This is a genomic window from Streptomyces sp. NPDC039736 (genome assembly GCF_055596485.1).
The window spans coordinates 1-109,807 of record NZ_JBVIUQ010000016.1; the positions used below are offsets into that span (position 1 = coordinate 1).

The window sequence follows — 109,807 nt, forward strand, 5'->3', positions numbered from 1 at the left end:
TCGCGGCCGGACTCCCAGCCGGACACCGTGGACGGGCTCACCCCGAGCGCCTTCGCGACCTGCGCCCGGGACAGGTGCGCGCGCTCGCGCAGCTCGCGGCGTACTCCCGGGCCGGGGAGGGCGGCCTGTTCGGTGACGGTGGACAGCAGCGAGTCGATCGCGTCGAAGCCGTGGCCGGTCATCGGCCGGCCCCCTTCCTCTGGGCGGTCGCCCGCAACCGGTCGGCGGGCAGCGCCTCGCACGCCTTCGTCGGCCCGTCGAGGAGATCGAGGGGGCGCACCCCGTAGTGGGCGGCGAGCGCGTCGACGTCGTCCAACTGCCATGCAGCGGCGCCGGACTGACGGCGCGAGACCTGCGTCTGGGTCAGACCCAGCACCTCAGCCACCATCCGCTGCGACTCCCCCGTCGCCTGCATCAACGCCGCGACCGTCAGCCGCAGCGATTCCTCCAAGCCCAGTGCCACGGGCCCATCGTACGAGTGATTCATGCGTGCAACGCATGAATCTTTGAACAGAGGGCCCTTTCCATGGTTCCTTTAACTCACTTCTGCTCCGCGCTTGCTCGGGTGCGGTTCGCGCACCGGACGAGGGCGGAGGTTTCCGTGCGGCGATGCCGCGCGTTGCCACCAGGAACGGTTGGTGCGGTACCAGTCGACGGTTTCGGCGAGGCCGGTCCGGAAGTCCTTCGTCGGGTGGTAGCCGAGTTCTTGGGTGATCTTTGTGCAGTCCACGGAGTAGCGGCGGTCGTGGCCCTTACGGTCGGTGACGTGGTGGACGTTGCTCCAGTCGGCCCGGCAGGCTTCCAGGATCAGGCCGGTCAGTTCCTTGTTGGTCAGTTCGGTGCCGCCGCCGATGTTGTAGATCTCGCCGGCGCGGCCGCCTTTGCGTACCAGTTCGATGCCGCGTACGTGGTCGTCGACGTGCAGCCAGTCGCGGATGTTGCCGCCGTCGCCGTAGAGCGGTACTGATCCGCCGTTCAGGAGCGTGGTGACGAACAGCGGGATGATTTTCTCGGGGAACTGGTGGAGGCCGTAGTTGTTGGAGCACCGGGTCACGCGCAGGTCGAGGCCGTGGGTGCGGTGGTAGGCGAGGGCTATGAGGTCGCTGGACGCCTTGGTGGCGGAGTAGGGGGAGTTGGGGCTGACGGGGGAGGTCTCCGGCCAGGAGCCGTGGTCGATGGAGCCGTAGACCTCGTCGGTGGAGACGTGGACGAAGGTGTCGATGCCGTGGTGGAGTGCGGCGTCGAGGAGTGTCTGGGTTCCGGAGACGTTCGTACGGATGAAGTCGGTGGCGCCGGTGATGGAGCGGTCGACGTGGGATTCGGCGGCGAAGTGCACGATCTGGTCGTGGTCGGCGACCAGTTGGTGGACCAGGGGGGCGTCGCAGATGTCTCCGTGGACGAAGGTGAAGCGTCTGTCGTCGGCCACGGCGGCGAGGTTGCTGAGGTGTCCGGCGTAGGTGAGCTTGTCGAGGACGGTGATGGTCACGTCGTCGGTGCTGTGGGGGCCGAGCAGGGTGCGGACGTAGTGCGAGCCGATGAATCCGGCGCCGCCGGTCACCAGGAGGGATGTGGCGCTCATGACGCGATCTGCACCTCGCTGTGGTCGCCGAGTACGAGTGTGTTGCCGGAGGGCATGCGGGGGGCCGAGGTGACGGATGCGCTGCGGCCGACGAGGGAGGCGCTGACCCGGCGGATGCCTGCGAGGCGGGCGTCGCGCAGCACGATGGAGAACTCGATTTCGGTGTCCTCGATTCGGCAGTCCTCGGAGATGGAGGTGTAGGGGCCGATGTAGGAGTCGCTGATCAGGGTTCCCGCTCCGATGACGGCGGGGCCCACGATGCGGGATCTACGGACCTGGGCGCCGGCTTCTATGCGGACGCGGCCGATCACTTCGCTGGCCGCGTCGACGTCTCCTTCGACGCGTTCCTCGATGCCCTCCAGGACGAGCCTGTTGACCTCCAGCATGTCGGTGACGTTGCCGGTGTCCTTCCAGTAGCCCTGGATGGTGGTGGAGCGGACGTCGTGCTGGTGGTCGATCAGCCATTGGATGGCGTGGGTGATCTCCAGTTCGCCGCGCCAGGAGGGTTCGATGGCCCGTACCGCTTCGTGTACGGCGGCGCTGAAGAGGTAGACGCCGACGAGGGCGAGGTCGCTCTTGGGTTGCCGGGGTTTCTCTTCGAGGCCCACCACACGGCCTTCGGCGTCGAGTTCGGCGACTCCGAAGGCGACGGGGTTGGGTACGCGGGTCAGGAGAATGCGGGCGTCGGGCCGCTCGGCGCGGAACTCCTCGACGAGTTCGGTGATGCCTCCGACGATGAAGTTGTCACCGAGGTACATCACGAAGTCGTCGTCGCCGAGGAATTCCCGGGCGATCAGCACGGCGTGCGCGAGGCCGAGCGGGAGTTGCTGGGGCAGATAGGTCACGCGCAGGCCGAATTTCGAGCCGTCGCCGACCGCGTCCTGGATCTCGTCGGCGGTCTCTCCCACCACGATCCCGACTTCGGTGAGGCCGGCGGCGGCGATGTCCTCCAGCACGTAGTAGAGGACCGGCTTGTTGGCCACCGGCACCAGTTGTTTGGGCGAGGTGTGGGTGATGGGGCGCAGACGGGTGCCTGACCCTCCGGAGAGGACGAGAGCCTTCATGCGTTTCACGTTAGGCGGGTCCGCTCAAGCCTTGCTGGGACGTGGGACGACCCTGCGCGGTGTCGTACAGGGCCCGGCCCGGAGGGGCTCACAGGGGCGGGTTGCCGTGTTTACGGGAGGGGGTGTCGGCGTGTTTGGTCCGTAGCATCGTGAGGGCGGCGATGATCGCGGAGCGGGTCTCGGCGGGGTCGATGACGTCGTCCACGAGGCCGCGTTCGGCCGCGTAGTAGGGGTGCATCAGCTCGGTCTTGTACTCCTTGATCTTCTGTGCGCGTTCGGTGTCCGGGTCCTCGGCTGCCGCGATCTCGCGGCGGAAGATGACGTTGGCGGCGCCTTCGGCTCCCATGACGGCGATTTCGTTGGTGGGCCAGGCGAGGGAGATGTCGGTGCCGATGGAGCGTGAGTCCATGACGATGTACGCGCCGCCGTATGCCTTGCGCAGGATCAGCTGGATGCGGGGGACGGTGGCGTTGCAGTAGGCGTACAGCAGTTTGGCTCCGTGCCGGATGATGCCGTGGTGTTCCTGGTCGACGCCGGGGAGGAAGCCGGGGACGTCGACGAGGGTGAGGATCGGGATGTTGAAGGCGTCGCAGAACTGGACGAAGCGGGCGGCTTTCTCGCTGGCGTGGATGTCGAGGACGCCGGCCGCCGAGACGGGCTGGTTGGCGACGATTCCGGTGACGTGGCCGTCGAAGCGGGTCAGTGCGCAGACCACGTTCTGTGCCCAGGCTCGCTGGACTTCGAAGTACTCGCCGTCGTCGGCGATCTCCTCGATGACGGTGCGGATGTCGTAGGCCTGGCCGGGGTGGGCCGGGACGAGGTGGAGGAGGTTGTCGGTGCGGCGGTCGGCGGGGTCGGCGGCCTCCTCGCGGGGGGCGGTCTCGCGGTTGTTGGAGGGCAGCAGCGACAGCAGGAAGCGTACGTCTTCCAGGCAGCTCTCCTCGTCGTCGTAGGCGAAGGCCGCCACGCCGGAGAGGGAGGTGTGGACGTCGGCGCCGCCGAGGCCGTTGTGGGTGATTTCCTCGCCGGTGACGGCTTTGACGACGTCCGGGCCGGTGATGAACATCTGTGAGATGTCGCGGACCATGAACACGAAGTCGGTGAGGGCGGGGCTATAGGCGGCGCCGCCGGCGCAGGGGCCGAGCATCACGGAGATCTGCGGGATCACTCCGGAGGCCCGGGTGTTGCGCCGGAAGATGCCGCCGTAGCCGGCGAGGGCGGTGACTCCCTCCTGGATGCGTGCGCCCGCGCCGTCGTTGAGGGAGACCAGCGGGGCGCCCGCGGCCAGCGCGAGGTCCATCACTTTGTGGATCTTCTGGGCGTGGGCCTCGCCGAGGGCGCCGCCGAAGATGCGGAAGTCGTGCGCGTAGACGAAGACGGTCCGGCCGTGGACGGTGCCCCAGCCGGTGACGACTCCGTCGGTGTGGGGCTTCTTGCCCTCCAGGCCGAATCCGGTGGCGCGGTGGCGGCGCAGTGCTTCGATCTCGTGGAACGAGCCCGCGTCGAGGAGTGTCTCGATGCGCTCGCGTGCCGTCAGTTTGCCCTTGGCGTGCTGCCGTTCGGTGGCCCCGGGGTCGGGTCCGGCGGCGGCGTGGGCCTTGATCTCGGCCAGTTCCGCGGTGCGGTCCTGGATGCGGACGGGGGAGACGTCGCTGATGGTCATGGGGTTCCTCCGGGACAGTGGGGAGGTGTGCCGAGTGCCGGTCCCGTGGGCCGGGGACCGCGGGTGGCGGGCCGCCGCACGGCTCCCTTCCGGTGGGGTGTGGTCAGGAGGCCCAGGAGCCCGGCGCGCGGTAGGCGGGCCGGGTGGGGCGGGGGAGTCTGAGGACCCGGGGGGTGGCGGTGGCCGGTCGGGTGTCGTGGAGTCTGCGCAGTCCTGCCATGAGGACGGCGGCCACGGCGGCCGTCTCCTCGGTGGTGGGGTTTCCGCGGGAGATGCGGAACGAGGCCATCGCCAGTGCTGTCGAGAGCGGTACGTCGTCGGTCGGGCGGGGTGCGTCGTCGGTGGCGGCCGGTCCGCGTTGCGGGGTGCTGCCAGTGGTGCTCATGCGGGGGACCCTTCCGGTCTTCCCGGTTCGGGTCCCGGTGGGGTTCCGGGGTGGACCGGGGGCGGGCGTACGGCTTGACTTGCCTGGTCTGCGGCGGACACCGGACTTGCGGCCCCGGAGGGGGCACGGGCCGGCGGGGACGGCGCCGGGGGCCTCTTCCGGGGGCGGCCGTGGGCCGCTTCGGGTCGCCCTCCTTGCCCGGGGGCCGGTCTTCCGGGATCAGAAGTTGCCGAGGCCGCCGCAGACGTTGAGGGCCTGTGCGGTGATGGAGGCGGCCGTGTCGGTGGTCAGGTAGCCGACGAGGCCGGCGACCTCCTCGGGGGTGGAGTAGCGGCCGAGGGGGATCTTGGCCGTGAACTTCTGCATGATCTGCTCTTCGGAGGTGTCGTAGGCCGCCGCGTAGCCGGAGCGCACGCGCTGGGCCATGGGGGTTTCGACGTATCCGGGGCAGACGGCGTTGACGGTGATGCCGGTGGGGGCGAGTTCGTTGCCCAGGGCCTTGGTGAAGCCGACGACGCCGTGCTTGGAGGCCGAGTACGGGGCGCCGAGCACGACGCCCTGCTTGCCCGCGGTGGAGGCGATGTTGATGATCCGGCCGCGGCCGGAGCCTTCCATTCCGCCGTTCTTGAGGACTTCGCGGGTGAGCCGGAACACGCTGGTGAGGTTGGTCGCGATGACGTCGTCCCACAGTTCGTCGGTGAGGCCGGAGGTGGGGCCGCCGCCGCTGCGCCCGGCGTTGTTGACGAGAATGCCGATCGGGCCGAACGCGGCGACGGCGGCGGCGACGAGCGCCTGGACGGAGGCGGGGTCGCGGACGTCGGCGGCGGTGCCGTCGACGTCGAGGCCCTCGGCGCGCAGGTCGGCCACCGTCTCCTTGACCTGCTGCTCGGTGCGTGCGCAGAGGAAGACCTGGTGGCCGCGGGCGGCGAGGTCGCGTGCCACGGCCAGTCCGATGCCGCTGGTGCCGCCGGTGACCAGGGCCGCCGTGGGGGTCTGTGTCGTCATGGGTCTACCTCCGTGAAGGGCATGGGTGGGCCCGACCCTTTCCCGGCGCGCTCGACGGCCGCCCGAGCGGCGCTGGAGGGAGCGGGTGCGCGCAGTCCCGCAAAAGTCTCGCTCGAATTCAGCTCAATTACCGGTGCATGCTGCGTCGAATTCCTTTCCCGGGATATTGCGGGTGGTTGTCCGCGCTGCTTCTTTCCGCGCAGGATGAGAAAAGACCGGAAGCCCAGCACATTTCCTGCGGAAGGAATGCGATGAGCAGTCAGACAGACGCCGTGCGCCGGATGATCCAGGCGTACAACACCGGAGAAACCGGTGACGTGGCGGAATACATCCACGCGGACTACCTGAATCCCGCTTCGATGGAGCACATGGACCTGCGGGGTCCCGATTCCTTCGCCATGGCGGTGAAGTGGCTGCGGATGACGTTCTCCGAGGAGGCCCGCCTCGAAGAGGTGCAGTTGGAGGAGCGCGGGGAGTGGGTTCGCGCCTCGCTGGTGCTGTACGGCCGTCATGTCGGCGAGCTCGTGGGGATGGCCGCGACCGGGCGGGTGTTCTCCGGGGAGCAGATCCACCTCATCCGTTTCGTCGACGGCAAGATCCGTGACCACCGGGACTGGCCGGACTACCAGGGCACGTACCGGCAGCTCGGCTCCCCGTGGCCGGAGCCGCAGGGCTGGCGGGCATGAGCGTGTTCCTGGTCACGGGCGCCACCGGCAAGGTCGGCAGGGAGGCGGTGGGCCAGCTTCTCGCGCGGGGCCTCCGGGTGCGGGCGCTGAGCCGGGCGCCCGAGGAGGCGGGGCTGCCCCCAGGGGTTGAGGTGGTGGCGGGCAGTCCTGCCGATCCCGCCTCGCTGCGGGCCGCCTTCGAGGGGGTGTCGGCGGCGCTGGTGGTGCTCTCCGGTGATGTGGGCGGTGAGGCCGCACACGTGGCGGATGCGGCTCGGGCGGCCGGGACGGAGCGGCTGGTGCTGCTGTCGTCGGGCGGTATCGAGCATCCGTTGCCGCACGGCATCGCCCACGAGCACCGGGCCGCCGAGACGGCGATCGAGGAGTCCGGGGTGCCGTGGACGTTCCTGCGGCCGGGGCCCTTCCACGCCAACACCTCCTGGTGGATCTCCACGGTCCGTGAGGCGGGTGCGGTGCGCTGCTGGATCGGCAACAACCCCGGTGCTCCGATCGACGAGTACGACATCGCGTCCGCCGCGGTGGTCGTCCTGACCGAGGACGGCCATCTGGGGAAGTCGTACCTGCTCACCGGTCCGCAGACGCTGACCTCGCAGGAGCAGGCCCGGATCCTGGGCGAAGTGCTGGGCCGGGACCTGGAGTTCTCGGTGGCGCCGCCCGAGGAGGTGGTGGAGGTGTTCACCGGGATCAGCGGGGACCGTGCGGCGGCGGAGTCCAATGTGGCGGCCCTGCACAGCCCCGAGGTGCCGTGGGCCGGGCCGACGCGTTGGGTGCGTGAGCTGACCGGGCGCGAGCCGCGCACCTATCGCCAGTGGGCCGTGGAGAACGCGGCCCTGTTCCGCTGAGCAGCAGCCGCACCGCAGCTGCGTATCCGAAGGAGTGGCAGATGAGCAGGATCCTGGTGACCGGCGCGACCGGTCTGCAGGGCGGGGCGGTGGCCCGTGAACTGGTCGGCCGGGGCCGGGCGGTGGCGGCGCTGGTCCGTGACCCGGACGCCGGGCGGGCGCGGGCGCTCGCGGAGCTGGGAGTGGAGCTGGTCCGCGGCGATCTGGACGACGAGTCGTCGCTGCGTGCGGCGCTGGAGGGGTTCCACGGTCTGTTCGCGGTGCAGAACTTCATGACCCCGGCCGGTCTGGGGGGTGAGGTCCGTCAGGGCCGGGCGCTCGCGCGGGCCGCGAAGGCGGCGGGGGTCGGCCATGTGGTGTACACGTCGGTGGGCGGTGCCGAACGGGAGAGCGGGGTGCCGCACTTCGACTCCAAGCGGGGCATCGAGCGGTATCTCGCGGGCACCGGGGTGCCGTTGACGGTGCTGCGTCCGACGTTCTTCATGGACAATTTCGCCGCTCATGGGCCGGAGCTGGTGGACGGCACGCTGGTGGTGCGGCTGGCGCTGAAGCCCGATACGCGGGTGCAGTTCATCGCGGTCCAGGACATCGGGTTCTTCGCGGCGGAGGCCTTCGAGAAGCCGCAGGCGTACGTGGGGCGGTCGGTGGAGATCGCCGGTGACGCCCTGACCGCGACGGAGATCGCGGAGGCGTTCGCGGCGCGTTCGGGTCTGCCGGCCCGGTTCGAGGAGCTGTCGCTGGACGCGGTGGCGCACAACCCGTACATCCCCAACGCCCCGGACATCGCCCTGATGTTCGAGTGGTTCCAGGAGCACGGGTACCGGGCCGACATCGCGGCGCTCCGCGCCGAGCACCCGGGGCTCCAGTCCTTCGCGACGTACCTCAAGGGAATCGAGGTGCCCGCGCCCTGACCGCCCTCCGCTCCCCCACCCCCCACCTGCACCACCGCCCGACACCCCCACACGAAAGCGAGGCCCCCTTTTGACCACCCTGATCCGGCAACCGTCCTCCTCGGCCCCCGACGTCCCGCGGGAGGTGTCGCGGGGCCAGGGTCCGCCGGACGCTCCCCCGGCGCGGGCGGAGCGCAAACCGTTCCGGCTCGGTGCCCGGGGGCGCAAGGTGACGCTCGCCGTGCACATCCTGTCGTCGGTCGGCTGGGTGGGCCTGTCCCTGTCGATGGCCACGCTCGCGCTCATCGGGTACCTGACCTCGGACCCCGGGGTCGCCGAGGGCGCGTACTACGCCATGTACGTCTTCGACGAGAGCACCGTCTCCCTGGTGAGCCTGGTCTGCGGGGCCAGCGGCGTGCTGCTGGGGTGGGGCACGCCGTGGGGCCTGATGCGGCACTGGTGGGTGCTGGTGAAGTGGGTGCTGTCCCTCGCCGTCGCTGCGTTCGCCTGGGTGTACACCCATCCGCTGGTGCTGACGGCCGCCGAGCAGGCCGGCGCGGCCGAGGGCGGCGTCTACCGGCCGGGCACGGAGGGCACGCTGCTCGCCTGGACCGTGCCGCCGGTGTTCACCGTGCTGGTCTTCACGGGTGTGCTCTCGGTGTACAAGCCGTGGGGGCGCACCCGTCGCGGTCGCCGGTACGCGCAGACCCGGGCGGCCGGGCCCGTGCAGGCCGCCGCTGCCGGTGCGGGCGGCGCCCGGAGCACGGACGTGGCGGTGCGGGTCGCGGCCGTGGAGAGGCCGGCCGAGGGCGTGGTGGCCCTGCGGCTGGTTCCCGAGTCGGGGGCGGCCACCGCGCCGTGGCGGCCAGGTGCGCACATCGACCTGGTCCTGCCGTCGGGGAAAGTGCGGCAGTACTCGCTGTACGGCGCTCCCGCGGACGGTTCGGCGTACCGGGTGGCGGTGCTGCGGGACGCGGCGGGCAGGGGCGGGTCGGCCGAGGTCCACGGCCTGTCGGTGGGTGACCGGCTCGCGGTGCGCGGTCCGCGCAACCACTTCCCGCTGGCCGACGCGCCCGCGTTCCTCTTCGTCGCGGGCGGCATCGGGATCGTCCCGTTCCTGCCGATGATCGAGGAGGCCGAACGCCGGGGCGCCGAATGGCGGTTGGTGTACGTGGGCCGCAGCCGGGCCTCCATGGCGTTCGTGGAGCAGGTGGAGCGGTACGGGGCCGAGCGCGTCCAAACGTACGCACGGGACGTGACGGGCCGCCCCGACCTGGCCGCGCACCTGTCGGCGGCCCCGGCGGGCACAGCGGTGTACTGCTGCGGTCCCGGTGGGCTGATGCGGGCCGTCGAGGAGCTGATGGAGAGCGCCTGCCCGGCGGGGAAGCTGCATCTGGAGCGGTTCGCGGCCGACGCGGAGGATGCCGGGGGCGAGAAGCTGCCCTTCGAGGTCGAACTCGCCGGCAGTGGCGCGGTGGTGCGGGTGGCGGCCGACCGGTCGGCGCTGGAAGCGCTGCGGGAGGAGGCGCCCGGTCTCGCGGCGTCCTGCGAGGACGGGCTGTGCGGGAGCTGTGAGCTGCGGGTGCTGCGCGGGACGCCCGAGCACCGCGATCATGTGCTGCCGCCGGACGAGCGGGGGCGTACGGACGTGATGTATCCGTGTGTCTCGCGGGCGCGCGGCGGGCGGCTCGTGGTGGATCTGTAGCGGGTGCGGCCCGGGACGGAATGCGCATCCGTCCCGGGCCGCTTCGCGTCCTGCGCGTGCGGGGCCTCCCACCCGTCCCGCGTACGGGGCTGCTCAGCCGTCGAGGAGGTCGGCGAGGGCGTCGGCCGGGTCCTCGTGCGGTGCGGCGGCCGGCCACCAGCGGCCGTCCTCCGTCTGCCGGTAGGGGTACCAGCGGCCGTCGCGCCCGTAGCGGAGCTGGAGTCCGCGGCCGGCCAGCGTCCAGTGGTTGTCGTGCACGTCGAGCTCGGGAAGCTCGTCCTGCTCCCAGCCCGCGGTCAGGGCGTGGCGGGCACGGGCGGTGTCCTGCCGGGACGGTGTCCAGGCCTCTTCCAGTACGTCGAGGCCGGCGCTGCCGCCCAGCCGCCATGCCTCGGCGGCCCGTTCGAGCTTCTGCGCGTTGCCGCCGGCCTCCCGCAGCCGGGCCAGGACCCGGGAGTCGGGGCGGGTGGCGGCGATCCGTACGCAGTCCCGCCACAGGTCGAGCGGCGCGGGCGGCTCGGGGATGAGTCCGTGCGTGTACGCGAGCAGTTCGCGGCCGCGCAGGGCGGCGCCGTCGATGAGCCGCTCCAGCGGGTCGGTGCCGATCTGCGCGGAGGACGCGCCGGCGACGACGGGGGGTGCGGGCAGTGGCGGCAGCGCGGGCAGTGCCGCGGGGGTGCGCCCGAAGAGGTCGGCGGCGGGGATGCCGTCGGGCAGCGGCACGGTGGCGGGCTGCGGCTCCGGTTGCGTACCGCCGCTGCCGAGGCCGCCCGCGATCGCGGCCATCAGTACGACGGACCGCAGTTCTTCCTGGGCCTCCTGCTCGCTGCGCCCGCGCAGCAGGAGCAGCAGGAACGGGTCCTCGTCCAGCAGCCAGGACGCCTGGTAGCTGAGTGCGGCCGCGTGCGTGCAGACATATTCGAAGGAGTCGCAGTCGCAGTCCGCCTCCAGGTCGCCGTAGCCGGGCAGCAGGCTGACCCGGGCGTCCTCGGCGGCCTCCATCAGGTCGGGCGGCAGTTCGCCGGCGAGCAGGCCGTCGGCGACCTCCGGCAGTGCGGCGGTCTTCTCCCAGAGCGACTCCCAGGCGGCGTCGTCGAGTTCGTGCAGGGTGAGCACCGTACGGAAGGGGCTGCCGTCCTCGTATCCGGTGGTGGACAGCTCTCCGGGGCTGACGGTGATCGGCCCGAGCTGGCCGGTGCGCGCGTAGGAGCGGCCCCGCTTGAGGGCGTCCTCGTCGAGGGAGGTGTCCTCCAGTGCGTCCGCCCAGGCCTTGCCCCACCAGGACTGGCCGCGTACCCGGCCGCCGCGGCGTGCGGCGAAGGCCGGAAAGCCCCGTGCTTGCCTGTCGTTGACGCTCATCCCTCGCTCCTCAGCTCGACCAGGTTGGCCAGCTCGTCGTTGGTCAGGTTCGACAGGGCCTGCTCACCGGAGCCGAGGACCGCGTCCGCGAGGCCCTTCTTGGCTTCGAGGAGGGCGGCGATGCGGTCCTCCACCGTGCCCTCGGCGATCAGCCGGTGGACCTGTACGGGCCGGGTCTGGCCGATGCGGTACGCGCGGTCGGTGGCCTGCGCCTCCACCGCCGGGTTCCACCAGCGGTCGTAGTGCACGACATGGTCGGCGCGGGTGAGGTTCAAACCGGTGCCCGCCGCCTTCAGCGACAGCAGGAAGACCGGCGCCTCCCCGTCCTGGAAGCGGCGCACCATCTCCTCGCGGCGCGGCACCGGGGTGCCGCCGTGCAGCAGCAGCGTGGGCACGCCGCGTGCGCTCAGGTGCGTCTCCAGGAGCCGCGCCATGGTGACGTACTGCGTGAACACCAGGGCGGAGCCGTCCTCGGCGGTGATGGTGTCGAGGAGTTCGTCGAGCAGCTCCAGCTTCCCGGAGCGGCCGGCCAGCGTGGGGTCCTCGGTCTCCTTGAGGAAGTGGGCGGGGTGGTTGCAGATCTGCTTGAGGCCGGTGAGCAGCTTGAGGACCAGGCCGCTGCGGGCGATGCCCTCGGTGGACTGGATCTGCGCCATGGTCTCGCGGACGTACTTCTCGTACAGGGTGCGCTGTTCGCCGCTGAGGGCGACCGGGCGGTCCGTCTCGGTCTTCGGCGGGAGTTCGGGGGCGATGCCCGGGTCGGACTTCTTGCGGCGCAGCAGGAAGGGCCGCACCAGTTCGGCGAGGCGCTGGGCGGTGGGGCCGTACTCTCCCTCCTCCCCCGGCGGCGGTCCGAATTCGGCACGTTCGGCGCGCTCGGCCTCGATGGCGGCCACCCAGCGGGTACGGAAGTGGCTGTGGCCGCCGAGGAGGCCGGGGGTGGTCCAGTCGAGGACGGCCCACAGCTCGGAGAGGTTGTTCTCGACGGGGGTGCCGGTGAGGGCGATCTTCGCGTCGGCGGGGATGAGCCGCAGGGCCTTGGCGGTGCTGGAGTGCGGGTTCTTGACGTGCTGGGCCTCGTCGGCGACGACCGCGCTCCAGCGGTGTGCGCCGAGCTGCTCGGCGTCCAGGCGCATGGTGCCGTACGTGGTCAGGACGAAGCCCGCGTCGGCGCCGTCCAGGGTGCGTCCGGGGCCGTGGTAGCGGCGGACGGGGGTGCCGGGGGCGAACTTGTGGACCTCGCGCTGCCAGTTGCCGAGGAGGGAGGCGGGGCACACCACGAGAGTGGGGCCGGCGCTGTCCGGGTGTTCCTGGCGCAGCAGGTGCAGGGAGATGAGCTGGACGGTCTTGCCGAGGCCCATGTCGTCGGCGAGGCAGCCGCCGAGGCCGAGCGAGGTCATCCGGTCCAGCCAGCGCAGGCCGCGCAACTGGTAGTCGCGCAGGGTCGCGTTCAGCGCGGCGGGCGGCTCGACGGGCTCGCCGCCGGAGTCGGGGTCGGCCAGGCGGTGGCGCAGGGCGAGCAGCCAGGGGCTGGGGGCGATGCGCACCGGGGTGCCGTTGATCTCGGTGTGTCCGGTGAGGGCGGCGGCGAGGGCCTCGATGGCGGTGAGCGGTTTGAGGTCGCGTTCGCGCAGCTTGCGGGCGGTGTCGGTGCCGATCAGGACCCAGTCGCCGCGCATCCGTACCAACGCCTGGTCGGTGTCGGCGAGTTCGGCGATCTCCTGCTCGGTCAAAGGCTGGCCGTCCAGGTCGAGCTGCCAGCGCAGCCCGACCGTGCCGTCGCCGCCGAAGAAGGAGCGCAGGTCGGTGGGCGGGGTGCGGTCGCCGCCGACGACGGCCCGGGGCACGAGGGAGCGGGTGGTGTCGGTGGGCCAGAGCACCTCGAAGTCCTGGGCGGCGAGCCGGTCGGCGACGGGGCCGAGCAGGTCGCGGACCTCGTGGTCGGCGAGGTCGAGGGCGGAGGGCACCGGTAGCAGGCGGGACAGCGGTGGCCAGATCTCGGCGGCCCTGCGGACGGCCGCGACGGTGTTGTCCTGGGCGCGCCGTCCGAATCCGGCGGCCTCGACCGAGGCGAACAGTTCGTCGGCGTCGGCGCTGCGGGTGGGGTCGTCGGGGCTGGAGATCTGCGGCACCAGGCGCAGTGCGGGCGGCTCGCCGTCGCCCGCGGGCACCAGGTCCACGCGCAGGGCGAGCCGGATGCCCGAGGCGAGGCCCTGGGAGATCTCCTCGGCCCAGGCGCGCAGTTGGGGCACGTACTGAGGTTCCACGGCGGCGAAGGCCGGCCGGCCCGCCGCTGCGGGGGCGGCGGCGGTGCGCGGCAGGGTGTCGGCGACCGCGTCGACGAAGGAGCGGATCAGGTCGGCGGTGTCCGGCAGCAGCAGGGGGCCGCCCTCGGGCACCGGCAGCGGGGTGGCGAGCGCCTCGGCCGGTGCGGCGGCGGCGAGTTCACGCAGGTGCTGGACGTCCTCGGCGGTGAGCGGGCCGGCCCGCCAGGTGTCGTGGTTGGTGGCGGAGACACCGGCGAGGAGACGGCCCCGGGCGGCGAGGTGCAGGCCTGCGGCGGCGACGGCGCCCCAGAAGGCGGCGGAGGGGGTGGGGGAGGCTGAGGGAGTGGTGGGGGCTGCGAGGCCGGCGGGACCGGCAGGATTCGCGGGGCCGGTGGGACCGGCAGGACCGGTGGGGCCAGCAGGTGCGTCCGCCGCCTGGGTGTGCAGTCGGCGGGCGAGGAGGAGGGCGGGCAGCGCCTCGGCCACGGTCAGCCGCAGCACCGGGAGCCGGCGCACGGTGAGGGTGCCGCCTTCGTCGACGACCAGGTCGGCCTCGCCGCGCTCGCCGAGGTCCGGCCCGGCGCCGGGGGCGGGCAGGCTGTCGTGGCCGGTGGCCCGCGAACCGCCGGTCCCGGTGCTGGACACACCGCCGGAACCAGTGCCGGACAGCCCGTCGGAACCCGTACCGGACGCATCGCCGGAACCCGTACCGGACAACCCTCCAGGACCCGTGCCCGACACACCGTAGGAACCCATTTCGGACAACCCCCCGGAACCCGTACCGGACACCTCCCCAGGAGCTGCCCCCGGCAGGCCTTTGGGGCTGTGGAAGGCCAGTCGGCCGGTGCGTGCGGGGTCGCCCGGCTCGTAGATCACCGTGCATTGCGCCAGCAGGACCGCCTGCTCACGCGACATCCACACCATCAGTTGCGCCTCCCGATCCGGCTTTCCGGTCAACTCCCGCCGTCAACGCGGCGCTTGGTCCAGTCCTGTGCGTAGGCGTACCACAGGGGGGCGGTGCGGTGCACATTCAGGCTGTGTCCGGTGGCCGGAACCGTGAGGGCCTCCAGCTTCGCCCGGGGCCCGTACAGCGGGGCGGCAGCGGCCTTGAGGGTGGCCGTGCTGGTGCAGTCGGCGCCCTGGCCGCCGCAGATGAGTTTGTCTTCCTGGCCGACGACGACGAGCACGGGAACCCGGATGTGGCGGTTGAGGGCGATGTCGCCGTAGGCCGGGTCGGCGGGGTAGACGCCGGGTTCGGTGGTGAGTTCGTCGTGGAGCATCACCCGGGGCTCGGTGGTGGCCCGGTGGTAGAACCAGTCGCTCTTGCCGCCGGTGCGCAGCGCCAGGTAGCCGTCGTCGAGGCGGCGTCCGGCCAGCAGCGGGTGCTGTCCGGCGGGCATGTACAGGCCGAACATCGCCTCGAAGGAGGCGAGGTTGGGCGGGGCGCCCTCGCCGGTGAGGATGAGGCCGTCGACGGCGTCGGGGTGTTTGGCGGCGACCATGCGGGCCACGGTCGCGCCGAAGGAGTGGCCGACCAGGACGACTTTGCGGTAGCCGCGGTCGCGCAGGGTGCGGATGAGCTGGAGGGTGACCAGTTCGTGGGTGGTGTCGGTGTAGCGGGAGCTGTGCGGGGCGGAACTGGTGCCGCTGCCCAGCCGGTCGAAGGCGAGCGCGGCGTGGCCGGCGGCGGCGGCCGCTTCCACGTAGGAGGGGCCGCCGGTCCGGCCGCGTACGGTCCAGTAGCCGCGGTCGTAGGTGCCGCCGTGGACCAGCAGTTGGACGGTGGTGGCCCGGTTGCCGCGCGGGGTGCAGAGCGTGCCGGAGATCCGCTGGTCGGCGCGGGCACCTTCGGTGACGGCCACCCGGGAGGTGAAGGGGGTGCAGGCCGCCTTGCCCGGCCTGTGGGCGGTCGCGGTGGTCGCGGGGCCGACGAGCAGGGGCAGCACGAGTGCCGCGGCGGCGGCCGCCGCCAGGGCTCGGGGGCGCAGGGCCATCGGGGTTCTCCTTGGGGTCGGTGCGGGTGTGCCGGGGTGGTCGTGCGCGGGGCGGCCGGTCCTTCGTACGGACGTCGGCGGCCGGGGGCCGGTTGCTCAGCGCGTGAGGTGGCGGTAGCGGTTCACGGCCAGGGGGAAGAAGACGGCGGTCAGCACGAGGGGCCAGAGCACGGCCATCGTCGTCGCGTGCTGCGCGATCCAGGAGTCGCCGCCCCAGCCGGGGTTCTGGAACAGTTCGCGGGTGGCGGCGACGGTGGAGGACAGCGGGTTCCACTCGGCGAGGGTGCCCAGCCAGCCCGGCATGGTGGCCGGTGCGACGAAGGCGCTGGTCAGGAAGCCGACCGGGAATTCGAGGGTCTGCACCATGGTGATGCCTTCGGGGCCCTTCATCAGGAGGCCGAGGTAGATGCCGACCCAGGTCAGGGCGAAGCGCAGCAGTAGGAGCAGGCCGACCGCGGACAGGGTCTCAGCGGTGGTGCCGTGCGCCTGCCAGCCCATCAGGAGGCCCACGCCGAACAGCACGGCGAGGCCGAGCACCGAGTGGAGCATGTCGGTGACGCAGCGGCCGACGAGGACGGCCGAGGGGGCCATCGGCATGGTGCGGAAACGGGAGGTGACGCCGCGGTTCTTGTCGGCGGCGACAGCGGCCACCGATTCGCCCATGCCGAAGACCATGGTCATCACGAACATGCCCGGGATGAGGAATTCGCGGTAGTCCCCTCCGCCGGGCACCTGCATGGCGCCGCCGAAGAAGTAGCCGAACATCAGGACCATCATGACCGGGAAGAGCAGTCCGCTGATGACCGTGCCGGGTTCGCGCCGCAGGTGCAGCAGGCCGCGCAGGGTGACGGTCCAGCCGTCGGCGAGCGCCCAGCGCAGCCGGGACAGGGGGCCGGCGGGCAGTTCGGGGAGGAGGAGGCTCATACGAGGGCGCCCTTCGGCTTCGTGGTCGGTCCGTCCTGCGGTGCGGTGGCCCGGTCGGTGCCGGTGAGGTGCAGGAACACCTCGTCGAGGGTGGGCCTGCGCAGGGAGATGTCCTCGGCGGTGACCTGGGCGAGGTCCAGGGCGCGTACGACGTCCGCGAGGGCGGTGGCGCGGTCGCGGACCTGGACGCCGACCTGCCGGGTGTCCTCGTCGACGACGGGCTCGCTTGCGCCGGTGCGGGCCACGGCGGCCGCGGCCCGCGCCAGTTCGCCGGCGTGCCGGACCACGATGTCGATACGGTCCCCGCCGATGCGGGACTTGAGCTGCTCGGGGGTGCCCTCGGCGACGACCTTGCCGGTGTCGATCACCGAGATGCTGTCGGCGAGCTGGTCGGCCTCCTCCAGGTACTGCGTGGTGAGCAGCACGGTGGTGCCGTCGTGGACCAGGTCGCGGACCGCCGCCCAGACCTCGTTGCGGCTGCGCGGGTCGAGGCCGGTGGTCGGCTCGTCCAGGAAGAGCACCGGCGGGGCCAGCACCATGCTGGCCGCCAGGTCCAGGCGGCGGCGCATGCCGCCGGAGTAGGTCTTGACCGGTTTGCCGCCGGTGTCGGCGAGGCGGAAGTGCTCCAGCAGTTCGTCGGCGCGGCGGCGGGCGGCGGCGGGCCGCAGGTGGTGCAGCCGCCCGAACATCACCAGGTTCTCGCGCCCGCTGAGGACTTCGTCGACGGCCGCGTACTGGCCGACGAGTCCGATGCGGTGGCGGACCTGGGCCGCCTGGCGGACGACGTCGTATCCGGCCACCTCGGCCCGACCCGTGTCCGGGGCCAGGAGGGTGGAGAGGATGCCGACGGTGGTGGTCTTGCCCGCGCCGTTGGGTCCCAGCAGCCCGCACACGGTGCCCTGCGGGACGACGAGGTCGAGCCCGTCGAGGACCTTGGCGGTGCCGTAGCTCTTGCGGAGCCCTTCGGCGACCACGGCCGACCTGCTCGATTCCACGTCTGGTGCCTTTCGCTCGGGTGGCTGGGTGCGGGGTGCGGGGGGCGGGGCGCGGATCAGTAGGGTCCGCTGAATCCGGCGTCGACCCCGGTGAGGACGGGGACGGTGGCCCCGCCGGAGCCGACCAGGTCGAGGCAGGCCTCGGCGATCTTCGCGGCGCTGGGGTGGAAGGCCTCCTCCAGCGGCCAGGACACCGGGGCGGGGCAGTCGGGGGGCGTGATCCGACGGACCGGGGCGCGCAGTTCGCCGGGGATGCGTTCGGCGATCACGGCGGCGACCTCGGCGGAGAAGCCGTAGCGCGCCCAGCTCGTGTCGGCGACGACGACGCGGCCGGTGCGGGCGACGGACTCGCAGATGAGGTCCTCGTCCAGCGGCCGGATGCTGCGGACGTCCACCACCTCGACGCTGACGCCCTGCCGGGCGAGGAGGTCGGCGGCGCGTTCGGCCTCGTGGACCATCAGGGAGGCGGCGACGACGGTCACGTCGGTGCCGTGGCGGGCGAGGCGGCCCACTCCGAAGGGCACCGGGGTGAGTTCCTCGGGCACCTCGCCCTCGATCGGGTAGAGCGAGCGGTTCTCCATCAGCACCACCGGGGTGTCCGACTGGAGGGCGGCGGCCAGCAGCCCCTTGGCGTCGGCCGGGGAGGCGGGCGCGGCGACGTACAGGCCGGGGAAGTGGCCGAATGTCGCGTGCAGGCTCTGGGAGTGGGTGGCGCCCTGCCCCCAGCCGCGGCCGACGACGCCGCGCATCACGACGGGCACTCCGCCCTTGTCGCCGTACATGTAGCGCCACTTGGACGCGAGGTTGATCAGCGCGTCCATGGCCAGGAACATGAAGTCCGCCCGGGTGTGCACCACGAGGGGGCGCAGGCCCTGGTCGGCGGCGCCGATGCAGATGCCCGCGACGGCGTTCTCGCTGTTGGGGGTGTCGATGACGCGCTGAGCGCCGAAGCGTTCGAACGCCGGGCGGGTGGTGCCGTAGGAGCCCTTGTGGTCGTCGACGTTCTGTCCGGCGATCAGGATGCTCGGGTCGGCCTCCATCGCCTGGACGGTGCCCTCGGCGATCGCCTGCCAGTAGGTGAGCGTGCGGCTCATGGTGCGGCTCCTGTCAGTTCGCGACGGCCGGGCGCCCGTAGGCCCCGTCGGTCAGTCGGTCCGCGGTGGGGTAGGGGGCGGCCTTGGCGGCGGCGACGGCGCGCCGGGCCTCGTCTCGGAACTGGGCGTCCCAGCGGGCGACGCGTTCCTCGGCGGTGGGTTCCTGGGCGTCGGGTGCCGACGCGTGCAGGGCTGCCGTGCCGCGGCGGACCGGGCAGCGCTCCAGCCACTGCTCGACCTCCGGTTCGGGGCGGTCGATGCCGGTGTCGTAGCCGGGGCCGACGTGCTCGCGCCAGCGGTAGGTGTCCAGTTCCAGGACGTACGGGCCGCGGCCCGCCCGGCAGTGGGCGGTGGCCCGCCGGGTGGCCTCGTGGACGAGGGCGACGTCGTTCCCGTCGAGGCGCTCGGCGGTGATCCCGTACGCGCGGGCCCGCTCGGTGATGCCGGTGCCCGCGGAGGTGGCCGGCTGGCGGGCCGAGAGCGGCGAGGAGATCGAGTACGCGTTGTTCTCGCAGACGTAGACGACCGGGACGCGGTGCACGGCGGCGAAGTTGAGGGACTCGTGGAAGACGCCTTCCTCGGAGGCGCCGTCGCCGAAGAAGGTGACGACGACCCGCGAGGAGCCCTGCTTGGCGAGCGCCCACGCGGCACCGGTGGCCACGGAGATCATCTCGCCGAGGATGGCGGCCGATCCGGCGAAGCCGACGGACCGGTCGGTGAGGTGCACCGACCCGCCGCGCCCGTTGGAGCAGCCCGTCTCCTTGCCGTACAGCTCGGCGACCATGCCGGTGAGGTCCCCGCCCTTGGCGAGGTACGCGGCGTGGCTGCGGTGCCCGGTGTAGACGAGGTCGTCCGTGCGCAGGGCGGCACAGACTCCGACGGCGGCGGCCTCCTGGCCGACGGAGAAGTGCACCGGGGTGCGCATCTCCTGCTCGTCGCGGTAGAAGTCGGCCAGTTCCTCCTCGACGCAGCGGATGCGCACCATCTCCCGCAGCAGCGCTGCCGGATGCGCCACCGGGTCCTCGGTTGTGTTGGGGATCGGCACGACCGACGCCACCTCCAGGTTCGACTCAACGACCGAGTGGTGATCGTCGCCGGGTGCGGTCGAGCACTTCTGGAGGCGGGGCGGAGCGGTCGGCGGCCGCCGCGCTCGACCGATACTCCGCCGGGGCCGCCTAGCCTGCGCCGTGCCCGCGGCGCGCTCGTGCCCGCGAGGGAACGCGAAGGTTCGCCAAGGAAAAGGGGAGCTCGACGATGGTCGTGGCGGAGAAGGAGCTGGGCCGCCGGCTCCAGCTCGTCCAGGGAATCCACTGGTTGCGCGGGGTGCAGGGCGACCGGTACGCCGCGCTGCTGCGCGGGTACGACGGTGCGGGGCCGCAGGAGCACTATGCCGCGCTCCGGGAGGCCGGGCCGCTGTGGCGCAGCAGCCTGGGGACCTGGGTGGGCGTCGGGTACGGCGTCGCCGCCGAACTGCTGGCCCTGCCGGCGGCGGGCGCCGCGCCGCCCGTGGTGGCCTGGGACGCGGAGCTGCCCGCGCGGGAGCCCGACGCGGACCGGGTGCCGGAGCCCGACGCGGACCGGGTGCGGGAGCTGGCCCGGCAGGTGTGCGCACGGCTGTGGGCGGGGCTGGGCGGGGAGACGGATCTCGTCGCCGGGGTCGCCGCGCGCGTTCCCGCCGAGGTGCTGGCGGACCTGCACGGGCTCACGGGCGGGGACCGGGAGCGGCTGGCCGGGGCGCTGTCGGCGGCCTCCGGTGCGCTCGACGCGGCGCTGGCTCCGCCCGCCTACCCGGAGGCCGTGCGGTTGTCGGCCGCCGTGGCCGAGCTGCGCGGGCTGCTGGGCGAGGGGGCCGTGCGGGAGGCGGTGGTGCGGGTGCGTGCCGCGCGGGAGTTGCTGGCCGGGGCGCTGGGTGCGCTGGTCGCCGCTCCGCGGGAGTGGGCGCTGCTCGTCGAGCAGGGCGGTGGGCGCGCGGCGCGGGTGGTGGCGGAGACGCTGCGGCACGACGCGCCGGTGAAGGTGCACGCGTTCACGGCGGCGGCCGGTGCCGAGGTGGCCGGGCAGCGGATCGCGGCCGGGGACGAGGTGGCGGTGGTCGTCGGCGCGGCCAACCGCGACCCGCGGGTGTTCGAGGACCCGGACATCTTCGCTGCGGACCGGGTCCTGCCGGACGGGGTGCGGGCGCTGGTCCCGTCCCCGTACGGAATCGCGCCGGAGCCGTTCGGGGCGGCCGTCGCCGAGACGGTGCTGGTGGCTCTCGCGGCGGCCCGCCCGGGGCTGCGGGCGGCGGGGCCTGCGGTGCGTTCTCGCCGTACCCCGGTGACGGGCGGGCTGCTGAGGCTTCCCGTACGGCTCTGAGGGTGGGCGCGTACGTGACACGAAGCCCGGCCGGGAGCTGCCCGGCCGGGCTTCGTGGGGTGCGGGTTCCGCGGCGGCGCTCAGGCGGTCCGCTCGTACAGGGGTACGTAGAGGTTCGGGTCGCTGGTGCTGAGCGCCCTCAGCGCGGCGCGGTGGGCGGTGAACTCGGGCCGGTCCAGGGCCGTACGGAAGGATTCCTCGTCCTGCCATTCGGCGACGTTGACGTATGCGGCGGGGTCCTGGGTGTGCCGCATCAGCCGGTGGCGTACGAAGCCGGGCTGGGCGGCGAAGAACGCGGACGTCTCGTCGAAGGCCTGCTCGAACTGGTCGGCCGGTCCGGTGACGGTGAATCGGTTGATGAAGGTGATCACGGCGGGGTCCTCGTCTCGGCTGCTCAGCGGGCGGTGGGCGTGGTCGCCGGCTCGGCCGGGGGCCGGGCCGCAGGGGTGTCGGTGGCGGGGGTGCGCTGCGGGAGCCGGGCGAGCACCACGCCGAGGGCGATGACGGCCATGCCGGCCACCTCGCGCCCGGAGAGCCGGTAGTTCTCCAGCACGACCATGCCCAGGGTGAGCACCACGGGTACGACGTACAGCACGCTGGAGGCCCTGGCGGCGCCCTCGTCGCGGATCAGCCAGGCGAAGCACATGTACACCAGGCCGGTGTTGAGGACGCCGAGCACCAGGAGCGCGCCGACGACGGCCAGGGAGAACTGCGGGGCGCGGTCGAAGCCGCCGCCCGGCATGTTGATCGCGGCCCAGCCCACTCCGATGACGGCCTGCGAGGTGGCCAGGACCAGGGGGTGCATGTCCTGGCCCGCCTCGGCGGCCGGCCTCATCAGCTTCTCCATCAGCAGCATGGACCAGCCGTAGGCCAGTGCGGCGACGGCGTTGACGGCCGCGGCGGCCGACAGCCACTGGGCGCCGGCGTTCCAGGGCGCGTACAGCACGAGGACTCCGGCGAAGCCGACGAGCAGGCCCGCCAGCAGGGTCACCGGGAGGTGCCCGGTGCGGCGGCGCACCAGGTACAGCACGACCACGCACAGCGGCACGCTCGCGTTGAACACCGAGACCATGCCCGCGTCGGCGCCCAGGGCGTCGTCGACGAGCTCGACCAGCAGTACGGGCAGCGCGTTGGCCAGGAAGGCGATCAGCACCAACTGGCCCCAGATCTTGGGGCGGCGCGGCAGCCGGGTGCCGCTGAACAGCAGCACGCCGAGCATGGCCACGGCGCCGACGAGTATCCGGAAGAAGCTGAACTGCGCCGAGTTCAGGCCCTGGAAAACGATTTTGATCCAGAAGTAGCTGATGCCCCACATCAGCCCGACGACGCTGAAACGCGCCAGGGAGCCAAACCGCACGACTGTTTCTCCTTCTCTGTCCTGAGTGGGCTGTCCGTTACGAGCGGGCGGCACCGGAGGGCCGGACGAACCAGGCGATGACGAACGCGGCCGCGGCGAAGGCGGCTCCGGCCAGGAAGCTGGCCGACATGCTGTGCACGAACACCTGGCCCATGGCCTCCTCGGGCGGGGTCCCGGCCGGGAGGGACTGCTGGGCGTCCTGTCCGGCCTGGGTGCCGACGGTCACCAGCAGGGCGAGGCCGAGCGAGGCGCCGAGGGTCTGGAGGGTGTTGTGCACGCTGGAGGCGGCGCCCGCCTCGTCCTCGTGGAGTCCGGAGGTGGCGAGGATGACGGAGGGGACGACGCACCACGCCATGCCGGTGCCGAACAGCAGCAGCGCCGGCAGGACCTCCGCGGCGTACCCGAAGTCGGGGGTCAGCCGGGACAGCCACACGTTGGAGGCGATCAGCAGCAGCGACCCGGCGAGCAGCAGGGTGCGCGCCCCGAGCCGCCGTTCCAGCCAGACGGCCGCCGCGGACATGCACATCATCGCGGCGGCGACCGGGGTCAGCGCCGCCGCCGACAGCAGCGGGCTGTAGCCGGCGAACTGCTGGAGGAACTGGACGAGGAAGAAGCCGGTGCCGATCAGGGAGCCCTGGACGGCGAAGGTGGCGGCGAACGCCCAGGTGCGGTTGCGGTCGGCGAACAGGCGCAGCACCACGATGGGCTGACGGGCCTTCTGTTCGATGCGCAGGAAGAGGAGCAGCAGGGCCGCTCCCGCGGCGAGCGGGCCGGCGACCGTGGGGTCCGTCCAGGGGTGTTCGGCGGCCCGGGTCAGCCCGAACACGAGAGCCACCGCGCCCAGGGTCGACACCAGGGCGCCCGCCAGGTCGAACCGGCCGCGGCTGGGTGCGGTCTCCTCGATCACCAGCGGTGCCAGCAGCAGAATCAGCAGGCCGAGGGGGACGTTCAGCAGCAGCACCCACTGCCAGGAGCCGAGCGAGGAGAAGGCGCCCGCGAGCAGCAGCCCGCCCGCGGTGCTGGCGGCCCCGACCGCCATGTAGAGGGCGATGGCGCGTTTGCGTGCGCCTTCGTCGCCGAACATGCTCAGTACGAGGGCCAGCGCGCTGGGGGCGGCGAGGGCGGAGCCGATGCCCTGCACTGCTCGTACGGCGATCAGGAACTCGCCCGTGGTGGCGGCGCCGCGCAGCGCCGCGGCCACGGTGAACAGGGCGACCCCGACGAGGAAGACCCTGCGGCGGCCCAGCAGGTCGCCCATGCGGCCGCCGAGCAGCAGCAGTCCGCCGAAGGTCAGCAGGTAGGCGTTGACGACCCAGCCGAGGCCGACGGGGGTCAGGCCCAGTCCCCGGCTCATGCCGGGCAGGGCGATCTGCACCATCGACTCGTCGAGCAGCACCATGGCGTTGCACCCGGCGAGCAGGGCGAGCGCGGTGCCCGCGCGCACCGCGCTGCGCCCGGGGGCCGCGAGCAGCGGCCCGGGTACCGGGACTTTCGAGGTGTGCACGGACATGCCTGGCCTCCTGGAGGGGTTCGACTGCGGACCGCCGGTGCGGCGGGGCGTGGACGGGGCGGGCGTCGGGGCTCGCGAGAGCCGGCCGCGCGAGGTGGAGGCACAGGCTCTGACGCCTTTCGGCCAGGACACCTTCGCAACGGGCGCTAGAGCGGCCTTCGAGTACGAGTGGCTAGCGTCCGTGGGCATGACACACATCACCGGCAGGGGTGCAATGCGGCGGACGGTCGTCGTCACCGGGGGCGGGACGGGCATCGGGCGGGCGACCGCGCGGGCCTTCGCCGCCGAGGGCGCGGAGGTGCTGGTCGTGGGGCGCACCGGGCGGAATCTGGCGGCGACGGCCGCCGGTCACCCCGGGGTGCGGACCCTGACGGCGGACCTCACGGAGCCGGGGGCCGCGGAGCGCGTCGCGGCCGCCGCCATGGAGTCGTGGGGGCGCATCGACGTACTGGTGCACAACGCGGCGGCGGTGCTGCCGGAGCCCGTCGGGTCGCTGACCCGCGACGCGGCCCGGCGGCAGGTGGAGACGAACCTGCTGGCTCCGCTGTTCCTGACCCGGGCGGCGCTGGGCGGGCTGGAGGCAGCGGGCGGCACGGTGGTGTGCGTGGGCACCGCGGCGACGCTGGGCCGGCGGGCGTTTCCCGGCATGTCGCTGTACGGGGCGACCAAGGTGGCGCTGGACTTCCTGGTGCGCACCTGGGCGGTGGAGCTGGCTCCGCGCGGCATCCGGGCGGTGGGGGTGGCGCCGGGCGAGACGGACACGGGGATCGGTGAACGCATGGGCTGGAGTGCCGAGGAGATCGCCCGTCATCAGGAGCAGGCGGCCGCCCGCACGCCCTCGGGCCGGGTGGGCAGGCCCGAGGACGTGGCGTGGTGGATCGTACGGTTGGCGCGGCCCGAGGCGGGTTACGCCAGCGGCACCGTGGTGGCGGTGGACGGCGCGGCCTCGGTGGTCTGAGGGGCTGGGGCAGGCGTCCGGCGGTGGGCGGCCGTCATCCGTTCCAGGACCGGGACGAGGTCGTTGGGTGTCGGCTCGGCGAGGATCTCGGAGCGCACCTTGGCGGCCGCCCCGGCGAACGAGGGCTCCTCCAGCAGCCGCAGGACCGCGGCGCGCAGGCCGTCCGCGGTCAGTTCGTGGGCGGGCAGGCACAGCCCGTACCCCAGTTCCTCGACCCGGCGGGCCTTGGCGACGGTGTCCCAGCCGTACGGGAGCAGGATCTGCGGCACGCCGTGGAGCTCGGCGGTGGAGCGGGTGCCGATGCCGCCGTGGTGGACGACGGCCGCGCAGGTGGGCAGCAGGTCGTTGAGCGGTACGAAGTCCACCAGGCGGACGTTGTCGGGGACCGCGCCCAGCTCGTCGCGGGACGCCCCGCCGAGGGTGGCGACGATTTCGGCGTCCACGTCGGCGAGCGCGGCGAGGGCCTCGCCGAAGGAGAACGCGGTGTCGAGTTCGCCGGAGACCCCCAGGGTCAGGCAGACCCGGCGTCTGCCGGCCGGGGCCCGCAGCCAGTCGGGCACCACGGAGGCGCCGTTGTGCGGGACGTAGCGCACACCGGCCGTGGGCAGGCCCAGGTCGTAGCGGGAGCTGGGCGGCGTGATGTCGACGGTCCACTGGCCGGTGACCATCTCCTCGGCGAAGCCGAGTCCGGGCGCGTACCGCTCCAGCACCCGGCCGAGCCACTCCGCGGTGGGGTCCTGGGCGGTGCCCGGCGGCAGTTCGGCGTTGAGCCGCAGGAACTCCTGCCGGGCCCGCACGGTGATGTCCATGCCGTGCAGCAGTCGGGCGTGCGCCGCTCCCACGGCGCGGGCGACGACCGATCCGGCGAAGGTGTGCTGCTCCCAGACGACCAGGTCGGGCCCCCAGTGCCGGGCGTACTCCACGAGGTCGTCGAGCATGGCGTCGTTGCTGACCGAGGCGTACAGGGCGGGCACCGCGAGGGATTCCAGGGCGAGCAGGGACTCGTGGGTCCACTGGGAACGGTCCTCGCCGGTGAAGTCGAAGCCCTGGACGAGCCCGGAACCCTCCTCCAGGAGCTGGCCGAACAGGTCGGGCGCCCAGGGGTCGTCCAGGTACCAGGGGCCGGTGCCCACGGGTACGGCGGTCAGGCCGGCCGCGGTGATCTGGTCGGTGACGTCGGGGTGGGTGGCCACCCGTACCTCGTGCCCGGCGGTCCGCAGGGCGGAGGCCAGCGGGACCATCGAGAAGTAGTGGGTGTGGTGCGGGAAGGAGACGAACAGGACCTTCATCGGACACGCTCCGGGGTGACGGCCAGCGCGTGGCGGAAGACGTTGCGGGGGTCCCAGGCGGCCTTGACGCGCTGGAGGCGCGGGTAGGCGTCCTTGTAGTAGAGGCGCTGCCAGGGCACCCCGGAGGTGTTCCACCGGGGGTCGGCGGCGTCGATGTCGGAGTAGTTGATGTAGCAGCCGTCGGTGTCGCGGCCGGGCACCGGGACGCCTCCGGTCGTGGCGAACACGTCGCGGTACAGCCGCCGCAGCCAGTCCACGGCGGCCTCGTCGGCGGCGGGGTCCTGCCAGGTGTTCATGTAGATCGCCTTGAGGACGGAGTCGCGGTGCGAGGAGGCGGTGGCGTCGCCGGGGACGGTGTTGATCCGGCCGCCGTAGGAGTGGAAGGTCACGTTGGACAGGTCGTGCCGGTTGCCGGTGCTGTTGAGGTACGTGTAGAGGACGTCGGCCTGGGCGTCGTTGTGGCCGCGGCGCAGGTACGCCGACTTCAGCTTGTGGCGGCCGATGTCGCTGTCCTGGGCCCCGGCGAGGTACTCGGCGGCGGCGATCCAGGTCTGACTGTTGATCGGGGAGAAGTACGGGGTTCCGCCGGCCCCTTCGGCGATGTCGCGCAGGTAGGCGCGCAGCAGTTGTTCGGCGTCCGGCCGGGTGCCGTCCATGTAGGTGTAGCAGTTGATCGCCGGGCCGGGGTCGCCGCTCTCGGGGCGGCCGTAGAGGACCAGTCCGCTGTAGAGCCCGGTGTACGGGGTGTCGGCGCCGCTGTTGCGTTCGTGCCAGCGGCCGTGGTTGCGGATCACCCGGCGGAAGGAGATGCGGTCCATGCCCTCGCGGGGGAAGCTGACCATGCCGCCCAGGATGGTGCGGGGCGGGCGGGGCAGCAGCCGGGTCGGGTCGGTGCAGTGGCGGGGGGCGTCGGGGGAACGGAACCAGTAGCGGGTGACGACGCCGAAGTTGCCGCCGCCTCCCCCGGTGTGCGCCCACCACAGCTCGCGGCGCGGGTCGGTGCGTTCGCGGGTGGCCACCACCGCGCGGGCGCGGCCCGCCGCGTCGACGACGACGACCTCGACGGCGTAGAGGTGGTCGGCGGCCAGGCCCAGGGAGCGGGAGAGCGCGCCGTAGCCGCCGCCGGCGATGTGGCCGCCGAGGGCGACGGTCGCGCTGGTGCCGCCGGGCAGGGTGACGCCCCAGCCCTCGTCGAGCTTCTTGTACACGTCCATCAGCTGGGCGCCGGCCTCGATCATGAAGGCGCGGCGGCGGGCGTCGTAGCGGACGGCGTCCATCGCGCCGAGGTCCAGGACCAGGCGTACGGCCGGGTCGCCCGCGACGTTCTCGTAGCAGTGGGCGCCGCTGCGGACCGCGATGCGCCGGCCGGTCCGCACGGCGTCGCCGACGGCCCGTACCGCTTCCTGCGTGGTGGTGATGAGGCGGAAGGCGTCGGGCTGTGCGGTGAACCGCTTGTTGCTGCCGCGCGTCGACAGGGCCGCGTACCGGGGGTCCCCGGGGGTGACGACCGTGCCCCCGCCCCCCGGCGTGGGGTGGGGGGCGGGGGTGCTCCGGGCGTGGGCGGGGGCGACGCCCGCGGCGGCGAGCCCCACGGCTGCGCCCGCCGTGAGAGTGCCGGCGACGAAGCTCCGGCGGCTGGGAACGGTCATCGTTCACCTTTCTCGGGTGGCTGTCGGTGGGGTGCGCCCCGCCCGCGTACTGCCGCCGATGGTCGGGGCAGCGGCCGCAGTACGGCTCGGGTGCCGCTGGAGCCGTCGGCGTCGACCGCGGCTCCAGCCGGGTGGCCCACGCTGGGGCGGTCCGCGGCGCCGCCGCCCGTCCTTGCCAGGAGGCCAGATGAAGACCGACGCGACCCACACGACGGACGTGACCCGCACGACCGACGCGACCCGCACGACGGACGTGCCCGGCTCCCGGGCCGCCGCTCCGATCACCGCGCGGGCGCTGGCGGTCGAGGGTGCCTTCGTGTTCACGCCCCAGGTGCACAGGGACGAGCGGGGGATCTTCACCTCCCCGCTCCAGGGCGAGGACTTCGCCCGGACGGTGGGCCATCCGCTGCCCGTCGTGCAGACGAACCACAACCGGTCGGCGCGCGGGGTGCTGCGCGGAATCCACTTCACGACCACGCCGCCCGGTCAGGCGAAGTACGTGCACTGCGCCGCGGGCCGGGCGCAGGACTTCGTGGTCGATCTGCGGTGGGGCTCCCCCACGTTCGGCGTGTGGGACACGGTGGCGATGGACACCGTGTCCTTCCGCTCGATCTACCTCCCGGTCGGGGTGGGGCACGCGTTCGTGGCGCTGGAGGACGACACGGTGATGTCCTATCTGGTGTCGTCCCCCTACCGTCCCGGCCTGGAGCAGTCCCTCGACCCGTTCGACGCGGAGCTCGCCCTGCCGTGGCCGAAGGGCTTCGCGCTGACGCTCTCCGAGCGGGACAGGCACGCGGTCTCGCTGGCCGAGGCCCGCGGGCGGGGCATGTTGCCGCGGTACGAGGACTGCCTGGAGGTGACGGCCGGTTACGCGTGAGCCGCCGCCCCGACGGGCTCGGCCGCCGAGGTGGCGGGCAGGAAGCCCAGCAGGGCCAGCAGGGTGCGCGCCTCCACGTTGAGGTGGCCGCCGTGCCGGACGAACCCGATGAGCTGACGTACCGTCATCCATGTGTAGGCGGGCGCCAGTTCGAGCGGGAAGTCGTCGTCCGTCTCGATGAGCGCGTAGCGGATGCGGGCGTGGTAGAAGCGCCCGCCCTCCTCGGACTGCACGGTGTCGAACCGGATCTGGTCGGGCCTGGCGGAGAGCACGGTGTCCAGGAACTCCAGCCGGGGCGCGGGCCCCCGGCCGTCCCGCGCGCCCGGCCCGTAGTCGGCCGGCTGGCACTGCACGGTGGGGGCGAGCTCGACGCGGGCCATCGCCGCCGTCTCGGTGCGGGCCTGCACCAGCAGGTGCAGTGCCCCGTTGATCCGCTTGGCCAGGAAGGCGGCCACGCCCCGGCTGTTGGGCATGAGCATGGGCTGGGACCAGCCGGGCACCTCCCGGTGGGAGGCCTCCACGCGGACGCCGAGGACGGTGAAGTGACGGCCCGTGTCGTGTGTGACGACCCCCTCGCGCATCGTCCACCGGGCGGTGTCCGCGAGGGGGACGAGCCGGCGGATGAGGGTGCAGCGCTCCTTGGCGCGGGCCAGGTGCCGCAGCAGTGCGGCGCTGCCGTGCAGCGGCCTTCCCTGCGGGTCCCAGGAGGCGGCCAGCGCGCCGTGGAAGGAGTCGGGGTCGGCCGCCGCGGCCCGGGTGGGCGGGCGCAGGCCGACGGCGCCCGACAGGACCGTACGGGTGTCCATGTTGATCAGGTCGTCGATCTGCAGCAGTTCGGCGATCTGGTCGAAGGTCAGCCAGCAGAACCCCTCCAGGAGGGGGACGTCCTCGGCGGTCCGCACGATCATGTTGCGGTTGCGTTTGGCGAAGAACCAGGCCGCCTGTTCGGACTGGAGCGCGTCGCTGAGGACCTGGCCGCGGCCGGGGTCCAGGAAGTGCCCGAGGTAGGGCACCGGCCGTCCGCCGTGCACTCCGGTGTAGTTGCTCCGGGTGGCCTGCACGGTCGGTGAGAGCTGTACGGGGACGGAGTTGCCGGGCTCCATCTTCGCCTGGAGCAGGCAGTGCGGGACGCCGTGGAACTCCTTGACCAGGATGCCGAGCATGCCCTGTTCCGGCTGGACGAGGATCGGCTGCTGCCAGGCGTCCACGTCCCGGCCCGCCCGTTGGACGTCGAGTCCCTGGACGGAGAAGAAGCGTCCGCTGCGGTGGACCAGATTGCCGGTCCCCTCCTGGAGGGACCAGCCCTCCAGCCGGTCCAGGGGGACCCTCGTCACCTGGTGCGCCTGCGCCGCGCAGGCCTGGGCGAACCACTGGTGGAATTCCGCCGTGCTGGAGAACATGCGGGCCCTCTCGTCGGGTCGGCCGCGACCGCCGCACGACCGCCCGTTCAGCGTCGGCGACGCCGCTCGCCCCCGTCTCGATCCGGGATCGAGACGGGATCGAGCGGCCTCGGCCACCGTGGAGGGCGCCGGGCCGGGCGCGTTGACGTGGCCCTGCGACCGACCGGGGCTCCGGGCCCGACCGAGGACGACGGGAGTTCACCGCCATGGCTGTTGCCTCCGAGGCCGCCGATGGGCCGCTGCGGCTGGGCGTGCTCGGCTGTTCCGGGTTCGCGCGCCGCCGCATGCTGCCCGCGATGGCCGCCCACCCCGGGGTACGCCTCCACGCCGTGGCCAGCCGGTCGGCCGAGCGGGCCGCGGCCACCGCGACGCCGTTCGGGGCCAGGCCCGTCGTCGGGTACGGAGAGCTGCTCGCCGACCCCGAACTGGACGCCGTGTATCTGCCGCTGCCGGCCGCGCTGCACGCCCCCTGGGTGGAGGCGGCCCTGTCCGCGGGCAAACACGTACTGGCCGAGAAGCCGCTGACCACGGACCCCGGGCAGACCCGCGCGCTGCTGGCGCGGGCCCGCTCGCTCGGCCTGGTGCTGCACGAGAACACCCTGTTCGTCCACCACGGCCAGCACGCGGTGGTGCGCCGGCTGCTGGCGGAGGGGGCGATCGGTGAACTGCGCGCCCTGCACGCTGCGTTCACGGTGCCCGCGCCCGCGCCGGGAGACATCCGGTACGACCCGGAACTGGGCGGCGGATGCCTGGCCGACATCGGCCTGTACCCGGTGCGGGCGGCCGTGCACCTGCTCGGCACCGGGCTCGACGTGGTCGGCGCGGTGCTGTCGTCGGCGCCGGGGCAGCGGGTGGAGACCTCCGGCGCGGCGCTACTGCGCCGGGCGGACGGGGTGACGGCGCAGCTGACCTTCGGGATGGAGCACGCCTACCGGTCGCGGTACGAACTGTGGGGCAGCGAGGGGCGGATCACGGTGGACCGGGCGTTCACCCCGGCCGCCGACCACCGCCCCGGGCTCCTGGTGGAGCGGGGGGACGGCACCCGGACGCTGACCCTGCCGGCCGAGGACCAGGCGGTGGCCGCCCTCACCGCCTTCGCCGACTCCGTGCACGAAGGCAAGGGCGGTGCGGACAACGAGGCGGACCTGCTCGCCCAGGCGGAGCTGCTCACCCGGATCCGGCGGGCGGCGGGCGGCTGAGGGGCTGCCGGGCGGGCCGCTTCAGGCGAGGCAGTGGGGCGGCCGTCCGTGGTACGCGATCATCTCGCCCAGCGCCTGCTCCATGACCGGCATCGGCAGTGCCTCGGCCGCCTCGGTGCCGGCCAGTTCCGCGTAGGCGCGGTGCAGGTTGGGCACCAGGCGCTCGGAGTCCAGCAGGTCCGCGTACGGGCCGAGATCGGCCTCCCGCGCGGTCTGCACCGGGGTGAGGCCCGCGGCCCGGCCCTGCGCGGCGAGTTCCGCCACCCGGCGCAGATAGCCCTCGACGGTGTCGAACACCTCGGGGCCGCAGACGGGGCCGTGGCCGGGCACGACGGTGGTCGCGCCGAACGCGCGCAGCCGCTCCAGGGCATCGAGGGAGCCCGCGAGCGAGCCCATCAGGAAGAACGGGGTCACCCCCTTCATCACCAGGTCCCCGGTGAACAGGACCTTCTGCTCGGGCAGCCACACCACGGAGTCGTTGGAGGTGTGGGCCCGCGGCCCCACGTGCACCACCTCCGCACGGACGGAGCCGATGTGCAGGGTCAGCGCGTCCCGGAAGGTGAGGGCGGGCGGCACCAGCGTGAGGGTGCCCCAGTCGACGTCGGGCCACAGCCCGGTCAGGTGCAGGCCCGAGGCGATCATCTCGGTGCGGGTGCGTTCGTGGCCGACGACCAGGGCCTCGGGGAAGAAGTGGTTGCCGAAGGCGTGGTCGCCGTGGAAATGGGTGTTGACGACGGCCTGCGGGGCGGCCGGGGCCAGCCGCAGCGCCGCCCGGCGCAGGGCGCGGGCCCGGGACTCCGTCGCGACGGTGTCGACGAGGGCGCTGCGCCCCTCGGAGACGATCACTCCGGCGTTGTTCAGGCACCATCCGCCGGGCGGCTGGACGAAGGCGTGGACGCCGTCGGCGACCTCGGTGGTGCGGTCGGTCACGGGGGCGGGGACGACGGCGGGGGCGGGGTGCGGCACGGCGGGACTCCTCACACGGGGCAACGGGCGCAGCGAGTCTGGCCCCGGCCGCTCGCAGCGCGGTCGAAGGGCCGCTGACCGGGGTCCGCGCCCGGCGCCTCAGAGGTGGTCGCCCCAACCGCCCTGGATCATGGTCTGGAAGACCCAGCGGCCGTCCTGCTTGATCAGTACGTCCGCGTAGCGCATCCGGTGCTCCTCGTCGTCCACGGTCGCGGTGCAGTCGGTGAAGACCACCACCGTCGCGGCGGAGAGGAAGACCGGGGTGCGGGTGGAGGCGAAGGACGCGCCCTCCCCCATGACGTGCCGCATGGTCTCGACGAACTGCTCGCGCTCCCACTGCGCCGACCGTCCGTCGCCCCGGGAGTCGTCGCTGACGAGGTTGAGCGGGAAGACGGCCATGTCGGCCATCTCCTCGACGCGGCAGGCCGAGCAGTGGTCGTCGTAGGCGGCGAACCAGGCGTCGAGCGCGGCGAGTTCCTCGGCGGTCGCCGCGTATCCGGTGTCGACGGGAAGAATCACGGGGGCATCTCCCTCACGCTGTTCAAGTTTGACTAGTACGGTGACCGATCATACACACTCAGCGATGAAAACGTAGTGGAGCATTCCGGCTGTCCGGCCGCCCCTCCCCCCTCCCCCCAAAAAAGCCGCTCAGGCGAGGCTCAGGCGTACCTCCACGGGACACCGCGAGGCTCGACCGGAAACGTAACGACTGCTACCCGATGGGGGTTTCGCGAGATGACGCAGACAACGGTCGGCCGACCGACGGTTTCACCTCTTCAGGAGGCTGTGCAGAAGGCGGCGGACCGCCTGGTCGAGGCGGGCGCGGGAGGCGTCCAGTTCCGCGTCGCGCGCGGCAGCGAGCAGTTCGTGGTGACCTCCGGCCGCGCCGAGCTGGGCACCGACCGGCCGGTGCCGGCCGACGGCCGCTTCCGGATCTCCTGCATCACCAAGCCGTTCGTGGCGGTCGTGGTGCTCCAGCTCGTCGCCGAGGGCAAGATCGTCCTCGACAACACGGTGGAGAGCTACCTGCCCGGCCTGCTGCCGTACGGCGAGAAGATCACCATTCGCAACCTGCTGCAGCACACCAGCGGCCTGTACAACTACGCGGACTCCTTCCAGAAGCCGGGCGACCGGTTCCTGCGCGACCGCTACAAGGACTACGACCCCGCCGACCTGATCGCCATCGCGGCGGCCAAGCCGCTGGAGTTCGAGCCGGGCACCAAGTTCGCGTACTGCAACACCAACTACTTCATCATCGGCCTGCTCATCGACAAGGTCACCGGCCGTTCCTACCGCACCGAGATCACCGAGCGGATCCTGGAGCCGCTGAAGCTGACCGAGACGGTGCTGCCGGGCCACGACCCGAACATCCCCGGCCCGCACGCGCGCGGCTACATGCAGATCGGCGGCGAGGCCGTCGACGTCACGCTGATGAACCCCTCCGAGGCCGGCTGCGCGGGCGAGATCATCTCCACCACCCGTGACCTGGACACCTTCTTCTCGGCCCTGTTTAGCGGAAAGCTGCTGAACGAGCCGGAGTTCAAGGAGATGACCACGCCGCTGCCCCCGGAGATGATCGAGAACCTCCCGATGGGCATCGGCTACGGCCTGGGCATCATGAAGCTGGCCAACGACAACGACCTCGACCTGTGGGGCCACGGCGCCGGCATCCCCGGCTACGCCACCCTCGCGGCCACCACCCAGGACCTGTCGGCGCGCTGCCAGCTGTCCTTCACCATCGGCGACAAGGACTTCGGCCCGGAGGCCGAGGAGGCCGTGATCCGCGGCGTCAACGTCGCCCTCTGCTCCTGAGGGGCCGGAAATGGCACCGGTGGCACAGAATGCCGCGCAGGACACGTCCCGGGCCGTCGTCGTCACCGGCGGCGGCACCGGGATCGGCGCGGCGAGCGCGCGGGCGTTCGCCGAGAACGGCGCCCGGGTGCTGGTCGTCGGCCGGACCGAGGCGCGGCTGAAGGAGACCGCCGCCGGCCACGAACGGATCAGCACGCTCGCCGTGGACCTCCACGACGAGGACGCGCCCCGTCGGGTCGTACTCCGGGCGCTGGAGGAGTTCGGCCGCCTCGACGTGCTGGTCAACAACGCGGCCGTCACCTCCTTCGCCGGGCTCCAGGACCTGGAGCCCGACACCGTCCGCGAGCAGATCGGCACCAATCTGCTGGGCCCCGTCTTCCTCACCCAGGCCGCCCTGGACGCCCTGGAGGAGACCAAGGGCGTGGTGGTCAACGTCAGTTCGGCCGGTTCGCTGGGCCGCCGGGCCTGGCCGGAGAACTCCGTCTACGGCATGGCCAAGGTCGCCCTCGACTTCCTCACCCGTACCTGGGCGGTGGAGCTGGCCCCGCGCGGCATCCGCTGCGTGGGCATCGCCCCCGGCGTCGTGGACACCGGCGTCGGAGTGCGGGCGGGCATGCCCGAGGACGCCTACCGGGGCTTCCTGGAGCAGATGGCCGCGCGCATCCCGGCCGGCCGGGTGGGCCGTCCCGAGGAGATCGCCTGGTGGATCGTGCAGTTGGCACGGGCCGAGGCGGCGTACGCCAACGGCACCGTGCTGGCGGTGGACGGGGCGCTCTCGGTGACCTGAAACAGGCTCTTGCGCAGGTGCGCCCGGCCGGGAAGTCCCGGCCGGGCGCACCTGCGTGCCGTGGCCCGTCAGCGGGCGACGGTGGCCGTCACATAGCGGACCGGGACGTCGATGCGGACGGGGCCGCCGTCCTCGCGCAGTGCTTCGAGGGCGTCGATCAGGCGCGTGCGCAGGGCGGCGGCCTCCGGCGCGGGCAGGTGCTGCCACAGCAGCCGCATGCCCTGCGTGTGCGACCAGTCCACCCATGCCTCGCCGGACACCGCCGTCATCGCCACGTTCTCGTCGGTGATCTCCACGTCGGTGAATCCCGCCTTGTCGAGGGCGGCCACCAGGTCCGCGGGGACCTCCAGCCAGGAGTGCAGCTGGCGGTGCAGCTGCTCGGGGTGCCAGGCCGCCGGCAGGTGCTCCAGCAGGGACATCGGGATCAGCTCGGTGAACATCGGGGGCAGGAAGGGGAAGGTGTCACGGGTGAAGACGGGGCTGGTGAAGGCGACCCGGCCGCCGTCCCGCAGCAGCGCGGCGTAGCGGGCGAGCGCCGCACGGGCGTCCGGCAGGAAGATCACGCTGTAGCTGCCGAGCACCAGGTCGAAGGAGCGGTCCGGGAGTTCGGGGTACTCGCCGTCCATCACCCGCACCTCGACGTTGCCCAGCCCCCGGCGCCCGGCCTGCCGGCCGGCCTCCTCGACCATGGCCGGTGCGATGTCGATGCCCAGCGCCGAGCCCTGCGGCCCGATCAGCGCGGCGGCGGGCAGCAGGGTGGCGCCGAGGCCGCAGCCGACGTCCAGCAGGTCCTGGCCCGGCCGCGGGCCGGCCAGCTCCACCAGCCTGCGGCCCATGGGCGTGAAGAACTCCACGCCCAGCCGGTCGTAGGTCGCCGCGGCCTCGTTGAAGGCGTCAGTGACTTTCGTCTTGTACAGGGCGCTGTCCACGGGCAACTCCGGAGGTCGAGGTGGGGTGTTGGGCTTCATCGTGCACAGCACGGCACAAGGCGCACTGGAGCGTCCGTGCAGGCCGGCTCGATGCCGTACGGGCTTCAGGGGTACGGGAGTTCAGGCGCGGGCCGCGTCCAGTTCCGCGCACCACCGGGTCAGACTGGGCGCGCCGAGGAGGCCGGTGCCGATGAGCAGGCCCGTGTACCCGGCGTCCAGCAGCCGGGCGGCGCGGCCGGGGTCGGTGATGCCGCCTGCGCTCACCGCGCAGCGGGTGCCGGTCGCCAGGACGGCGGGCAGCAGGTCCGTACTGCGTCCGAGGTCCCCGGGGAAGCGTTCCCGGGTGGTGATGTCCTTGTTGTTGACGGCGACCACGCAGTCGGGCCCGGGGGCCACCATGGCCGCCTCGGCCTCGTCGGCGATCTCCACGAAGGGGGTCAGCCCGAGCTCCAGGGCGTGGCCCGCCAGCCGGGCCAGAACGCCCGCGGGCAGCAGCTTGGCGGTCAGCAGCACCGCGGAGGCGCCGAGTTCACGGGTGCGCACGAGCTGACTGCGGCTGGTGATGAAGTCCTTGCGCAGCAGCGGCAGTTCGGTGAGGGCGACGACCTCGGCGAGCAGGTCCTCGGTGCCGCCGAACCAGTGTCCGGTGACCACCGAGATGCACGGGGCGCCCGCCCGTTCGTAGCGGGCGACGGTCTCGGCGACGGTCCGGCCGCCCAGCAGGTCGTTGCCGTCGGCGTCCTGGCGTTTGACCTCCATGATCACCGGGCGGTGTGCGGAGGTGAGCGCGTCGGCGAAGGTCGGGGTCACGGTGTCCTCCAGGCACGGACCAGGTCCGCGGTCCGGGCTGCGTCGAGCAGGCCTTCGTCGTCCCGGGCGGCGGAGTCCACGTCGATGCCGCACAGGCGCGGGTCGGCGAGGACGGCGTCGAACAGGTGCCGGTTGTCCGGGCGCAGGCCGCCCGCGAGCAGGAAGGGGCGGGTGGTGCGCCGGGCGAGGCCGGCCGCCGTACGGTCGTCCAGGGTGTGCGCGGTGCTGCCCACCCGTCCGTCGGCGGTGGCCGCGTCCAGCAGGAACAGGTCGGTGCCGGCGCGTTCGTAGGCCGGGATCAAGCTCGCCTCCGGGCAGGAGGTGCCGTGCACGTGCAGCACCTTGACCAGGCTCACCCGCGCCGGGAGCTGGGCGCGCAGGGCGCGGACCAGGGCGGGGCGCTGGTAGCCGTGCAGCTGGATCCAGTCGACGCCGCTGTCGACGGCGGCACGGGCCAGGGTGTGGGCCTGGGAGGCGAAGGTGACCAGGACCGACCGCAGCCGGCCGGTGGCGCGGGCCTCGGCGGCCAGCCGGGCCAGTCGCGGGGCGGACAGGTCCGCGCGGCCGCCGGGCACTCCGTGCCACAGGCCCACCAGGTCCGCGCCCGCCCCGGCGACGGCCCGCACCTCGCCCTCGGTTCTCGCGCCGCAGATCTTGACGAGCACTACGCCGTCGCCGCCGTGCCGCGGGCCTGCCGCCTCGTCGTTTCGTGGGCGTCGCGCACCAGGGAACCGCCGGCGAAGCGCGGGCTGTCGTCGGGGAAGAGTCCCGGGTGCCGGGCCCGCAGATCGGCGATGATCCAGTCGTAGGGCAGGTCGTCGTACTCCCCGTGGACGCGCAGGAACTCCATCTGCCGGCGGCCCTGTTCGTCGAAGGGGTGCAGGTGGCTGTCGGCCGTTCCGTCGAACTCCAGGGGGGCCATCCGGTAGAGCCGGCACAGGGTCCGGTTGAAGACCGGGGTGGCCTTCACCCAGCGGCCCTCCAGGTGGATCGAGGTCAGGGCGTGCTGGTGGAACACGTCGCCGCCGAGCAGTTGCTTGAGCCGGTCGGAGGCGAGGTGGTTGCGTACGTCGGTGAGCACCAGGCGGGCCGGGATGCCGAGGGAGCGCAGGCCCGCGGCGTACAGCACGGATTTGTGCATGCACATGCCGGAGCCGCCGGTCACCACCCGGCTGGCGCGCAGTCCCTCGCGGGACAGGTCGGCCCCGTACACCTCGTAGCGGATGCCGTCGCGCACCGCGTAGTACAGCGCCACCGCCTGCTCGGCGGGGGTGGCGGCCGCCGGGACCGCGTCGCGGACGAAGGCGCGGACCTCGGCGCTCTCGTGGTCGATGAACTCGGTCGCGGCCAGGGCCGGGGCCGCGGGGGCCACGGGTTCCGGTGGGGGATTCATGGGGGACGTCATCCGTTTCTGTCGGATCAGCGGTGCAGCCGTACGGGTGTCACAGGCCGAGCATCGAGGCGATGCGGTTGCGCTGGATCTCGGAGGTGCCGGAGTAGATGGTGGAGGCGACGGAGTTGCGCAGCTCCTTCTCGATGCCGTACTCGGCCATGTAGCCGTTGCCGCCGAAGATCTGTACGGCGCCGAGTGCGGAGGCGACGTTCGCCTCGCTGACGACGAGCTTGGCGATGGCCACCTCCTTGGCGGCGTTCTCGCCCGCGGCGAGCTTGCGCGCGGCGCTGAACAGCCAGTGGCGGGCGCTCTCCAGGCCGATCTCCATGTCGACGAGCCGGTGCGAGACGGCCTGGTGGGAGCCGATCGGCCGGCCGAACTGGGTACGGGTGCGGGCGTAGTCGAGGCAGCGCTCCAGCCGGTCGCGCATCTCCCCGGTGTTGACGGCGAAGGAGCACAGGATTTCCCAGCGCATCACATGGTCCAGGACCAGGAAGCCGCCCCCCGTCCGGCCGAGCACCCGCGAGGCGGGGACGCGGCAGTCGTCGAGGAACAGCTCGCCCAGCGGGGAGGTGCGCAGCCCCATCTTGGGGATCGGCCTGCCGAAGGACAGGCCCGGGGTGTCGCGGTCCAGCAGGAAGGCGGTGATGCTGAGCGGGCCCGGACGGTCGCTGGTCCGGGCGTAGACGGTGATCAGGTCGGCGACGGGCCCGTTGCTGACGAATGCCTTGCTGCCGTTCAGGACGAAAGAGTCCCCGTCGCGCACCGCTCTGGTGCGCATGGCCAGGGCGTCGGAGCCGCTGTCCGGCTCGGTGATGGCATGGGCGCCGATGAGTTCCCCGGTGCACAGCCGCGGCAGGTAGCGCTCCTTGAGTTCCTGCGAGCCGAAGCGCTGCAGGGGGACGCCGGTGCTGACCATGTGGCTGGTCACGGAGAAGTTGAGTCCGGCGTCGCGGCAGCCCTGGCCCAGCCCCTCCAGTACGTAGACGGTGGTGAGCAGGTCCTGGCCGAGTCCGCCGAGGCCCTCCTCGAAGGGCAGGCCGAGGATGCCGCTGGCGCGCAGCAGGTCCCACTGCTCCCGGGGGAAGTCCGCCCGGGAGTCGCGTTCGACGTGTCCGTCGCTGATCTTGCCCAGCAGCGGCTGGAGGCTCGCCCTCAGCCGCTGCTGGTCCTGGCTCCACGTCGTCATCAGTACTGGGAGAACTCGGGTGCGTCGAGGTTGTGGACTTCGTCGCCCCGCAGTGCCGGGGTGAACACGCAGACCAGGCGCAGGTCCTCGTGCGGGCTGGCGATCAGCCAGTGCGCGTCGTGCTTGTCGAGGGCGTAGAGGGTGCCCGGGGTGATGGGGTGCGAGTCGCCCGAGGTGTCGACGACCTCGCCGCTGCCGCCGATGCAGTAGCAGGCCTCCAGGTGACGGCGGTACTCCAGGCGGGACTTGGTGCCGGCCCGCACGACCGTGTCGGTGACGGTGTAGCCGAGACCGTCGGAGGCGGTGAGGAAACGGCGGCTGGTGCCGTTGCCCCAGTCGACACTGCGGACGTCGTCGTGCTTACGGATGATCATGACGGGCTTCCTTTCGCGGACGGGTCAGACGGACGGGCGGCGCAGGTCCCGTACGAAGGAGGCGAACTCCTCGACGGGGTCGCGCCCCTCATGGGTGGCTTGTTCGATCCGGGCGACGCCGGCGCTGCCGACGACCGCCGCGTCCGCGCCGGTGCGGCCGAGCGCGGCGATGTCCCCGGCGGTGCGCACGCCGAAGCCGACGGCGACCGGCAGGGCGGTCTGGGCGCGCAACGCGGCGAGGGCGGCGGCCAGTTGACCGGGCCCGGCCGTGGCGGGCGTACCGCTGCGGCCGTAGTGGGCGACCAGGTAGACGTACGCGGAGGCCTCGCGGGCGGCGGCGGACACGGTCTGCGGGCTGGAGACGGCGTAGCAGGTGGTGACGAGCGGCAGCCCCGCGTGGTGTGCGGACTCGACGTGGGCGGCGCGCAGCCGGGGCGGCAGTCCGTGCAGCAGCAGCGCGTCGCAGCCCGCGTCGGCCACGGCCCGGTGGAACTCCCCGAGGCCGCTGCCCTTGACGCTGTGGCTCCAGTCGGCGAGCAGCGCGATGCGCAGGCGGCGCAGGCCGGGCCGGACGGCGGCGACGGCGTCGAGCACGGCCGCGAGGGTGGCCCCGCCGGCCAGTGCCCGCTGTGCGGAGCGGCGGATCACCGGCCCGTCGGTGGGCGAGTGGGGGAAGGGGACGGCGAGTTCCAGGCAGTCGACGCCCTGTTCGTCGAGCATCGCGACGAGTTCGGGCAGCCGGGCCAGCGGGGGGTCGCCCGCGTTCGCGAACACGGCGAGTCCCGGCCGCTCCGGCCCGCGCCCGGCGAAGAATCCGGGCCGGGCGTGGGGGGCCGCGGTGTGCGGGGCGGTGCCCGGCCGGGCCGCGACCGGCAGGACGGGGGTCCCGGGGTTGTCAGGCATGTGCGGCCTCCAGGGACCGCAGGCGCTCCAGCCGGTCGAGGGCGGCGCCGCTCCGCAGGGCGTCGTCGGCGGCGGCCAGGGCCTGGTGCCAGTCGCCGGTCCGCCGGCCGGCCACGGCGAGCGCCGCGGCGTTGAGGCAGACCGTCCGGTGCGCGGTCGCGTTGCCCCGCCCGGCGAGCACCTCCAGGAAGAGGGCGGCGCTGCCCTCCACTCCGCCGTCGGGCACGGCGAGGTCGGCCGGGTCTCCGCCGCCCAGCCCGAGCGGCCGGGGGCTGAGCGTGAACTCCGTGTGCGCCCCGTCCTCGTAGGCGTGGACGGTGTTGGCGGTGAAGGCGAGCAGTTCGTCGGCACCGGCGTCGTTGACGGCCAGCCATACGGTCCGGCCGGCGCGCGAGGCGTACGCGGCGGCGTGCCCGAGCCCCTCCAGGTGCCGGGGCCGGGCGACACCGGTGACCTGTGCGCCCGTGGGGGTGCCCGCGAGGAAGGGCCCGAGGGTGTTGACGAAGGGACCGAGGGCGCGGAGGTCGAGCGGTGCCACGGCCCGTGCGAGCAGGGCGATCTCCGGCGGGTAGACGAACAGGCCCGCGAAGGCGATGCCGCAGTGCTCAAGGACCGCGTGGGTCTGCGCGTGGGAGGTCGTCGGTGTGATGCCGAGCCGGGTGAGCAGATCCAGGGAGCCGCAGCGGCTCGTGTACGCCCGGGAGCCGGTCTTGACGACGGGGACGCCCGTGGCGGCGGCGACGAGGGCCGCCGCCGTGGAGATGTTGAAGGTGGCAAGGCCGCCGCCGGTGCCGACGATGTTGACGGCTCCGGTGAAGTCGCCGGCGGGCGCCGGGGTCCGGCGCTCGTCCAGCGACGCCAGCAGCGCGTGCAGGGTCTCCCGGCCGGGCATCTCGGTGGACAGCGAGGCGAGGAGGGCCGCGGCCTCCCCGCGCAGCAGACCACCGCTGTGCAGCCGGCCCCAGAACGACCGCCACACCGGCAGTTCCACGGGGACGCGGCCGATGAGCGAGACGACGGCCTCGTGCATGGCTACACGGCCCCCGCGCTGCGGGGTGCGAACCGCTCGACGAACGCGGTGATCGCCGCGACGGTGGTGAAGGAGTCCGGGTCGAGGTCGACGGTGTCGGCGTCGATGCCGTAGCGGTCCTCCAGCCAGGCGATCACCTTGAGCAGTCCGAGGCTGTCGACGACTCCGTTCTCCAGGAGGTCGTAGTCGTCGGCCAGTTCGGCCGCGGGCACGTCGGGCAGGAACTCCTCGACGATGAACGCCTTCACTGCCTGGGCATGGGACATGGTCAGTTCTCCTTGGTGAGAGGGGCCCGGACGGCGAGAGCGCGGTCGACCTTGCCGGTCGAGGTCCTGGGCAGGGGGTCGTCGGTGATGCGCAGGGCCGTGGGAACGGCCGCGCGCGGCAGCCGACGGGCCAGGTGCCCGCGCAGCGTCAGGCTGTGGAGGCCGGAGCCGGCGGCGCGCCGCACGACGGCGTGCAGCAGGTGTCCGGCGCCGGCGTCCGGCACGGCCAGGACGGCCGCCTCGGTGACGTGGGGGTGGGCGAGCAGGACGCTCTCCACCTCCTGGGCGTTGACCCGGACTCCGCGCACCTTGACCTGGTGGTCGGTGCGCCCTTCGAGGGTGAGGGTGCCGTCCGGGTGCCGGCGCACCAGGTCGCCGGTGCGGAAGTACGGGTGTGCTCCCCTGCCGGGCGGGGGCGGGGCGAAGACCGGGGCGGCGGCGGCCGCCCCGAGGTAGCCGTCGGTCTGGAAGGGGGTGGAGACCAGGAGTTCGCCGGTGCCCGCTCCTTCGACCACGCTCCCCCGCTCGTCGGCGAGGAAGTGCTCCACGCCGGTCAGGGGGCGGCCGAGCGGGAGCGGGGCGCGGCTCTCGGCGCGGGCGTCGCGCACCTCGTACCAGAAGCTGTCGTTGGTCTCGGTGCACCCGTAGATGTTGTGGAGCCGGGCGCCTGGCATCAGGTCCGGCAGTGCGGCCAGCAGCGGGCCCGGCATGGTGTCGCCGGTGAAGATCGCGTGGCGTACGCCCGCCAGTGTCCGCCCGGTGTCCTGCGCGGCTTCGGTGAGCAGCCGGTAGAGCAGGGGGACGCCCTGGACGACCTGGGGCCGGTGGGTGGCGAGCAGCTCCAGCAGGCGGGGGCCGTTCAGGGCCTGTTCGGCGTCGACGAGGACGACGCGGCCGCCGTGGGCGAGGGTGGTCCAGACGTCGAGGAGGCACAGGTCGAAGTTGAGCGGGGCGTAGTTGAGGACGGTGGTGCCGGGCCCGATGCCGAAGGCGTCGGCGGCCCAGTGGACGAACGCGGCGATGCCCTCGGCGCGCAGCGGCACGATCTTGGGTGCTCCGGTGGAGCCCGAGGTGGTCAGCAGCAGGGCGGGCCGTCCGTCGGGCTGCGGTGCGCGGGCGGGCGCGGGGTGCTCGGACGGGGGTACGTCCGGGGCGGCGTCCAGGACCGCGCCCACCCCGGCTTCGGCGCACAGCCGCTCCAGGGCGTCGGCACCGAGGGTGGCCGAGGGCAGCAGGACGGTGCGGTGCTCCAGCAGGCAGGCCAGGACCAGTGCGACGGTGTCGGGCGACTTCACGGCCAGGACCGCGACCGGGGCGTCGCCGGGTGTCGCGCGCAGCCGGGCGCGCTGTTCGCGTACCCGGTGCAGCAGGGTGCCGTAGTCCGTCTCCTCGCCGCGCCAGACCAGGGCCGTGGCGTGCGGGGTGCGACGGGCGTGCGCGAGGAAGCCCTCGGCGGGCCCGGACTCGTGCCCTGCGGGTGCGACCCGGGTGTGCGCGGTCCGCGCCGTGTTCACACTGCTGCCCACAGCCCCTCCCCAGTCCTTGTCGGACGCGTCGTCTGCGTCGTTGGCGTCTTCTGCGCAGGTGTCTGCGTGGTCGTATGGGTTCGATGGTGGTGATCCGCTCTGGAGAGCGGATGGAGCCCCGCTGCATCCCGGCGCCCCGGCACGGGTGGGGCCCCGGGCCGGGGCCGGTGCGTCAGGCGGCGGCGCGCGCGGTCAGCGCCTGGTTGACGACCTCCAGGTACTGGCCCGGCGTGCGGGCCTCGGAGACGGCCTCCTCGTCCAGGACGACCTCCCACTGGCGCTCGATCAGGCCCGTGGTCTGGAGCAGGGCCAGCGAGTCGTAGCCGAGGTCGTCGAAGGGGACGTCGGTGATGTCGCCGTCCAGGTCCACGCCTTCGTCGGCGCCCGCGGACTCGCGCAGCAGGGCGGTCAGGTCGGTGAGTTCGAACCGGGTCATGGTGATGCCTCATTTCTGTGGGTGCGGGAATCCGTGCGGTGCACGACGGTGAGGGGAAGCTGTCTCAGGCGCGGACCACGGCCGCGGCGTTGAACCCGCCCCGGCCGCGCGCCAGCACCAGTGCCGTCCGCAGCCGGACCCCGGTGCGCGGGGCGCCGGTGACCAGGTCGAGGGGGCAGTCGTCGGCCGGGCGGTCGGTGCCGGTGGTGGGCGGGATCACCTGGTCGCGCAGCGAGAACAGGGCTGCCGCCAGGTCGAGGGAGGACCCTCCGGCGGAGAGCCGGCCGGTCATGGTCTTGGGGGCGGTGACGGGTACGCCCCGCTCGCCGAACAGCGCGCTGATCGCCTGCGCCTCGGCGCGGTCGGCGGCGCGCTCGCCCGCGGCGTCGGCGAAGACCACATCGACCTCCTCGGGCTCCAATCCGGCGTCGGCCAGGGCGAGTTCGGCCGCGGCGCCGAGCCTTGCGCCGCCTGTCTCCGGGGGCGGGTCGAAGGTGGCGGCGTACCCGGCGACCGACCCGTACACCCGGGCGCCCCGGTCGCGGGCGCTGCGGGCGTCCTCCAGCACCAGGAGGGCGCCGCCCTCGCCGGGTACGTAGCCGTCGGCGTCGGCGGAGAAGGGCAGGAAGGCACGGTCGGGGTCGTTGCTGGCGCTCATGCGGCCCTCGGCGACATGGGCGACCCAGCCCCAGGGGCACAGGGCGGAGTCGACGCCGCCGGTGACCACGAGCGAGGAGCCCTTGCGCAGTTGGCGGCGGGCGTGCGCCACGGCGTCGAGCCCGCCCGCCTGTTCGGTGACCAGGACGCCGCTGGCGCCGCGCAGCCCGTGCAGGATGGAGATCTGGCCGGTGTTGACGGCGTAGAACCAGGCGAAGGACTGGTAGGCGCTGACGTGCTGGCCGCCGCGGCTCCACAGGGCCTGGAGTTCGCGCTGGCCGAATTCGAAGCCGCCGGCGGAGCTCGCGGTGACCACCCCTGCCGCGTACACGGGCAGGTCCGCCGGGTCGACCCCGGCGTCGTCCAGCGCCTCCTTGGCGACCGCCAGGTTGAGCCGCGTCACCTGGTCGGTCTGGGCGAGCAGCCTGCTGCGTACGTGGTCCTCGGCGACGAAGCCGGGCACTTCGCCCGCGAGGCGGACCGGGTAGCTCGTGGCGTCGAAGCGGGTCAGCGGCCGGATGCCGCTCTCACCGCGCAGGACGGCGTCCCACCAGGCGCGGGCACCGAGCCCGTTGGGGGCGGCGACGCCGATTCCGGTGACCACGGCCGTCGGGCGCCCGGGGGCGTCCCGGTGGGCCGCGCGGGGGCGGTCGAGAGTGGTGGCGTCGCTCATGCGGTGACTCCCAGGTGCGGGCGGGTCAGGATCATGGCGCTCTGGAATCCGCCGAAGCCGCTGCCCACGGTGAGCACCGTGTCGGTGGGCTGTTCGCGGGCCACCAGGGGGGTGTAGTCCAGGTCGCACGCGGGGTCGGGCTCATGCAGGTTGGCGGTGGGGGGCACGACGTCGTGGGCGATGGCCAGGGCGCTGGCGGCCACTTCCAGGGAGCCGATCGCTCCCAGGGAGTGGCCGATCATCGACTTGATGGAGCTGATCGGCACCTCGTGGGCGCGCTGCCCCAGGGCGCGTTTGAAGGCGGCCGTCTCGTGCCGGTCGTTCTGCTTGGTGCCGGAGCCGTGGGCGTTGATGTAGTCGACGGCGCCGGCGTCGAGCCGGGCCTCGTCCAGGGCCGCGGTGATGGCCTCGGCCATCTCCACGCCGTCCGTGCGCAGTCCGGTCATGTGGTAGGCGTTGCTGCGGCTGGCGAAGCCGGATATCTCGGCGTAGACCTGTGCCCCGCGGCGGCGGGCGTGCTCCAGCTCCTCGACGACCAGGACGGCGGCCCCCTCGCCGAGCACGAACCCGTTGCGGGTGCGGTCGAAGGGCCGCGAGGCGGTCCCGGGTTCGTCGTTGCGCGGGCTGGTGGCCTTGATCGCGTCGAAGCAGGCCACGGTGATCGGGGAGATCGGCGCCTCGGTGGCGCCGGTGATCATGACGTCGGCGCTGCCTTCGCGGATCAGTTCCACGGCGTGGCCGACGGAGTCCAGGCCCGAGGTGCAGCCGGTGGACACCAGGGACACCGGTCCCTGGGCCCCGGCCAGCCGGGCCACTTCGGCCGCCATGGAGCTGGGCACGAAGTAGTCGAAGAGGTGCGGTACGGCCCGGGTGTGGTCCAGGACCCAGTCCGCGCCGCCTCGGCTGACCTGTGCGTACTGCACGTCCAGGCCGGTGGTGCAGCCGACCGCGCTGCCCAGGGTGACGCCGGTGCGCAGCGCGTCGAGTTCGCCGGTCAGCCCGCTGTCGGCGAGTGCTTCCGCCGTGCTGACCAGGGCGAACTGGGTGGCCCGGTCCAGTCGTTCGGCCTCGGCGGGGGTGAATCCGTGGTCGGCGGGCTCGAAGTCCGCCTCCGCGGCGATACGGGAACGGAACTGCGCCGGGTCGAACAAGGTGATGCCCCGGGTGGCGGTGCGGCCGGAGGTGAGGACCGACCAGAACTCCTTGGTGCCCACGCCGCCGGGTGCGACCACGCCGATTCCGGTAATCACGACCCGCCTCATCGGCTTTCCTTCACAGTTGTCCTCCAGAGGTCACGGCGGCAGCGCGGATCGCTGCCGCGGGGGAACCCGGTCCAGTGGGTCAGAGCAGCCGTACCGCCGGGTCACGGCCCGACGCGCACCGCGTCTCAACGCGTCGCGGTGGCGTTCTGCGCGAACTCCTTGGCGAGCGCGAGGGTGGCGCCGGAGTTGCGGCCCAGCGCCTCGCGGACGTAGCGGCGGGCGGCGGCGACGTCCGCCTCGGGCCCCAGGATCCGCTCGATGTTCTCCGGCCGCAGGACGACGCTGTGCTGCGAGGTGACCTTCACACCGGTCCCCTCGGGGCGCAGGGACCATTCGCCGGTGTGGGCGGCCATCAGCGCGGGCGTCGCGGTCTGCTTGTAGACGATGCGCCCTGCCTCGGGGAAGCAGACGCGCACCGATTCGGTGGTGTGCACCGAGCCGTCGGCCGTGCGGGTGTCCATCGACATGACCTGCACCCCCGGCGTCTCCTCGACCAGGTCCAGGCGGTCCACGTGGGGTACGCGCTCGGGCCAGTCGCCCACCCGGTACAGGAAGTCGTAGACGCGCTCGGCCGGCCCTTCGACGTGCACCGAGTCCTCGAAGGACAGCACCAGGTCGTCGAGTTCGCGCCAGCGTTCGGCGAGCGCCTTGAGGCGGTCCAGTTCCGAGGTGCTGTTGGTGTCGGTGGCGCGCTGCACCCACTCGACGTCCTCGGCGCGGTCGTCGGCCACGGTGAAGTCGTGCAGCAGCGTCAGCCGGGTGGCGAGCTCGCCGGTCTCCTCGACGATCCAGGTGCCGCCCATGCCGGTCAGCGGCGCGGCCGGGATCTCCTGGCGGAACTCGATGCGGCGCCGGCCCGGGTCCAGTTCGCGGCGCGAGGTCCACGTCTTCACCGTGCCGTTGGCGGTGGCCCACATCCGCAGCCGCTCCGTGCCCCCGCCGCCCTGTGCGCCGTCGGGGTCCGTGCCCTCCAGGCGTTCGACGTGAATGTTCGGGGGGAAGTACAGCGGCCACTTCCCCGTGTCCGCGATGATCCCGTAGACGACTCCCGCGGGCGCGGCGATCTCCACTTCGTGCGACGTGCGGTGCACCTTCTCAGCGGACACCTGTTCCACCCTTCTCTGCTCTGCTTGGCGGCTTCGACGGTCCCCGGACCCGCTGGAGGCCGGGCGGAAGGCGGCTGGAGGGCGGGCCCCGCCCGGTGCGCGCGGTCGCCGGTCGAGGGATCCTCCAAGGGGGTGCGACCCGCGGCGCACAGCATGGGGGCAGTCAAGGACCGAGAGGGAGAACCCATGACCACCGCGCCCGACCTCGCACCCGCAGCCCCCGCAGCCGCCGCCTGGAGTGCCGCGCTCCACGCCGAGGTGCAGCAGTTCTACGCCCACCAGATGCAGCTCCTCGACCTCGCCGAGGCACAGGGCTGGGCCGACACCTTCACCGAGGACGCGACCTTCGCCGTACCGACGCTGCCCGAGCCCGCGCGGGGCCGGGCCGCTCTGGTGGCGGCCACCACCCGCAGTCACGCCGAGCTCGCCGCGGCCGGTCAGCGCCACCGGCACTTTCTGGGGATGCTGGACGTGCGGCCGCGCCCCGACGGCGCGGTGGACGTCCGCTCGTACGCGATCGTGTACGTCTCGGACATCGGCGGCGCTTCCCGGGTGCACCGGGTGTGCGTCTGCGAGGACGTCCTGGTGCGGGACGCGGACGGCGGGCTCAAGGTGTCGGCCCGTACGGTCGCCCGCGACGACCTGGCCTGAGGCTCCCGAGGGGCCGCGTGGAAGGGCCCGTGCCGCGAACCCCCGGGGTTGCGGCACGGGCCCTTCTGCGGTCACAGGACGTCGGCGGCGACGAGCCCCAGCTCCTTGAGCATCGGCAGGTAGTTGAAGACGTCGTGGTGCTCGATGATCTGCCCGGCGTCGTTGAACTGGAGTTCCTCCAGCATGAACCAGGACACCTTCTTGCCCGTCGGGGCCTTGCCGAGGAACTCGCCGAGGTGGGTGGCGGTCACCGTGATGCGGAGGATGACGCGGTCGCCCTCGGCGACGATGGACCGTACGTCCAGGTGCAGGTCGGGGAAGGCGGCGAGGCCCCCTCGCATGGCGGCGGCCATCTGCTCGGTGTCGACCGGGCGGTCCTCGGAGTAGTGCCGGATGTCCGGGGACCAGTGCGTGAAGATGCCGTCCAGTTCCCAGCGGTTCCAGGCGGCGGCGCAGGCGAGCGCGATCTCCTTGTTGCGTTCCTGCACGCCGGATGCGGCGGGACGCTCTTTCACCGGTGCGGTCATGGTGGGTTGTTCCCCTCGTCGTCTGCTGCGGGTCGGTGGCTCAGGGCGCGGTCGTCGGCCCGGGGGTCAGGACGTGTTTGCCGATGCTGGTGCCGTCCAGCAGGGCGCGCACCGCGCGGGCGGTGTGCTCCAGCGGGTGGCGGCCCGCGATGCGCGGGGTCAGGACGCCCGCCGTGGCGAGCCGGCACAGCTCGGTGTAGTCGGCGCTGAAGGCGGCGCCGGGTTTGACGTAGTACATGCTCATCCGGCGGCCGCCGGTCAGCCCCAGGTGGCGGGCGAAGAAGCGGGCCACGGTGCGGCGCAGGGCCGGGACGTGCGGCCGGAACCACTGGCCGGGCCGGTATCCGGCCACCGAGGAGTCGAAGGAGACCAGGGTGCCGCCGCGGGCGAGCATCGACCAGCCTGCGTCGAGTCCCCGGCCGCCGATGTGGTCGAAGACGGCGTCGACGCCGCCGGGGACCAGCGCGCGCACCTGGGCGGCGAGGTCGGGGGTGCGGTAGTCGAGCGGCTCCGCGCCCAGTTGGCGTACGGCGTCGTGCTTGGCGGCGGACGCGGTGGCGACGACCCGCAGCCCGTGGTGGACGGCGAGCTGGGTGAGCAGGGCGCCCACGCCTCCGCTCGCCCCGTGCACCAGAACGGTCTGGCCGGGGCGCAATCGGGTGAGCCGGTGCAGCATCTGGTAGGCGGTGACCCCGTTGGCGACCAGGGCCACGGCCACGTCCGCGTCGAGTTCCTCCGGGACCTCGGTCAGGTCCTTGGCCGGCAGGGCGACGTAGCGCTGCCAGGAGCCCGTGCGGGGCATCGCGGCGACGCGGTCGCCGGTCTTCCAGCCGGTGACGCCGGGGCCGACCTCGACGATCCGCCCGACGAGGTCGTAGCCGGGCACGAAGGGGAAGCGCGGCGGGAACGGGTGGAGGTGCTGGAGCATCTGGACCTCGGCGAAGGACACCCCGGCCGCTTCCACGGCGACCACGACACCGCCCTTGGCGGCCGCGGGCCGGGGGCCCGTCTCGGTCTGGATGTGCTCCTCGGGCGTTCCGCTGCCGGTCATCCGGACCAGGAGGTTGGCGGTGGCGGTGCCCGACGTGCCGGGTCCGCCGGTCGCGGGGCGCTCGGCGGGTGCCGCGCTCATGCCGCACCGCCCGTCGGCTGCGGGGCGCGGTCGGCGGCGTGGCCGGCGGCCTGCTCCGCCGCGAAGTCGGCGGCGTGGTCGGCGACCCAGCGGGCGAAGGTCAGCGCCGGGCGGCCGGTGACCCGCTCGACGGTGTCCTTGGGCACGGGCGGGTGGTCCACGGCGTCGGCGAGGTAGCCCAGCACCATCTCGACCACCGGCTGGGGCATGGCCCGGCCCATGGCCTTGCGCGCCTGCGTCGGGGTGATCTCCTCGAAGGCGAGGGGGCGGCCGAGCACCTGGGCGATCTGGCGGACCTGGTCGGCCTGGGTGATGGCCTCGGGGCCGGTGAGCACGTACGCCTGCCCGGTGTGACCGTCCGTCAGGAGGGCGGTGGCGGCGACGGCGGCGACGTCGTCCTCGTGGATGAGTACGCGTGCCGCGTTGCCGTAGGGGGCCCGTACGACGCCCTCGGTGCGGATGGAGTGGCCCCACTTCCACAGCAGGTTGGTGGCGAACTCGTCGGGGCGCACGAAGGTCCACTCCAGGCCGGACTGCTCGACGGCGCGCTCGACGGCGCGGTGGTACTCGCCGCTGTGGTTGTCGCCCGAGGTGTCCAGGACCGAGGAGGAGGAGAGGACGACGATCCGGCGCACCCCCGACTCCTTGGCCAGGGCGACGACCTCGCGGGCGGCCTCGGGCACCGGGAAGAGGTAGAGGCGCTCCACGCCGTCGAGGGCGGCGCGCAGGGTCTCCGGCTTCTCCAGGTCGCCCTCGAAGACCTCGACCTGTTCGGGCAGACCGGCGGTCGCCGGGGTGCGGCTGATCGCGCGCACCGACGCACCCGCCGCGACGAGCCGGGCGACCACGAGCCGGCCCACGGCTCCCGTCGCTCCAGTCACCAAGATTGTCACGTGCCTGCTCCAGCCTGTTGGGCCCCGGGCGTCCCGGGGACTTGGCGCTCGGTAGTGCTGCCCAGCTTCCGGCGTGCCGGTGGAGGGGCCTTAGAGGGCCCTTCGAGGCGGCCCGCCCGGCTCCCGGTGCCGGGCGGTGCGCACGGCACCGGTGAACTCGGGGTCGAGCATGGTGCGGGCGGTGAGGTCGTGGGCGGGGTCCAGTCCGGTGTCCTGGCAGGCCGTGCTCACCAGGTAGCGGCCGTCCAGCACCGGGTGGGTGGTGAAGGTCCAGTCGCCGCCGGGCGCCGGGGAGCCGTCGGCGGTGACAGGGGCGCCGTCGTCGCCGAAGCCGAACTCGGTGAACCCCAGCCGCATCCCCTGCCCGAGCGCCTTGGTGTAGGCCTCCTTCAGGGTCCACAGCCGCAGCAGCCCCCGCGCCTGCCGCTCGGGCGTCAGCCCGGCCAGCAGGGCCGCCTCGGCGGGGGTGCACATGCGCCGCCCCAGTACGCCGAAGGGGATCTCGCGGTCCACGGGTTCGGCGTCCACGCCGATCCGGCCGGTGCGGCTGACCGCGACGACGAGGAGGTCGCCGGTGTGGCTGAGGCTGACGTCGAGTTGGTCGAAGCCGCGCAGGAAGGGCCTGCCGCCGATCCGGTACGCGAGTTCCAGCGCGGCCGGGTCGGTGTCCAGGACCGCGGCGGCCGTGTGCTTGACGAGCATCCGGGAGGTGACGAAGCGGTAGCGGGCCACCGCGTTCCCGGTGCGCCGGTAGCGCTGCCAGTCGCGGCCCAGCAGGGGGCGCAGCGCGGGGTCGGTGAGCGCGGCGGACAGCCACTCGCCCCAGGTCGCGGTGACGACGGCATGTCCTTCCCGCTCCAGGCGTGCGCGCACCGTCTCCCAGGACCGGGCGGGTGCGGAGCCGGGCATGTGCAGGGGCGGCGCGGGCACGGTGGTGCTGTCGGCCGCGCCGGGGTGGGGCGTCTGGCTGGGGTGGGGCGTCTCGGTCGGGTGGTGCACGTCGCTCCGGTGGGACACGTCCCGCTCCCTCCTCAGTACGCGGGTGCGCCGCCGTCCAGGGCGCAGTCGCGGTCGCCGCGGCCGCGGCGGGCGAGTTCGTCCAGGACCTGCGTCACGCAGCTTTCGGGTGGTGCGGGCGTGGTGAGGCCCAGCCTTCTGGCCAGCCGGGACAGTGCCAGCACCGCCCAGGCGGGCTCGGCGAGGAAGGCGTCGGTGCCGTCCTGGGCCTCCCAGACGCCGAGCACCGCGGCCGCGCCCTGGAGCAGCGCGAACCGGTCGCTGAGCACCACGGCAGCCGGGTCGAAGACGTCGGGCAGGGCCGTGCAGCGACGGCGCAGTTCGTGCAGTTCGCCGGTGAACGCCTGGGCGAGAGCGGCCAGTACGGTACGGGCGCCGTCGGCGCGCGGAGCGTGGGACAGGCGTTCGACCGAGGCGAGCAGAGCGGCGGTGAGGAGGTCCCCGCCGTCGGCGGCCGACGGCAGCCGGTGCTTGAGCGCGGGCAAGTCCGCGCCCGTGCGGAAGAGTGCGGGTGGCGGTGCGGTGTCCCGGAACCAGGAGTGCGCGGCCAGTGCGCGCAGTTGGGGGACGATGACGGCGTGGCAGGCAGCCGTGCCGGTGTGGCCGAGGCCCGCGTGCGGCAGGTCGCGGACCAGCTTGTCGCGGGCCGCGTGCGCGCTGCCCGGTGTGTGGCCGTGCGTGCCCAGGACGCCGATCAGGTCCTCCAGGTTCTCCCGCAGTACGTCCAGGACGACCTGGCTGAGGGCGGCGGCCGTCAGGGGGGTGCGGCCGGCCGGCAGGCTCAGCGCGCGCAGGGCGACGGTGGCCATGCTGTCGCAGGCGAGCAGGTCGGCGAAGAGCGGGGCCAGCGCGGTGTGCCGCCGCCGGACCGTCCGGGCGTCACGGCCGGCGAACACGGTGTGCGCGGCGAGGCGCAGTACGGTCTCGGCGGCGGCGACGGCGGCGCCCGCGACGAGGCAGCGGTCGAGCTGGAAGGTGCGCAGGGCGAGCGCGGTCCCGTCGCCGGGGCGGCCGAGCAGGGTGTCCGCGGGCAGGGGGCAGTGCGTGAACTCCAGGGCGGACAGCGGGATGCCGCGCAGGCCGGAGGCGGGCGCCCTGGGCGGCGTATGCACGGCGTCGACGGGCAGCAGGCCGGGTTCCAGCAGGAATACGGAACGGCCGGGGCCGGATGCGGTGCGGGCGTGGACGACCCAGGCGCCCGCCCGATGGGCGTCCCTGACGAGGTCCTTGCGGCCGTGGAGGATCCAGCCGTCGCGGACCCGGCGGGCGCTCGGTCCGCCCCGGATCAGGGCGTTGGCGTGGGCGAGTTCGCCGGGCACGGCGGTCAACCGGCCGCCACCCAGGAGCAGTTGTGCGGTGCGCTGTCGTTGCCGGGCGTCACCCACCGCCCACACGGGCGCGGCGGCGGCCAGCGGTGCGGCGCCGAGGCCGAGGGCGAGGTCGCGGCGGAAGACCGGGCGCAGCGCGGCCAGGAGCAGGTCGGCACGGGTGAACAGGCCGCCGGACGCGACCGGTACGCACTCGGCTCCGACGCCCGCCTCGCCGAGCAGGGCCTCGGTGGGCTCCGGGGGCACGCCCCGGGTGTCCGCGGCGGCGAGGGCGGCCTGCGAGTGCGGGTTGGCCGGGTCGCGGGGGTCGCCGAGGAGGGCTTCGAGCCGGGCCGCGCGCTGTCGTGCGGCCGCCAGGGGCCGTGCGCCGCCTTCGGGGCGCCCCGGCCGGGGGGTGGTGAGGGGTGGCCGGTTCACAGGGTGCGGACCGCTGTTTCCGCGTGCCGCTTGGCGCCGTTCAGCACGGCCCTGCTCTGTCCCCGGAGCAGGTCGCGCGCGTGGGCGCGGGCCGCGGCGGTGGCGACGTGCGGGTCCTCGCGCAGCAGCACCTGGTGGTGGGCGAAGGCGGTGACGTCCCGTTCGCCGGGCACCACCGACCACTCGGTGGTGTGCGCCTGGAACGGCTCCTGCGGCGCGGTCTCCTTGGCGATGATCCGCAGGGCGTGCGGGAAGCAGACCCGGACCGTCTCGGTGCTGCGCACCCGGGCGCCGCACCGGGTCTCGGTGCGGACGTGCTGCACTCCGGGCTGCTCCTCGGCGACCCGGGCGCTCAGCAGGTGCGGGACGCGGCCCGGCCAGTCGGCGATGGAGCACAGGAAGGAGTAGACGAGTTCGGCGGGGCCCTTGATGCGTACGGACTCCTCGAAGGAGAGCAGCAGTTGCTCCAGCCGGTCCCAGCGCTCGGCGACGGCCCCAAGGCGGGCCAGTTCGGCGGCGCTGCGGGCGTCGGCGGCCCGCACCGCCGCATCGGCGTCCCCGGGGCTGCCCCGGTCGAGGGTCATGTCGTGGTCCAGGGCGAGCCGGCAGCGTCCGCCCGCCCTGGTCTCGACCCGCCAGCTTCCGGTGTGGGACAGGACCGGGTCCGCGGGCGCCTCGTGGTGGAAGTCGATGCGCCGGGCCCCGGCGTCGAGGGTGCGGCGGACCAGGCAGGAGCGGACCGTGCCGTACTGCTGGGTCCAGGCCTGGAACCGGTCGTGGACCCCGTCGAAGTCGAGCCGTTCGACGTGGATGCTCGAACGCAGGAACAGCGGCCAGCGGGGGCTGTCGGCGAGAGTCGCGTAGACCGCACCGGCAGGGGCGTCCACGTCCACCGAGTACGTTCTGTGCTGCACGCGTGCAACCGCCATCGGCCCCGTCTCCTTCCGACGTCCGCTGCGGCGTCTGCGTCGAGGTTCACCGGGAGGCCCGGAGAACCCCTCGAACCTTCCTCGACCGGCACCGGTGCGGACGTGTCCGGAGCAGGGCTAGTGCCGCACGGAGCGCTCCACGATCCGGCAGGCCCTGCCCAGCAGTCGTGGCAGGTCGTCGTCGCGGACGAAGAAGTGGCCGCCGGGCAGGGTGCGGTGGACGAAGCGCCCGTCGGTGAAGGCCCGCCAGCCGCGCACCGTCTCCGTGGGCACCAGCGCGTCCGTGCTGCCGCCGACGGCCAGCAGCGGCAGCGGTACGGGTCCGCCGGTGGCCGGGGCGAGGGCGGCGGCGCGCAGGTCGGCGGCCAGCCGCAGGTCGTCGCGGAGCACCGGCAGGACCAGCCGGTGCCACACGTCGCCCGGCACGGTGTCCTCGGGCACCGCTTCGAACTTCTCCAGCACCCGCAGCAGTTCGTGGTCGGGGGCCTCGGCGGCGGAGATCAGTTCGCCCGCGTCGCCCGGCGGCGGGCAGGCGCCGACGGCCAGCAGGGCCGGCAACGGCAGCCCGGCCGCGTGCAGGGCTCGGGTGAGGGTGTAGGCGATCAGTCCGCCCAGGCTGTGCCCGTACAGGACGTACGGGCCCGCCGGCTGCGGCGAGAACAGGTCGTGCAGGTCGGCGAGGAGGGCCTGACGGGTGGTCACCCGCAGCTCGCGGCGCCGTGCTTCGCGGCCGGGCAGCGGCCTCGGCTCGGGGCGGGCCGTGCCGGCCAGGAGGGTGTCCCAGCGGCGGAACGCCGAGGTTCCCGCTCCCGCGTGCGCGAAGCACACCAGCCGTACGCCCCGCTCTCCTGCCGTGTCCGGCCCTGGCTCGTGCACCGTCGTCCTCCCTCTCCGCCTCTTGTGTCCGGGCACCGGGCCTCAGGCCGCGTACAGGTCGAACGTGGAACCCCGCCGGGCGCCGCCGAGCACGTCCAGTGTCGGGTCCACCGCGAGCATCGCCTGGTGGAGCCGCTGGAGCTGCGGCGAGGGCTCGATGCCGAGGTCCTCGATGAGCCGGGTGCGCAGCCTGCGGTAGACGTCCAGTGCGGTGGCCTGGCGGCCGGACCGGTAGAGCGCCACCATCGCCTGCGAGTGCAGGCCCTCGTGCTGGGGGTGACGGGCGACCAGTTCGGTGAGTTCGGCGAGGAGTTCGGAGTGGCGGCCGAGCCGCAGGTCGACGTCGATGCGCCGCTCGACGGTCACCATCCGGCTCTCTTCGAGCCGCATGACGTCGATCTCCAGGATCGGGCCCACGCGTACGTCGACGAGGGCCGGGCCCTTCCAGAGCGCGAGCGCCTGCCGCAGCCGGGCCGCGGCCAGCGGGTCGTCGCCCGCCTCGATGGCGCTCTGCCCCTCGGCGACCAGCCGCTCGTACTCGTGGACGTCCACGCTGGACGCGGGGACCTGCAGCAGGTAGCCGCCGTGCCGGGTGGCGAGCACCTCCTTGGCCGCGCCCGGGTTGCCCGGCCCCATGGCCGTGCCGAGCCTGCGGCGCAGCTGGAGTATGTAGGTCTGCAGCGTGGTCAGCGCGCTCTGCGGCAGCTCGGTGCCCCACACCTCCTCCATCAGGGTCGGTACGGGCATCACCCGCCCCGGGTAGAGCGCGAGCAGCGCCAGAATCTGACGCGGCTTGCCGGCCGTCGGAACAATCGAACCCTCGTTGACCTCAGCGCTCAACGGACCCAGAACCTGAATCTGCACGGTTTCCTCAGCTCGTTGTCGAGTTCACATGGATAAAGCCTGCGACGGAGGCACAGTAGCGGGACCCGAGGGGGCCCCTCGAATTCCTTGAGCGCGTATCGAGTCCGTCTCCAACAAGGCACGTCCGCCGATTTCCTGAACTGCTGAGATCCATGATCCCAGCAGGTCGTCAGAGCCTGGAGCTGCACGCTCGGCACCTTTTACGCCCCGGAGTTTTCGGGCATGCCGAGGAATCACCCTCGGTGAAATTCCGCTCAAGGTGCGCTCCAGTGGAATTCCGGCCGCAGCTGATGCACCGCAGGGGTGAAGTCGAATTCCACGCCGAAGAAACGCGAAGGAGACGCGAAGAGAGGGCGAAGGGAAGGAAAGTTGAAGAGGGGAATACCGGCCGGGAAGGCGCGCTTCAGCCGACGCGGTCCCCGTGGAACTCCGCAGCGCCGAGCGGGGCGTCGGGACCGGCCATGAGGATCGACCGCTGCAGCCTGCGCAGGACGGCCGAGGGTTCCAGCCCGAGTTCGCGCACCAGGGTCTGGTGCAGCCGCTGGTAGACGTCGAGGGCCTCGCCCCGGCGTCCGGACCGGTGCAGCGCCAGCATGAACTGGCCGTGCAGGTTCTCGTGGGTGCGGTAGCGGCCGGCCAGCACGGTCAGTTCCGCCAGCAGTTCCCGGTGCCGCCCGATCCGCAGGTCGGCCTCGATGCGCTGATCGAGGGCGCACAGCCGGGTCTCCTCCAACCGCCGCGCCTCGGTCTCCAGTTGAACACCGCTGTCCACGTCGGCGAAGGCCGGTCCCGACCACCGGGACAACGCCTCGCGCAGCAGCCGGGCGGCACCGGGGAAGTCGCCCGCGTCCATCGCCTGGGACCCCCTGACGACCAGCCGGTCGAACTCCCGGACGTCACTGGTGCCGCCCCCGCTGTGGAGCAGGTAGCCGCCGGGCAGCGTGAGCAGCACGTCCTTGGCGGTGCGCCGGCCCGGCACGCCCTCCTGCCCCTTCTCCTGCCCCTGTTCCAGGGCCGCCGAGATCAGGGACCGCAACTGCAGTACGTACGTCTGGAGCGTGGTGCGGGCGCTGCGCGGCGGTGTGCCCGCCCACAGTTCCTCGATCAGGGCCGGGACCGGGACGACCTGATCGGCGTGGAGCGCGAGGAGCGCCAGCACTTGCCGCGCCTTGGGGGCGGTGGGGGTGATGGAGTGACCCTGCTCCCTGACCGCCAGAGTGCCCAGTAGTGCGATGTCCACGAGATTTCCCCTGTCCAAGGCCATGGATGAGCGACCTCAGTAAAAAACAGGGCCAACGGTTTGTCAACAAGAAACCGACCGCACCGTCCTGTTAGCGCTCACCTCCCCACAGCCCCTTCCTTACTGCCCTCACCTGCACCTTTACTAAACCTCGACACTTCCGGAAAAGCGCGGAATCAGGCCATGATCCATTGACCGCAGGCCGATACCCCGCACAAACAGACCCTCAGGTCTCCTTTGTGTGTCCCATGCACGCAAAAGTCCGGGCAGGCACGCGTTCGGGCAGGCAAGAGTCCGCGCACGCAGAAGGCCCGGTGCCGCGCGCGTGCGCGGCACCGGGCCCGGCCTCGAAGCCCTACCGGGGCCCGGTGCCGCCCGCGTCGAGCCGCGCCAGCAGGGGATCGGGCGCGACGGACGGCAGCAGCACCCGCCAGATGCGGCTCACCGTCCCCTCCGAGAGCCACTCCGCGTCCCGCGCACCGAGCACTTCGAGCCCCACGGTGGCCGCCGTCACGGTGGTCGCCACGTCCCGGGCCGCGACCCCCGGGCGCAGCTCCCCCGCGGCCTCGGCCTGGACGAGCTCCTGCTCCACCCAGTCCCGCCAGTGGTCCCGCAGATCGGTTCCGGCCGGGTGGGGCAGCTCGCAGCCCAGGGAGAATCCCGTACGGAGCACCACGTCGCGGCAGAGTGCGTCGGCGAGCCGGTGCGTGGTGTCGACCAGCATCTGCACATGGCTCGCTTCGACCGGGAAATCGGCGCGGATGACGGCCCGCAGCCTGCTCAGCGCCTCCGCCTCGACGACGTCGGCCAGGGCGGCCTTGCTCTCGAAGTGGAAGTGCAGTGCGCCGGCGCTCACCCCGGCACGCGCGCAGATCGCGGTGAGCGAGGCCCTGGAGAAGCCCTCGCGGCCGAAAACCTCCGCCGCGGACCGGATCAGGGTTTCTCGTGTACGCGCCGCCCGCTCCTGTTTGACCATCGACCGCTCCATCACTGCAAGGGGGGGGTACCGGGTCCGCCGAAGCGAGGGTGGAGAGGCGGAGAACCACGGCACTTGTCGAAAAGGGCCGGGGTCGAGGCGTACGAGCACACCCCACCACCGCGGCCGCCGCCACGGTGCGGCCCCCCTTGCGAGCCAACATAACAAACCGCACGTGCCGTTTCTACCGAACGGCCGCCCCCACGCACATCCGCGACCGAACCTCCTCACGGCCCGCCGCCGAAAACGCGGAAGAATGCGCCAGCCTCTCAAGGACCGCTCGAGAAACGCTGGAGGACGGAGGCCGCCGAGCTCTGCAAGCCCCGCACGCACCGCCTCGGGAACCTGCCCCCACCAGGGCGGACAAGCGAACCGGAAGGGACGCGTCCGGCGAAATCCACTGCTCTGGTACACATCCCGGTCGGTCGATATCTTTCGACCGGACGCCACTCGGACACATCGCGCACCATTCCAGGGGGAGCAGTGCCGGCGAGCACGTTTCAGGACGAACTCAGAGCGTTCGACGCACCGGCGGGAAGGTGCTGCGCGGATTCCGTACTCCGTCCGGACCGCCCCCGTCCCGCGACGCTGACCAGCACCGTCCCGCGCGAACTGGTGCACAGGTCCGCCGTGGCCGAAGTGCTGCTCACCGGCTGGCGGCGGGTGGACGACACCCGCTTCGTGATATCCGCCCAGTGGCCGCGGGGCCACAGCTTCTTCACCCCGGTCGCCGACGGCCGCTACGACCCGCTGATCGGCTGCGAGACCCTGCGCCAGATCGGCATCCTGCTGGGGCACGCGGAGTTCGGTGTGCCGTTCGGCCACCAGTTCCTCATCCAGGACCTCCACTTCGCCGTCCGGCCGCAGCACCTGGAGGTGGGGTACGAACCTGCCGCGCTCAGCATCTCCATCACCTGCACGCAGGTCGTCCGGCGGGGCGAGAACCTCGCCCGTATGCGCTTCGAGGCCGTCTTCCACCGCGACGGCCAGGTCGCCGCGACGGGCGGCGGGTCCTTCTCCTGCCTCGCGCCGAAGGTATACCGGCGGCTGCGCGGCGCGCACCTGCCGGCCGGCGGTCGCGGGCCGGCCGCCCCGGGTTCCCCGACGGCCCCTGCCCGGGTGGGGCGCCTCTCGCCCATGGACGTCGTCCTGTCCCCCACCGACGCGCGCGACCGCTGGCTGCTGCGGGCCGACACCCGCCATCCCGTCCTCTTCGAGCACGCCGTCGACCACGTGCCGGGGATGGTCCTGATCGAGGCGGCCCGGCAGGCCACGGCGGTGGCGCTGGACCGCCCCCACTACCTTCCGATGAACCTCGCCTGCGAGTTCGCGCGTTACACCGAGCTGGCGCAGCCCTGCACGATCGAGGCCCGGCCGCTGCCCGCCCCCGCCCCGGGAGGCGGCCGGAGCGTCCTGGTGACCGCGGTGCAGAGCGGCGTCCCGGTCTTCACCTGTACTGTCACGGCCGCCCCGGACGGGGACTGACGTCCTGAGGGGCGACCTCGGCGGCACCCCACCGTAAGATACGGACTGAGCGGTTTTTTTGGCCGCCCGAACCACCCCGAGGAATCAGGAGGCGCCGTGGCCGAGCAGGTCCGAGCCATTCGTACCCGTCGCACGATCCTGACCGCGGCGGCCAGAGTCTTCGAGGTGCACGGGTACCAGGCGGCCACGATCGCCCAGATCCTCAAGGAGGCGGGCACGACCAAGGGCGCCCTGTACTTCCACTTCGTCTCCAAGGAGGACCTGGCCCAGGCCGTCCTGGCCGAGCAGGACCACAGCATCCAGGTTCCGCACCGCGTCTCCAAGGTGCAGGAGATCGTGGACATCGTGATGCTGCACGCCCATCGCCTGCAGACGGACCCGATCGTCCGCGCGGCGGTCCGGCTGACGATGGATCAGCAGTCGGAGGGCCTGGACCGCAGCGGCCCGTTCCTGCGCTGGGTCGGGGTCGGCGTCCCGCTGCTGGAGGAGGCCCAGGCCAGGGGCGAACTGCTGCCCCACGCGGTGCCCTCCGAGACGGCCGCCGTCATCGTGGGCTCCTTCGCCGGCATCCAGTCCATGTCCCAGGCCATCTGCGAGTACCGCGACCTGGTCACCAGGGTCTCCGCCATGCTGCGGCACGTGCTGCCCAGCGCGGTGGCCCCCTCCATCCTCGCCTCGCTCGACCTCGCCGAGAGCCGGGGGGCCCGGGTCTACGAGGAGGCCGTGCATGCCTCCCTGGAGCAGCAGGCGCACGCCGCCCGGACGCAGGAAGCGCTCGACACCGTCGGCTGAGGGCCGGGGCCCGGCCCTTCCCGGCGCTCCGTCAGGGGCGGCCCGTCCCGGCGTCCTCGGCGACGTACGCCGACAGTGCCGTGCCCAGGTCGCCGCCGTCCGACGTCCATGCCAGGTAGCCGTCGGGCCGTACCAGCGCCGCCTCGTACGCAACGTCGGGTACGGGTGCGGCGCGGACCACTTTCAGCGTCCGGCCCCAGGCGCGCGCCCGGTCGAGGTGGCGGGCGCCGCCGTTGCCGAGGAGCAGCAGCAGCGGTCTGCCGTCCTGGAGCAGTTCGACGACGTCGGTGTCTCCCGTCTCCGTGGTGAGGGCCAGGTTGGCCAGGAACGTGCCGGCCGCCGGGCCGCCGTCCCCGGCGGGGGCGGGCAGCACCGTGTCCTGGGCGCTGATGAGGTCGCCGAGACGGCGTCCGCTCTCCTGGCCGGTGAGCAGCAGCGAGCGGAACACCCCGCGCAGGGCGTCGAGTTCGGGCCCCGGGCGCATCAGCGCGAGCTGGGCCCGGGTGTTGTCGATGACCCGCTGGGCCGACGGGCGGCGTTCCGCGTCGTAGGTGTCGAGCAGTCCGGCGCCCGCCCTGCCCCGCACCGCGAGCGCCAGCTTCCAGCCCAGGTTGAGCGCGTCCAGCACTCCGGTGCTCAGACCTTGTCCGCCGATCGGGAAGTGCACGTGCGCCGCGTCGCCCGCCAGGAAGACGCGTCCCGCACGGAAGGTGCGGGCGAGTCGGGTGACATCGCTGAACCTGTCCAGCCAGCGCGGCTGTGTCATGGCGATGTCCCGCCCGGCGATCCGGGAGACCTCCCGGCGCAGTTCCTCCAGGGTGGGCGGTGTGTGCCGGCCTGGGTGCGCGCCCCGGCAGTCGAGTGTCCGTACATGCGTGTGGCCCCCGGCGTCGCGCTTGGCGACGATCCAGCCGCGTGCGGTGTGCTGCCAGCCGTCGGGCAGCGCTCCGGGGTCGGTGAGGGCGACGGCGCCCATCAGGGCGGACACCGTGGCCGGTCCGGTGTCGGAGGTGATGGCCGCCTGTTCCCGCACCGCGCTGCGGGCTCCGTCGGCCCCCACCACGTACTGCGCCTCGACGCGCACCCCGCGGCCGTGCGGGCCCTCGGCCTCGATCCGTACGCCGCCGTCCCGTTCGGCGACCTCGGTGACCCGGTGCCCCCGCAGGATGCGGGCGCCCGCCGTCCGGGCCCGCTCCTCGAAGCTCCTTTCGAGCTGTGCCTGGGGGTACTTGAGGAGGGGCTGGGGTTCCCGGTCGGGGGCGGTGATCACCAGTCCCGGCAGGCCCGCGAAGTGGAAGGGCAGGCCCCTCGCGCCGCGGGCGGGGCCTGTCGCGGGGCCAGGCAGGTGGCCCCGCCTGGCCAGGCACTGCACCGCCCGCGCGTGCAGGGTGTTCGCCTTGGGCCGCTCGCTGACGTCGTCCCGTGCTTCCAGGAGTACGGTGCCGACCCCGTGGCTCGCCAACTCGGCTGCCAGCAGCATGCCGACGGGTCCTCCGCCGACCACCGCCACCTGCGTACGCAACCGACCGTTCTCCTGCACAGCGGCGCCCCCCTCGGCCCTCGGCACGGTGCGGAATATACCGGTCGTCCGGTTTCTTTGCCATCCCGAGAGGTGCCGAAGCGTCTCCGCCGCCCCGCTAGTGCACCCCCTTCGGCTGCCGCTCCGGCGCGAACGGGTTCGGCTCGTCGTCGGCGAGTACGCCCACGAAGGGGTCGCCCTCCCCGGCGAAGGTGTAGGCGCCGCCCTCGATCCTTTCGATCAGCCCGCGGGTCCAGCGCACACCGGCGTCGGCGGAGTGGACCCACAGGTTCATGATCTCGCCGATGTGACCGAGCTGCTCGGGCCCGGCCTCCGGCGTGTAGTACCCGGTGACGGCGGACCGCCACTGCTCCAGCCCGGAGACCCGCTCCTTCAGCAGGGCGATGGCCTCGCCGCGGGGCAGGTCGACGATGAAGCCGAGGCCGGCGGAGAGGTCGTCGGACTTCTGCTCGTGCGAGCTCAGGGCGTCGCGCAGCAGTCTGAAGTACTCCGCGGTGCCCTGCTCGTTGAGCTCGTACTCCACGCGGGGCGGGCCGCCTGCGGTGCTCGGCGCGATCTCGTGGGCGATGAGCAGCCCCTGCTTCGTCATCTGCTTGAGGGCGTGGTAGATCGAGCCCGGCTTGGCGCTCGACCACTCGTGGGCCCCCCAGTACTCAAGATCATTGCGCACCTGATAGCCGTGCGCCCGTCCGTGCTGGCGGACCGCGCCGAGAACCAGCAGCCGGATCGGTGACATGGGCGTCCTCCTTCTCCTCGTACACAGTTGTGCCCGGATGAGTTCTATCCAAGTTTGACTAGTCCCAAATCTACGGTACCTTCATCGCGACTAATCAAGTTTGACCAAACGGCGGTGAGGCCCTATGGTGGCATCACTAGTCAAGTTTATCCACTGACTGAGGAGGGCGCTTTGTCTGACCGCGATCTGGCGATCGTCGTCGAAGGCCTGCGCAAGAAGTACAAGGACAAGCAGGCTCTCGACGGCCTCGACCTCACGGTGCGGGCCGGGACCGTCCAGGGGATCCTCGGCCCCAACGGCGCCGGCAAGACCACGGCCGTCCGCATCATGTCCACCCTGCTGCGCGCCGACGAGGGACGCGTCGAGGTGGCGGGCATCGACGTGCGCACCCGCGCCGACGACGTGCGCTCGCAGATCGGGCTGCTCGGCCAGAACGCCGCCGTCGACGAGGAACTCAGCGGCCGCCAGAACCTGGAGATGTTCGGCCGCCTCTACCACCTCGGCGCCCGGCGCGCCGGAGCGCGGGCGGCCGAGCTGCTGGAGCAGTTCGGCCTCACCGAGACCGGCACCAAGGCCGTCAAGCAGTACAGCGGCGGCATGCGGCGGCGACTGGACCTGGCCGCGTCGCTGATCTCCCGGCCGCAGGTGCTCTTCCTGGACGAGCCCACCACCGGGCTCGACCCCCGCGGCCGGACGGAGGTGTGGAACGCGGTGCGCTCCCTGGTGGGCGGCGGTACGACCGTACTGCTGACCACGCAGTACCTGGAGGAGGCCGACCAGCTGGCCGACCAGATCGCGGTGATCAACCGCGGGCAGGTCATCGCCGAGGGCACCGCCGACGAACTGAAGACCAAGACCGGCGGCGACCGCATCGACGTCATCCTGCACGACGTGGCGCAGCTGGAGCGCGCCGCCGCCCTGCTGCCCGGCGCCGTGGACAAGGACGAGGACCGGCGGATGGTCAGTGCCTCGATCAGCAACCGGATGGCGGCCCTGACCGAGACGGTACGGGCGCTGCAGGAGGCCGGCATCGAGGCGGAGGACATCGCCGTGCGCCGGCCGACCCTCGACGAGGTCTTCATGCACCTGACGAAGGAGGAGGCGGCATGACCGCGACCCACCACGCACCCGCCGCGGCCCCGGTGAGCACGACGCACGGGAGTGGTTCCAAGCTGAGCTGGGCGCTCGCCGACTCCTGGACGATGACCCGGCGCGAGCTGGCGCACTGGGCGCGCCAGCCCGTGCAGGTGGTCGTCGGGCTGGTCTTCCCGGTGATGATGCTGCTGATGTTCGGCTTCCTGATCGGCGGCGGCAAGGGCGTCGAGGGGGACTTCACGTCCTACCTGGTGCCCGGCATGCTCACCATGACCATGGCCTTCGGCCTTGAGGCGACCATGCTCTCGGTCACCCAGGACCTCGGCAAGGGCGTCATCGACCGGTTCCGTTCGATGCCGATGAACTCGGGCTCGATCCTGGTCGGCCGGAGCATCGCCGACATGTTGCAGTCGGTCGTCGGTCTGGCGGTGATGATCGGCGTCGGCGCCGCGATCGGCTGGCGCTGGAACAACGGCTTCGCCTCCTTCATGGGGGCCGTGGGCCTGCTGCTCCTGCTGCGGTTCGCGATGCTGTGGATCGGCCTCCACCTGGCGATGGTCGCGGGCAAGCCGGAGATGGTGCAGGCCGTGCAGATCCTGGTCTGGCCGATGGCCTTCCTCTCCAACGCCATCGCCACGCCCGCCTCGATGCCCGCCTGGCTCGGTGCGGTCGTCGAGTGGAACCCGATGTCGGCGACGGCCACCGCGGTGCGCGAACTGTTCGGCAACCAGAGCGCGGCCGGCGGCTCCTGGGCCGCGACCCACGCGGAGCTCCTGGCGGTGGCCTGGCCGCTGCTCCTGGTCGCGATCTTCTTCCCGCTGGCGGTCAAGAGGTTCCGGGACCTCAGCCGCTGACCCATGACCGGCCCCCCGGCCCTGCCCCCCGTCGGGGCCGGGGGGTCGCTTCCCGCGGTGCCACCGTCGTACCGCCCCTTCGGCCGCACCACAGCCTTGGAGAAAACAGGAACATGCCCCACACCTCCGCCACGTCCTCGCCCGTGCCGCACGCCGCCGACAGCCACGACCTGATCCGCGTCCACGGTGCGCGCCAGCACAACCTCAAGGACGTCAGCATCGCCCTGCCCAAGCGCAGGCTGACGGTGTTCACCGGGGTCTCCGGCTCGGGCAAGAGCTCGCTGGCGTTCGCCACGATCGCCGCCGAGTCCCAGCGGCTGATCAACGAGACCTACCCCTCGTTCGTACAGAACCTGATGCCCAGTCAGGCGCGGCCCGAGGTCGACGTCCTGGAGGGGCTGACGGCGGCGATCATCGTCGACCAGCAGCGGATGGGCTCCGACCCGCGCTCCACGGTGGGCACCGCGACCGACGCCAACGCCATGCTCCGCATCCTCTTCAGCCGTCTCGGCGACCCACACATCGGACCGCCGAGCGCGTACTCCTTCAACACCGCGTCGATCAGCGGAAGCGCCTCGATCACGGTGGCGGGCGGCGGCAACAAGACGGAAACGGCCGACTTCAGCCGCACCGGCGGCATGTGCACGCAGTGCGAGGGCCGGGGCACGGTCTCCGACATCGACCTCACGCAGCTGTACGACGACTCCAAGGCGATCGCCGAGGGCGCGTTCACCATCCCCGGCTGGAAGTCCGACAGCTGGTGGACGGTGCGCACGTACGCCGAATCCGGCATCCTCGACCCGCACAAGCCGATCCGCGAGTTCACCGAGCAGGAGATGCAGGACTTCCTGTACCGGGAGGCGACCAAGGTGAAGGCGGGTGACTCCACCGTCACCTACGAGGGACTGATCCCCAAGATCCAGAAGTCGTTCCTGTCCAAGGACCGGGCGTCGATGCAGCCCCACGTAAGGGAGTTCGTGGACCGCGCGGTCACCTTCACCACCTGCCCCTCCTGCGAGGGGACCCGGCTGAGCGAGGGGGCCCGCTCCTCGAAGATCGGGCAGATCTCGATCGCGGACGCCTGCGCGATGGAGATCCGCGACCTGGCGAAGTGGGTGCGCGACCTGGACGAGCCCTCGGTGGCCCCGCTCCTCGACGCCCTGCGCCAGACCCTCGACTCGTTCGTGGAGATCGGGCTGGGCTATCTCTCGCTGGACCGGCCCTCGGGCACTCTCTCGGGCGGCGAGGCGCAGCGCGTCAAGATGATCCGCCACCTCGGCTCCTCGCTCACCGATGTGACGTACATCTTCGACGAGCCCACCGTCGGGCTGCACCCGCACGACATCCAGCGGATGAACGACCTGCTGCTGCGGCTGCGCGACAAGGGCAACACCGTCCTGGTCGTCGAGCACAAGCCGGAGACGATCGCCATCGCCGACCACGTCGTCGACCTCGGCCCCGGGCCGGGCTCGGCGGGCGGCACCATCTGCTTCGAAGGCTCGCTCGACGGGCTGCGCGCCTCCGACACCGTCACCGGGCGCCACCTCGACGACCGGGCCGCCCTGAAGGACACCGTCCGCACGCCCACCGGGGCGCTGGAGATCCGCGGTGCCACCGCGCACAACCTCCAGGACGTGGACGTCGACATTCCGCTCGGCATCCTCACCGTCGTCACGGGTGTCGCCGGTGCCGGCAAGAGCTCCCTGGTCCACTCCTCCATCCCCGCGGGCAAGGGCGTCATCTCGATCGACCAGAGCCCCATCCGTGGCTCCCGGCGCAGCAACCCGGCCACGTACACCGGTCTGCTCGAACCGATCCGCAAGGCCTTCGCCAAGGCCAACGGCGTCAAGCCCGCCCTGTTCAGCGCGAATTCCGCGGGCGCCTGCCCCACCTGCAACGGTGTCGGTGTCATCACCACCGACCTGGGCATCATGGCCGGTGTCTCCACTCCCTGCGAGGACTGCGACGGCAAGCGGTTCCAGGCCTCGGTCCTCGAACACCGTCTCGGCGGCCGCAACATCAGCGAGGTCCTCGCGATGTCGGTGACGGAGGCGGGGGAGTTCTTCGCCGCGGGCGAGGCCCGGCTTCCGGCAGCGCACAAGATCCTGGAACGCCTCGTGGAGGTCGGGCTCGGCTACCTCAGCCTCGGCCAGCCGCTCAACACGCTGTCCGGCGGCGAGCGGCAGCGGCTGAAGCTGGCCACGCACATGGGCGAGACCGGTGGCGTGTACGTCCTGGACGAGCCGACCACCGGGCTGCACCTGGCGGACGTCGCCCAGCTCCTGGGCCTGCTGGACCGGCTCGTGGAGTCCGGGAAGTCGGTCGTCGTCATCGAGCACCACCAGGCGGTGATGGCCCACGCCGACTGGATCATCGATCTGGGCCCCGGCGCGGGCCACGACGGCGGCCGCGTCGTCTTCGAGGGCACCCCCGCCGACCTCGTCGCCGCGCGCTCCACCCTCACCGGCGAGCACCTGGCCGAGTACCTCGCGGGGGCCGCGCAGGACGACCGGGCGTAGGGCGGCTCCGTGCCGCGGTCCTCGCGGGGGCCGCGGCACACCGTGCCGGTGCACATCCGACAAGCGAAGGACAGGTCTGCTCGCGGGGGCCGGCACGCACCGGCCCCCGCCACCCAGAGGGGATTGCCGTGACCGTACAGACATCCGGAACGTCCGAGGGACGGGAGCGGACCGGCCGGAACACCGTCCGCGCGTCTCGCGCCCGTGCTCGCGCGGTGCGGTCGTGACGACGGTGCTGCAGGAGTACGAGGCCTGTGAACGGGCCCGCACCCGCCTGACCGAGGCGGGCGTGTGGGACGTCGAGGGCGACCTGACCGCACTGCGAGCACGTTTCCTGACCGAGGAGTCGCCCCTGGCGCTGGCCCGCTTCGAGACCGCGGTGGCCGAGCGCTGCCGTCGTATCCCGCTCGGGCACCTCATCGGTGCGGTGCCCTTCGACGGCCTTGAACTCGTCGTCGGGAGCGGGGTGTTCGTGCCCCGGCACGAGAGCACCAGCGTGGTGGAGTGGGCGGCGTCCGAGGCGACGCTGCCGCGCGGCGGGAGAGTGCTGGACCTGTGCTCCGGCGTCGGGGCGCTGGGTCTGGCCCTGTCCAGGCGCCGCCCCGACGCGTCGGTGACGTGCGTGGAGCGCGACGACACCTGCTTGCAGTACCTGGCCCGCAACGCGGCACGCAACGAGTCGGTGCTGGGCCCGCTCTTCGTGCAGGCAGTCGATCTCACCGAGCCCGGCTGCCTGGACGCCCATCTGGGCGTCACCGACGTGGTCATGGCGAACCCGCCCTACGTCTCCCCGCTGTGGCGGCTGCTGCCCGAATGGTCCGAGCACCAGCCGCGGAGCGCCGTCTACAGCGGGGCCGACGGCCTCCTGCTGATCCGGCGCATCGTCGAGCTGTCGGCGGCGGTGCTGCGCCGGGGCGGGTGGCTGGCGATCGAGCACGACAAGGCACAGCCGGAGCAGGTGGGCGCGCTGCTGCGGGGCGACTTCTTCGAGGAGGTCACCACGCTTGCCGACACCGCGGGCGAACCGAGGATCACGGTGGCGCGGCGGGCCGGGTGAGTGGGGTGGGCCGTACGGGGTGAGGTCCGGGGACCGTACGGCGGTGACGGCTGAGCGTCGCGGACCGTACGGCGGTGACGGGTGCGCGCTGCGGATCGGATCGTACGGCAGCGCCCGCCGTCAGCCGGACCGGAAGGCCCCCAGGTGGTCGGCGGCCCAGGTGCGGAAGTCCCCGGCCGGCCGGCCGAGGAGTGCGGGGGCCGTGCCGTCCACCTCGCTCTTGCTCCCCGCGCGCCCGCGTTCCGCGCTCTCCACCAGCGCCCCGGCGATCTCCGCGGAGTACCGTGCGGTCAGCGCGGTACGCGCCTGCTCGACGTCCAGTTCCTCGAACCGGAGGGCACGGCCCAGCAGTTGGGCCAGTTGCCGCGTCCGGTCGACCGCACTGAGCGCCTCCGGTCCGGTCAACTGATAGGCCCTGCCCTCGTGTTCGGCCTTTTCGTGCTCGGCCCCGGCGAGCACCCGCACCGCCACCTCGGCGACGTCGCGCGGATCGACGCAGGCGTTGAGCGAGGTCCCGTACAGGGCCCGGACGGTGTTGTCCGTACGGATCGAGCGCGCCCAGGACAGGGTGTTGGACATGAAGGCGCGCGGGCGCAGCAGGGTCCAGGCCAGGCCGCTGTCGACCAGCAGTTGCTCGTTCCGGCGCTGCCACCGGGTGATCAGGTCGTCGGCCCCTTCGTCGGCAACCACGGCCGCCGACAGCTTCACCACGTGCCGCACCCCGGCCGCCGCCGCCTCCCGCAGGAAGACCGCGTCGCCCGCTGCGGAGGGCACGGACAGCAGCAGGACCCGGCGCACTCCGCGCAGGGCCCCCGCCAGCGAGCGGGCGTCGGTGAAGTCGCCGCGGACGATCTCCGCCGACGCCGGGGCACCCGAGACCCGTGCGGGCTCCCTGGCCATGACACGCACCGGCAGTCCGGGGGCCAACTCGGGGAGCCTGCGGAGCACTTCCCTCCCGACGGTTCCGGTCGCTCCGGTCACCAGCAGCACGAGGTCGCCCTTCCGCCCAAGACTTTCCGCCCACAGACCTTCCGTGGCGACGCGACCGAAGTGATCCCGAGCGGTCCGAGTTGATCGGATCAGCGGAACCGGATCAAGGTCCAGACGATATCCGGACAACGGGAGGCACACAAGGAAGCCACCCGTGCGGTCCTCCCGCGCTAGCCCTTGTGCGTCAGGGGCGTCGGAGGCAGGCCTTCCAAGTCCCGTACGAGATCGATCACTTCGTTGATCGACTTGATGCTCTTCTGCGACAGTCCCGCGGTGCCCAGGGCGACATGCTGAACCTGGGCGTCCCGGAGCACGCCCAGCATGCCGGGGTCCACGTCCACGGTCTTGGTCACGGCGTCGTCGAAGAAGTACGCCGGGGACACGCCGAAGAAACGGGCCAGGCCTTCGAGGTGACGCAGCGTCGGATTGGCCCGCTGGCCCTTGCGCAGCAGCCAGATGTAGCTGCTGGAGATCTTGACGCCGTTCGCGGAGATCGCACGGGCGACTTCCTCGGTGCTGTACGGAGCGTTTCCTGCTGGGACGACGACACTGAACAGATGGTTCAGTTTGTCGGCCAGCGATGAGCCCACCTCATCGCTTGCAGTGGTCACGGGGTCTCCCCTCTCGCACACATCACTTTATTCATCGTGCGGTGCGCGCGTCGAGTTCTGGAACAACGGGCACGGGTTGACTGCCCTGCCGCGCATTGCCTAGCGTGACGCTTCATCAACTGATGTGGACGTTGCGCCTCCAAGGTTTGCCATGCCAGTCGGAATCGACTGGCTGACGCGGCTGGCGAGGCCTTCGCGTTCTGACTGGGCTGGGGGGCAGGCCGGTGGGTGCACCTTGAAAGCTCCCGCTTCGGACCCGTCGTCACCGGCAAGCGCGCACACGGGCGCGGAGCCGACGTGCTTCGACGCCCAGGCTGCCGCGCAGCAGACGTGCTTCGAGACCCAAGTCGCCGCGCCGCAGACGCGCTTCGACGCCGAGGCTGCCGCGCAGCAGATGCACAGGCACCTGAGCAGTCCCGCGTCTCTCCCGCCGGTGGTCCGCTTCCCGTCGGCCCCTCTCGACGCGCAGTCCGCTCCGGCGGCCGCGACTGGCGGGTTCATGCCGGACGCGCTGACCGACCGGGGCAACGCGAAGCTCTTCGCCCGGCTGAACGCGCACCGGTTCCGCTACGTCCTGGGCATGGGCTGGCACATCTGGGACCAGTACCGGTGGAAGCGGGTCGGCGGTACGGAGGCCGCGGTGTGGGCCGCCGGCGACATGGCCGAGGGCATCCCCGAGCACGACCCCTACAACCGGTTCGACGACCGTTCCATCGCGGCACACCGCCGGTATTCCGCCTCCACCTCCGGGATGAAGGCGATGCTCTACCAGGCGCAGGCGGCTCCGGCCCTCCGGCTGGACCCCGGCCTCCTCGACGGCGACCCCTACGCCCTGTGCACCCCGGCCGGCACCGTCGACCTGCGCTCCGGTGAACTGCGTGCGCCGGACCCGCTCACGGACATGCACTCCCGTGCCACGTCGGTGGCTCCGCAGAAAACGCCGACCCCCCGCTGGCACCGCTTCCTCCATGACACCTTCGGGGACGACGAGCGGGGCCTGGAGACGATCCGCTTCCTGCACCTGCTGCTCGGCTACTCGATCACCGGGGACGTCGGGGCGCAGGTCCTGCCGTTCCTGTACGGGCTGGGCGCCAACGGAAAATCGGTTCTGCTGGAGGTGCTCACGAGCCTGCTCGGGGACTACGCGAACGCGGCGCCCCCCGGCTTCCTGATGGAGAAGGGGAGGTTCTCCGAGCACTCCACGGAACTCACCGAACTGCACGGCAGACGCATCGTCGTCTGCTCCGAACTCAAGCCGAACGACAAGTTCAACGAGGCCCGGGTCAAGCTCCTCACCGGCGGCGACACCATAACCGCCCGCCGGATGCGGCAGGACTTCTTCACCTTCACCCCCACCCACAAACTCTGGCTGCTGGGCAACCACCGCCCCGAGGTCGGCACCGGCGGGTACGCCTTCTGGCGGCGCATGCGGATCATCCCGTTCGAGCGGCAGGTCCCCAACAACCGCAAGATCGACAATCTGGCCGCCGAGCTGGTCCACGACGAAGGCCCCGGCATCCTGTACTGGCTCATCGAGGGAGCCATGCAGTACCTCGCCACCCGGGACCCGCTGACGGGGCCCGCCACGGTCCGGGTGGCCACCGCCGCCTACCAGGCCACCGAGGACCACATCGGCCGCTTCCTCCAGGAGTGCTGCCGACGGGGCAACGGCCAGGAGCTGCGTGTCGAGCAGAAGCTGCTGTACGAGACCTACGGGCGCTGGTGTTCCGAGGAAGGCATCCGCCCCTCGACGAGCAGGGCCTTCGCGAGCCGTATCCGGCAGGAGATCGGCCTGGCCTCCCCGTCCGGAATGATCAAGAACAACGTCACGAAGCTCTACCCAGGGCTGGGCCTGCTCGGCGCGTACGCCCGCACCCGGGACCAGGCCCCGTAACCATCCGTCCCGGCCCCGTCCCGGACATCCTGGCTGCTTGCCCGACGCCGGCCCCGTCCTGCTGAGGTTGACGTGACCGTTGGGTTTCACGGGGCCAACGGGACCGACGGGACTCAACCTGCCGTTATGAGCCACTGAGCACTGCACGCTCCTTGTGGCTTCCTCATGTGCGCGCGCGTAAGGACACAGGGGCTGTGCGGCTGATAAGTGCAACCTTGAGTCCCGTCAGTCCCGTTCAGGCCGCCGCGTATGTGCTGACCTGGGCTTTTGGTGACGGGACCAGCCCGGCGGGACCGACCCGGCGGGACCAGGGCCGCCGCGACCGGGCCGCCCGCCTCCGGCGCGCCACACTTCCGGCAAATCCGTGGGCGAGTCCCGTCGGTCCCGTTCAGCCCCGTGAGGCCCCGTCAGCTCCGTTCAGTCCCGTGGGCCGGCTGATCCGGGAGGGGCTCCGCCGTGACGGCGCGCCGCAGTTGCTCCATCCTGGTCGGCATCGGTTCCCACCCGCGCTCTCCGGCCATCACCCAGTTCAGGGCGGTCATTCCGCGGGCGAAGGCCTGGGTCAGGCCTTGCGGGCGCAGGGTGATGCCCGGCGGTCCGGCTTTGGTGGGTACCAGGGTCACCCACAATCCGGTCTGGCCCCCCTGCAACGGCCCCGAGTCGATCAGTTGCCGTCGAACGTCGAGCCAGCGTCGTACGGCTGCCTGCGCCCCCTTCCCGAGGGCGTACCACTCGACTTCGGGCAGGGGATCCACCGTGTTCCGTGCCGCCACGATGCGTTGGCGGGTGGCTTCGGAAACCTGGTGGCGCTGCCCCCACAGCACCGCGCGTACGGACGCGGGACCGACCTCGGCGAGTTCGGCGATCTTCTCCGCCTGGTTCGGCGGGCCCTTCTGCTGCCTGCGACGCAGTCCCACGGCCCGCTCGTCGGAAGCCAGATCCGTCAGTCGCAGGGCGGCCAACTCGCCGGACCTGGGGGCGGCCGCAAGCACGATCGCGACCATGGCCAGCAGCCGCGTACGGTCTTCGAAGGTCAGCGCAATGCCGTCCCGCTCCAGTGGCCCCCTCGCGGCCAGGTCCGCCAGCCGCGGGTAGAGCGTGCCGAGTGCTTCCGGGCGCACCGAGGGCTTGAGGTCGCTCTGGGGTATCGACGGCAGCCACACATCCGTACGGTCGGGTGCCGCCAACTGGGAGAGGATCTTCAGGCAGTCCCGGACGATCCGCTGTGTCGCGAGCGGCAGTTCGGCGGGCCGCCCGTGCTCCGGTGCGAGCTTGCGAAGGCTTCCGGCCTGAGCGAGCCCCCAGAACGCGCGGAGCGCCGGAGTGGTGAAGAGCTGTGCCGCCGTACGGTGCGCGTGTTCGGGGAACTGTCCGTGGCCCAATGCCCGGTCCCACATCCCCACGACCATCCACAGCTGACGGGCACGTCCCTGGGAGACCTTCACCGGAACACCGACCGGCCCGATCACGGGTTCCCTGGCTTCCCAGAGCTCGGCACTGCGTGGTGCCACGCGCATGAGAGCTTCGGCCAATTGGGACACGGACCGTACCCGGTACGGATGTTGCTGCATGAGCACCTCCTGACCCACCCCATTCTCCTTACCCCTCTCCTCCACTCCCCCACTCCCCAGTGACGTTTCACCTGGACGGTGGGCCCGGGGGGAACGCGGAGCGTTCCCGGTGAACAACGGAGTTGTTCATGGGCCGGCGGAGCCGGCCAGGGCTGGCCGCGCGGAGCGCGGGAAGGCTTTCCGCCGCGTAGCGGCGGCGCGTCGTGTCGGCGGAGCCGACCGCGCGCAAGAAGGAGGGAGCTGTCCGACACGACCGGGCTGTCCCCCGGCGGAGCAAGGTCATGTTATTTAAAGAGGAAATCGCGCACGCTCCTGCCCGGGCCGCGGAAGGTCACGTCTCGACCGCCCCCGGCCCTGCCCTGCGGCGATCCTCAGCTCGTGGGCGAAGACGTCGGTCGCACACGACGTTCGGCCGTGCCGGCAGGCAGCGCCCAAGCGGTGCCGAACGGGTGGAGGAGCTGCGCGTCCAGCTCCCCCGCGCCGAGGGCTCGGCCCCGCCCCCGCCGTCCTCGCAGCCGAGTTCCTCGGCACCGCGTCACCGCTCACCAGGTGACCGCCCCGAAAGCCGACGCGGATGCGGCCTCGCTCTCCCGGGGGGCGGGGCATCGGGAGGGCTGATCCCCGAGGGAGCATCACCCGGCAAGGCCCACGCAGAAGCCGCGCACCAGCCCGTCCCACCCCGCCGCGCGACTTCCGCGTGGGCGTCCACGGCTGAATCAACGCATGGACAGGTACTACAGCGTCTCGCCGGGAATGGCCAGATAACTCTCACGGAGCAACCTCAACACCTCTTCCTGACCGGGCAGTTCGACGTCGTCCACTGCGGCAACAGGGCGCACGCCGATGCTCGTGTTCGTCGCGAACGCCGCCACCGCGGCTTTGGCAGCCGTCAGGGAGACATCGGCGACCCGATGATCGTGGTGTCTTTGGAGCAGGGCCATGGTCACTCCGGGCAGCACCGGGGCCTGCGGCCAGATCACGGTCCCGGAGTCATCGACGAAACCCACGTTCCAGGTGCTGCCCTCACTGACGAACCCGTCGCGGCCGACGAACAACGCGTCGTCGAATCCGGCGGTCTGCGCCATGCCGCGGGCGTGCAGGGAGCCGAACAGACCCACGTGCTTGACCTCGGGGAGATCGCGTTCGTACGGCACGCTCATCACCCGCAGCGGCGTCGTGGGGAACTCCCCCGCACCCCGTACGGATACCAGGATGCGCGGGTGGTCCGCGTCCGCCGGGCGCCCCAGGTCGACGCCGGGGTCGTAGACCGTCACGCGCACGGTGCACGGTCCGCTCCGTCCGTCCAGGCACTGACGGGCGTAGTCCCGCACGCGTTCGCGGTCCAGCTCGGCGCCCCACACGATGCGGCAGTCCTTCACGAGGCGTTCCAGGTGGCGGGAGAGACCGCGGACCCGGCCGCCGGCGTCCACGCGCATGGTCGTGAAGTGGCCCATGTTGACCAGGGCCAGGGGGAGCAGATCGTCGGCGGACACGGGTCTTCCGTTCAGCGTCATCATGCCGCTCAGCATGTCAGGGGGGTGAAATGCCGTGCACAGGGGTTCTGTTGGGGTCCTTCGCTTCCGCGCGCCGCCCGTCGGCCCGCGGAAAGTCCCTACGGGTTTCACTAGCCCGGCGTCCGTAGCCTCGAAGCCTGGTGACGGGTGAGGGGTGAGGTCATGGTGTCGAACGGGTCGACGGGCGTGCACGGGCTGCTGGCCTGGGTCGGCGACCTGCATTCGCTGAACTCCGTGCTGGCGTGGGAATCCGTCCCGGACGCCCCGGCCCGTAGCCCGGCGAGGGTCGGACCGACGGCCGACACCCCGCAGTGGGCCGCCGTCCTGACTGGCTGCTGGCCGCGGATGGACCGTGCGGTGTCCGTTCCTACCAAGACAGGTTCCGCATGATCGAGCGCGTTCTCCCCGGGTCGGCAGTCGGCGTCGAAACGTTCGGCGACCTGACCGATGCCCTGCTGCATCCGTTGGAGGCCTTGGTCGTACGGCAGGCGACCGGTGCCCGGCGGAGGGAGTTCGCCACCGGGCGGTGGTGCGCGCGGCAGGCGCTGATCGGGCTGCACGTCCCCGAGGGGCCGTTGCTGCCCGGTCGGCACCACGCTCCCTGCTGGCCGTCGGGTGTGGTGGGGAGCATCACGCACTGCGCCGGGTACCGGGCGGCTGCCGTGGCGCGCAGCTCGGAGGTGCGCATGCTCGGTGTCGACGCCGAACCCCACGCGCCCCTGCCCGAGGGGGTGCTGGAGAGCATCGCGCTCCCGGAGGAGCAGGCGATGGTGGGCGAACTGGGTGTCGTCGCACCGGACGTGCACTGGGACCGGCTGCTTTTCAGCCTCAAGGAGACCGTGTACAAGGCATGGTATCCGGCGACCTCCCGCCGCCTGGAGTTCGAGGACGCGCGCATCTCGATCGACGCTCCCGCCTCGACGTATTCCGCACGCGTTCTCGTGCCTTCGCCGCTGCGGCAGTCCGGGCGTCCGCTCGACCGGCTGGACGGCCGCTGGCTGGTCAGCGACGGCCTCCTGGTGGCAGCGCTCGCGGTGCCCGCGGAGGACGCGGCCAGGGCGGCCGGGCCTTGCGGCACCGACTGCTCCCGGCACGCCCCGGCAGCGACTACTTGACGAAGTCCTCGACCACCCTGGGGGGCCACACGCCCACCTTCAGCACGCCCATGGAGTACGCCCGCGAGACCAGCGCCGCCCGGTTGGGCACCCGCAGCTTGCGGAACAGGCAGGTGACGTGGTACTCGACGCCCTGGCGGCTGAGGTAGAGGCGAGCGGCGAGCGGCACGGTCGAGACGCCGGCCGCGATTCCTTCGAGTATCCGGGCGTCGACCTCGCTGAGCATCTTCTTCCGGCTCGGCATGACATCGATGTCTACGGGCTCGTCGGAGGTCATCATCACCCAGATCGCCGACACGTCCGGGGTACTGCTGCGCACCGCGCAGGCCGAGAGGGAGGCCGTGAAGGCCCGGCCGTCGCGTCCGACCGCGAGCATCTCGCCGGTGAAGCGGTCGCGTCTGCCCTCGGTGAGCCCGGAGAACTTGCGCAGCAGCGGTTGGTGCGCGCTGGGATGCACCAGATCGGCGAACGGGCGGCCGCAGGGCTGCGCCGAGTCCCCGCCGAACCGTGCGAAGAACTCCTGATTCGCCTGCTGCACCGTCAGGTTTCGGTCGAGGCAGACCATGGAAACACCCGGTTGGTCGAACAGCGGCCCCTCCCCGGGCGGAATCATCGGGGCGGCCAGGCCCTGCGCCGTGGTCTGCGGCGCGTGTGTCGGCGCGAGTACGGAAGTCGCCATGGAAATCTCTGTCCTTTCATGGCGTGAGATGGTGCGAAACGACTGGGTGAAATCCCCCTGAGTCCATGCGGTCCCGATATCGAGGGGACCTGCCAGAACTGAACTCTGTTGAGAACGTTAATTAGTTGACTTCACACCGGTCAACGCTCCGGGGCCGTCGGCGGTCAACACTGTGGTCCTCGCGCCGGAGGGTGCGGTACGGCTTCCGCGCTTCGGTGGTTCGGTACGGTACGGTCCCGTCGCACCGCAGGTCAGCAGAGCGCAAGGCATATGGCAGGGCCTCCGGGTGCCGAACCGGGCGGGCCACCGAAGCGGGTGCGCCGGGCACCGCACCATGGGACGGGGACCGCAGTGCACCGCACCGCTCAGGTGCGCGCGGAAATCTTCCCCGCACCCGCCATGAGGGCGAGCAGTTGTACGCGTCCTGAAATCCCCAGTTTTCGATAGGAGTTCGTCAGATGTTTCTCCACCACTCGGCAACCGACGCCGAGTTCGGCGGCGATGGCTTGATTGGTCAGACCGCTGCCCGCCAGAGCGACCACCCTCGATTCGGTGGGGGTGAGGGTCGGTTCGGGCTGCGGGCCGGCCGGACCGGGCCGGTCCTGCTCGGCCTTCCAGGGCACCCCGCAGGCCATGGCGAGCGTTGCTGACTCGCACTGCAACTCGCGCGCCTCGGCACCCACCCGCACCGCACGGGCCAAGGCCCGCAGCGCCCTCGCCAGTTCCAGCTCGTGGGCCGACCCCCGCAGCACATGCACCGCGTCGCGCAGCAGAGCCGTACCCTCGCTGCCGCCACGCAGGCCGCCGCGCAGTTGCTGGGCGCGGCCGATCGCGACGGGCGCGCCCAGGATGCAGGCCTGCGCGTACTCCTCCTCGGCGAGCGCACGGGCGGATTCCAGGTCGCCGCGGCGCTGCATGAGCCGGATCGCGCGGGGCCGCCACGGGAACAGCACCGGGTTTCGCCAGCCGACCGCCTCCAGTCGGCGTCCGCAGGCGAGAACGGTGTCCAGCGCCACGGCGAACTCGCCGCGTGCGGAGTGCGACTGAGCCTCCGTCAGGCGCAGCAATGTGGTGCAGACCAGGTCGTCCGCCGTGCGCCGGCCGCCGGCTCCGGCCCGTACCCGCTCGCCGAGGGCGATGTCCCCGGACTCCAGGGCCACGGCAGCGAGCACGGCGACGGCGCTCGCGGCACTGTCCCCGTGCCGATCACTCATGGCGTACTCGAAGGCCGACTCGGCATGCTCGCGCGCGTGCGTCAGCCGCCCCCTGGCCAGAAGGACCGTGGCGAGTCCGACGTGGCTCACGGGGTCCGTCGCTTCACCGGCCGTGCGCCGGTGACGCTCGCGGGCGGCCAGCCAGTCGGCCAGGACGTCGATCCGGTCGGCACCGGTGAACACCGCCGTCAGCAGCGGCAGTACGGCCGGGGCTCCGGGGCCGGTGGCGGGCACCCGCTCCAGGACGCGCGCGGCCTGCCGGGCGGCCTCGTGCGCGGGCAGCCGGCCGCTGAGTGTGGCCGCGTGCAGGAGGACGGCGAGGAGCTCGCGTTCGGCGCCCGTACCGACGGCCGGTTCCTCGGGCCGCTCGCCCAGCCGGCGCACCGCAGCGGCGAGTTCGGCGGGGTCCTGCCGGGCGCTGTGCCGCAGCCGGGCCTCCAGCCGCAGGGCCGTTCCGCGTGCCGGGTCGGCAAGCCGGTCCGTGGGGCCGAGGCCCGCGGCGGCCTGCCGGAGGATCTCGACGCCTGTGGGACTGACCGCAGAGAGGAAGTCCGGTGCGATCCGCAGTGCGGCAGCGGCCCGGTCGTGCGGTGTTTCCAGCAGGGCCACCGCCTGGCCGATGTGGCGTTCGCAGGCGGCGCTGTCATAGGCGTTCTCCGCCGTCGCCAAATCGATCAGCAGGAGCGCGCGTTCCTCGCCCTGCTCGGGGCTGTCGAGCAGGGTGCGCCGCAGGAAGCGGGCGGCCTCCTGCGGCGCACCCCGGCGCAGGGCCGAGTCCGCCGCGGTGCGCAGGACGGTGCCGGACCAGCCGTCGCCGAGGGTGTTGGCCGCCAGGAGCTGGACGGCGACCTCCTCGGCCGGGTGTCCCACCTCGTGCAGCAGCAGGGCCGCACGCGCGTGCCAACTGCCGTACTCTGTCATGGACATGATAGCCTTGGCCGCATCCCTGACCACCGGGTGGACGAAGTCGGGGACGCCCTCGGCCGCGAGCAGTCCGAGCCGGTGCAGGACGCCCAGGGCGCAGGACTCGCCGACCTCGTCGAGGCCGGCCAGCCGGCCGGCGAGCCCGGGGGCGGCCGTCCCGCCGAGTACCGCCATCGCAGCGGCGAGATCGCGGACCGGCGTGGCCTGCGCACGCAGACAGTCCGCGAGCCGTTCGCGCAGCGGCGCGGGTCTGAGCGCCGCGACCGCCCCGGCCTGCGTCGCGCGGGGCCGCGCCCCGGCGGCGTCCAGAGCAGGCAGCAGCGCGCGCAGGAACACCGGATTCCCGCCGGACGCCCGGTGGCAGGCCCCGAGGAACTCCTCCTCACCGCTCTCGCCGAACTGTTCGCGCACCAGCTGTCCGGTGGCCGCGGACGACAGTGGGGCCAGCCGCGTCACCTGCGTGGCGGCATCGGTCACCGCGCACACCAGCGGGTGCCGGGCGCGCGGGTCACCGTCGCGCAGGGTGCAGACGAGGACCGCCCGCACGTCGTGCAGGCGGCCCGCGAGGTAGGACAGGAGCTCCAGCGACCGGGCGTCGGCCCACTGGAGGTCGTCGACGAGGATCAGAAGGGGCCGTGCCCGGCCGAGCCGGGTCAGCAGCGTGCGCAGGTCCGGCAGGATGGAGTCGAGCGGCGCCGACGGATCGTCCATGCCTGCGGGCAGCAGGTCTTCGGGGCGGGGGCCCTCGTCGGGCGGGAAGGCGGGTGCTTCCCCGGCCGGGGCGTCGTACCCGGCCAGGGCGCCGGACGGCACCGGCGCACCTGGCTCACCCGCATCGCCGGATGCGTGAGAGGCGTCCAGATCGTCCGAAGCGTCCAGGGTCAGGCTGTCGAAGAGCTGGTGCACCACGCCGAAGGCGAAGTCCTGTTCCATGACCGCCGCGTTGGCGCGCATGACGCGCACGTGCTGGACGTCGAGCCGTCTGGGCAGCTCTCGCAGCCAGCTGGATCTGCCGATGCCGAGGGGTCCGGCGAACAGAAGGAGCGAGGACCTCCCGTCTGCCGCGGCGTGCAGGGCTTCCTGCACCGAAGCCGTCTCGGACGTCCGTTCGAGGAGCATGGGTCATCGTCCTTCCATGTCGCGCACAAGCACGCGGAGTTCTTCCCGGCCGCCGATCCGCAGGGTGCGGTAGACCCGGCTCAGCCGAAGCTCCACGGCGCGCCGCGAGAGGGAGAGGAGCGCCGCGATCTGGGTGTTGCTGTGTCCGTGGGCAGCGAGCGTCGCCGTCCGGGCGTCCGGGGGCGACAGCTCGGTCCAGGCGGCGGGCGGGGCGGCGCCGGGGCGCAGTCCTGGCGACAGCTCCGCCCCGAGCAGCCGGGCGCTCCGGGCCATCGGGCCCCCGGGGTGGGTGGCGGTGAGCGCCCTGAGTTCGGCCACGGCCGCCGCGGCGGCGGCTCTGCTGCCGTCCTTCGCGAGTTCCGCCGCGGCCAGGTCGGCGAGCGCGCGCTGGTAGAGCGGGCCCGCGGGCCCGCGGCCGAGCAGGCCCGCCGCGTACCGGGTACGGGCCGGGCCGTCGTCGGCAGCCGGTGCGGCATTCAGCTCCGCCCAGCCGACCGGGCCCGGCGCGCCCCATCCGCGGGCCAGTCGAAGCTCCTCCGCGGCCAGCCGGTGCGCCTCGGCCGCCCGCCCGGTGGAACGCAGCACCCGGGCGGCGGTGGAGCGCCAGGGCAGCACTGCGGGGTTGACGTGGTTGCGGTGCAGGAGCAGGCGACCGCATTCACGCAGCAGGTGCACGGCCTCGGCGGGGTCGTGGGCGGCGCACACCAGGGCTTGCGCGAAGAGGAGCTGCGGTCCGTACGCGCTGTGCCGGGCGGCTTCGGGGACCGGTTCGGCGGCGGCCGCCGCGGCCCGGGCGGTGTCCCCGCGTTCGAGGTCGACAACGATGCGGACGGCTCGTAACTGGGCTGTCACGACGTGCGGTGTGCTCGGTGCCGGCAATGCGCGTTCGGCGGCGTCGATGTCCTGTTCGGCCGCCGCCAGCAGGCCGCGGAGCAGGTTGAGTTCGGCGCGTGCGGCGAGGATGCGGGGGACCGCGACACGTCGTCCGTCGGCCCGTGTGCCGGTGAGCAGAGCGCTCAGTCCCGCGTCGGCCTCCTCGTGGTCCCCGGTCAGGCGCAGCGCCTCGCAGGCCGCGAGGTACGGCAGGACCAGGGCGTCGCGCGCCGGCCTGGCGAGGGCGGTGCGGGCGAGGTCCCGCGCCGTCGTCAGCCCCTCGCCGGCCAGGGCCAGTTGCCGGGCACGGGACCCGGCCTGGACGGCGCAGGCCGGGTGGGCGGGCAGCGGGGGCATGCCGGGGACGAGGTGTTCGGCGTGCTCCCGGTCGGCGGGATCGGCCGCCCAGAACAGGGCGACGAGGGCGCGCTGTTCCTCGCTGCCGGCTGCCGGACGGGCCTCGGCGGCGGCCCGGCGCATCCCGTCGATGTCTCCCGCCGCCAGCCCCAGGTCCAGCGCGTGCAACCGTACGGCGGGGTCCGTGCGCGAGCGGGTCCGGGCGAGCGCGGCGAGCCGCCGGACGCCCGCCTGCGGCACGGTGAGGAGTTCGGCGCCGGCCAGCTCGAGTGACGTACGGGCGTGCGCCTCCTCGTCGAGCGGTTCGTGCAGGGCGCGGGCCAGGAACGCCGCCGCCCGGACGTGGTCGCCCGCGTGCCGGGCCGCCGCGCCGGCGCGTTGCAGTACCTGGGCGCCCCAGAGGGCGTCGACGGGCCGGGCGTGCAGCAGGAGCGTGCCGACCTCCTGGTCGGTGGCGCCTGTCCGGTGGGCGAGGCGGGCGGCGGCGGCGTGCAGGCGGGCGCGTTCGGCCGCATCCGTCCCGGCCAGGACGCGCAGACCGGCCTCGGCGCAGATGCGGGGGTCCGCGCCGGTCGTGCGGACGAAACCGGTGGCGTCCAGGACGGCGCGCAGCCGGGTCTCCTCCAGGTGACCGAGTCCTGCGAGGGCGCACATCGCCGGGAAGTCGAGCACCGGGCCGGCGACGGCGAGGACGCGCAGCGCGGCGACCGTCTCGGGCGGCAGGCCGCGCAGCACCCGGCCGATGTGGTCGTCCAGCACCACCCGGCAGGCCGCCTCCAGTTCGGCGGTGCGGGAGGCCAGTGGAGGGTGGCCCCGGCGGGTGAACTGCCGCAGCGCCGCGTGGAGTACGGCCGGAACCGCCGCCGATTTCCGCAGGGCGGCGGCGGTGAACTCGGGCTCGCCCTCGGTACCGCAGACGGTGCGCACGGTGCGGGCGGCGTCCGCGACGGTCGGCGGTTCCAGGAGCAGTGGGTGGGCGCTGTCCGGATCGGGGGAGGCGGAGACCAGGCCGCGCCAGCCGGGGCCGCGTACGGCGGTGTCGCTGCCACTGGCCAGCACCGCCAGCGGGGCGGTGGCGGAGCGTCGTACGAGGGCGAGGAGGAAGCGGAGGGAATCCGGGTCGGCCCATTGGGCGTCCTGCACGACCAGCAGCAGGGGCCGCCGGCGGGCGGCACGCAGCACCGGGGCCGGTCCGCCGTGGGCGGGCGCACCGAGGCCGTTGAGCAGTTGGGCCGCCACTCCGTGACGCATCCGGGACTCGGAGGGAACCGCTCGGGCGCTGAGCACCCGCAGGCCACGCAACCGGGCGAGCCGGGCGGACGAGCGGGCCAGGGCGTTCTGGCCGTGGCCGGGGCGTCCGGTGAGCGTGACGACGCAGGAGCGTCCGTCGGCAAGGCCGTCGAGCAGGTGGCTCAGGGTCTCCTGCTCACGGCTGTGGTGCGGTAACAGACCGGCGGCACGCGACGGTTCGGGTTCCGGTGCGGCGCTGCGGAAGTCCGGAGCGCCGCGGCGGGGCGGGGTGGCCGATGGCGACATGGAGGTGACCGGGTTCCGGGGGTCGGTGGGTGGGTGAAGGACGCTGTCGGCGCGGACTCCTGCGGTCCGGTGCCGGAGTCAGCCGCCCCAGGCCCGTGCGCGGGCGGCCGGGGCGCGGAGGGTGGCGGCCAGGGCCGCCCGGCGCTGGACGCCCAACTTGCGGTAGGCGCTGGTGAGATGGGTCTCGACGGTGCGCAGGGTGACGCACAGCGACTGGGCGACCTCCCGGTTGCTGGCGCCGTTCACCACGAGGCCCACGACCCGGCGTTCGGCTCCGGTGAGCAGGTCCTCGCGCGCGCCGGTGAGCTCCGGCATGCGCCCGCCCGCGTTGAGGAGCAGCCGCCGCGCGTCGGTGGCGAGGGGCAGCGCGCCGCAGGTGTGGGCGAGGTCGGCGGCGGAGCGCAGGTGCGACCGGGCCTTGGCCCGCTCCCCCTCGGTCAGCAGGCGGCGGCCGAGGGCGAAGCCGGCCCGCGCGTGGGCGGTGCGGGCGGGTGAGGCGGCCAGTGCCTCGACGGCCTCCCCGAGCAGTTCGAGGCCCGCCCGGCCCGGGGTGATGACGCCGCGGGCGAGGGCGGCGGTGCCCAGGGCGTGGGCGGTGCCCCAGCGCCGGGCGAGTTCGCCGCCGTACTCGGCGTGGACGTGCGCCTCCTGCGGGCGCCGCAGGGTGGCGAGGAGGTGGCAGGCCTCGGCCCACCAGGGGGCGAACACCGGGTTGGCGAGGCCGGCTTCGCGCTGTGCCCGGCCGCAGGCGAGCAGCAGGCGCAGCGCCCCCTCGCGGTCACCGAGGGCACGGCGGACGCGGGCGCGGACCATCAGGTGGAGGTGCTGCTCCACGACGGGCCCGGCCGGCGGCTGCGGGTCGGTCCCGGCGAGGAGGTCTTCGGCTCGGGCGGCCTCGCCGCTGTCGCACAGGGCCGCCGCGAGGACCAGCCGGGGCAGTACGAGGCGTGACGAGGACGGGCCGGCCGCGGTGAGGGCCGCGCGGGCGTCCGCGGTCGCCTCGGGGATCGCGCCGGTGCCGTGCAGGACGAGGCCGCGGGCCGACAGGGCGAGGGCCTCGGCCCAGCCGCCCGTCGTCGCGCCGGCCCCGGTCACCGCCTCGTTCAGCGCGGTGAGGGCTTCGACGCTCTCGTCGGCGAGGGCGAGCACCGTGCAGGAGGTGAGCACCGGCCAGGAGGCGCGGGGGCCGGGGGCGCCGACCGCCCGGCGGGCGTGGTCCTTCGCGGTGTCGCGCGCGGTGTCGTAGAGGGCGGCTGCCAGGGCGCTGACGGCTTCCGTATCGGCCTCCGGGGACGCCGGGCGGGGCGCGGGCGTGCGGTTCTCCGCGGGCGGCGCCGGGGCGCCCGTGCGTTCGGTGCAGCCGGTCAGGCGCAGGGCTGCTTCCAGGGCCAGGGCCCGTTCCCGCAGGCCGGACGCGCCGGTCGCGGAGCGCAGTTCGGCCAGGACCCGGGTGGGGGCGCGGCCGGGGGGAGGGCTCTGCCCGGCGGCCAGGCAGGCGGTGGTGTACCGCAGGGCCGCGGCGGCACGCGTCCTGAGGTCGGGGGCCCGGTCGAGGGCGTCGCGCAGCAGATGGCGGGCGGCGTCCGGGTCGGTGGGCGCCAGGAGGCCCGCGAGGCGGAGCCGCAGCGCGTGGTCGTCGGGCGTGGCGTCGAGTACGCGGCGCAGGTAGCGCGCGGCGTCGGCGGGGGCGCCGCGCTCCTCGGCGGCGGTGGCGGCGTCCGTCAGCAGGGAGGTCATCCAGGGCCGGGGGGTTCCGGGGATGGCCACCAGGTGTCCGGCGACCTCTTCGGACGGGCGGCCCGCGTCACTGAGCAGTTGGGCGGCCCGTGCCCGGAGCCGGGTCAGCGCGGGGGCGTCGAGCGGTTCGAGGACCGCGGCGCGTATGCGGTCGCTCGCGAAGTCGGTGCGGCCGGGGGCCAGGACCTCCGCCTGGCGCAGGATCCGGACGGCGTCCTCGGCCTGGGCGGCGGAGACGTCCGCCAAGGCGGCGACGTGGTCGCCCGGTGCGTCGCCGAGGACCGCCATCGCCGTGGCGACGGCCTCCACCCAGCGGGGTCTTCTCCCCAACAGGCTCCGGACCGAGCCCGCTACGAGGCGTCCGCCCAGTTCGCCGGCGTGCCGGGCGCCGTCGAGGTCGGGCCGGACGCCGGCGTCGCGCAGTTCCGCGACGAGCCGGACGGCGGTGCCGGGGTTGCCGCCGCTGACGTCGGCGAGCCGTGCCGCGAACGCGGGTTCGACCGGGCAGCCGAAGGCGTCGCGGGCGAGTTCGCCGACCGCGGCCGGGCTCAGCGGCCCCAGGGGCACGGTGGTGCACGAGGGGTGGGCGGCGAACCGCGCCCATGGGGTGCTGTCGGCGACCGAGGCCCCGGTGCTGCGGGTCAGGACGAGCAGCAGGGGCAGCCCGTCCGCCCTGCGCAGCAGGAAGTCGAGCCAGCGCAGCGTGTACGCGTCGCACAGGTGGGCGTCGTCCAGGGCGAGGACGAGGGGATGGCGTGCGGCGAGGTGGGCGGTGAGGCTGTACAGGCCCTGGAGCACCGGGTAGTCGGCGTCGAGCGCGAAGGGCGGGCGGTCCGTTCCCGGCATCAGCGCGGGCAGTGCCCGGCGGGCGGTGCCCCGCAGCAACGGGTGGCCGGGGGCGCCCTCCCCCACCAGGCCGAGCGGACGCAGGAGGGCGCGGACACCTTCGTACGGGACGGTGGAGGCGTCCTCGGCACACGTTCCGTGGAGCGCGGTCAGGCCCCGTGGTCCGCCGGGATTTCCGTCGCCGTCGCCCTCCAGAAACGCGGCGAGGAGACTGCTCCTGCCGATACCGGGCGGTCCGGTCAGGACCACGATTCCGGAGTGCCCGGCGCGGGCCGCCGCGGCCCGCGCGGTGAGCACAGCGATTTCTCCGGCGCGGCCGAATACCGCTCCGCTCGTGCCTGACGACCCTGATTGGTCAGACAAAGACGCCCCCTACATGGAACGGAAAGAGCCGAACCCCCATCAGGCCCAATTTCCGCGGGAATACGAACGATCATCCTGTGGCAGCGTACCGGAGTCAACCGGTCCGATACGCGTGGAATCCAGCCAAGGACAAGAAAGACAACGCTGCCTTGACGGAACCGAACGGCCCGCCGAACAATCCGCTCCCCACGCGCCCCGCCCCGGTCCACGGGCCCCCGGCCGCCGAGTCTAAGGATTTCCCGGTACGGGCCGTGAGACCAAGTAGGGGTGAAGCCAACACCACCGGACGATGCCCCCAGGAGCGCGATGAGTCCCACCCAGAGCACCGCGCAGCGGCCCGTCCTCTTCGTCAGCCTGCCGGAGAGCGGCCTGGTGAACCCGCTTCTCGTCCTCGCGGCCGAGCTCTCGCGGCGGGGCGTGCCCGATCTGTGGTTCGCGACCGACGAACCCCGGCGTGCCGACGTGGAGGGCCTGACGGAAGGCTCCGGCGTCGGGTTCGCGTCGCTGGGGGAGGTCTTCTCCGAGCTCTCCGCGGTCAGCTGGCCGGACGAGGTGTACCGCGAGGTGACCCAGGCCTCGCGCTTCAGGGCGCATCGCGCGGTGGTCCGGCAGTCCTACCGGCCCGATCTCCAGGCCGAGAAGTTCAAGCGCCTGAATTCCGTGGTCGAGAAGGTGCGGCCGGCCCTCATGGTGGTCGACTGTGTCGCGTCCTTCGGCATCGATGTGGCACTCACCCACGACATTCCGTTCGTCCTCAGTGTTCCCTTCCTGCCGACGAATGTCCTCACTTCACTCAATCCCTTCGGACCGTCCGGGACTCCCCGCGACTTCCCCGTTCCGCATTCCGGTTTCCCTTATCCGATGAGTTTTTCCCAACGGGTGCGCAACGAGCTGTTCAAATACCGCACCCTCGGCATGTTCTTCCATCCGGCCATGGGCAAAGTACTGTCCGAGGACGCACGTCTGCGCAAGGAACTCGGCCTGCCGAAACCCAGTCCGATGACCAGGGTCGACCGGGCCGAGCTGGTGCTGTGCAATTCCGTCGCCGAACTGGACTATCCGTTCACCGTGCCGGAGCGGATGGAGCTGGTCGGGGCCATGGTGCCGCCGCTGCCGGAGGCCCCGCGCGGCGAGGACGACGGGGGGCTCGCCGACTGGCTGGACGCCCAGTCCTCGGTGGTCTACATGGGCTTCGGCACCATCACCCGGCTCACCCGGGAGCACGTGGCCGCGCTGGTCGAGGTGGCCCGCCGCCTCCAGGACCGCCATCAGGTGCTGTGGCGCCTGCCCTCCGAGCAGCAGCACCTGCTGCCCGCCGCGGACACGCTGCCCGGCAACCTGCGGATCGAGAGCTGGCTGCCCTCCCAGCTGGACGTGCTCGCGCACCCGCACGTGCGGGTGTTCTTCACCCACGGCGGCGGAAACGGCTTCAACGAGGGAATGTACTTCGGCAAGCCGATGGTGGTGCGACCGCTCTGGGTGGACTGCTACGACCAGGCGGTGCGCGGGCAGGACCTCGGTCTGAGCCTGACCCTCGACCGGCCGCGGGACGTCGACCCCGAGGACGTCGTCGACAAACTCACCCGGGTCCTCGGCGAACCCGGATTCCGCGAACGCGCGGAACGCATCGGCGCCCTCCAGCACGCGGCCGGCGGGCGCGCAAGAGCGGCCGACCTGCTCCTGAAGCTGCCCGCGCTGTCCTGACCCGTCCCCCTGCCCTCCCCACTCAGACCGAGGACGACATGTCCATCAAGTACCCCGTTTCCCGGCCCAGTCTCAAGGGCCGGGAACTCGCCTACGTCACTGAAACGATCACTGACGGCTGGATATCCTCCCAAGGGCCGTATGTCCGGCGCTTCGAGGAGGCATTCGCCGCGTACTCCAAAATCGCGCACGGCGTCGCCTGTTCCTCCGGAACCACGGCCCTGACGCTGGCACTGCGCGCTCTGGGCATCGGCCCCGGCGACGAAGTGATCGTTCCGGAATTCACCATGGTGGCGTCGGCCTGGGCCGTCAGCCACACCGGCGCGACCCCGGTGTTCGTCGATTGCGCCGACGATCTCAACATCGACCCGGCGAAAATCGAGGAGAAGATCACCAGCCGGACCAAGGTGATCATGCCCGTCCACGTCTACGGCCGCCGGTGCGCCATGGACGCGATAATGAATATCGCGCACGACTACAACCTGCGCGTGGTCGAGGATTCCGCGGAGGCGCACGGCGTCCCGCCGGTGGGCGACATCGCCTGCTACTCGCTCTTCGCGAACAAGATCATCACCTCGGGCGAGGGCGGCATCTGCCTCACCAACGACCCCCGGCTGGCCGAACAGATGGCGCACCTGCGCGCGATGGCGTTCACCGAGGACCACAGCTTCCTGCACAAGAAGCTGGCCTACAACTTCCGCATGACCGCGATGCAGGGCGCCGTGGCGCTCGCCCAGGTGGAACAGCTCGATGACTTCCTCGCCCTGCGCCGCGAGATCGAACGCCGTTACGACGAGGGCCTGAAGGACATTCCGGGCATCACCCTGATGCCGCCGCGCGACGTCCTGTGGATGTACGACCTGCAGGCGGAGCGCCGGGACGAGCTGCGCTCCTTCCTGGCCGCCGAGGGCATCGAGACCCGGGTGTTCTTCAAGCCGATGAGCCGGCAGCCCGGCTACCACGACCCCGTCTGGCCGTACCTCAACGCCAGCCGGTTCAGCGAGAACGGGCTCTACCTGCCCACGTACACCGAACTGACCGCCGAGGACCAGGAATACGTGACCGGCAAGGTCCGCGCCTTCTACGACGCGGCCTGAGCCCGCGCCACCACCGACGGAGAACGAGGGCCATGACCGGCACCGCCGAACCGAAAACCGTCCCCTTCCCGCTGCGGGTACCGGGCGAACCGTTCCCCCCGCCCCGCTACGAGGAGTACCGCCGCCGCGAGGGGCTGGTGCCCACCCAGTTGCCCAACGGCAGCCGGGTCTGGCTCGTGACCCGGCACGCGGAGGTACGCGCCGTCCTGACCAGCAAGAAGATCAGCGCGAACCCCGACCGCGAGGGCTTCCCGCACATCAGCGACACCATGGGCGTGCCCCGCCAGGAGCAGATCCCCGGCTGGTTCGTCGGGCTCGACTCGCCCGAGCACGACCGGTTCCGCAAGGCCCTGATCCCGGAGTTCACCGTGCGCCGGGTGCGCGCGATGCGCCCGGCGATCGAACGCACCGTGGACGAGCTGATCGACCAGATGCTCGCCGCGGGCAACTCCGCGGACCTGGTGGCGGACTTCGCGCTGCCGGTGCCCTCCCTGGTGATCTCCACACTGCTCGGCATACCGCCCGTGGACCGCGACTTCTTCGAGTCACGCACCCGCACGCTGGTTTCCATCCGCACCTCCACCGAGCAGCAGCGCGACACCGCCGCCAAGGAACTGCTCCGGTACATCAACCGGCTCGTGGGCATCAAGGCGCAGTGGCCGGGCGACGACCTGATCAGCAGGCTCCTGGCCACCGGCGGCATCAGCGCCCAGGAGATGACCGGCGTGCTGATGCTGCTGCTCATCGCCGGTCACGAGACCACCGCCAACAACATCGCCCTCGGGGTGGTGTCCCTCCTCCTCAACCCGCAGTGGATCGGTGACCAGCGGGCGGTCGAGGAGACGCTGCGCTTCCACTCGGTGGCCGACCTGGTGTCCCTGCGCGTCGCCGTGGAGGACGTCGAGATCGGCGGCCATCTGATCCGCGCGGGCGAGGGCGTCATCCCGCTGGCCGCCGCCGCCAACCACGACGAGTCCGCGTTCGCCTGCCCGCACGCCTTCGACCCGGCCCGCACCGAACGCCACCACGTGGCCTTCGGCTACGGCGTGCACCAGTGCCTGGGCCAGAACCTCGTCCGGACCGAGATGGAGATCGTCTACCGGCGGCTCTTCGAGCGCATCCCGACCCTCGCACTCGCGGTGCCGGTGGAGGAACTGCCCCTGAAGTACGACGGCGTCCTGTACGGGCTGCACGAGCTGCCCGTCCGCTGGTAGCCGTTGCCCACCGTCCGCCCTCCCGAAAGAGAACCGATGCGCATCACCGTGGACTCCGAGCTCTGCGTAGGCGCCGGACAGTGCGTGCTGTCCGCGCCCGAGGTGTTCGACCAGGACGACGACGGGCTGGTCGTGGTACTCGAACCCCATCCGGCCCCCGGCGAGCACGACACCGTGCACCAGGCGGGCGATCTGTGCCCCGCCCACGCCATCACCGTCCACGAGGACTGAGCCCGCCCGGCGGCCCGCGCCGCCGCCCGGACCCCGTACCGCCGTTTCCCAGAAAGGACCGCACCTTGAACAGCACGGACCACTCCTCGGCCCTGTGGCTGCGCCGCTTCCACCCGGCCGCGGACCGCCCCGTCCGGCTGGTCTGCTTCCCGCACGCCGGCGGCTCCGCCAGCTTCTTCCACCCGGTGTCGGTGCGGTTCTCCTCCGCCGTCGACGTCATCGCCCTCCAGTACCCCGGCCGACAGGACCGTCGGCACGAGCCCTGCGCCCCGGACCTCGCCACCCTGGCCGACCGCATCGTCGACGAACTGCTGTCCCTGGAGGAGAAGCCCACGGTGTTCTTCGGCCACAGCATGGGCGCCGTGCTCGCCTTCGAGACGGCCTGGCGACTGGAGCACAAGGGCGTCCACGCGCCGAGGTCCGTCATCGCCTCCGGGCGCCGCGGCCCCTCCACCGTGCGCACCGAGACCGTGCACCGCCGCGACGACAACGGCATCATCGAGGAGCTGAGGCTCCTCAACGGCACCAGCCCCGATCTGCTCGGCGACGAGGAGATCCTGCGGATGGCGCTGCCGGCCATCCGCGGCGACTACGAGGCCATCGAGAAGTACGAGTGCCCGCCCGACCGCACGCTCCGCTGCCCGATCACCGTGCTCACCGGCGACGCCGACCCGCGCACCTCGTCGGCGGAGGCGCTGGCCTGGCAGCAGCACACCGAAGGCGCCTTCCGGATGGAGGTGTACCCCGGCGGTCACTTCTTCCTCACCGACCACATCAGGGCCGTGGGTGACGAGATGGCACGCGAACTCGGGATCCTGTGATGCGCACCCTCCTCGTCGACAACTACGACTCCTTCACGTACAACCTGTTCCACTACCTCGCCGAGATCAACGGCCGGGAACCCGAAGTGATCCGCAACGACGACCCCGCCTGGCGGGCGGGGCTGCTCGACGGGTTCGACAACGTGGTGCTGTCTCCGGGGCCCGGCACCCCGCACCGCCCGGCCGACTTCGGTCTGTGCGCGCGGATCGCCGAGGAGGGCCGGCTGCCGGTGCTGGGCGTGTGCCTCGGGCACCAGGGCCTGGCGCTCGCGCACGGCGGTGAGGTCGGCCCGGCCCCGGAACCCCGCCACGGGCGGACCTCGGCGGTCCGGCACGACGGCACCGGACTGTTCGAGGGCATCCCCGACCCGCTGGAGGTGGTGCGCTACCACTCGCTGGCCGTCACCTCGCTCCCGCCCGCCCTGGAGGCCATCGCCCGCAGCGCGGACGACGGGGTGGTGATGGCGCTGCGCCACCGCACCCTGCCGCTCTGGGGCGTGCAGTTCCACCCCGAGTCGATCGGCACGGACAGCGGACACCACCTGCTGGCCAACTTCCGTGACCTGACGGCCGCGTACGGCCGGCGCAGACGCACCCCGGCCCCCGCCGCCGCCCCGGAGCAGGCCCCGACCGCCCCGCCGCGGACGGCTCCGGTCCGCAGGCTGCGGGTCCTGGCCGAACAGCTCGACACCCGCTGGGACGCCGAACCGGCCTTCGACCGGCTCTTCCGCACCGGCGAGCACCCCTTCTGGCTGGACAGCAGCCGCACGGACGCCGTCCTCGGCCAGATCTCGGTCATGGGCGACGCCTCAGGCCCCCTGGCCCGCACCGTCACCGCCGACGTCGGCGAAGGCACCGTCAGCGTCACCGCGAACGGGCACACGCACAGCGTCCGCAGCCCGTTCTTCGACTGGCTGGAGCACGACCTCGCCGGGCTGCGCACCGAAGTGCCCGAACTGCCCTTCGAGTTCACACTGGGCTGGGTGGGCTGCCTGGGCTACGAACTCAAGGCCGAGTGCGGCGGCGAGACCGCCCACCGCTCCCCCGACCCGGATGCCGTGATGGTCTTCGCGGACCGTGCCGTCGTGCTGGACCACCGCACCGGCACCACCTACGTCCTCGCGCTCGTCGAGGACGGCGACGAGGCCGCCGCCCGCGCCTGGCTGCGCGGCACCACCGCCGAGCTGGCCCGGCTCGCCGGGCGCACGCCCGAGCCCTGCGCGCCGCCCGCCGGGCTCACCGGAGCGGACCTGCGCCCGCGCCACGACCGCGACGCCTACCTCAAGCTCATCGACGTCTGCCACGAGGAGATACGCGCGGGCGAGACGTACGAGGTGTGCCTGACAAACATGATCGAGGCGGAGACCTCCCTCGACCCCTGGCACGCCTACCGCCATCTGCGCCGGGCGAGCCCGGCCCCGTTCGCCGCCTTCCTCGGCTTCGGCCCGCTGGCGGTGCTGAGCACCTCGCCCGAACGGTTCCTGCGCATCGACCGGCAGGGCGCCATGGAGTCCAAACCCATCAAGGGCACCCGGCCGCGGCACCCCGACCCGGCACAGGACGCCCTCCTCGTCGCCGACCTCGAACAGAGCGAGAAGGACCGCGCCGAGAACCTGATGATCGTCGACCTGGTGCGACACGATCTCAGCCGGTGCGCCGAGGTCGGCACGGTGATCGCCGATCCGGTCTTCCAGGTCGAGTCCTACGCCACCGTGCACCAGCTCGTCAGCACCGTACGGGCACGGCTGCGCACCGGCACCAGTGCGGTGGCGGGCGTCCGCGCGGCGTTCCCCGGCGGGTCCATGACCGGCGCTCCGAAGATCCGCACCATGCAGATCATCGACCGGCTCGAAGGCGGCCCCCGCGGCGTCTACTCGGGGGCGATCGGCTACTTCTCGCTCACCGGCGCGGCCGACTTCAGCATCGTCATCCGGACGGTGCTGCTGGGCGGCGGCACCCTGCGCTACGGGGTGGGCGGCGCGGTGATCGCCCTGTCCGACGCGGAGGCCGAGTACGAGGAGACCCTCATCAAGTCGGCACCGCTGCGCGCGCTCCTGCGGGAGTAGGGCCGGGGCGGCCGGGCGGGCGCGCGGCGACCGGTGCACATCTAGGGCTTTTCCCGGTAGGAGCGGAGTCAGCATGGAGCCGCAGCACCCCCAGCGGCCGGCCTTATCGGGAGTAATGGTGTCCGTCCATGTCGATGACTACGCGGTCCGACCGGCCGCCGACCCGAGCGGAGCGCTGCGCGGGCTCACCCTGCCGGCCGTCTTCCGCTCCGCCGCACTGCAGGACCCGGAGGCCGTGGCGCTGAGCGACGGCGACCGGCACCGGACCTGGCGGCAGTGGGCCGAGGACGCCGACGCGCTCGCCAGGGCCCTGCAGGAACTCGGCGTCGGCGTCGGCGACGTGGTCGCCGTCCAACTGCCCAACTGCTGGGAGTACCAGACCCTGCACCTCGCCGTGGCCGCTGTCGGCGCGGTCATGATGCCCGTCCACCAGGGCCACGGCAGCGCCGACGTGCTGGCGCTCGTGCAGCGGGTGGCCCCGGCGGTGATGGTGCTGCCCGCCGACTCCGCGCACGCCGCCGGCCCGCAGGCCCTCGCCGCGCTGCGGGCGGCCGTGCCCTCGCTGGGCCCGGTCCTGGTGGCGGGCCCCGGCTCGGCGGACCTCCCCGGCGTCGACGCGCTGCTGGAGCGGTGGACGGGCACCGTCCCGCGCCCCGTCGACGTACGGCCGGAGATGCCCTTCGTGCTGCTGCCGTCCTCCGGGACCACCTCCGCCCGGCCCAAGATCTGCCTGCACAGTCACGACGGGCTGCTGTCCAACACGGCGGCCGTGACCGAGGAGGCCGCCGGGTCCTTCGACGGCCCGGTGCTCACCGCCTGTCCGCTCACCCACCTCTTCGGCCTGCAGTCCCTGCATTCGGCGCTGTTCGCCCGCTGCCGGCAGGTCCTGCTGCGCGGCTGGGACCCGGACCGCTTCCTGGAGCTGGCCCGCGCGGCCCGCCCCGGCGTGGTCTTCGCCGTACCCGCCCAGCTCCACGACGTGGTCGCACGGATCACCGAGACCGGGGCCGCCGCCGGTTTCCGGCCGCACGAGGTGCGGACGGCGGGTGCCGCCGTTCCGGCCGCACTGGTCACCCGGGTGCGCGAACTCCTCGGCAGTCCGCTCGTCGTGGTGTGGGGCATGTCCGAACTGGGCACCGGCACCTGCACGTCCGCCGCCGACCCCGCCGAGGTGGCCGCCCGCAGCGTGGGCCGGCCGACCTCCGGCGCGCAGGTACGCGTCGTCGGTGAGGACGGTGCCGAGTGCGCGCCCGGCGGGACGGGCGAGCTCCACTACCGCAGCCCCGGCATGTTCCGCGGCTACCACGGGGAACCGGAACTGACCGCCGCGGCCGTCACCGCGGACGGCTGGCTGCGCACCGGAGACCGGGCGAGCCTGGACGCCGACGGCCGGGTCCGCTTCGCCGGCCGGTCCGCCGAACTGATCAACGTCGGTGGCCGGAAGTTCGACGCGACCGAGATCCAGGGGCTCCTCGCCGACCTGCCGGGCCTGGGGCCCGCGGCCGTCGTCGCCCGGCCCGACCGGCGGCTGGGCGAGTACCCCTGTCTGGTGGTCACCGGCCGCGCCGAACGCGCCGTCACCCTGACGAAGGTGACGGACTTCCTGCTGGAACGCGGCGTCGCCGAGTACAAGATCCCGCTGGAGCTGGTGACGGTCGACGCGCTGCCGCGCACCCCGGCGGGCAAACTGCACCGACGGGCCCTGGAGGCCCTGCTGGCCGAGCGCGGACCGGAGGCAGGCGGCGCCGGGTCCGTTCCCGCGTCCCACACGGCGGCCCTGGCGCTGGTCCGGGCCTGCGTCACCGAGGCACTGGCACCGGCCACCGAGACGGCCCCCATCGGTGCGGCCACCACCTTCCGCGCACACGGTCTGGACTCCGTACGCAGCATCCGGCTGCGCAACCTGCTCGCCGGGGCGACCGGCCTCACCCTGCCCGCCTCCCTCGCCTTCGACTTCCCCACGCCCGATGCCGTGGCCCGCCACCTGCGCGGCGAGACGGCCTCCGAGGCCGCCGCCGAGTCCCGGGCCGCGGCGGACGACGATCCGGTCGCCGTCGTGGGAATGGCCTGCCGGCTGCCCGGCGGGGTGCGCGGCCCCGAGGACCTGTGGGCCCTGCTGGCGGACGGCCGGGACGTCATCGGGCCGTTCCCCGAGGACCGCGGCTGGGACCTCGGCCGGCTCTTCGACGAGGACGCCGAACGCCCCGGCACGTCGTACACCCGCCAGGGCGGGTTCCTCGGCGACGCGGGCGCCTTCGACGCGCCGTTCTTCGGGTTCTCCGACCGGGAGGCCCTGGCCGCCGACCCCCAGCAGCGGCTGCTCCTGGAAACCGCGTGGGAGGCCCTGGAGCAGGCGGGCATCGACCCGGCGACCCTGCACGGCTCGCGCACCGGGGTCTTCGCGGGCGCCATGTACCACGACTACGCGCCCTCCGCGTCCGGCGACGGCGGGCCCGAACTGGAGGGGCTGCTGGCCCTCGGCACCGCCGGAAGCGCCCTGGCCGGCCGGATCTCGTACTCCTTCGGCCTCCAGGGCCCCGCGCTGACCGTCGACACGGCCTGCTCGTCCTCGCTGGTGGCGCTCCATCTGGCGTGCCGCTCGCTGCGGTCGGGCGAGTCCTCGATGGCACTGGCGGGCGGCGTCGCCGTGATGGCGACCCCGGCCTCCTTCACGGAGTTCTCCCGGCTGCGCGGGCTGGCCCCGGACGGCCGCTGCAAGTCCTTCGCCGACGCCGCCGACGGCGCGGCCTGGTCGGAGGGGGTCGGCCTGCTGGTCCTGGAGCGGCTCTCCGACGCCCGCCGCCACGGGCATCCGGTGCTCGCCCTGGTCCGCGGTTCGGCGGTGAACCAGGACGGCGCCTCCAACGGGATCACCGCCCCGCACGGCCCCGCTCAGCGGCAGGTGATCCGGCAGGCCCTCGCCGACGCCGGGCTGGGCCCCGCCGACGTCGACGCGGTGGAGGCGCACGGCACGGGAACGACGCTCGGCGACCCCATCGAGGCGCAGGCCCTGCTGGGCACCTACGGCGCCGCCCGCGCGCCCGAACGGCCCCTGTGGCTGGGCTCGGTGAAGTCCAACATCGGGCACGCGCAGGCCGCCGCCGGGGTGGCGGGCATGATCAAGACCGTGCTGTCCCTGCGCAACGGCGTACTGCCCCGCACCCTCCACGTGGACGCGCCGACGTCTCACGTGGACTGGTCGCCGGGCACCGTACGACTGCTCACCGAGGCACGGCCGTGGCCCCGGGAAGCCGGGCGGGCCAGACGGGCCGCGGTGTCCTCCTTCGGGATCAGCGGCACCAACGCGCACGTGGTCGTGGAGGAGGCGCCGCCGGAGCCCGTCGCCGAGCGGCCGGCCGCCGGGACCGGCCCGGTGGCCTGGGTACTGTCCGCGCACGACGCGCCCGCCCTGCGCGACCGGGCCCGCGGCCTGGCGGGGCACCTGGAGTCCGGGCCGAACCGGCAGGTGCGGGACGTCGCGTACTCGCTGGCCGCCTGCCGTACCGTACGCCAAGGGGCCCAGGCGTACGTCGTCGGCACGGACGAATCCGAACTCCTCACAGCAGTGAGGGAGTTGGCCGACCGCGAGTTCCCGGCGGGTGACCCCGCCGACGGCGAGCTGGCGTACGTGTTCGCCGGGCAGGGCAGCCAGCGGCCCGGCATGGGGCGTGGACTGGCGCGCGCGTACCCGGTGTTCGCGAAGGCACTGCGCGAGGTGTGCGACGCACTCGATCCGCTGCTCGACCGGCCGCTGACCGACGTCATGTGGGCGGTCGACGGCCCGGACGCGACGCTCCTGGGCCGTACGGAGTACACCCAGCCGGCGCTCTTCGCCCACGGGGTGGCCCTGTACCGGCTGTTCGAGTCGTGGGGGGTGACGCCCGGCCGGCTGGCGGGACACTCGGTGGGCGAGATCGCCGCCGCGCACGTCGCCGGGGTGTTCTCCCTCGCGGACGCGGCCCGGCTGGTCACCGCCCGGGGGAGGCTGATGCAGCGCCTCCCGGAAGGCGGCTCGATGCTGGCCGTACGGCTTCCGGAGGCCGAGCTGGGCCCGTGGCTCGCGGACCTGTCCGGTGGGCCGGTGGCGGTGGCCGCCGTCAACGGGCCGCGTTCGGCGGTCGTCTCCGGTACGGAGGGGGCGCTCGCAGAACTGGCCGGGAGACTGGCGGCGGCCGGTCACCGGACGAAGCGCCTTGACGTCAGCCACGCCTTCCACTCCCCGCTGATGGACCCGATGCTGGACGCGTTCCGCGAGGTGGTGACCCGTCTCGGCCTCGCCGCCCCCGTCGTGCCGGTCGTCTCCTGCCTGACCGGGGCGCCGCTCACCGCCGCCGAGGCGTGCGATCCGGAGTACTGGGTCCGGCACGTCCGGGAGCCGGTCCGCTTCCACGCCGCCGTGGAGGGGCTGCTGGCCAACGGCTCCGGGGCGTTCCTGGAGCTGGGCCCCGAGTCGGTGCTGGCGCCGATGCTGGAGGAGTGCCTGGCCGTGCGCCCGGCCGGCGGGGCGGTCGTCCCGGTCGGCGGGGCGGACGAGGAGCGCGCGGTGATGGCGGCGGTCGCCCGGCTGCACCTGTCCGGGGTGCCGGTGGCCTGGAGTGCGGTGCTGCCCGGCGCACGGGCGGTCCCGCTGCCCACGTACCCCTTCCAGCACCGCACCTACTGGGCCGCGGGCACCGCCCCCGTACCGTTCGGCGCCCCCCGGCCGGCGGGTTCGACCGGCACGGCCGGCGCGGTCGGGTCCGCGACGTCGGCGCCCGAGCGGCCGCTGCTCGCGGGGCGGCTCGAAGGGCTGGGCGGGGCCGAGCAGCAGGCGCTGCTGGTCCGGCTGGTGCTGGAGGAGACCGGGGCCGTGCTCGGCGGCCGGACGCTGTCCGAGGCGGACGCCGATGTGTCCTTCTCCGACATGGGCATCACGTCGGTCGGCGCGGTCGAGCTGCGCAACCGGCTGCGCGCGGCCACCGGGGCGCGGCTGCCCGCGACCGTGGTGTTCGACCATCCGACTCCGGCGGCGGCGGCCCGCCTGGTACGACAGGACCTCACCGGGGCCGCGGCGCCGGACGGCCGGACGGTCGCGGACCTCGTGGCCGAGCTGGACGCACTGCTGTCGGCCGGATCGGACCTCGACCGGGACAGCGCGGCCCGCCTGCGGTCCCTCGTGCGCGACCGGGGTCCGGCCGCCCCGGCCGCCCGCGCGGCGGGCGACTCCTTCGACCTCGACACCGCGTCCGACGAGGACCTGTTCCGACGCCTGGACGGCGTCGACCGCTGACGGACCGTCCCGGTTCCACGCCACAGCCGACCGGCACACACGCCGGTCGGCTGTTCCCTTTCCCTTCCCCTCCTCTCCCCCCGCCCCCCTTTCGAGCAACCCCGACGACCCTGGAGAACTCCCATGAGCGGGCTCCCCATCGAACCTCCCGAGACCATGATCGAGGCACGGGACCTGAGCAAGACCTTCGGCACGGTGCGCGCCCTGGACTCGGTGCACCTGGCGGTGCCCCGGGGGTCCGTCCTGGGCCTGCTGGGCCACAACGGCGCCGGCAAGACCACTCTGGTGGGCATCCTCACCACCGCCCTCGCTCCGACCTCCGGCACCGCGACGGTCGCCGGGCACGACGTGGTGGGCCGGCCGCACGAGATACGCCGACGCATCGGCCTGACCGGGCAGTTCGCCTCGGTGGACGGCCGGCTGACCGGCCGGGACAACCTGCTGCTGATCGCCCGGCTGCTGGGCGCCGGACGGCGGGCGGCGCGGGCGCGCGCGGACGAACTGCTGGAGCTGTTCGCGCTCCAGGACGTGGCCGGACGCCGCGCCCACACCTACTCCGGCGGGCTGCGCCGACGGCTCGACCTCGCGACCAGCCTGGTCGGCCACCCGGAGGTGGTCTTCCTCGACGAACCCACCACCGGCCTGGACCCCGAGGCCCGGCTGGGCCTGTGGGAGATCGTCGAAGGGCTGGTGGCCGAGGGCGCCACCGTACTGCTCACCACCCAGTACCTGGAGGAGGCCGACCGGCTCGCGGACTCCATCACCGTCCTGTCCGGCGGCCGGGTCATCGCCGACGGCACGGCTGCGGAGCTGAAGGCGGCCGTCGGCCGCCGCACCGTCACCGTCACGCTCGACCCGGCGGCCGACCGGGAGAGCGCGGTCGGGGCCCTGCGCCGGGCCGCCCTGGAACCGTCGGTGGCCCCGCAGAGCGACTGCCTCGTCATCCCGATCGACGCGTCGAAGGACGTGGCGACGGTGATCCGCGCCCTGGACCAGGTGGGGGCCGAGGCCTCCGAGCTGTCCTTCGGCGAACCCACGCTCGACGACGTCTACCTCGCCCTGGCCGGTCGGACCCACGCACCCGCCCTGTCCGGCTCGCTCGCCCTGTCCGGAGGACCCGCCGCATGACCGCCGCCGTCACCCCCGCGACCACCGTCGAACCGGTCACCGCCGCCGTACCGCCGCGGCAACAGTGGCCGGACAGTTCGGTGTTCCTGCAGATCCGCGTGCTCACCGCGCGTTCGCTGCGCTCGATGGCGACCGACCCGGGTGTGGTCCTGTTCGGACTGCTCCAGCCGGTGATCATCCTGTTCGTGCTGACCCAGGTGTTCAGCAAGATGGGCGCCCCGCCCAACTTCCCCGCCGGCATCACCTACCTCGACTTCATCCTGTCGGCGGTGCTGGTCGACAACGCCGTGCAGTCGGCGGTCCAGTCGGGCGTCGGGCTCGTCGACGACCTGAAGAACGGGGTGGTGGCCCGGCTGCGGTCCCTGCCCATCATGCCGTCGTCGCTGCTGATCGCCCGCAGCTTCGCCAACCTGGTGCGCAGCGCGGTGCAGGCCGTGGTCATCCTCGCGCTGGCGTTCGGCGTGCTCGGTTACGCACCGTCCGGCGGGGCGGCCGACGTGGCGGCCTCGGTCGGGCTGACCCTGTTCATGAGCTGGGCACTGGGCTGGGCGTTCATCGCGGCCGGCGCCTGGCTGCGGCGGGCGGAGCCGATGCAGAACCTCGCGGTGATCGCGATCCTGCCCCTGATGTTCGCGTCCAGCGCCTACATGCCGGTCCAGGACCTGCCGGGCTGGCTGGCAGCGGTCGCCGGGGTCAACCCGCTGACGTACGCGATCGACGCGACCCGCGCGCTGGCGCTGGGCATCCCGGGCGCGGACGCGATCGTGCCGGCACTGGTCATCGGCGTGGTGATCGCTGCCGTGGGCGGCGTCCTGGCGGTACTCGGCTTCCGCCGCCCGCTGCGATGAGCGCCGCGTCGGGCGTCGCGCACTGCGGCCAGGGAGCTCCCGGCTCCCGGCCGGGGGTTCCGGCGCTCGGCAGTCCCTGGCTCCTGGCCGGGGGTTCCGCACTCTGCGGGACGGACCACACGTAGCTGCCGGGCCCTGACCACACGTGCCCCGGGCCCGGATCACACGAAGCCCCCGGGCCCGGACTTCCGAGGAAGTCCGGGCCCGGGGGCTTTCCGACGAGCTGCGGTCCGTGGTGCTCCTCCGGCTCCTGGGCCTCCTGGGCCCTTGGCCGGCCTGCGGTCCGCGGCTCGTGTCCGGGGCCGGGGCCGGGGTCGGGGTCGGGGTCGGGGTCGGGGGTACCGTTCCAGGCCCTTGTCCGGGACGTGTGGCCGGACCGCGGATGCCGTCCAGTCGCTTGTCCGGGCCCGGGGGGCACAGCCCCGGTTGCCCGGCCGGCCCCGGCGGGCGGCTGTTCCCACCACGCGCCAGGACCGGCCGTCACGGTCCGGACTGTCCGTCCGGAGCCGCCGTCACAGCCCCAACTGCTTGTCCAGCAGGTCGAACACCTCCTCGTCGGAGGCCGCTTCGAAGTCGAACTCGTCCTTCTCCTCGGTGGGTTCACCGGTACCTGCGGCACGCAGCGCCCCCCACTTCTCCTTCAGTACGTCGAGCCGCCCCGCGACCTGTTCGAATGCCTCGTCGCTCACCTCCGCCCCGGTGAACGCCAGCTCCAGCCGCGCCAGTTCGGCCAGCAGGGCGGCCGATGCATCGGGCTGCGCCTGCGGCTCCAGGTCGAGGAGCGCGTACAGGTGGTCCACCAGTTCCTGCGTCGTCGGGTAGTCGAAGACCAGGGTGGCGGGCAGCCGGGTCCCGGCCAGGGCGCCGAGCCGGTTCCGCAGCTCGATGGCGCTCAGCGAGTCGAGACCGAGGTCCTGGAAGGAACGGTCCGGGTCCACGTCCGCGGCCCCGGCGTGGCCGAGGACCGACGCGGCCTGGCCACGCACCTCGGCGAGCAGGGCGTCGTACCGTTCGGCCTGCGGCAGGGCCGCGAGCCGTTCGGCGAGCCCGCCGCCCGCGCCGTCCGCCGAGGCGGCGCGGCGCACGGTCGTACGGATCAGGCCGCGCAGCAGGGCGGGCACCTCGCCACGGGCACGGAACGCGGCCAGGTCCAGCCGGACCGGCAGCACGGCGGGCTCAGCGCCTCCCACCGTGGTGTCGAACAGTTCGAGCCCCCGTTCCGGAGTGAGCGGCGGGAGTCCGGCCCGCGCCATGCGTTCGGCCTCGGCCGTGGAGAGTTCACCGGTCATGCCGCCACCGGTGCGCGTCCACGGGCCCCAGGCCAGCGAGGTTCCCGGCAGGCCCCGGGAGCGGCGGTGCCGGGCGAGAGCGTCCAGGTAGGCGTTGGCAGCGGCGTAGTTGGCCTGGCCCGCGTTGCCGAGGGTGCCGGCCGCGGAGGAGAACAGCACGAACGCCTCCAGCGGCAGATCCTTGGTCGCCTCGTGCAGGTTCCAGGCCGCGTCCACCTTGGGGCGCAGCACCTCCGCGAGCCGCTGCGGGGTCAGGGAGCCGACGACCCCGTCGGCCAGCACGCCCGCGGTGTGGACCACGGCGCGCACGGGGTGGCGGGCGACCAGCCGCGCCACCGCCGCCAGGTCCGCGACGTCGCACGCCTCGACGGCCGTACGGGCGCCGAGCCCGGCCAGTTCCTCGATGAGTTCGGCCACGCCTTCGGCCTCGGCACCCCGTCGGCTGACCAGCACCAGTTCGCGGACGCCGTGCTCGACGACCAGATGCCGGGCGACCACCCGGCCCAGGCCACCGGTACCACCGGTGATCAGGACCGCGCCCTCGCCCGCCCATACGGGGACGACCGGAGCGGACGGAGCCGGGCCCGACCTGGACGGAGTCCCCTGCGCCGCACCCGACGGGGACGGCTCGGCCTGGGCCGGGTCGGCGACCCGGGCGAGCCGGGCCGCGAGGACCGTGTCGCCGCGCAGGAGGACCTGCGGCTCTGCGGTGGCGAGGGCGCGCGGCAGCAGGGCCGCCGCCTCCACGCCGTCGAGGTCCACGAGGCCGAAGCGGCCCGGGTTCTCGGAGATCGCCGAGCGCACCAGCCCCCAGACGGCCGCCGCCGCGAGGTCGTCGCCCGAGGCGGCGCCCCGGGTGAGGAACACCAGGCGCGCGTCGGCGAAACGCTCCTCCGCCAGCCATGCCTGCGCCAGCTCCAGGACCCGGACCGTCTGCCCGTGCACCGTTTCCGGAGCCCCGCTGTCCGGGCCGGGAGCCGACAGCAACGGTACGAGGACCACGTCCGGAACCGGCTGCGTCCCGTCGGCGGCCAGCTCGGCGAGACCGGTGTACACCGGGTGCGCGCCCAGAGACGCCGGGTGCTCGCCCAGGACCGCCGCGGCCGGGCCGGCCGGTGCTGCGCCCGGGGCGCCGCCCGCGAGTGTTCCGCCCCGCGTTCCGCCCGAGGTGGCGGTGGCGAGTACGGCCATACGCAAGGTCCCGCCGTCCTCGCCGCCTCCCGCGACGGGCGTCCAGTCCAGGCGGAACAAGGAGTCCCGGTGGACACCGCCGGGAGCCCCCGACTGCTCGGCGCTCAACGGCCGTACGACCAGCGACTCGACGGAGGCCACCGGCGCACCCGTGGCGTCACTGAGCGCCAGGGACACCGCGCCGCCCGTGCCGGACCTGCTCAGCCGTGCCCGTACCGCGGAGGCACCGGAGGCGTGCAGGGAGACACCGGTCCAGGAGAACGGAACTCCGCCGCTCCGCACCCCGGCGTCGCCGTCCACGCCGCCCGGGAGCGCGAAGGCGTGCAGCGTCGCGTCGAAGAGCGCCGGGTGCAGGGCGAAGGCCGAACCCCCGGTCCCTTCGGGCAGGGAGACCTCGGCGTACACCTCCTCACCGAGTCGCCAGGCCGCCCGCAGTCCCTGGAACACCGGGCCGTACTCGAACCCGGCCTCGGCGAACCGCTCGTAGACGTCCGCCACGTCGAGGGCCCGCGCTCCGGCGGGCGGCCAGACCGGGGCGTCGAGCGGCGCACCGGCGTGGGCGGGGCCGCTCGCGAGGACACCGTCGGCGTTGCGCGTCCACGGCTCGTGGGCGCCGCCGGCGGCGGGCCGCGAGTGCACGGTGAGGGTGCGCCGGCCCGAGCCGTCGGGGGCGGACACGGCCACCTGCAACTGCACGGCGGAGCCCTGTCCGGGCAGGACGAGCGGTGCGGCGAGGGTCAGTTCCTCGACGGTGGTGCAGCCGAGTTCGTCGCCCGCCCGGACGGCGAGTTCGAGCAGGGCCGTACCGGGTACCACGACCGAGCCCATGACCACGTGGTCCGCCAGCCACGGATGGGTGGAAACCGAGAGGCGTCCGGTGAACAGGAACCCGTCCGATCCGGCCAGCTCCACCGCCCCGGAGAGCAGCGGATGTTCGGCGGAGCGCAGGCCGAGCGCCTCCGCTCCGCCGCGGACCGCGGCAGCGCCGGTGGGCCAGAAGCGGCGGTGCTGGAAGGCGTACGTCGGCAGGTCCACCGTACGGGCACCGGTACCGGCGAAGAGGGCCTCCCAGTCGACCTTCCCCCCACGCACGTGGAACTCGGCGAGCGCCCGGAGGGCGGACGCCTCCTCGTCGTGGTTCTTGCGCAGGACGGGGAGGAGGACGACGTCGTTCTCCTCCGGCAGGCAGTCGGCGGCCATCGCGGACAGCACGCCGTCCGGCCCCAGTTCCAGGTAGCGGGTGACGCCCGCTTCGGCGAGGGCCCGGATGTCGTCGGCGAAGCGGACGGCGTCACGGACGTGTCGCACCCAGTACTCCGGGTCGCACACCGACGCGTCCGCAGCGGCGAGAGGTGTCTCCGGAGCGTTGAAGGACAGTCCGGACACCACCGCACGGAACTCGTCCAGCATCGGGTCCATCAACGGCGAGTGGAAGGCGTGCGACACCCGGAGACGAGTCGCCTTACGGCCGAGCGCCTCGAAGTGGGCCCGCACGGACTCCACCTGCTCCAACACACCGGACACCACCACCGACGACGGACCGTTGACCGCCGCGACCGAGACCGACTCGCCCAGCAGCGGCAGGACTTCGTCCTCCGTCGCCTGCACGGCCAGCATCGCGCCGCCCTCGGGCAGCGCCTGCATCAGCCGCCCGCGCGCAGCCACCAACCCGCACGCATCGGCCAGCGAGAACACCCCGGCCACATGGGCCGCAGCCACCTCACCGATGGAGTGACCGGCCACGAAGTCGGGCTTCACGCCCCACGACTCGACCAGGCGATACAGCGCCACCTCGACGGCGAACAACGCCGCCTGCGCGAACATGGTCTGGTTCAGCGCCTCCGCGTCCTCACCCCACACCACCTCCCGCACCGAGATATCCAGCTCCGCACACACCGCATCGAACGCGGACGCGAACACGGGGAAGCGGGCGTACAACTCGCGCCCCATGCCGAGGCGTTGCGACCCCTGGCCGGTGAACAGGAACGCCGTCTTTCCGGCACGCGCCTGCCCCTCGATGACCTGCTCGCCGTTGAGCACCACGGCCCGGTGGGCGAACACCGACCGGCCGAGCGTGGACAGGCCCACATCCGCAGGACGCAGCCCGAATTCCTCCGCGTACGCACGCAGCCGTGCGACCTGGTCCCGAAGCGCCTGCTCCGTCTTGCCGGACACCAGCCACGGCACCACGCCCGAAACCGCGCCCTCAACCACCGGCAGCGCCGACAGCTCCGGCTCCACCTCGGCCGGCGCGAACTGCTCCAGCACCACATGCGCGTTCGTCCCACTGATACCGAACGACGACACACCCGCCCTGCGCACCCGACCCGACTCCGGCCAGGACCGCTGCTCGGACAGCAACTCCACCGCACCCGCGTCCCAGTCGACGTGCGAGGAAGGGGCGTCCACGTGCAGGGTCCTGGGCACGGTGCCGTGCTGCATCGCCATGACCATCTTGATCACGCCCGCCACACCGGCCGCCGCCTGCGCATGCCCGATGTTCGACTTCACCGACCCCAACAACAACGGACTGCCCGCCGAACGGCCCTGACCATACGTCGCGATGAGAGCCTGCGCCTCGATCGGGTCACCCAACGTCGTCCCCGTACCATGCGCCTCCACCACATCCACATCAGCCGTCGACAACCCACCACTCGCCAACGCCTGCCGGATCACCCGCTGCTGCGACGGACCATTCGGCGCCGTCAGACCATTCGACGCACCATCCTGATTCACCGCCGAACCACGCACCACCGCCCACACCCGATGACCACGACGCACCGCATCCGACAACCGCTCCAGCACCACCATCCCCACGCCCTCGCCCCAACCGACACCATCGGCCGAATCCGAGAACGAACGACACCGCCCGTCCGACGACAGACCACCCTGCCGCGCGAACTCCACAAACGTCGTCGGCGTCGACATCACCGTCACACCACCGGCAACCGCCAGCGAACACTCACCCGACCTCAACGCCTGCGCCGCCAGATGCATCGCCACCAGCGACGACGAACACGCCGTGTCCACCGTCACCGCCGGACCCTCCAGACCCAGCACGTACGACACCCGGCCGGAGGCAATACTTCCTGCGCTCCCGCTGCCCTGCTGGCCCTCGAACTCCCGGCCACCCAGCAGACTCGCGTAATCGCTGTACATCACACCCGCGAAGACGCCGGTCTGCGAGCCACGCAACGACACCGGATCGATGCCCGCCCGCTCCACCGCCTCCCACGTCGTCTCCAGCAACAACCGCTGCTGAGAGTCCGTGGCAAGCGCCTCACGCGGACTCATCCCGAAGAAATCCGGGTCGAAGTCAGCGGCATCGTAGAGGAAGCCACCCGCCCTCTCGAACGACTCGCCCTCCACCTCCCAGCCACGGTCCACGGGGAACCCGCCCACGGCGTCCACACCGTCGGCGACCAACCGCCACAGGCCCTCGGGCGACACCACCCCGCCGGGGTACCGGCACGCCATGCCCACGATCACGATCGGATCGTCCACGAGGCCGGCTCCGGTCCGGGGCACGGGCACCGGCGCGGCCTCGGTCTCCTCCCCGAGGATCTCGTCGCGCACGAACGTCGCGAGCGCGTCCGCCGTCGGGTAGTCGAAGACCACGGTGGCGGGCAGCCGCAGACCGGTTGCCGCGCCGAGCCGGTTGCGCAGCTCGACCGCCGTCAGGGAGTCGAAGCCCAGGTCCTGGAACGCCCGCGCGGGGTCGATGGCTGCCGCACCCGCGTGGCCGAGGACCAGCGCGATCTGTGCGCGCACCAGGTCGAGTACGGCCTCGTGCCGTTCGGCTGCGGCGAGGCCGGACAGGCTCCTGCGCAGTCCGGCCGAGTCGGCGGTGCCTGTACGGAGGCTGCGGCGCGCTCGCGTCCGGATCAGGCCGCGCAGCAGCGGCGGGACGTCGCCCAGCGCGCGGATCGCGGCCAGGTCCAGGCGGACCGGCAGCAGCGCCGACCGACCGGCCGACAGCGCGGCATCGAACAGGGCCAGTCCGTCGTCCACGGACAGCGGGGGCATGCCGAGTCGGCTGATGCGCTCCATGTCGGCGTCGGTCAGCGAGCCGGTCATTCCGCCGGTCCGCTCCCAGGGCCCCCAACCGAGGGAGACCCCCGGCAGGGACGCCGCCCGCCGGTGCGCGGCGAGGGCGTCGAGGAAGGCGTTGGCGGCGGCGTAGTTGGCCTGTCCCGCGCTGCCGAAGGTCCCCGCGACGGACGAGAACACGACGAACGCCGCGAGGTCCAGGTGCAGTGTCGCCTCGTGCAGGTTCCAGGCCGCGTCCACCTTGGGCCGCAGCACCGCCGAGAGCCGCTCGGCGGTCAGCGAACCGACCACGCCGTCGTCGATCACTCCTGCGGCGTGGATCACCGCCCGCACGTCGTGCCTGGTGACCAGGGAGCGTACGGCGGCGGGGTCGGCGACGTCGCAGGCCTCGATCGTGACCCGTACGTCCTGCTCCTCGAACTCGGCGACGAGGTCGTCGGTGCCGTCGGCGGCGCGGCCGCTGCGGCTGACGAGGAGCAGGCTGCGCACACCGTGCTCGGCCACCAGGTGCCGGGCGATCACGCGGCCCAGGCCACCCGTGCCTCCGGTGATCAGGACCGCACCGTCACCCGCCCACACCGGGCCCGCCTGCTCGGCGGACTCCGGGGTGGGGACCTGCGCCGTTTCGACGCGGGCCAGCCGCGCGGCGAGGAATTCACCGTCCCGTGCGAGCAACTGCGGCTCGTCAAGCGCCATTACGGACTCCAGCAGACCGGCGGGCTCCTCGCCCTCCACGTCCACCAGGACGAACCGGCCCGGCTGCTCCGACTGCGCCGAACGCACCAGACCCCAAGCGGCGGCGGCGGCCGGATCCGCGCCCGACACCGCACCCCGCGTCACCAGTACCAGCCGTGCCGTGTCGGGCAGGTCCTGCACCAAGAGCAGCACCTGCGACGTCAGAGCGTGCGCCGAAGCCGCGGCATCGCGCACGCCGGCTTCGCTCACCTCCGCATCGCTCGCGTTCTCGTCCGTAACGTCCGTGCCGTCCGAGCCGGACAGCCGGTGCACCGCCACGTCCGGCGGCAACACGGTCGTCCCCGGCACCTGGACCGGCGTCCACTCGACGCCGAACAGCCCGTCGTGCGGTTGCTCACTGCTGACCGGACGCACCGTCAGAGAGCTTACGGACGCCACCGGTCGGCCCGTTGCGTCCGACAGCGACACCGACAGCGCACCCTCGGAGGTGCGGGACAGCCGGACCCTCAGGGCGGACGTGCCGGAGGCGTGCAGCGACACCCCGGACCACGAGAAGGGAACGCCGCGTTCGCCGTCGCCGAGCAGTACGGCCGCGTGCAGGCCGGCGTCGAAGAGGGCCGGGTGCAGTCCGAACCCGGTGAGGTCCGTTCCCTCGGGCGGCGCAACCTCCGCGTACACCGCATCGTCGAGCCGCCAGGCCGCCCGCAGCCCCTGGAAGGCGGGCCCGTACTCGAACCCGGCCTCCGCGAACCGCTCGTACACCCCGGACACGTCCAGCGCCTCCGCACCCGTGGGCGGCCAGACCGCCGCGTCGAACGCCGTGTGCGGAGTGGTGGTGTCGGGGGTGAGCAGGCCGGTGGCATGCTGGACCCAGGGGGTTTCGTCCGTGCTGTCGGGGCGCGAGTGCACCGTCACCGTGCGACGGCCGGACCCGTCGAGGACGCCCACCGCCAACTGCACGCGTACGCCGCCCTCGGCAGGTAGTACCAGCGGGGCGGCGAGGGTCAGTTCCTCCACCGCCGGGCATCCGGCCTCGTCGCCCGCGCGCACGGCCATCTCGACCAGGGCCGTCCCGGGGACCAGCGCCGCGCCCATGACCGTGTGGTCGGCCAGCCAGGGGTGTGTCCGCAGCGAGAGCCGTCCGGTGAAGAGGAAGGTGTCCGCGTCCGCGAGTTCCACGGCCGCTCCGAGCAGCGGGTGCTCAGCCGACTCCAGACCGGCCATGCGTACGTCACCGCCACGGGCGAGGCCGCTGCCGACGGGCCAGAAGGGCCGGTGCTGGAAGGCGTAGGTGGGCAGCTCGACGGTGCGGGCACCGGTGCCGGCGAAGAAGACCGACCAGTCGGCGGGAGCACCGTTCACGTACAGCTCGGCCAGGGCTCGGAGGGCCGACGCCTCTTCGTCGCGGTTCTTGCGCAGTACGGGTACCAGGACAGCGTCGCCGCCTTCGGGCAGGCAGTCGGCAGCCATCGCGGACAGGACCCCGTCGGGTCCCAGTTCCAGGTAGCGGGTGACGCCCGCTTCGGTGAGGGCCCGGATGTCGTCGGCGAAGCGGACGGCGTCACGGACGTGACGCACCCAGTACTCCGGGTCGCACACCGCCTCGGTGCCCGCCACCAGCGGAATGGTGGGAGCGGAGAGGGACAGCCCCGACACCACCGTGCGGAAGTCGTCCAGCATAGGGTCCATCAGCGGCGAGTGGAAGGCGTGCGAGACCCGGAGGCGGGTCGTCTTGCGGCCGAGCGCATCGAAGTGGGCCCGTACGGACTCCACCTGCTCCGACACACCGGACACCACCATGGACGACGGGCCGTTGACCGCCGCGACCGAGACCAACTCGCCCAGCAGCGGCAGGACTTCGTCCTCCGTCGCCTGCACGGCCAGCATCGCGCCGCCCTCCGGCAGCGCCTGCATCAACCGCCCGCGCGCCGCCACCAGCGCACACGCGTCGGCCAGCGAGAACACCCCGGCCACATGCGCCGCAGCCACCTCACCGATGGAATGACCCGCCACGAAGTCCGGCTTCACGCCCCACGACTCCACGAGCCGGTACAGCGCCACCTCCACGGCGAACAACGCCGCCTGCGCGAACATCGTCTGATTCAGCGCATCCGCGTCCTCACCCCACACCACCTCCCGCACCGGGACGTCCAGCTCCGCGCACACCGCGTCGAAGGCCGCAGCGAATACAGGGAAGCGGGCGTACAAATCCCGGCCCATGTTGAGCCGTTGTGATCCTTGGCCGGTGAAGAGGAACGCCGTCTTCCCGGCGCGCGCCTGCCCCTCGATGACCTGTTCGCCGTTGAGCACCACGGCCCGGTGGGCGAACACCGACCGGCCAAGGGTCGACAGGCCCACATCCACCGGACGCAGCCCGCACTCCTCCGCGTATGCACGCAGCCGTGCGACTTGGTCCTCAAGTGCCTGCTCCGTCTTGCCGGACACCAGCCACGGCACCACCCCCGGAACCGCATCCTCAACCACCGGCTCCACCTCGGCCGGCGCGAACTGCTCCAGCACCACATGCGCGTTCGTCCCACTGATACCGAACGACGACACACCCGCCCTGCGCACCCGACCCGACTCCGGCCACACCGTGCCATCCGTCACCAGTTCCACCGCACCCGCGGCCCAGTCCACATGAGTCGACGGAACGTCGACATTGAGCGTCTTGGGCACGGTGCCGTGCTGCATCGCCATGACCATCTTGATCACGCCCGCCACACCGGCCGCCGCCTGCGCATGCCCGATGTTCGACTTCACCGAC

At 72.9% G+C, this 109,807-nt stretch carries 86 protein-coding genes; 29 read left to right on the forward strand and 57 right to left on the reverse strand.

Annotation, left to right across the window (positions count from 1 at the left end):
• From ACZ56L_RS33275 to fabG, 7 genes are all read right to left on the reverse strand, one after another.
• A partial coding sequence (locus ACZ56L_RS33275; protein ID WP_471068520.1) for a helix-turn-helix domain-containing protein occupies positions 1-182 on the reverse strand: 182 nt, incomplete at its 3' end.
• Complete coding sequence (locus ACZ56L_RS33280) at positions 179-463, reverse strand: helix-turn-helix domain-containing protein (RefSeq protein ID WP_345219902.1); 285 nt, start codon at positions 461-463, stop codon at positions 179-181. The genes ACZ56L_RS33275 and ACZ56L_RS33280, both read right to left, overlap by 4 nt.
• Before the next feature lie 72 nt (positions 464-535).
• The gene (rfbB, locus tag ACZ56L_RS33285; RefSeq protein ID WP_401764655.1) at positions 536-1,579 is read right to left on the reverse strand and encodes a dTDP-glucose 4,6-dehydratase; all 1,044 of its coding nucleotides are present in this window, start codon (positions 1,577-1,579) and stop codon (positions 536-538) included.
• Positions 1,576-2,643, reverse strand: a complete 1,068-nt coding sequence (locus ACZ56L_RS33290) for a glucose-1-phosphate thymidylyltransferase (protein WP_468692624.1) — start codon at positions 2,641-2,643, stop codon at positions 1,576-1,578. The genes rfbB and ACZ56L_RS33290 overlap by 4 nt, the downstream gene beginning before the upstream one ends.
• Before the next feature lie 88 nt (positions 2,644-2,731).
• Positions 2,732-4,306 (reverse strand): acyl-CoA carboxylase subunit beta, encoded by a 1,575-nt coding sequence (locus ACZ56L_RS33295; RefSeq protein WP_345219905.1) that lies wholly within the window; start codon positions 4,304-4,306, stop codon positions 2,732-2,734.
• Positions 4,307-4,409: 103 nt separating this feature from the next.
• Positions 4,410-4,691: an acyl-CoA carboxylase epsilon subunit gene (locus ACZ56L_RS33300; protein ID WP_468692621.1), complete on the reverse strand. Its 282-nt coding sequence runs from the start codon at positions 4,689-4,691 to the stop codon at positions 4,410-4,412.
• 219 nt (positions 4,692-4,910) lie between these two features.
• On the reverse strand, positions 4,911-5,696 hold the full coding sequence (fabG, locus tag ACZ56L_RS33305; protein ID WP_345219907.1) for a 3-oxoacyl-ACP reductase FabG: 786 nt from the start codon (positions 5,694-5,696) through the stop codon (positions 4,911-4,913).
• Between the two features lie 251 nt (positions 5,697-5,947).
• Here fabG and ACZ56L_RS33310 point away from each other — a divergent pair, with 251 nt between their 5' ends.
• The 4 genes from ACZ56L_RS33310 (at position 5,948) to ACZ56L_RS33325 (ending at position 9,819) form a co-directional block, all read left to right on the forward strand.
• On the forward strand, positions 5,948-6,382 hold the full coding sequence (locus ACZ56L_RS33310) for an ester cyclase (protein ID WP_345219908.1): 435 nt from the start codon (positions 5,948-5,950) through the stop codon (positions 6,380-6,382).
• Positions 6,379-7,224: an NAD(P)H-binding protein gene (locus ACZ56L_RS33315; protein ID WP_468692617.1), complete on the forward strand. Its 846-nt coding sequence runs from the start codon at positions 6,379-6,381 to the stop codon at positions 7,222-7,224. The genes ACZ56L_RS33310 and ACZ56L_RS33315 overlap by 4 nt, the downstream gene beginning before the upstream one ends.
• A gap of 41 nt (positions 7,225-7,265) precedes the next feature.
• Positions 7,266-8,135, forward strand: a complete 870-nt coding sequence (locus tag ACZ56L_RS33320) for an NmrA/HSCARG family protein (protein ID WP_468692615.1) — start codon at positions 7,266-7,268, stop codon at positions 8,133-8,135.
• 577 nt (positions 8,136-8,712) lie between these two features.
• Entirely contained in the window at positions 8,713-9,819 is a 1,107-nt protein-coding gene (locus ACZ56L_RS33325; protein WP_425578676.1) for a PDR/VanB family oxidoreductase, read from the forward strand.
• 93 nt (positions 9,820-9,912) lie between these two features.
• Here ACZ56L_RS33325 and ACZ56L_RS33330 read toward each other — a convergent pair whose 3' ends face one another.
• The 7 genes from ACZ56L_RS33330 to ACZ56L_RS33360 form a co-directional block, all read right to left on the reverse strand.
• Positions 9,913-11,178: an SWIM zinc finger family protein gene (locus tag ACZ56L_RS33330; RefSeq protein ID WP_471068529.1), complete on the reverse strand. Its 1,266-nt coding sequence runs from the start codon at positions 11,176-11,178 to the stop codon at positions 9,913-9,915.
• On the reverse strand, positions 11,175-13,991 hold the full coding sequence (locus ACZ56L_RS33335; protein WP_471068660.1) for an SNF2-related protein: 2,817 nt from the start codon (positions 13,989-13,991) through the stop codon (positions 11,175-11,177). Before ACZ56L_RS33335 ends, ACZ56L_RS33330 begins: the two co-directional genes overlap by 4 nt.
• Positions 13,992-14,398: 407 nt before the next feature.
• Entirely contained in the window at positions 14,399-15,439 is a 1,041-nt protein-coding gene (locus tag ACZ56L_RS33340) for an alpha/beta fold hydrolase (protein WP_471068532.1), read from the reverse strand.
• 96 nt (positions 15,440-15,535) lie between these two features.
• Positions 15,536-16,363, reverse strand: a complete 828-nt coding sequence (locus tag ACZ56L_RS33345; RefSeq protein WP_345219915.1) for an ABC transporter permease — start codon at positions 16,361-16,363, stop codon at positions 15,536-15,538.
• Entirely contained in the window at positions 16,360-17,358 is a 999-nt protein-coding gene (locus ACZ56L_RS33350; RefSeq protein WP_345219916.1) for an ATP-binding cassette domain-containing protein, read from the reverse strand. The genes ACZ56L_RS33345 and ACZ56L_RS33350 overlap by 4 nt, the downstream gene beginning before the upstream one ends.
• 56 nt (positions 17,359-17,414) lie before the next feature.
• A complete protein-coding gene (locus tag ACZ56L_RS33355; RefSeq protein WP_345219917.1) occupies positions 17,415-18,452 on the reverse strand; it encodes an alpha-ketoacid dehydrogenase subunit beta in 1,038 nt (345 codons plus the stop codon).
• A 13-nt stretch (positions 18,453-18,465) separates the two neighbouring features.
• Complete coding sequence (locus ACZ56L_RS33360; protein ID WP_345219918.1) at positions 18,466-19,497, reverse strand: thiamine pyrophosphate-dependent dehydrogenase E1 component subunit alpha; 1,032 nt, start codon at positions 19,495-19,497, stop codon at positions 18,466-18,468.
• A 209-nt stretch (positions 19,498-19,706) separates the two neighbouring features.
• On the opposite strand from ACZ56L_RS33360, the gene ACZ56L_RS33365 reads away from it, so the two are divergent.
• Positions 19,707-20,807, forward strand: a complete 1,101-nt coding sequence (locus tag ACZ56L_RS33365; protein ID WP_471068538.1) for a cytochrome P450 family protein — start codon at positions 19,707-19,709, stop codon at positions 20,805-20,807.
• An 80-nt stretch (positions 20,808-20,887) separates the two neighbouring features.
• On the opposite strand, the gene ACZ56L_RS33370 is transcribed toward ACZ56L_RS33365, so the two are convergent.
• The 3 genes from ACZ56L_RS33370 to ACZ56L_RS33380 are packed head-to-tail and all read right to left on the reverse strand — an operon-like array spanning position 20,888 to position 23,674.
• Complete coding sequence (locus ACZ56L_RS33370; protein ID WP_345219920.1) at positions 20,888-21,178, reverse strand: antibiotic biosynthesis monooxygenase family protein; 291 nt, start codon at positions 21,176-21,178, stop codon at positions 20,888-20,890.
• Positions 21,179-21,201: 23 nt separating this feature from the next.
• Positions 21,202-22,164 (reverse strand): DMT family transporter, encoded by a 963-nt coding sequence (locus ACZ56L_RS33375; RefSeq protein ID WP_345219921.1) that lies wholly within the window; start codon positions 22,162-22,164, stop codon positions 21,202-21,204.
• A 37-nt stretch (positions 22,165-22,201) separates the two neighbouring features.
• Complete coding sequence (locus ACZ56L_RS33380; RefSeq protein WP_468692600.1) at positions 22,202-23,674, reverse strand: MFS transporter; 1,473 nt, start codon at positions 23,672-23,674, stop codon at positions 22,202-22,204.
• A 187-nt stretch (positions 23,675-23,861) separates the two neighbouring features.
• Between ACZ56L_RS33380 and ACZ56L_RS33385 the strand changes: the two genes are divergently transcribed.
• Positions 23,862-24,632: an SDR family NAD(P)-dependent oxidoreductase gene (locus ACZ56L_RS33385; protein WP_345219923.1), complete on the forward strand. Its 771-nt coding sequence runs from the start codon at positions 23,862-23,864 to the stop codon at positions 24,630-24,632.
• On the opposite strand, the gene ACZ56L_RS33390 is transcribed toward ACZ56L_RS33385, so the two are convergent.
• Positions 24,581-25,921, reverse strand: coding sequence for an activator-dependent family glycosyltransferase (locus ACZ56L_RS33390; RefSeq protein ID WP_471068544.1), 1,341 nt, complete (start codon positions 25,919-25,921; stop codon positions 24,581-24,583). The two genes, ACZ56L_RS33385 and ACZ56L_RS33390, sit on opposite strands and share 52 nt — an antisense overlap.
• Positions 25,918-27,570 (reverse strand): FAD-binding oxidoreductase, encoded by a 1,653-nt coding sequence (locus tag ACZ56L_RS33395; RefSeq protein ID WP_471068547.1) that lies wholly within the window; start codon positions 27,568-27,570, stop codon positions 25,918-25,920. Before ACZ56L_RS33395 ends, ACZ56L_RS33390 begins: the two co-directional genes overlap by 4 nt.
• Positions 27,571-27,850: 280 nt before the next feature.
• On the opposite strand from ACZ56L_RS33395, the gene ACZ56L_RS33400 reads away from it, so the two are divergent.
• Positions 27,851-28,447 carry a dTDP-4-dehydrorhamnose 3,5-epimerase family protein gene (locus ACZ56L_RS33400; protein WP_345219986.1) on the forward strand — a complete coding sequence of 199 codons (597 nt, stop codon included), beginning with the start codon at positions 27,851-27,853 and terminating at the stop codon, positions 28,445-28,447.
• Here ACZ56L_RS33400 and ACZ56L_RS33405 read toward each other — a convergent pair.
• Positions 28,438-29,847 carry an NDP-hexose 2,3-dehydratase family protein gene (locus ACZ56L_RS33405; RefSeq protein ID WP_471068550.1) on the reverse strand — a complete coding sequence of 470 codons (1,410 nt, stop codon included), beginning with the start codon at positions 29,845-29,847 and terminating at the stop codon, positions 28,438-28,440. The genes ACZ56L_RS33400 and ACZ56L_RS33405 overlap by 10 nt on opposite strands.
• A gap of 206 nt (positions 29,848-30,053) precedes the next feature.
• Here ACZ56L_RS33405 and ACZ56L_RS33410 point away from each other — a divergent pair, with 206 nt between their 5' ends.
• Positions 30,054-31,046, forward strand: coding sequence for a Gfo/Idh/MocA family protein (locus ACZ56L_RS33410; RefSeq protein WP_471068554.1), 993 nt, complete (start codon positions 30,054-30,056; stop codon positions 31,044-31,046).
• A gap of 21 nt (positions 31,047-31,067) precedes the next feature.
• Here the strand turns inward: ACZ56L_RS33410 and ACZ56L_RS33415 are convergent, their stop codons facing one another.
• Positions 31,068-32,012: an MBL fold metallo-hydrolase gene (locus ACZ56L_RS33415; protein WP_468692589.1), complete on the reverse strand. Its 945-nt coding sequence runs from the start codon at positions 32,010-32,012 to the stop codon at positions 31,068-31,070.
• A gap of 99 nt (positions 32,013-32,111) precedes the next feature.
• Positions 32,112-32,531, reverse strand: coding sequence for a nuclear transport factor 2 family protein (locus ACZ56L_RS33420; RefSeq protein ID WP_471068559.1), 420 nt, complete (start codon positions 32,529-32,531; stop codon positions 32,112-32,114).
• A gap of 216 nt (positions 32,532-32,747) precedes the next feature.
• On the opposite strand from ACZ56L_RS33420, the gene ACZ56L_RS33425 reads away from it, so the two are divergent.
• A complete protein-coding gene (locus tag ACZ56L_RS33425) occupies positions 32,748-33,824 on the forward strand; it encodes a serine hydrolase domain-containing protein (protein WP_471068562.1) in 1,077 nt (358 codons plus the stop codon).
• 10 nt (positions 33,825-33,834) lie between these two features.
• Complete coding sequence (locus tag ACZ56L_RS33430; protein WP_345219931.1) at positions 33,835-34,611, forward strand: SDR family NAD(P)-dependent oxidoreductase; 777 nt, start codon at positions 33,835-33,837, stop codon at positions 34,609-34,611.
• Between the two features lie 68 nt (positions 34,612-34,679).
• On the opposite strand, the gene ACZ56L_RS33435 is transcribed toward ACZ56L_RS33430, so the two are convergent.
• The 14 genes from ACZ56L_RS33435 to ACZ56L_RS33500 all read right to left on the reverse strand — a co-directional run bounded on the left by ACZ56L_RS33435 (position 34,680) and on the right by ACZ56L_RS33500 (position 47,165).
• Entirely contained in the window at positions 34,680-35,540 is an 861-nt protein-coding gene (locus tag ACZ56L_RS33435; RefSeq protein WP_468692583.1) for a class I SAM-dependent methyltransferase, read from the reverse strand.
• A 120-nt stretch (positions 35,541-35,660) separates the two neighbouring features.
• The gene (locus tag ACZ56L_RS33440) at positions 35,661-36,350 is read right to left on the reverse strand and encodes a beta/alpha barrel domain-containing protein (protein WP_471068566.1); all 690 of its coding nucleotides are present in this window, start codon (positions 36,348-36,350) and stop codon (positions 35,661-35,663) included.
• Complete coding sequence (locus ACZ56L_RS33445; protein ID WP_401764605.1) at positions 36,347-37,015, reverse strand: phosphoribosylanthranilate isomerase; 669 nt, start codon at positions 37,013-37,015, stop codon at positions 36,347-36,349. Before ACZ56L_RS33445 ends, ACZ56L_RS33440 begins: the two co-directional genes overlap by 4 nt.
• Positions 37,015-37,743: a transglutaminase-like domain-containing protein gene (locus ACZ56L_RS33450; RefSeq protein ID WP_471068569.1), complete on the reverse strand. Its 729-nt coding sequence runs from the start codon at positions 37,741-37,743 to the stop codon at positions 37,015-37,017. The genes ACZ56L_RS33445 and ACZ56L_RS33450 overlap by 1 nt, the downstream gene beginning before the upstream one ends.
• Positions 37,744-37,792: 49 nt before the next feature.
• Positions 37,793-38,932: an acyl-CoA dehydrogenase family protein gene (locus ACZ56L_RS33455; protein WP_468692577.1), complete on the reverse strand. Its 1,140-nt coding sequence runs from the start codon at positions 38,930-38,932 to the stop codon at positions 37,793-37,795.
• A complete protein-coding gene (locus ACZ56L_RS33460) occupies positions 38,932-39,306 on the reverse strand; it encodes an ectoine synthase (RefSeq protein ID WP_345219937.1) in 375 nt (124 codons plus the stop codon). The genes ACZ56L_RS33455 and ACZ56L_RS33460 overlap by 1 nt, the downstream gene beginning before the upstream one ends.
• A gap of 24 nt (positions 39,307-39,330) precedes the next feature.
• Positions 39,331-40,209: a tryptophan synthase subunit alpha gene (gene trpA / locus ACZ56L_RS33465; protein WP_401764598.1), complete on the reverse strand. Its 879-nt coding sequence runs from the start codon at positions 40,207-40,209 to the stop codon at positions 39,331-39,333.
• Positions 40,202-41,239, reverse strand: coding sequence for an anthranilate phosphoribosyltransferase (locus ACZ56L_RS33470; protein ID WP_471068576.1), 1,038 nt, complete (start codon positions 41,237-41,239; stop codon positions 40,202-40,204). The genes trpA and ACZ56L_RS33470 overlap by 8 nt, the downstream gene beginning before the upstream one ends.
• Positions 41,240-41,241: 2 nt before the next feature.
• A complete protein-coding gene (locus tag ACZ56L_RS33475; protein ID WP_345219940.1) occupies positions 41,242-41,505 on the reverse strand; it encodes an acyl carrier protein in 264 nt (87 codons plus the stop codon).
• Positions 41,506-41,507: 2 nt separating this feature from the next.
• The gene (locus tag ACZ56L_RS33480; RefSeq protein WP_345219941.1) at positions 41,508-43,031 is read right to left on the reverse strand and encodes an AMP-binding protein; all 1,524 of its coding nucleotides are present in this window, start codon (positions 43,029-43,031) and stop codon (positions 41,508-41,510) included.
• 172 nt (positions 43,032-43,203) lie between these two features.
• Positions 43,204-43,467 carry an acyl carrier protein gene (locus ACZ56L_RS33485; protein WP_345219942.1) on the reverse strand — a complete coding sequence of 88 codons (264 nt, stop codon included), beginning with the start codon at positions 43,465-43,467 and terminating at the stop codon, positions 43,204-43,206.
• Between the two features lie 64 nt (positions 43,468-43,531).
• Positions 43,532-44,797 carry a ketosynthase chain-length factor gene (locus ACZ56L_RS33490; RefSeq protein ID WP_471068581.1) on the reverse strand — a complete coding sequence of 422 codons (1,266 nt, stop codon included), beginning with the start codon at positions 44,795-44,797 and terminating at the stop codon, positions 43,532-43,534.
• Positions 44,794-46,059, reverse strand: coding sequence for a beta-ketoacyl-[acyl-carrier-protein] synthase family protein (locus ACZ56L_RS33495; RefSeq protein ID WP_345219944.1), 1,266 nt, complete (start codon positions 46,057-46,059; stop codon positions 44,794-44,796). Before ACZ56L_RS33495 ends, ACZ56L_RS33490 begins: the two co-directional genes overlap by 4 nt.
• Positions 46,060-46,184: 125 nt before the next feature.
• Positions 46,185-47,165 (reverse strand): aromatase/cyclase, encoded by a 981-nt coding sequence (locus tag ACZ56L_RS33500; protein WP_468692566.1) that lies wholly within the window; start codon positions 47,163-47,165, stop codon positions 46,185-46,187.
• Positions 47,166-47,351: 186 nt separating this feature from the next.
• On the opposite strand from ACZ56L_RS33500, the gene ACZ56L_RS33505 reads away from it, so the two are divergent.
• Complete coding sequence (locus ACZ56L_RS33505) at positions 47,352-47,816, forward strand: nuclear transport factor 2 family protein (protein WP_345219946.1); 465 nt, start codon at positions 47,352-47,354, stop codon at positions 47,814-47,816.
• Positions 47,817-47,887: 71 nt separating this feature from the next.
• Here ACZ56L_RS33505 and ACZ56L_RS33510 read toward each other — a convergent pair whose 3' ends face one another.
• The 10 genes from ACZ56L_RS33510 to ACZ56L_RS33555 form a co-directional block, all read right to left on the reverse strand.
• Positions 47,888-48,343: an ester cyclase gene (locus tag ACZ56L_RS33510; protein WP_345219947.1), complete on the reverse strand. Its 456-nt coding sequence runs from the start codon at positions 48,341-48,343 to the stop codon at positions 47,888-47,890.
• Between the two features lie 40 nt (positions 48,344-48,383).
• Positions 48,384-49,475: a zinc-binding dehydrogenase gene (locus ACZ56L_RS33515; protein WP_345219948.1), complete on the reverse strand. Its 1,092-nt coding sequence runs from the start codon at positions 49,473-49,475 to the stop codon at positions 48,384-48,386.
• On the reverse strand, positions 49,472-50,368 hold the full coding sequence (locus tag ACZ56L_RS33520) for an NAD(P)H-binding protein (protein ID WP_468692562.1): 897 nt from the start codon (positions 50,366-50,368) through the stop codon (positions 49,472-49,474). The genes ACZ56L_RS33515 and ACZ56L_RS33520 overlap by 4 nt, the downstream gene beginning before the upstream one ends.
• Before the next feature lie 90 nt (positions 50,369-50,458).
• Positions 50,459-51,385, reverse strand: coding sequence for a 4'-phosphopantetheinyl transferase family protein (locus ACZ56L_RS33525; protein ID WP_468692560.1), 927 nt, complete (start codon positions 51,383-51,385; stop codon positions 50,459-50,461).
• Positions 51,386-51,399: 14 nt separating this feature from the next.
• Positions 51,400-53,130, reverse strand: a complete 1,731-nt coding sequence (locus ACZ56L_RS33530; RefSeq protein ID WP_468692558.1) for an acyl-CoA dehydrogenase family protein — start codon at positions 53,128-53,130, stop codon at positions 51,400-51,402.
• Positions 53,127-54,059, reverse strand: coding sequence for an aromatase/cyclase (locus tag ACZ56L_RS33535; protein ID WP_471068590.1), 933 nt, complete (start codon positions 54,057-54,059; stop codon positions 53,127-53,129). Before ACZ56L_RS33535 ends, ACZ56L_RS33530 begins: the two co-directional genes overlap by 4 nt.
• Positions 54,060-54,176: 117 nt before the next feature.
• Positions 54,177-54,935 (reverse strand): thioesterase II family protein, encoded by a 759-nt coding sequence (locus ACZ56L_RS33540; RefSeq protein WP_345219953.1) that lies wholly within the window; start codon positions 54,933-54,935, stop codon positions 54,177-54,179.
• A 42-nt stretch (positions 54,936-54,977) separates the two neighbouring features.
• The gene (locus tag ACZ56L_RS33545) at positions 54,978-55,799 is read right to left on the reverse strand and encodes an AfsR/SARP family transcriptional regulator (protein ID WP_345219954.1); all 822 of its coding nucleotides are present in this window, start codon (positions 55,797-55,799) and stop codon (positions 54,978-54,980) included.
• A gap of 403 nt (positions 55,800-56,202) precedes the next feature.
• Positions 56,203-57,039, reverse strand: coding sequence for an AfsR/SARP family transcriptional regulator (locus ACZ56L_RS33550; RefSeq protein ID WP_471068595.1), 837 nt, complete (start codon positions 57,037-57,039; stop codon positions 56,203-56,205).
• Between the two features lie 355 nt (positions 57,040-57,394).
• Positions 57,395-58,015, reverse strand: a complete 621-nt coding sequence (locus tag ACZ56L_RS33555; protein WP_471068598.1) for a ScbR family autoregulator-binding transcription factor — start codon at positions 58,013-58,015, stop codon at positions 57,395-57,397.
• A 630-nt stretch (positions 58,016-58,645) separates the two neighbouring features.
• Between ACZ56L_RS33555 and ACZ56L_RS33560 the strand changes: the two genes are divergently transcribed.
• Both ACZ56L_RS33560 and ACZ56L_RS33565 read left to right on the forward strand, forming a co-directional pair.
• Positions 58,646-59,500 carry a ScbA/BarX family gamma-butyrolactone biosynthesis protein gene (locus ACZ56L_RS33560; protein WP_471068601.1) on the forward strand — a complete coding sequence of 285 codons (855 nt, stop codon included), beginning with the start codon at positions 58,646-58,648 and terminating at the stop codon, positions 59,498-59,500.
• Between the two features lie 96 nt (positions 59,501-59,596).
• Entirely contained in the window at positions 59,597-60,292 is a 696-nt protein-coding gene (locus tag ACZ56L_RS33565; RefSeq protein WP_345219958.1) for a ScbR family autoregulator-binding transcription factor, read from the forward strand.
• Positions 60,293-60,323: 31 nt separating this feature from the next.
• Here the strand turns inward: ACZ56L_RS33565 and ACZ56L_RS33570 are convergent, their stop codons facing one another.
• A complete protein-coding gene (locus tag ACZ56L_RS33570) occupies positions 60,324-61,814 on the reverse strand; it encodes an FAD-dependent monooxygenase (protein WP_471068605.1) in 1,491 nt (496 codons plus the stop codon).
• A 115-nt stretch (positions 61,815-61,929) separates the two neighbouring features.
• On the reverse strand, positions 61,930-62,568 hold the full coding sequence (locus ACZ56L_RS33575; RefSeq protein ID WP_345219960.1) for a PadR family transcriptional regulator: 639 nt from the start codon (positions 62,566-62,568) through the stop codon (positions 61,930-61,932).
• Positions 62,569-62,739: 171 nt separating this feature from the next.
• Between ACZ56L_RS33575 and ACZ56L_RS33580 the strand changes: the two genes are divergently transcribed.
• The 4 genes from ACZ56L_RS33580 (at position 62,740) to ACZ56L_RS33595 (ending at position 68,093) form a co-directional block, all read left to right on the forward strand.
• On the forward strand, positions 62,740-63,678 hold the full coding sequence (locus tag ACZ56L_RS33580; protein ID WP_345219961.1) for an ATP-binding cassette domain-containing protein: 939 nt from the start codon (positions 62,740-62,742) through the stop codon (positions 63,676-63,678).
• Positions 63,675-64,517 (forward strand): ABC transporter permease, encoded by an 843-nt coding sequence (locus tag ACZ56L_RS33585; RefSeq protein WP_468692545.1) that lies wholly within the window; start codon positions 63,675-63,677, stop codon positions 64,515-64,517. The genes ACZ56L_RS33580 and ACZ56L_RS33585 overlap by 4 nt, the downstream gene beginning before the upstream one ends.
• A gap of 113 nt (positions 64,518-64,630) precedes the next feature.
• Positions 64,631-67,036 (forward strand): ATP-binding cassette domain-containing protein, encoded by a 2,406-nt coding sequence (locus tag ACZ56L_RS33590; protein ID WP_471068611.1) that lies wholly within the window; start codon positions 64,631-64,633, stop codon positions 67,034-67,036.
• 223 nt (positions 67,037-67,259) lie between these two features.
• A complete protein-coding gene (locus ACZ56L_RS33595; protein ID WP_471068614.1) occupies positions 67,260-68,093 on the forward strand; it encodes a N5-glutamine methyltransferase family protein in 834 nt (277 codons plus the stop codon).
• Positions 68,094-68,213: 120 nt separating this feature from the next.
• Here ACZ56L_RS33595 and ACZ56L_RS33600 read toward each other — a convergent pair whose 3' ends face one another.
• On the reverse strand, positions 68,214-69,083 hold the full coding sequence (locus ACZ56L_RS33600) for an NAD(P)H-binding protein (RefSeq protein WP_471068617.1): 870 nt from the start codon (positions 69,081-69,083) through the stop codon (positions 68,214-68,216).
• Positions 69,084-69,253: 170 nt separating this feature from the next.
• Positions 69,254-69,694: a helix-turn-helix domain-containing protein gene (locus ACZ56L_RS33605; protein WP_345219966.1), complete on the reverse strand. Its 441-nt coding sequence runs from the start codon at positions 69,692-69,694 to the stop codon at positions 69,254-69,256.
• 394 nt (positions 69,695-70,088) lie between these two features.
• On the opposite strand from ACZ56L_RS33605, the gene ACZ56L_RS33610 reads away from it, so the two are divergent.
• Complete coding sequence (locus tag ACZ56L_RS33610) at positions 70,089-71,588, forward strand: DNA primase family protein (protein ID WP_468692535.1); 1,500 nt, start codon at positions 70,089-70,091, stop codon at positions 71,586-71,588.
• 407 nt (positions 71,589-71,995) lie between these two features.
• Here ACZ56L_RS33610 and ACZ56L_RS33615 read toward each other — a convergent pair whose 3' ends face one another.
• On the reverse strand, positions 71,996-73,099 hold the full coding sequence (locus ACZ56L_RS33615; RefSeq protein ID WP_471068620.1) for a helix-turn-helix domain-containing protein: 1,104 nt from the start codon (positions 73,097-73,099) through the stop codon (positions 71,996-71,998).
• Positions 73,100-73,893: 794 nt separating this feature from the next.
• On the reverse strand, positions 73,894-74,676 hold the full coding sequence (locus ACZ56L_RS33620) for an aminotransferase class IV family protein (protein WP_471068623.1): 783 nt from the start codon (positions 74,674-74,676) through the stop codon (positions 73,894-73,896).
• A 159-nt stretch (positions 74,677-74,835) separates the two neighbouring features.
• Between ACZ56L_RS33620 and ACZ56L_RS33625 the strand changes: the two genes are divergently transcribed.
• Both ACZ56L_RS33625 and ACZ56L_RS33630 read left to right on the forward strand, forming a co-directional pair.
• On the forward strand, positions 74,836-75,063 hold the full coding sequence (locus ACZ56L_RS33625; RefSeq protein ID WP_471068626.1) for a hypothetical protein: 228 nt from the start codon (positions 74,836-74,838) through the stop codon (positions 75,061-75,063).
• Entirely contained in the window at positions 75,060-75,788 is a 729-nt protein-coding gene (locus ACZ56L_RS33630) for a 4'-phosphopantetheinyl transferase family protein (protein ID WP_471068629.1), read from the forward strand. The genes ACZ56L_RS33625 and ACZ56L_RS33630 overlap by 4 nt, the downstream gene beginning before the upstream one ends.
• Here ACZ56L_RS33630 and ACZ56L_RS33635 read toward each other — a convergent pair.
• The 4 genes from ACZ56L_RS33635 to ACZ56L_RS33650 form a co-directional block, all read right to left on the reverse strand.
• Positions 75,781-76,401, reverse strand: coding sequence for a LuxR C-terminal-related transcriptional regulator (locus ACZ56L_RS33635; protein ID WP_471068665.1), 621 nt, complete (start codon positions 76,399-76,401; stop codon positions 75,781-75,783). The genes ACZ56L_RS33630 and ACZ56L_RS33635 overlap by 8 nt on opposite strands.
• Positions 76,402-76,832: 431 nt before the next feature.
• Positions 76,833-79,724 carry a helix-turn-helix transcriptional regulator gene (locus tag ACZ56L_RS33640; RefSeq protein WP_471068632.1) on the reverse strand — a complete coding sequence of 964 codons (2,892 nt, stop codon included), beginning with the start codon at positions 79,722-79,724 and terminating at the stop codon, positions 76,833-76,835.
• 3 nt (positions 79,725-79,727) lie between these two features.
• Positions 79,728-82,490: an ATP-binding protein gene (locus ACZ56L_RS33645; RefSeq protein WP_471068636.1), complete on the reverse strand. Its 2,763-nt coding sequence runs from the start codon at positions 82,488-82,490 to the stop codon at positions 79,728-79,730.
• A 78-nt stretch (positions 82,491-82,568) separates the two neighbouring features.
• Positions 82,569-85,436, reverse strand: coding sequence for an ATP-binding protein (locus tag ACZ56L_RS33650; RefSeq protein ID WP_471068639.1), 2,868 nt, complete (start codon positions 85,434-85,436; stop codon positions 82,569-82,571).
• Positions 85,437-85,742: 306 nt separating this feature from the next.
• Between ACZ56L_RS33650 and ACZ56L_RS33655 the strand changes: the two genes are divergently transcribed.
• From ACZ56L_RS33655 to ACZ56L_RS33695, 9 genes are all read left to right on the forward strand, one after another.
• A complete protein-coding gene (locus tag ACZ56L_RS33655; protein WP_345219975.1) occupies positions 85,743-87,140 on the forward strand; it encodes a glycosyltransferase in 1,398 nt (465 codons plus the stop codon).
• A gap of 38 nt (positions 87,141-87,178) precedes the next feature.
• Positions 87,179-88,237: a DegT/DnrJ/EryC1/StrS family aminotransferase gene (locus tag ACZ56L_RS33660; protein ID WP_345219976.1), complete on the forward strand. Its 1,059-nt coding sequence runs from the start codon at positions 87,179-87,181 to the stop codon at positions 88,235-88,237.
• A 32-nt stretch (positions 88,238-88,269) separates the two neighbouring features.
• The gene (locus ACZ56L_RS33665; protein WP_471068644.1) at positions 88,270-89,451 is read left to right on the forward strand and encodes a cytochrome P450; all 1,182 of its coding nucleotides are present in this window, start codon (positions 88,270-88,272) and stop codon (positions 89,449-89,451) included.
• 36 nt (positions 89,452-89,487) lie between these two features.
• The gene (locus ACZ56L_RS33670; protein WP_401764524.1) at positions 89,488-89,682 is read left to right on the forward strand and encodes a ferredoxin; all 195 of its coding nucleotides are present in this window, start codon (positions 89,488-89,490) and stop codon (positions 89,680-89,682) included.
• Between the two features lie 65 nt (positions 89,683-89,747).
• Entirely contained in the window at positions 89,748-90,503 is a 756-nt protein-coding gene (locus ACZ56L_RS33675) for a thioesterase II family protein (RefSeq protein ID WP_468692516.1), read from the forward strand.
• On the forward strand, positions 90,503-92,569 hold the full coding sequence (gene pabB / locus ACZ56L_RS33680; RefSeq protein ID WP_471068648.1) for an aminodeoxychorismate synthase component I: 2,067 nt from the start codon (positions 90,503-90,505) through the stop codon (positions 92,567-92,569). Before ACZ56L_RS33675 ends, pabB begins: the two co-directional genes overlap by 1 nt.
• Positions 92,570-92,684: 115 nt before the next feature.
• A complete protein-coding gene (locus ACZ56L_RS33685; RefSeq protein WP_471068651.1) occupies positions 92,685-97,838 on the forward strand; it encodes a type I polyketide synthase in 5,154 nt (1,717 codons plus the stop codon).
• A gap of 123 nt (positions 97,839-97,961) precedes the next feature.
• Entirely contained in the window at positions 97,962-98,966 is a 1,005-nt protein-coding gene (locus tag ACZ56L_RS33690) for an ATP-binding cassette domain-containing protein (protein ID WP_401764517.1), read from the forward strand.
• Positions 98,963-99,814 carry an ABC transporter permease gene (locus tag ACZ56L_RS33695; protein ID WP_468692506.1) on the forward strand — a complete coding sequence of 284 codons (852 nt, stop codon included), beginning with the start codon at positions 98,963-98,965 and terminating at the stop codon, positions 99,812-99,814. Before ACZ56L_RS33690 ends, ACZ56L_RS33695 begins: the two co-directional genes overlap by 4 nt.
• Before the next feature lie 512 nt (positions 99,815-100,326).
• On the opposite strand, the gene ACZ56L_RS33700 is transcribed toward ACZ56L_RS33695, so the two are convergent.
• Positions 100,327-109,807: SDR family NAD(P)-dependent oxidoreductase (locus ACZ56L_RS33700; protein WP_471068656.1), on the reverse strand; the 9,481-nt coding region annotated here is incomplete at its 5' end.

What these genes read in the sequence shown, in the direction of transcription:
- ACZ56L_RS33320 (WP_468692615.1), top strand. Translation starts at nt 7,266, where the DNA reads ATGAGCAGGATCCTGGTGACCGGCGCGACCGGTCTGCAGGGCGGGGCG.
- ACZ56L_RS33340 (WP_471068532.1), bottom strand. Translation starts at nt 15,439, where the DNA reads ATGGCCCTGCGCCCCCGAGCCCTGGCGGCGGCCGCCGCCGCGGCACTC.
- ACZ56L_RS33490 (WP_471068581.1), bottom strand. Translation starts at nt 44,797, where the DNA reads ATGAGCGACGCCACCACTCTCGACCGCCCCCGCGCGGCCCACCGGGAC.
- ACZ56L_RS33585 (WP_468692545.1), top strand. Translation starts at nt 63,675, where the DNA reads ATGACCGCGACCCACCACGCACCCGCCGCGGCCCCGGTGAGCACGACG.
- ACZ56L_RS33640 (WP_471068632.1), bottom strand. Translation starts at nt 79,724, where the DNA reads ATGCTCCTCGAACGGACGTCCGAGACGGCTTCGGTGCAGGAAGCCCTG.
- ACZ56L_RS33410 (WP_471068554.1), top strand. Translation starts at nt 30,054, where the DNA reads ATGGCTGTTGCCTCCGAGGCCGCCGATGGGCCGCTGCGGCTGGGCGTG.
- ACZ56L_RS33455 (WP_468692577.1), bottom strand. Translation starts at nt 38,932, where the DNA reads ATGACGACGTGGAGCCAGGACCAGCAGCGGCTGAGGGCGAGCCTCCAG.
- ACZ56L_RS33425 (WP_471068562.1), top strand. Translation starts at nt 32,748, where the DNA reads ATGACGCAGACAACGGTCGGCCGACCGACGGTTTCACCTCTTCAGGAG.
- ACZ56L_RS33535 (WP_471068590.1), bottom strand. Translation starts at nt 54,059, where the DNA reads ATGGCGGTTGCACGCGTGCAGCACAGAACGTACTCGGTGGACGTGGAC.
- ACZ56L_RS33450 (WP_471068569.1), bottom strand. Translation starts at nt 37,743, where the DNA reads ATGAATCCCCCACCGGAACCCGTGGCCCCCGCGGCCCCGGCCCTGGCC.
- ACZ56L_RS33300 (WP_468692621.1), bottom strand. Translation starts at nt 4,691, where the DNA reads ATGAGCACCACTGGCAGCACCCCGCAACGCGGACCGGCCGCCACCGAC.
- pabB (WP_471068648.1), top strand. Translation starts at nt 90,503, where the DNA reads ATGCGCACCCTCCTCGTCGACAACTACGACTCCTTCACGTACAACCTG.
- ACZ56L_RS33610 (WP_468692535.1), top strand. Translation starts at nt 70,089, where the DNA reads ATGCACAGGCACCTGAGCAGTCCCGCGTCTCTCCCGCCGGTGGTCCGC.
- ACZ56L_RS33485 (WP_345219942.1), bottom strand. Translation starts at nt 43,467, where the DNA reads ATGACCCGGTTCGAACTCACCGACCTGACCGCCCTGCTGCGCGAGTCC.
- ACZ56L_RS33295 (WP_345219905.1), bottom strand. Translation starts at nt 4,306, where the DNA reads ATGACCATCAGCGACGTCTCCCCCGTCCGCATCCAGGACCGCACCGCG.
- ACZ56L_RS33645 (WP_471068636.1), bottom strand. Translation starts at nt 82,490, where the DNA reads ATGTCGCCATCGGCCACCCCGCCCCGCCGCGGCGCTCCGGACTTCCGC.
- fabG (WP_345219907.1), bottom strand. Translation starts at nt 5,696, where the DNA reads ATGACGACACAGACCCCCACGGCGGCCCTGGTCACCGGCGGCACCAGC.
- ACZ56L_RS33395 (WP_471068547.1), bottom strand. Translation starts at nt 27,570, where the DNA reads ATGACCGTTCCCAGCCGCCGGAGCTTCGTCGCCGGCACTCTCACGGCG.
- ACZ56L_RS33290 (WP_468692624.1), bottom strand. Translation starts at nt 2,643, where the DNA reads ATGAAGGCTCTCGTCCTCTCCGGAGGGTCAGGCACCCGTCTGCGCCCC.
- ACZ56L_RS33620 (WP_471068623.1), bottom strand. Translation starts at nt 74,676, where the DNA reads ATGATGACGCTGAACGGAAGACCCGTGTCCGCCGACGATCTGCTCCCC.
- ACZ56L_RS33660 (WP_345219976.1), top strand. Translation starts at nt 87,179, where the DNA reads ATGTCCATCAAGTACCCCGTTTCCCGGCCCAGTCTCAAGGGCCGGGAA.
- ACZ56L_RS33575 (WP_345219960.1), bottom strand. Translation starts at nt 62,568, where the DNA reads ATGTCACCGATCCGGCTGCTGGTTCTCGGCGCGGTCCGCCAGCACGGA.
- ACZ56L_RS33345 (WP_345219915.1), bottom strand. Translation starts at nt 16,363, where the DNA reads ATGAGCCTCCTCCTCCCCGAACTGCCCGCCGGCCCCCTGTCCCGGCTG.
- trpA (WP_401764598.1), bottom strand. Translation starts at nt 40,209, where the DNA reads ATGCCTGACAACCCCGGGACCCCCGTCCTGCCGGTCGCGGCCCGGCCG.
- ACZ56L_RS33385 (WP_345219923.1), top strand. Translation starts at nt 23,862, where the DNA reads ATGACACACATCACCGGCAGGGGTGCAATGCGGCGGACGGTCGTCGTC.
- ACZ56L_RS33670 (WP_401764524.1), top strand. Translation starts at nt 89,488, where the DNA reads ATGCGCATCACCGTGGACTCCGAGCTCTGCGTAGGCGCCGGACAGTGC.
- ACZ56L_RS33470 (WP_471068576.1), bottom strand. Translation starts at nt 41,239, where the DNA reads ATGCACGAGGCCGTCGTCTCGCTCATCGGCCGCGTCCCCGTGGAACTG.
- ACZ56L_RS33655 (WP_345219975.1), top strand. Translation starts at nt 85,743, where the DNA reads ATGAGTCCCACCCAGAGCACCGCGCAGCGGCCCGTCCTCTTCGTCAGC.
- ACZ56L_RS33315 (WP_468692617.1), top strand. Translation starts at nt 6,379, where the DNA reads ATGAGCGTGTTCCTGGTCACGGGCGCCACCGGCAAGGTCGGCAGGGAG.
- rfbB (WP_401764655.1), bottom strand. Translation starts at nt 1,579, where the DNA reads ATGAGCGCCACATCCCTCCTGGTGACCGGCGGCGCCGGATTCATCGGC.
- ACZ56L_RS33390 (WP_471068544.1), bottom strand. Translation starts at nt 25,921, where the DNA reads ATGAAGGTCCTGTTCGTCTCCTTCCCGCACCACACCCACTACTTCTCG.
- ACZ56L_RS33515 (WP_345219948.1), bottom strand. Translation starts at nt 49,475, where the DNA reads ATGAGCGCGGCACCCGCCGAGCGCCCCGCGACCGGCGGACCCGGCACG.
- ACZ56L_RS33630 (WP_471068629.1), top strand. Translation starts at nt 75,060, where the DNA reads ATGATCGAGCGCGTTCTCCCCGGGTCGGCAGTCGGCGTCGAAACGTTC.
- ACZ56L_RS33460 (WP_345219937.1), bottom strand. Translation starts at nt 39,306, where the DNA reads ATGATCATCCGTAAGCACGACGACGTCCGCAGTGTCGACTGGGGCAAC.
- ACZ56L_RS33430 (WP_345219931.1), top strand. Translation starts at nt 33,835, where the DNA reads ATGGCACCGGTGGCACAGAATGCCGCGCAGGACACGTCCCGGGCCGTC.
- ACZ56L_RS33635 (WP_471068665.1), bottom strand. Translation starts at nt 76,401, where the DNA reads ATGATTCCGCCCGGGGAGGGGCCGCTGTTCGACCAACCGGGTGTTTCC.
- ACZ56L_RS33330 (WP_471068529.1), bottom strand. Translation starts at nt 11,178, where the DNA reads ATGAGCGTCAACGACAGGCAAGCACGGGGCTTTCCGGCCTTCGCCGCA.
- ACZ56L_RS33355 (WP_345219917.1), bottom strand. Translation starts at nt 18,452, where the DNA reads ATGAGCCGCACGCTCACCTACTGGCAGGCGATCGCCGAGGGCACCGTC.
- ACZ56L_RS33310 (WP_345219908.1), top strand. Translation starts at nt 5,948, where the DNA reads ATGAGCAGTCAGACAGACGCCGTGCGCCGGATGATCCAGGCGTACAAC.
- ACZ56L_RS33690 (WP_401764517.1), top strand. Translation starts at nt 97,962, where the DNA reads ATGAGCGGGCTCCCCATCGAACCTCCCGAGACCATGATCGAGGCACGG.
- ACZ56L_RS33685 (WP_471068651.1), top strand. Translation starts at nt 92,685, where the DNA reads ATGGTGTCCGTCCATGTCGATGACTACGCGGTCCGACCGGCCGCCGAC.
- ACZ56L_RS33665 (WP_471068644.1), top strand. Translation starts at nt 88,270, where the DNA reads ATGACCGGCACCGCCGAACCGAAAACCGTCCCCTTCCCGCTGCGGGTA.
- ACZ56L_RS33510 (WP_345219947.1), bottom strand. Translation starts at nt 48,343, where the DNA reads ATGACCGCACCGGTGAAAGAGCGTCCCGCCGCATCCGGCGTGCAGGAA.
- ACZ56L_RS33380 (WP_468692600.1), bottom strand. Translation starts at nt 23,674, where the DNA reads ATGTCCGTGCACACCTCGAAAGTCCCGGTACCCGGGCCGCTGCTCGCG.
- ACZ56L_RS33625 (WP_471068626.1), top strand. Translation starts at nt 74,836, where the DNA reads ATGGTGTCGAACGGGTCGACGGGCGTGCACGGGCTGCTGGCCTGGGTC.
- ACZ56L_RS33475 (WP_345219940.1), bottom strand. Translation starts at nt 41,505, where the DNA reads ATGTCCCATGCCCAGGCAGTGAAGGCGTTCATCGTCGAGGAGTTCCTG.
- ACZ56L_RS33505 (WP_345219946.1), top strand. Translation starts at nt 47,352, where the DNA reads ATGACCACCGCGCCCGACCTCGCACCCGCAGCCCCCGCAGCCGCCGCC.
- ACZ56L_RS33555 (WP_471068598.1), bottom strand. Translation starts at nt 58,015, where the DNA reads ATGGTCAAACAGGAGCGGGCGGCGCGTACACGAGAAACCCTGATCCGG.
- ACZ56L_RS33405 (WP_471068550.1), bottom strand. Translation starts at nt 29,847, where the DNA reads ATGTTCTCCAGCACGGCGGAATTCCACCAGTGGTTCGCCCAGGCCTGC.
- ACZ56L_RS33695 (WP_468692506.1), top strand. Translation starts at nt 98,963, where the DNA reads ATGACCGCCGCCGTCACCCCCGCGACCACCGTCGAACCGGTCACCGCC.
- ACZ56L_RS33365 (WP_471068538.1), top strand. Translation starts at nt 19,707, where the DNA reads ATGGTCGTGGCGGAGAAGGAGCTGGGCCGCCGGCTCCAGCTCGTCCAG.
- ACZ56L_RS33495 (WP_345219944.1), bottom strand. Translation starts at nt 46,059, where the DNA reads ATGAGGCGGGTCGTGATTACCGGAATCGGCGTGGTCGCACCCGGCGGC.
- ACZ56L_RS33590 (WP_471068611.1), top strand. Translation starts at nt 64,631, where the DNA reads ATGCCCCACACCTCCGCCACGTCCTCGCCCGTGCCGCACGCCGCCGAC.